General features: G+C 59.3%; 104 protein-coding genes, 4 tRNA genes and 2 pseudogenes (1 of these 110 only partly in view). 53 read left to right on the top strand and 57 right to left on the bottom strand.

Translation table 11 applies throughout. From position 1 onward, the window contains the following. Positions 1-27 precede the first annotated feature (27 nt). On the top strand, positions 28-1488 hold the full coding sequence (locus JZI28_RS06125; RefSeq protein WP_375699571.1) for a hypothetical protein: 1461 nt from the start codon (positions 28-30) through the stop codon (positions 1486-1488). A 102-nt stretch (positions 1489-1590) separates the two neighbouring features. Here JZI28_RS06125 and JZI28_RS06120 read toward each other — a convergent pair whose 3' ends face one another. After that, the gene (locus JZI28_RS06120) at positions 1591-3990 is read right to left on the bottom strand and encodes a Tex family protein (RefSeq protein WP_375700081.1); all 2400 of its coding nucleotides are present in this window, start codon (positions 3988-3990) and stop codon (positions 1591-1593) included. Positions 3991-4242: 252 nt separating this feature from the next. Here JZI28_RS06120 and gatB point away from each other — a divergent pair, with 252 nt between their 5' ends. Beyond that, positions 4243-5751, top strand: coding sequence for an Asp-tRNA(Asn)/Glu-tRNA(Gln) amidotransferase subunit GatB (gatB, locus tag JZI28_RS06115; RefSeq protein WP_375699570.1), 1509 nt, complete (start codon positions 4243-4245; stop codon positions 5749-5751). A gap of 175 nt (positions 5752-5926) precedes the next feature. Here gatB and JZI28_RS06110 read toward each other — a convergent pair whose 3' ends face one another. Then, positions 5927-7171, bottom strand: a complete 1245-nt coding sequence (locus JZI28_RS06110) for a hypothetical protein (RefSeq protein WP_375699569.1) — start codon at positions 7169-7171, stop codon at positions 5927-5929. Between the two features lie 138 nt (positions 7172-7309). Here JZI28_RS06110 and pepT point away from each other — a divergent pair, with 138 nt between their 5' ends. Then, positions 7310-8548 (top strand): peptidase T, encoded by a 1239-nt coding sequence (pepT, locus tag JZI28_RS06105; protein WP_375699568.1) that lies wholly within the window; start codon positions 7310-7312, stop codon positions 8546-8548. A gap of 156 nt (positions 8549-8704) precedes the next feature. Beyond that, the gene (locus JZI28_RS06100) at positions 8705-9226 is read left to right on the top strand and encodes a DUF4177 domain-containing protein (RefSeq protein ID WP_375699567.1); all 522 of its coding nucleotides are present in this window, start codon (positions 8705-8707) and stop codon (positions 9224-9226) included. Between the two features lie 57 nt (positions 9227-9283). On the opposite strand, the gene JZI28_RS06095 is transcribed toward JZI28_RS06100, so the two are convergent. After that, positions 9284-9541, bottom strand: coding sequence for a BolA family protein (locus JZI28_RS06095; protein WP_375699566.1), 258 nt, complete (start codon positions 9539-9541; stop codon positions 9284-9286). Positions 9542-9647: 106 nt separating this feature from the next. Between JZI28_RS06095 and JZI28_RS06090 the strand changes: the two genes are divergently transcribed. The 5 genes from JZI28_RS06090 (at position 9648) to JZI28_RS06070 (ending at position 16232) form a co-directional block, all read left to right on the top strand. Beyond that, positions 9648-10271, top strand: coding sequence for a DnaJ domain-containing protein (locus JZI28_RS06090; protein WP_297341374.1), 624 nt, complete (start codon positions 9648-9650; stop codon positions 10269-10271). Between the two features lie 247 nt (positions 10272-10518). After that, positions 10519-11505 (top strand): cobaltochelatase subunit CobS, encoded by a 987-nt coding sequence (gene cobS / locus JZI28_RS06085; protein ID WP_375699565.1) that lies wholly within the window; start codon positions 10519-10521, stop codon positions 11503-11505. A 166-nt stretch (positions 11506-11671) separates the two neighbouring features. Beyond that, positions 11672-13549 (top strand): cobaltochelatase subunit CobT, encoded by a 1878-nt coding sequence (gene cobT / locus JZI28_RS06080; protein ID WP_375699564.1) that lies wholly within the window; start codon positions 11672-11674, stop codon positions 13547-13549. A gap of 488 nt (positions 13550-14037) precedes the next feature. Continuing rightward, positions 14038-15828 (top strand): aminopeptidase P family protein, encoded by a 1791-nt coding sequence (locus tag JZI28_RS06075; RefSeq protein WP_375699563.1) that lies wholly within the window; start codon positions 14038-14040, stop codon positions 15826-15828. Positions 15829-15890: 62 nt separating this feature from the next. Continuing rightward, entirely contained in the window at positions 15891-16232 is a 342-nt protein-coding gene (locus tag JZI28_RS06070; RefSeq protein ID WP_295446794.1) for a DUF427 domain-containing protein, read from the top strand. Between the two features lie 411 nt (positions 16233-16643). Here JZI28_RS06070 and JZI28_RS06065 read toward each other — a convergent pair whose 3' ends face one another. The 17 genes from JZI28_RS06065 to ftsW form a co-directional block, all read right to left on the bottom strand. Beyond that, complete coding sequence (locus tag JZI28_RS06065) at positions 16644-16832, bottom strand: hypothetical protein (protein ID WP_297341310.1); 189 nt, start codon at positions 16830-16832, stop codon at positions 16644-16646. 232 nt (positions 16833-17064) lie between these two features. Then, positions 17065-18690: a chloride channel protein gene (locus tag JZI28_RS06060; RefSeq protein WP_375700080.1), complete on the bottom strand. Its 1626-nt coding sequence runs from the start codon at positions 18688-18690 to the stop codon at positions 17065-17067. 166 nt (positions 18691-18856) lie between these two features. Continuing rightward, positions 18857-20503, bottom strand: a complete 1647-nt coding sequence (gene recN / locus JZI28_RS06055) for a DNA repair protein RecN (RefSeq protein WP_375699562.1) — start codon at positions 20501-20503, stop codon at positions 18857-18859. 35 nt (positions 20504-20538) lie between these two features. Then, complete coding sequence (locus JZI28_RS06050; protein ID WP_295446786.1) at positions 20539-21387, bottom strand: outer membrane protein assembly factor BamD; 849 nt, start codon at positions 21385-21387, stop codon at positions 20539-20541. 353 nt (positions 21388-21740) lie between these two features. After that, positions 21741-22676, bottom strand: a complete 936-nt coding sequence (gene lpxC, locus JZI28_RS06045) for a UDP-3-O-acyl-N-acetylglucosamine deacetylase (RefSeq protein WP_375699561.1) — start codon at positions 22674-22676, stop codon at positions 21741-21743. A 210-nt stretch (positions 22677-22886) separates the two neighbouring features. Then, positions 22887-24605: a cell division protein FtsZ gene (gene ftsZ, locus JZI28_RS06040; RefSeq protein ID WP_375699560.1), complete on the bottom strand. Its 1719-nt coding sequence runs from the start codon at positions 24603-24605 to the stop codon at positions 22887-22889. A gap of 375 nt (positions 24606-24980) precedes the next feature. Next, positions 24981-26315, bottom strand: coding sequence for a cell division protein FtsA (ftsA, locus tag JZI28_RS06035; RefSeq protein ID WP_297341496.1), 1335 nt, complete (start codon positions 26313-26315; stop codon positions 24981-24983). Between the two features lies 1 nt (position 26316). Beyond that, the gene (locus tag JZI28_RS06030; RefSeq protein WP_375699559.1) at positions 26317-27207 is read right to left on the bottom strand and encodes a cell division protein FtsQ/DivIB; all 891 of its coding nucleotides are present in this window, start codon (positions 27205-27207) and stop codon (positions 26317-26319) included. After that, the gene (locus tag JZI28_RS06025; RefSeq protein WP_375699558.1) at positions 27195-28115 is read right to left on the bottom strand and encodes a D-alanine--D-alanine ligase; all 921 of its coding nucleotides are present in this window, start codon (positions 28113-28115) and stop codon (positions 27195-27197) included. The genes JZI28_RS06030 and JZI28_RS06025 overlap by 13 nt, the downstream gene beginning before the upstream one ends. 347 nt (positions 28116-28462) lie before the next feature. Beyond that, positions 28463-29413 (bottom strand): UDP-N-acetylmuramate dehydrogenase, encoded by a 951-nt coding sequence (gene murB, locus JZI28_RS06020; protein WP_375699557.1) that lies wholly within the window; start codon positions 29411-29413, stop codon positions 28463-28465. Positions 29414-29415: 2 nt separating this feature from the next. After that, on the bottom strand, positions 29416-29709 hold the full coding sequence (locus JZI28_RS06015) for a hypothetical protein (protein ID WP_297341743.1): 294 nt from the start codon (positions 29707-29709) through the stop codon (positions 29416-29418). Positions 29710-29713: 4 nt separating this feature from the next. Further along, on the bottom strand, positions 29714-29983 hold the full coding sequence (locus JZI28_RS06010) for a DUF2484 family protein (RefSeq protein ID WP_297341744.1): 270 nt from the start codon (positions 29981-29983) through the stop codon (positions 29714-29716). Next, positions 29980-30225 (bottom strand): DUF2484 family protein, encoded by a 246-nt coding sequence (locus tag JZI28_RS06005; protein ID WP_375699556.1) that lies wholly within the window; start codon positions 30223-30225, stop codon positions 29980-29982. Before JZI28_RS06005 ends, JZI28_RS06010 begins: the two co-directional genes overlap by 4 nt. Then, entirely contained in the window at positions 30222-31433 is a 1212-nt protein-coding gene (locus JZI28_RS06000) for an APC family permease (RefSeq protein WP_375699555.1), read from the bottom strand. The genes JZI28_RS06005 and JZI28_RS06000 overlap by 4 nt, the downstream gene beginning before the upstream one ends. 30 nt (positions 31434-31463) lie before the next feature. After that, the gene (murC, locus tag JZI28_RS05995) at positions 31464-32876 is read right to left on the bottom strand and encodes a UDP-N-acetylmuramate--L-alanine ligase (protein WP_348157259.1); all 1413 of its coding nucleotides are present in this window, start codon (positions 32874-32876) and stop codon (positions 31464-31466) included. Then, positions 32876-33970 (bottom strand): UDP-N-acetylglucosamine--N-acetylmuramyl-(pentapeptide) pyrophosphoryl-undecaprenol N-acetylglucosamine transferase, encoded by a 1095-nt coding sequence (locus JZI28_RS05990; protein WP_375699554.1) that lies wholly within the window; start codon positions 33968-33970, stop codon positions 32876-32878. Before JZI28_RS05990 ends, murC begins: the two co-directional genes overlap by 1 nt. 69 nt (positions 33971-34039) lie before the next feature. Beyond that, the gene (gene ftsW, locus JZI28_RS05985; protein WP_375699553.1) at positions 34040-35209 is read right to left on the bottom strand and encodes a putative lipid II flippase FtsW; all 1170 of its coding nucleotides are present in this window, start codon (positions 35207-35209) and stop codon (positions 34040-34042) included. A gap of 205 nt (positions 35210-35414) precedes the next feature. Here ftsW and JZI28_RS05980 point away from each other — a divergent pair, with 205 nt between their 5' ends. Continuing rightward, complete coding sequence (locus JZI28_RS05980; RefSeq protein ID WP_375699552.1) at positions 35415-36620, top strand: NAD(P)/FAD-dependent oxidoreductase; 1206 nt, start codon at positions 35415-35417, stop codon at positions 36618-36620. 239 nt (positions 36621-36859) lie between these two features. Here JZI28_RS05980 and murD read toward each other — a convergent pair whose 3' ends face one another. The 9 genes from murD to JZI28_RS05935 all read right to left on the bottom strand — a co-directional run bounded on the left by murD (position 36860) and on the right by JZI28_RS05935 (position 48273). Then, a complete protein-coding gene (gene murD / locus JZI28_RS05975; RefSeq protein WP_375699551.1) occupies positions 36860-38257 on the bottom strand; it encodes a UDP-N-acetylmuramoyl-L-alanine--D-glutamate ligase in 1398 nt (465 codons plus the stop codon). Positions 38258-38554: 297 nt separating this feature from the next. Further along, a complete protein-coding gene (gene mraY / locus JZI28_RS05970; protein ID WP_375699550.1) occupies positions 38555-39637 on the bottom strand; it encodes a phospho-N-acetylmuramoyl-pentapeptide-transferase in 1083 nt (360 codons plus the stop codon). 37 nt (positions 39638-39674) lie between these two features. Further along, positions 39675-41117 (bottom strand): UDP-N-acetylmuramoyl-tripeptide--D-alanyl-D-alanine ligase, encoded by a 1443-nt coding sequence (gene murF, locus JZI28_RS05965; protein ID WP_375699549.1) that lies wholly within the window; start codon positions 41115-41117, stop codon positions 39675-39677. Continuing rightward, positions 41114-42613, bottom strand: a complete 1500-nt coding sequence (locus JZI28_RS05960) for a UDP-N-acetylmuramoyl-L-alanyl-D-glutamate--2,6-diaminopimelate ligase (RefSeq protein WP_375699548.1) — start codon at positions 42611-42613, stop codon at positions 41114-41116. Before JZI28_RS05960 ends, murF begins: the two co-directional genes overlap by 4 nt. A gap of 44 nt (positions 42614-42657) precedes the next feature. Beyond that, the gene (locus tag JZI28_RS05955) at positions 42658-44442 is read right to left on the bottom strand and encodes a peptidoglycan D,D-transpeptidase FtsI family protein (RefSeq protein ID WP_375699547.1); all 1785 of its coding nucleotides are present in this window, start codon (positions 44440-44442) and stop codon (positions 42658-42660) included. Then, a complete protein-coding gene (locus JZI28_RS05950; RefSeq protein ID WP_295446748.1) occupies positions 44439-44801 on the bottom strand; it encodes a cell division protein FtsL in 363 nt (120 codons plus the stop codon). Before JZI28_RS05950 ends, JZI28_RS05955 begins: the two co-directional genes overlap by 4 nt. Further along, the gene (gene rsmH, locus JZI28_RS05945; RefSeq protein WP_375699546.1) at positions 44798-45790 is read right to left on the bottom strand and encodes a 16S rRNA (cytosine(1402)-N(4))-methyltransferase RsmH; all 993 of its coding nucleotides are present in this window, start codon (positions 45788-45790) and stop codon (positions 44798-44800) included. The genes JZI28_RS05950 and rsmH overlap by 4 nt, the downstream gene beginning before the upstream one ends. Before the next feature lie 4 nt (positions 45791-45794). Further along, positions 45795-46298 (bottom strand): division/cell wall cluster transcriptional repressor MraZ, encoded by a 504-nt coding sequence (gene mraZ, locus JZI28_RS05940; RefSeq protein WP_348483883.1) that lies wholly within the window; start codon positions 46296-46298, stop codon positions 45795-45797. 856 nt (positions 46299-47154) lie between these two features. Then, complete coding sequence (locus JZI28_RS05935) at positions 47155-48273, bottom strand: Mrp/NBP35 family ATP-binding protein (RefSeq protein WP_375699545.1); 1119 nt, start codon at positions 48271-48273, stop codon at positions 47155-47157. Between the two features lie 326 nt (positions 48274-48599). On the opposite strand from JZI28_RS05935, the gene JZI28_RS05930 reads away from it, so the two are divergent. Beyond that, positions 48600-48818 carry a DUF1127 domain-containing protein gene (locus tag JZI28_RS05930; protein ID WP_295446740.1) on the top strand — a complete coding sequence of 73 codons (219 nt, stop codon included), beginning with the start codon at positions 48600-48602 and terminating at the stop codon, positions 48816-48818. A gap of 873 nt (positions 48819-49691) precedes the next feature. Here JZI28_RS05930 and JZI28_RS05925 read toward each other — a convergent pair. Next, positions 49692-52190, bottom strand: a complete 2499-nt coding sequence (locus JZI28_RS05925; RefSeq protein ID WP_375699544.1) for an ATP-dependent helicase — start codon at positions 52188-52190, stop codon at positions 49692-49694. 169 nt (positions 52191-52359) lie between these two features. Here JZI28_RS05925 and JZI28_RS05920 point away from each other — a divergent pair, with 169 nt between their 5' ends. Both JZI28_RS05920 and JZI28_RS05915 read left to right on the top strand, forming a co-directional pair. Then, complete coding sequence (locus JZI28_RS05920) at positions 52360-53550, top strand: alpha-hydroxy acid oxidase (RefSeq protein ID WP_375699543.1); 1191 nt, start codon at positions 52360-52362, stop codon at positions 53548-53550. 308 nt (positions 53551-53858) lie between these two features. After that, positions 53859-57320, top strand: coding sequence for a pyruvate carboxylase (locus tag JZI28_RS05915; RefSeq protein ID WP_375699542.1), 3462 nt, complete (start codon positions 53859-53861; stop codon positions 57318-57320). Positions 57321-57520: 200 nt separating this feature from the next. On the opposite strand, the gene JZI28_RS05910 is transcribed toward JZI28_RS05915, so the two are convergent. Beyond that, the gene (locus tag JZI28_RS05910; RefSeq protein WP_375699541.1) at positions 57521-57874 is read right to left on the bottom strand and encodes a hypothetical protein; all 354 of its coding nucleotides are present in this window, start codon (positions 57872-57874) and stop codon (positions 57521-57523) included. Between the two features lie 230 nt (positions 57875-58104). On the opposite strand from JZI28_RS05910, the gene JZI28_RS05905 reads away from it, so the two are divergent. The 7 genes from JZI28_RS05905 to JZI28_RS05875 all read left to right on the top strand — a co-directional run bounded on the left by JZI28_RS05905 (position 58105) and on the right by JZI28_RS05875 (position 64037). Then, the gene (locus JZI28_RS05905; protein ID WP_375699540.1) at positions 58105-59694 is read left to right on the top strand and encodes a hypothetical protein; all 1590 of its coding nucleotides are present in this window, start codon (positions 58105-58107) and stop codon (positions 59692-59694) included. Between the two features lie 143 nt (positions 59695-59837). Next, positions 59838-59912, top strand: a tRNA-Gly gene (locus JZI28_RS05900). A gap of 143 nt (positions 59913-60055) precedes the next feature. Further along, on the top strand, positions 60056-61015 hold the full coding sequence (locus JZI28_RS05895) for a DNA cytosine methyltransferase (RefSeq protein WP_295446728.1): 960 nt from the start codon (positions 60056-60058) through the stop codon (positions 61013-61015). 69 nt (positions 61016-61084) lie between these two features. After that, positions 61085-62017 carry a NaeI family type II restriction endonuclease gene (locus tag JZI28_RS05890; protein ID WP_375699539.1) on the top strand — a complete coding sequence of 311 codons (933 nt, stop codon included), beginning with the start codon at positions 61085-61087 and terminating at the stop codon, positions 62015-62017. Between the two features lie 86 nt (positions 62018-62103). Then, positions 62104-62178, top strand: a tRNA-Gly gene (locus tag JZI28_RS05885). Between the two features lie 189 nt (positions 62179-62367). Continuing rightward, a tRNA-Gly gene (locus JZI28_RS05880) sits at positions 62368-62442 on the top strand. A gap of 242 nt (positions 62443-62684) precedes the next feature. Continuing rightward, positions 62685-64037, top strand: a complete 1353-nt coding sequence (locus JZI28_RS05875) for an aminotransferase (protein ID WP_375699538.1) — start codon at positions 62685-62687, stop codon at positions 64035-64037. A 105-nt stretch (positions 64038-64142) separates the two neighbouring features. On the opposite strand, the gene JZI28_RS05870 is transcribed toward JZI28_RS05875, so the two are convergent. After that, positions 64143-64382, bottom strand: coding sequence for an Lrp/AsnC family transcriptional regulator (locus JZI28_RS05870; RefSeq protein ID WP_027239656.1), 240 nt, complete (start codon positions 64380-64382; stop codon positions 64143-64145). 200 nt (positions 64383-64582) lie between these two features. Here JZI28_RS05870 and hisB point away from each other — a divergent pair, with 200 nt between their 5' ends. Further along, complete coding sequence (hisB, locus tag JZI28_RS05865; RefSeq protein ID WP_375699537.1) at positions 64583-65170, top strand: imidazoleglycerol-phosphate dehydratase HisB; 588 nt, start codon at positions 64583-64585, stop codon at positions 65168-65170. 126 nt (positions 65171-65296) lie between these two features. Next, on the top strand, positions 65297-65935 hold the full coding sequence (gene hisH / locus JZI28_RS05860; protein ID WP_353399139.1) for an imidazole glycerol phosphate synthase subunit HisH: 639 nt from the start codon (positions 65297-65299) through the stop codon (positions 65933-65935). 116 nt (positions 65936-66051) lie between these two features. On the opposite strand, the gene JZI28_RS05855 is transcribed toward hisH, so the two are convergent. Continuing rightward, positions 66052-66777 carry an AraC family transcriptional regulator gene (locus tag JZI28_RS05855; RefSeq protein ID WP_375699536.1) on the bottom strand — a complete coding sequence of 242 codons (726 nt, stop codon included), beginning with the start codon at positions 66775-66777 and terminating at the stop codon, positions 66052-66054. Positions 66778-66947: 170 nt separating this feature from the next. Here JZI28_RS05855 and JZI28_RS05850 point away from each other — a divergent pair, with 170 nt between their 5' ends. Then, positions 66948-67484, top strand: a complete 537-nt coding sequence (locus tag JZI28_RS05850) for a peroxiredoxin-like family protein (protein ID WP_295446714.1) — start codon at positions 66948-66950, stop codon at positions 67482-67484. A gap of 201 nt (positions 67485-67685) precedes the next feature. Continuing rightward, positions 67686-67937, top strand: a complete 252-nt coding sequence (locus JZI28_RS05845) for a WGR domain-containing protein (protein WP_295446712.1) — start codon at positions 67686-67688, stop codon at positions 67935-67937. A 71-nt stretch (positions 67938-68008) separates the two neighbouring features. On the opposite strand, the gene JZI28_RS05840 is transcribed toward JZI28_RS05845, so the two are convergent. After that, positions 68009-68395 carry a DUF2147 domain-containing protein gene (locus JZI28_RS05840; protein ID WP_375699535.1) on the bottom strand — a complete coding sequence of 129 codons (387 nt, stop codon included), beginning with the start codon at positions 68393-68395 and terminating at the stop codon, positions 68009-68011. A 230-nt stretch (positions 68396-68625) separates the two neighbouring features. On the opposite strand from JZI28_RS05840, the gene hisA reads away from it, so the two are divergent. The 4 genes from hisA (at position 68626) to JZI28_RS05820 (ending at position 71064) form a co-directional block, all read left to right on the top strand. Further along, complete coding sequence (gene hisA / locus JZI28_RS05835; protein ID WP_295446708.1) at positions 68626-69348, top strand: 1-(5-phosphoribosyl)-5-[(5-phosphoribosylamino)methylideneamino]imidazole-4-carboxamide isomerase; 723 nt, start codon at positions 68626-68628, stop codon at positions 69346-69348. A gap of 6 nt (positions 69349-69354) precedes the next feature. Next, positions 69355-69804: a DUF2867 domain-containing protein gene (locus JZI28_RS05830; RefSeq protein WP_375699534.1), complete on the top strand. Its 450-nt coding sequence runs from the start codon at positions 69355-69357 to the stop codon at positions 69802-69804. A gap of 184 nt (positions 69805-69988) precedes the next feature. Next, positions 69989-70750 (top strand): imidazole glycerol phosphate synthase subunit HisF, encoded by a 762-nt coding sequence (hisF, locus tag JZI28_RS05825; protein WP_375699533.1) that lies wholly within the window; start codon positions 69989-69991, stop codon positions 70748-70750. After that, on the top strand, positions 70747-71064 hold the full coding sequence (locus JZI28_RS05820) for a phosphoribosyl-ATP diphosphatase (protein ID WP_295446702.1): 318 nt from the start codon (positions 70747-70749) through the stop codon (positions 71062-71064). Before hisF ends, JZI28_RS05820 begins: the two co-directional genes overlap by 4 nt. Before the next feature lie 221 nt (positions 71065-71285). Here the strand turns inward: JZI28_RS05820 and JZI28_RS05815 are convergent, their stop codons facing one another. The 4 genes from JZI28_RS05815 to rlmB form a co-directional block, all read right to left on the bottom strand. Next, positions 71286-71756, bottom strand: coding sequence for a CoA-binding protein (locus tag JZI28_RS05815; protein ID WP_353399156.1), 471 nt, complete (start codon positions 71754-71756; stop codon positions 71286-71288). A gap of 256 nt (positions 71757-72012) precedes the next feature. Further along, positions 72013-72462 carry a YHS domain-containing (seleno)protein gene (locus JZI28_RS05810; protein WP_375699532.1) on the bottom strand — a complete coding sequence of 150 codons (450 nt, stop codon included), beginning with the start codon at positions 72460-72462 and terminating at the stop codon, positions 72013-72015. Positions 72463-72563: 101 nt separating this feature from the next. Continuing rightward, a complete protein-coding gene (locus JZI28_RS05805) occupies positions 72564-72863 on the bottom strand; it encodes a hypothetical protein (RefSeq protein ID WP_375699531.1) in 300 nt (99 codons plus the stop codon). Positions 72864-72964: 101 nt separating this feature from the next. Continuing rightward, on the bottom strand, positions 72965-73756 hold the full coding sequence (gene rlmB, locus JZI28_RS05800) for a 23S rRNA (guanosine(2251)-2'-O)-methyltransferase RlmB (protein WP_295446695.1): 792 nt from the start codon (positions 73754-73756) through the stop codon (positions 72965-72967). Between the two features lie 119 nt (positions 73757-73875). Between rlmB and JZI28_RS05795 the strand changes: the two genes are divergently transcribed. Beyond that, positions 73876-73959, top strand: a tRNA-Tyr gene (locus JZI28_RS05795). A gap of 500 nt (positions 73960-74459) precedes the next feature. On the opposite strand, the gene sigJ is transcribed toward JZI28_RS05795, so the two are convergent. The 5 genes from sigJ to JZI28_RS05770 form a co-directional block, all read right to left on the bottom strand. Further along, complete coding sequence (sigJ, locus tag JZI28_RS05790; RefSeq protein ID WP_375699530.1) at positions 74460-75335, bottom strand: RNA polymerase sigma factor SigJ; 876 nt, start codon at positions 75333-75335, stop codon at positions 74460-74462. Beyond that, positions 75332-75874: a hypothetical protein gene (locus tag JZI28_RS05785; RefSeq protein WP_375699529.1), complete on the bottom strand. Its 543-nt coding sequence runs from the start codon at positions 75872-75874 to the stop codon at positions 75332-75334. Before JZI28_RS05785 ends, sigJ begins: the two co-directional genes overlap by 4 nt. Then, a complete protein-coding gene (locus JZI28_RS05780; RefSeq protein ID WP_375699528.1) occupies positions 75871-76257 on the bottom strand; it encodes a hypothetical protein in 387 nt (128 codons plus the stop codon). The genes JZI28_RS05785 and JZI28_RS05780 overlap by 4 nt, the downstream gene beginning before the upstream one ends. Positions 76258-76513: 256 nt before the next feature. Further along, the gene (locus JZI28_RS05775) at positions 76514-77899 is read right to left on the bottom strand and encodes an IS1182 family transposase (RefSeq protein ID WP_375699182.1); all 1386 of its coding nucleotides are present in this window, start codon (positions 77897-77899) and stop codon (positions 76514-76516) included. 119 nt (positions 77900-78018) lie between these two features. Further along, the gene (locus tag JZI28_RS05770) at positions 78019-78963 is read right to left on the bottom strand and encodes a LysR family transcriptional regulator (protein WP_375699527.1); all 945 of its coding nucleotides are present in this window, start codon (positions 78961-78963) and stop codon (positions 78019-78021) included. Positions 78964-79052: 89 nt separating this feature from the next. Here JZI28_RS05770 and JZI28_RS05765 point away from each other — a divergent pair, with 89 nt between their 5' ends. The 3 genes from JZI28_RS05765 to JZI28_RS05755 all read left to right on the top strand — a co-directional run bounded on the left by JZI28_RS05765 (position 79053) and on the right by JZI28_RS05755 (position 82469). Continuing rightward, on the top strand, positions 79053-80033 hold the full coding sequence (locus tag JZI28_RS05765) for an aldo/keto reductase (protein WP_375699526.1): 981 nt from the start codon (positions 79053-79055) through the stop codon (positions 80031-80033). After that, on the top strand, positions 80030-80416 hold the full coding sequence (locus JZI28_RS05760; protein ID WP_375699525.1) for a carboxymuconolactone decarboxylase family protein: 387 nt from the start codon (positions 80030-80032) through the stop codon (positions 80414-80416). Before JZI28_RS05765 ends, JZI28_RS05760 begins: the two co-directional genes overlap by 4 nt. A 706-nt stretch (positions 80417-81122) precedes the next feature. Continuing rightward, the gene (locus tag JZI28_RS05755; protein WP_040176196.1) at positions 81123-82469 is read left to right on the top strand and encodes an IS1380 family transposase; all 1347 of its coding nucleotides are present in this window, start codon (positions 81123-81125) and stop codon (positions 82467-82469) included. 11 nt (positions 82470-82480) lie between these two features. Here JZI28_RS05755 and JZI28_RS05750 read toward each other — a convergent pair whose 3' ends face one another. After that, positions 82481-82621, bottom strand: a complete 141-nt coding sequence (locus tag JZI28_RS05750) for a hypothetical protein (RefSeq protein ID WP_158441640.1) — start codon at positions 82619-82621, stop codon at positions 82481-82483. A gap of 66 nt (positions 82622-82687) precedes the next feature. Here JZI28_RS05750 and JZI28_RS05745 point away from each other — a divergent pair. The 3 genes and pseudogenes from JZI28_RS05745 to JZI28_RS05735 all read left to right on the top strand — a co-directional run. Then, positions 82688-82861 (top strand): annotated as a pseudogene (locus JZI28_RS05745) (IS3 family transposase); the annotation flags it as partial. Between the two features lie 82 nt (positions 82862-82943). Then, entirely contained in the window at positions 82944-83120 is a 177-nt protein-coding gene (locus JZI28_RS05740) for a hypothetical protein (RefSeq protein ID WP_375700139.1), read from the top strand. A 127-nt stretch (positions 83121-83247) separates the two neighbouring features. Beyond that, positions 83248-83673 (top strand): hypothetical protein, encoded by a 426-nt coding sequence (locus JZI28_RS05735; RefSeq protein ID WP_375699524.1) that lies wholly within the window; start codon positions 83248-83250, stop codon positions 83671-83673. A 74-nt stretch (positions 83674-83747) separates the two neighbouring features. Here the strand turns inward: JZI28_RS05735 and JZI28_RS05730 are convergent, their stop codons facing one another. Then, complete coding sequence (locus JZI28_RS05730; protein WP_375699523.1) at positions 83748-83975, bottom strand: hypothetical protein; 228 nt, start codon at positions 83973-83975, stop codon at positions 83748-83750. Positions 83976-84181: 206 nt separating this feature from the next. Here JZI28_RS05730 and JZI28_RS05725 point away from each other — a divergent pair, with 206 nt between their 5' ends. From JZI28_RS05725 to JZI28_RS05680, 10 genes are read left to right on the top strand one after another with little or no spacing between them, the layout of a single operon-like run. Continuing rightward, on the top strand, positions 84182-84391 hold the full coding sequence (locus tag JZI28_RS05725) for a hypothetical protein (protein ID WP_375699522.1): 210 nt from the start codon (positions 84182-84184) through the stop codon (positions 84389-84391). Next, complete coding sequence (locus JZI28_RS05720) at positions 84385-85212, top strand: ABC transporter substrate-binding protein (protein ID WP_375699521.1); 828 nt, start codon at positions 84385-84387, stop codon at positions 85210-85212. Before JZI28_RS05725 ends, JZI28_RS05720 begins: the two co-directional genes overlap by 7 nt. Position 85213: 1 nt before the next feature. Next, positions 85214-86245 carry a FecCD family ABC transporter permease gene (locus JZI28_RS05715; RefSeq protein ID WP_375699520.1) on the top strand — a complete coding sequence of 344 codons (1032 nt, stop codon included), beginning with the start codon at positions 85214-85216 and terminating at the stop codon, positions 86243-86245. After that, positions 86242-87264, top strand: coding sequence for a FecCD family ABC transporter permease (locus JZI28_RS05710; RefSeq protein WP_375699519.1), 1023 nt, complete (start codon positions 86242-86244; stop codon positions 87262-87264). The genes JZI28_RS05715 and JZI28_RS05710 overlap by 4 nt, the downstream gene beginning before the upstream one ends. Further along, positions 87265-88047 (top strand): ABC transporter ATP-binding protein, encoded by a 783-nt coding sequence (locus JZI28_RS05705; RefSeq protein ID WP_295446672.1) that lies wholly within the window; start codon positions 87265-87267, stop codon positions 88045-88047. A 9-nt stretch (positions 88048-88056) separates the two neighbouring features. Continuing rightward, positions 88057-89109 carry a siderophore-interacting protein gene (locus JZI28_RS05700; protein WP_375699518.1) on the top strand — a complete coding sequence of 351 codons (1053 nt, stop codon included), beginning with the start codon at positions 88057-88059 and terminating at the stop codon, positions 89107-89109. Continuing rightward, positions 89106-90197, top strand: coding sequence for a MotA/TolQ/ExbB proton channel family protein (locus JZI28_RS05695; protein ID WP_375699517.1), 1092 nt, complete (start codon positions 89106-89108; stop codon positions 90195-90197). The genes JZI28_RS05700 and JZI28_RS05695 overlap by 4 nt, the downstream gene beginning before the upstream one ends. A gap of 4 nt (positions 90198-90201) precedes the next feature. After that, a complete protein-coding gene (locus tag JZI28_RS05690) occupies positions 90202-90579 on the top strand; it encodes a biopolymer transporter ExbD (protein ID WP_297340845.1) in 378 nt (125 codons plus the stop codon). Positions 90580-90587: 8 nt separating this feature from the next. Continuing rightward, entirely contained in the window at positions 90588-90971 is a 384-nt protein-coding gene (locus tag JZI28_RS05685) for an ExbD/TolR family protein (protein WP_375699516.1), read from the top strand. Further along, the gene (locus JZI28_RS05680) at positions 90968-91822 is read left to right on the top strand and encodes an energy transducer TonB (RefSeq protein ID WP_375699515.1); all 855 of its coding nucleotides are present in this window, start codon (positions 90968-90970) and stop codon (positions 91820-91822) included. Before JZI28_RS05685 ends, JZI28_RS05680 begins: the two co-directional genes overlap by 4 nt. Before the next feature lie 93 nt (positions 91823-91915). Here JZI28_RS05680 and JZI28_RS05675 read toward each other — a convergent pair whose 3' ends face one another. From JZI28_RS05675 to JZI28_RS05645, 7 genes are all read right to left on the bottom strand, one after another. Next, positions 91916-94015, bottom strand: a complete 2100-nt coding sequence (locus JZI28_RS05675; protein WP_375699514.1) for a TonB-dependent siderophore receptor — start codon at positions 94013-94015, stop codon at positions 91916-91918. Between the two features lie 249 nt (positions 94016-94264). Then, positions 94265-96223 (bottom strand): TonB-dependent receptor domain-containing protein, encoded by a 1959-nt coding sequence (locus JZI28_RS05670; protein ID WP_375699513.1) that lies wholly within the window; start codon positions 96221-96223, stop codon positions 94265-94267. Between the two features lie 154 nt (positions 96224-96377). Further along, positions 96378-97130, bottom strand: a complete 753-nt coding sequence (locus JZI28_RS05665; RefSeq protein WP_375699512.1) for an ABC transporter ATP-binding protein — start codon at positions 97128-97130, stop codon at positions 96378-96380. Then, positions 97127-98071 (bottom strand): iron chelate uptake ABC transporter family permease subunit, encoded by a 945-nt coding sequence (locus JZI28_RS05660; RefSeq protein WP_297340839.1) that lies wholly within the window; start codon positions 98069-98071, stop codon positions 97127-97129. Before JZI28_RS05660 ends, JZI28_RS05665 begins: the two co-directional genes overlap by 4 nt. Then, entirely contained in the window at positions 98064-99020 is a 957-nt protein-coding gene (locus JZI28_RS05655) for an ABC transporter permease (protein WP_375699511.1), read from the bottom strand. The genes JZI28_RS05660 and JZI28_RS05655 overlap by 8 nt, the downstream gene beginning before the upstream one ends. Before the next feature lie 3 nt (positions 99021-99023). Next, positions 99024-99923: a siderophore ABC transporter substrate-binding protein gene (locus JZI28_RS05650; protein WP_375699510.1), complete on the bottom strand. Its 900-nt coding sequence runs from the start codon at positions 99921-99923 to the stop codon at positions 99024-99026. A 124-nt stretch (positions 99924-100047) separates the two neighbouring features. After that, a complete protein-coding gene (locus JZI28_RS05645; RefSeq protein WP_375699509.1) occupies positions 100048-100365 on the bottom strand; it encodes a DUF2218 domain-containing protein in 318 nt (105 codons plus the stop codon). A gap of 94 nt (positions 100366-100459) precedes the next feature. Between JZI28_RS05645 and JZI28_RS05640 the strand changes: the two genes are divergently transcribed. Beyond that, the gene (locus JZI28_RS05640; RefSeq protein ID WP_295446646.1) at positions 100460-100939 is read left to right on the top strand and encodes a MarR family winged helix-turn-helix transcriptional regulator; all 480 of its coding nucleotides are present in this window, start codon (positions 100460-100462) and stop codon (positions 100937-100939) included. 51 nt (positions 100940-100990) lie between these two features. Here JZI28_RS05640 and JZI28_RS05635 read toward each other — a convergent pair. From JZI28_RS05635 to JZI28_RS05625, 3 genes and pseudogenes are all read right to left on the bottom strand, one after another. Further along, positions 100991-102960: pseudogene (locus JZI28_RS05635) on the bottom strand (TonB-dependent receptor plug domain-containing protein). A gap of 407 nt (positions 102961-103367) precedes the next feature. Continuing rightward, positions 103368-103949: a hemerythrin domain-containing protein gene (locus tag JZI28_RS05630; RefSeq protein WP_375699508.1), complete on the bottom strand. Its 582-nt coding sequence runs from the start codon at positions 103947-103949 to the stop codon at positions 103368-103370. Positions 103950-104133: 184 nt separating this feature from the next. Continuing rightward, positions 104134-105021 carry a LysR family transcriptional regulator gene (locus JZI28_RS05625; protein ID WP_375699507.1) on the bottom strand — a complete coding sequence of 296 codons (888 nt, stop codon included), beginning with the start codon at positions 105019-105021 and terminating at the stop codon, positions 104134-104136. Positions 105022-105134: 113 nt separating this feature from the next. Here JZI28_RS05625 and JZI28_RS05620 point away from each other — a divergent pair, with 113 nt between their 5' ends. The 5 genes from JZI28_RS05620 to JZI28_RS05600 all read left to right on the top strand — a co-directional run bounded on the left by JZI28_RS05620 (position 105135) and on the right by JZI28_RS05600 (position 110500). Next, positions 105135-106292 carry an ABC transporter ATP-binding protein gene (locus JZI28_RS05620; protein ID WP_375699506.1) on the top strand — a complete coding sequence of 386 codons (1158 nt, stop codon included), beginning with the start codon at positions 105135-105137 and terminating at the stop codon, positions 106290-106292. Between the two features lies 1 nt (position 106293). Beyond that, entirely contained in the window at positions 106294-107274 is a 981-nt protein-coding gene (locus tag JZI28_RS05615; protein ID WP_375699505.1) for a carbohydrate ABC transporter permease, read from the top strand. Further along, complete coding sequence (locus tag JZI28_RS05610; protein ID WP_375699504.1) at positions 107274-108236, top strand: carbohydrate ABC transporter permease; 963 nt, start codon at positions 107274-107276, stop codon at positions 108234-108236. Before JZI28_RS05615 ends, JZI28_RS05610 begins: the two co-directional genes overlap by 1 nt. A 122-nt stretch (positions 108237-108358) precedes the next feature. Continuing rightward, positions 108359-109606, top strand: coding sequence for an ABC transporter substrate-binding protein (locus tag JZI28_RS05605; protein ID WP_375699503.1), 1248 nt, complete (start codon positions 108359-108361; stop codon positions 109604-109606). 63 nt (positions 109607-109669) lie between these two features. Then, entirely contained in the window at positions 109670-110500 is an 831-nt protein-coding gene (locus tag JZI28_RS05600; protein WP_375699502.1) for a metallophosphoesterase, read from the top strand. Between the two features lie 102 nt (positions 110501-110602). On the opposite strand, the gene JZI28_RS05595 is transcribed toward JZI28_RS05600, so the two are convergent. Then, complete coding sequence (locus JZI28_RS05595; RefSeq protein WP_375699501.1) at positions 110603-111268, bottom strand: SDR family NAD(P)-dependent oxidoreductase; 666 nt, start codon at positions 111266-111268, stop codon at positions 110603-110605. 204 nt (positions 111269-111472) lie between these two features. Then, positions 111473-112888: an IS66 family transposase gene (locus tag JZI28_RS05590; RefSeq protein ID WP_375698074.1), complete on the bottom strand. Its 1416-nt coding sequence runs from the start codon at positions 112886-112888 to the stop codon at positions 111473-111475. 349 nt (positions 112889-113237) lie between these two features. On the opposite strand from JZI28_RS05590, the gene JZI28_RS05585 reads away from it, so the two are divergent. Both JZI28_RS05585 and JZI28_RS05580 read left to right on the top strand, forming a co-directional pair. Further along, positions 113238-114650 (top strand): cryptochrome/photolyase family protein, encoded by a 1413-nt coding sequence (locus JZI28_RS05585; RefSeq protein ID WP_375699500.1) that lies wholly within the window; start codon positions 113238-113240, stop codon positions 114648-114650. Between the two features lie 216 nt (positions 114651-114866). Next, a protein-coding gene (locus JZI28_RS05580) for an HAD-IIB family hydrolase (RefSeq protein ID WP_375699499.1) crosses the window boundary here: on the top strand, positions 114867-115343 show its 5' portion. Its footprint extends 309 nt past the window's final position; only the first 477 of its 786 coding nucleotides appear in the window; the start codon lies at positions 114867-114869; its stop codon lies beyond the right edge, outside the window.

Raw genomic sequence — 115343 nt, 5'->3', positions numbered from 1 at the left:
ACAAGCTGCCAACCTGCAGGAAATTGAATGCTCAGACCTCAGAACCAAATGTGGATGCACCTCTCCAGACTGCACAAAGAATTTCCCGCCTGGATTGCGACCAGTTTTTCGGGTGCCGCCTCCGGCCCAGGGGCCGACACCACGCCCCCCGCGTTCTGCGACGCTGGCAATCAACCAGCCGATGCCACCAGTGCAAAGACTGGCCACCTGCCCGAAGCCGCCGTTGAACCGGATATGGAAGACATTGCAGATAGGTTTTTGATCCCAATTCTGAACGATTGCCCCGACGCTCAAAACCGCCAAAACCTGCAAGACAAAGGCCAGTTCCTGGCCCGGCAAGAGCGCTGGTCCGATCTGTCACAGCTGATCCGCACCGCAGACAAAGCCCAGGCGCGCACCCAAGGCGGCCTGCCCGAGGCCGACCTTCTGGCCTACGGTGCCCGCTCTGATGTGGTGAATGCCGTGGAACATGCGCTGCAAGACCCCAATGACAAATCTGTCGCAACGACTGCGCGTTCGGTGACAAAAAACACTGGTAAACAGGCATCCGCAGGCAAGAAATCAGGCGAAAACCCGATCCTCATTGAGGGCGTCATGGCGCTTGAGACCCTGCGACGCGATCACCCAAAGGACATCTATCTGACGGCCATTGTTGCCCTGGCCCATATTGATATTGCCTGGACCTGGCGCGGCGCCGCCGCAGCAGATACAGAGGTAGGTCCAGCCAAACAAGAAGCGCAGCTTCGCCGTTCCAGCGCACATTTTGAGCGCGCCGCAGCACTTCTGGCACCGCTCAAGGATCAAAGCGGCGATAGCGCCTTCTTGTCGGCAGCCCAATGCGCGCTGTTTGCCGGGCAACGCGCCGAGACACTGGATGTTGCAGACGCCTATGGCAGCCTGATAGATCAGGCCCCGACCAACCCACGCCCCATGCGCGCGCTTGGCGCCCAGATGCTGCCCCGCGCCAATGGCTCTTATGCGGCGCTGGAACTGGAGGCCCGCCGCACCGCCGCCCGCACCCAGGCCCAGTGGGGCGCTGGCGGCTATACTTGGGTTTATTTTGACGCCATGGCCATTGACGAACAGGCCTGTGCCCGCGTCGATTCTAAGTTCTTTTTGGATGGGCTGCAGGATATTCTAAGCACCGATTCAAGCCAGGAAATGATCAACCTGCTGGCGGCCTATTGCGCTGTCACCCTGCCCAATGGAGGCAAGGGGACCTCATCGGCCGACTCAAACCGCGTCGAAATCTCCAAAGCGGCCCGTTGGCTGGTACGCAGCCACCTGCGCGAACTACACCCGCTGATCTGGGCCCATGCCTGCCAGGGGTTTGACAATAACGCCCGGATCACCTCTCTGCGCCGTTTCGCGGCCCATGGCCAGGCCAAGGCCCTGCACTGTCTGGCACAGATCTTTCAGGACGAGATCAAAAGCGGCCATAGGGTCTCCTTTACCCCTGAAGGGGTCGACCTGCTGCCCTGTCAATAACGCAGCACCCGTCACAGACCGTTAAAAGGCCGGGGGTCTCCCCGGCCTTTGGTGTTGCTGCTGTCAAAGCCGCCACGCTGTGAGTAGCGCGGCCGCCTGGGATCAGGTCTTTTTAAACGCATCCATCAGCGCCGCCCCCAAAGCACCGGTTTCAGTGCTGCCACCGCTGCGCGGCGACGCGGACATCTTTGCAGACTTTTGAACTGCGGATTTCTGACCACCCGATTTATAACCTCCTGATTTTTGGCCTCTGGAATGCTGGCCGCCGCGTCCTGCGCCCCCTTTGGCAGCAGGTCCAGCCTCCGAACGCGCATTGCGATCCTCGCGCGCAGAGGCACCGCCATCTTTGCGCATGGTCAGGGCAATCCGCTTGCGGGCAACATCCACCTCGGTGACGGTGACCTTGACCACCTGCCCGGTTTTCACCACCTCATGGGGGTCCTTGACAAACTTGTCCGCCAGCTGGCTGACATGCACCAACCCATCCTGATGCACTCCCACGTCCACAAAGGCGCCAAAGGCGGCGACATTGGTCACGGTGCCTTCCAGAACCATGCCAGGCTTCAGGTCCTGCATGGTCTCAACCCCGTCCGCAAAGGTGGCGGTGACAAAGGAGGGTCTGGGATCGCGGCCCGGTTTCTCCAGTTCCGCAAAGATATCGCGCACCGTGGGCAGGCCAAAGGTTTCATCGACAAACTGCTCTGCGCGCAGCCCTTTCAGGGCGCTGTCATCGCCCATGATCTGGCGGATGTCGCGACCACAGGCGGCAACCACCTGACGGGCGACGCTATAAGCTTCCGGGTGCACAGAGGAGGCATCCAGCGGCTCCTTGCCATCACGAATGCGCAAAAACCCTGCACATTGCTCAAATGCCTTGGGGCCAAGACGCGCCACTTTCAACAGCTCCTTGCGCGACGCAAATGCCCCGTTCACATCCCGGTGTGCAACGATGGCCTCCGCCAGCCCAGGCCCCAGCCCCGAAACATGGGCCAGCAGCGGGGCTGAGGCCATATTGAGGTCAACTCCGACGCCATTCACCACATCCTCGATCACCGCTTCCAGCGATTTTGACAGCCGGTGTTGGTCCACGTCATGCTGATATTGGCCAACGCCAATGCTCTTGGGCTCAATCTTGACCAGTTCCGCCAGTGGGTCCTGCAGACGCCGGGCGATCGACACCGCCCCGCGCAACGACACGTCGAGGTCAGGGAATTCCCGCGCCGCCAGTTCCGAGGCGGAATAGACCGAGGCCCCGGCCTCAGAGACCACCACCTTGGTGGGGGCTTTGACCTTGGCGGGCAGGTGTTTGATCACCTCTGCCACCATGCGCTCTGTCTCGCGGCTGGCGGTACCGTTGCCAATGGCGATCAGCTCGACCCCATGTTCGGCAATCAGTTTCAGAATGCTGACCTGGGCGCCGCGCAGATCATTCTTTGGCTGAAATGGGTATAGCGTCTCTGTGGCGAGCAGTTTCCCGGTTGCATCCACCACTGCCGCCTTGACGCCGGTGCGAATGCCCGGGTCCAGCCCGAGCGTCGGTCGCGCACCGGCCGGGGCGGCAAAAAGCAAATCCTTGAGGTTGCGCGCAAAGACCTGAATAGCATCCTCCTGGGCGCGACTGCGCAGCTCGCTCATCAGCTCCAGCATCATCGACAGGCTCAGCTTTACCCGCCAGGTCCAGCCCGCCACCTTGCGCAGCCATTTATCGCCGGGACCCGAGCCGCTGGCGCTCAGCTCTGCCGCCACCATGGCTTCGGCGCGGGCCACGCCCTCTTCCGGTTCGGGGCCGATATCCAGCGTCAGCACCCCCTCATTGGCGCCTCGCAACATTGCCAAGGCTCGGTGCGACGGCACATCGGCCCAGCGCTCGCTATGGTCAAAATAGTCAGAAAACTTGGCGCCCTGCTGCTCTTTGCCCTCAACAACCCGTGCGGTGAACCGGGCCTCGGCCTGCAGGAACTGGCGCAACCGCCCCAACAGCCCGGCGTTTTCTGTCATCCGCTCGGTCAGAATATCGCGCGCCCCGTTCAGCGCCTCTTTGCTGCCCGGCACCGCCTCGGTGATATAGTCTGCCGCCAGCACCTCCGGGTCTGCGCTGTGATCCGCCAGGATCGCCTCCACCAGCGGTTCCAGGCCATTTTCGCGCGCAATCATCGCCTTGGTACGGCGCTTGGGCTTATAGGGCAGATAGATATCTTCCAGCTGCGCCTTGGTCTCGGCCTTGGCAATTGAACTCGCCAGCTCCTCCGTCAGCTTGTCCTGCGATTTGATCGAGTCAACAATCGCCAGCCGCCGCGCTTCCAGCTCACGCAGGTAGGCCAGCCGTTCCGCCAGGGTGCGCAGCTGCGTGTCATCCAGCCCGCCGGTGGCCTCCTTGCGATAGCGCGCCACAAAAGGAACGGTTGCCCCCTCATCCAACAGCGTCACCGCGCTGTTCACCTGGTTCGGGGCGGCCCCAATTTCACGGGCTATGGTCTGGGCGATACGGGCTGCGGTGTCCAACAATGCGTCCTCTTCATTCTGCGCGGGATTCTGCGTGGGCGATCTTCATAGCTTTGCGCGGCAGCCGCGCCAAGAGCCCAGTTTCCAACGCGCCCTTCGACCAGCAGCTTTCGCAACAATACGGGCGGCGGCACTCTGGACCAAGGCCTGCAGACCAGCCCCAACAGACCAGCCCGGTGCCCTTATGCTCTTGCCCCCCATGGCGCGCTGGCCTAGAACCAGACCAAACGTGAAAAAAGGAGCCGGTGCGCGATGCTCGACCTGACATATGAACTCCCCAAGCCCAAGGTGATCTCGGGCGCCAAACATGACTGGGAACTGGTCATCGGCATGGAAGTCCACGCCCAGGTCAGCTCCAATGCCAAGCTGTTCTCTGGCGCCTCGACCAAATTTGGCGCCGAGCCAAACTCCAACGTCTCTTTTGTGGATGCGGCCATGCCCGGCATGCTGCCGGTGATCAACGACTACTGCATCGAGCAGGCAGTGCGCACCGGGTTGGGCCTCAAGGCCGAAATCAACCTCTGGTCTGCCTTTGACCGCAAGAACTATTTCTACCCCGATCAACCGGCCGGCTATCAGATCTCCCAGCTGTACCACCCCATCGTCGGCGAAGGTGAAGTGCTGGTAGAGCTGGGCGACGGCACCGCACGCACCGTGCGGGTTGAACGCATTCACATGGAACAGGACGCGGGCAAATCCATCCACGACATGGATCCCAACATGTCCTTTGTCGATCTCAACCGCGCCGGCGTCTGCCTGATGGAGATCGTCTCCCGCCCCGACATCCGCAGCCCCGAAGAGGCCGCCGCCTATATCCTCAAGCTGCGCCAGATCATGCGCTATCTCGGCACCTGCGACGGCGACATGCAAAACGGCAACCTGCGCGCCGATGTCAACGTCTCGGTCTGCCTGCCCGGCGCCTATGAGCGCTACCGCGAAACCGGCGATTTCGGCCATCTTGGCACCCGCTGCGAGATCAAGAACATGAACTCCACCCGCTTTATCCAGCAGGCGATCGAGGTCGAGGCCCGTCGCCAGATTGCCATTCTTGAGGCCGGCGGCGAGGTAGACCAGGAGACCCGCGGTTTTGATCCCGTCAAGGGCGAAACCCGTACCCAGCGGTCCAAGGAAGAAGCACATGATTACCGCTACTTCCCCGACCCTGACCTGCTGCCGCTGGAAATCGAACAGGATTGGGTGGACCAGATCAAAGCCGGCCTGCCGGAACTGCCCGACACCAAAAAGGCGCGGTTCATCGCAGATTTCAAACTCAGCGACTATGACGCCTCGGTGCTGACGGCGGATGTGGAATCCGCCGCCTATTTCGAGGCCGTGGCCGAGGGCCGCAATGGCAAGCTCGCCGCCAACTGGGTGATCAACGAGCTGTTTGGCCGCCTGAAAGTCGACGACAAGGATATCGCCAATTGCCCGGTCACCCCGGCGCAGCTGGGTGGCATCGTCGAGCTGATCTCGGCCGAGACCATTTCCGGCAAGATCGCCAAGGATCTGTTTGAGATCGTCTACACGACAGGTGGCGACCCCGCCCAGATCGTCGAAGAGCGCGGCATGAAGCAGGTGACAGACACCGGCGCCATCGAGGCCGCTCTGGATCAGATCATCGCCGACAACCCGGCGCAGGTGGAAAAAGCCCAACAGAACCCCAAACTGGCTGGCTGGTTTGTGGGGCAAGTGATGAAAGCCACCGGCGGCAAGGCCAACCCCAAGGCAGTGAACGAGCTGGTTGCCAAAAAGCTGGGCTAAGGCACAGGACAACAGATCCAAAGGCGCTCCAACCGGGGCGCCTTTTTGTTTGGCCCTCCCCCGGTCGCCAAACCGGGCAGCCCCCGCCCGCCTCCGTCAAACCGAAGGTTTGCCTCCGGCAAAACGCGGGGGCTTCCCCCCACCTCGGTCGGGCCGTGCCCTTGGCGTTCAATCGCTAGATATCAACAGAAGGCTTCTCCCAGCCTTTTGGGGCTTCATGTGGAGTACTTAGCTTCGGCGCGATGTCTTTCGATCCGCGTATCAACTGCGGCATTCCTTGATCAAAAAACCAATCCATCCCGCGCACACCGGCTTGGCCTGCCGCACCAGTTGCCGCTGCCCCGATCAAGGTGACAAAAGCTAGGGCAACAGGATATTTCTTGATCTTCTCCCAAATAGCCCAAAGGCGTCCGGTGGCCTCTTCCAAGACCTCGACGTCAGGGATGGGCGGTACTAGGGCTGCGTCCACCTCATCTAGGGCAGTCTCTAACTCTCGCAGCCGGGCGCGATATTCCACGATTTGCGAGGGCGGCATGTCATCGGGCAGGTTGTCGCGATGGCGGCCAAGCGTCATCGCGTTGAATGTCTCATTCTCCAGCGCTCGTTTTGCCCCCGCGACCTCCTGCCGTAGCGCATGTTTCTGGGTGATGAGGTCGATGATCCCCGCCACGCGGATGGCGTCTTGTTCCTTGCCCTCTCCCCAAGCCTCATCCGGGATCAGGGCAATGTCGTGCATCAGCTGCCAGTGGCTGTCCCAATCCTGGGTCAGGGGGCGGCCTGCGAGGATCGCGTCATACCAACGGATCCAGAAGGCATGACCGGGGGCAGTTTGCATCCAACTGCGGCCGGTGTTCCAAGCCCTCTCAATCTCGATCGGCGTCTCCTCCGGCCAAAGCGGCAGATGCAAGAGAGCGTCAGCGCGATCAAGCATCTGAATATCGTGACGGAGAAACCGCCACATTTTGCTGGCTGCAAAGGCGGCTCGTTGGGCAGCGGGGTTGGGGCCTCGTTCGGCAGCGGCGTAGGTGACGTTAAAGGCAACTTCGGCAGCGTTGGCGGTTTGGGCGATGGAGGTCGCGTAGCCATAGACGGCGTCAGGGTTGGCGGCGTAGGCGGTATACATAGCGACGGCGGTGGCACCAGTAGCGTCATGATCAACTGCTTTGGCGACGGCTTTCTTTAAATCTGGGGTTTGCATTCTGCCGGTAACCCCAGATATCAACAAGCTGCGCAACGATGACAAAAATGTCAATTCACGCTCCTGCGCCGTGCCCATTTCGGTCTTTGCAAAACAGATCGGAAACACCCTCAGCGCCGTGCGGGTGGCGAGGGTGACGGCCCATTCATATCGGCGCTCTTCCGGTAGCTCCTCCAGCCAAGCCGCGAAACTCTCCCGATTTACAATCTCGCTAACGTTCAAATGCGCGACCCTTTGCCAATCTCTGCCCTGCAATGCCTCTACCCTGCCCGCAGCCCCGATAGGTTGCAAGCCTGCCCTTGACCCTTGTGGCGCTCTGCCCCAGCCTGCCGCCAGATGTGACAGCCTCAGGAAAACACAATGAAAACCCCATTCGACCAAGAGCTTCAGGACCGGCTCACCCGCTATGCTGCCATCGACAGCCAAAGCGATGAGAACTCGCCCTCCTCGCCCAGCACCGCGATCCAGTTCGACATGTCGAATCTGTTGGTTGAGGAGCTAAAAGGGATCGGCGCGCAGGATGTCACCCTGACCGATTATGGCACCGTGCTGGCCACTGTTCCGGGTAACACCGATGGCCCGACGGTTGGTTTTCTCGCCCATGTGGACACCGCGCCGCAGTTCAATGCCGCAGGGGTGAAACCCCGTGTGATCAGCGGATACAACGACGGCGATATCACCTTCCCCGATAATCCTGATCTGGTGCTGTCGCCGCAGGATCACCCCTATCTGGCGGATAAGGAAGGCCATGATCTGGTCACCGCATCCGGCCTGACCCTGCTGGGCGCCGACGACAAGGCCGGCGTCTCGATTGTGATGACCCTGGCGCGGCACCTGATTGAAAACCCGGATATCCCCCACGGCCCCATCCGCATTGCCTTTACCCCGGACGAAGAAATTGGTCGCGGTGTCGATGCCAAGCTGCCTGCGGATCTGGGGGTGGATTTTGCCTATACGCTGGATGGCAGTGACCTGGGTGAGATCATCTACGAGAGCTTTTCGGCGGATCGCGCCGTGGTGTCGATCAAGGGCGTGTCGATCCACCCCGGCTGGGCCAAGGAAAAACTGGTCAACGCCGCGCATCTGGCCTCCAAGATCGTGCAGACCCTGCCGCAGGCGACCATGACGCCGGAAACCACCGACGGGCGCGAGGGCTTTTTGCATGTCACCGATATGGCGGGTGGGTCGTCAGAGATGGTGATCAAACTGATCCTGCGCGATTTTGAACGCGACGGGCTGGCGGCCAAGGGCGATTTGCTGCGCAGTGTTTGCGAGGCTGTTCAGGCCTCAGAACCGCGCGCCGACATCACCTGCGAGATCTATCCGCAATACCGCAACATGCGCTATTGGCTGGAAGAGGACATGACGCCGGTGGATCTGGCGCTGGAGGCCTGCCGCGCCAATGGAATCGAACCGATCTCGGTACCGATCCGCGGCGGCACCGATGGCTCACGTCTGACAGAAATGGGCGTGCCGACCCCCAATATTTTTTGCGGCATGCAATGTGTTCACGGCCCCCTGGAATGGGTGTCGGTGCAGGATATGGCCGCGTCATTGCAGGTCTGCCTGACCCTGGCGCAGCTGGCGGCACAAAAATAACCTGCAGCGCATTCTCCGCTGTCCGATCGCAGGATCGGGCAGCCGGGACTTGATTGAAGCCGCTGCAAACACAGCTGGCGGACCGCCAGTCAGCGAACCCAGACTTGACCCCTCGCCTGCATAGGTTAAACCTGCGCCGGAAGTCAGGAGACCGCGATGCAGGCGTTTGAGTACAAAGTTGTTCCCGCCCCTCACAAGGGCACCAAAGCCAAAGGCGTCAAAACCCCCGAGGGGCGTTTTGCCAATTCCATTGAGATCACACTCAATCAAATGGCGGCGGAAGGCTGGGACTATCAACGCGCCGAGCTTTTGCCCTCGGATGAGCGTTCCGGCCTGACCGGATCGACCACCCATTGGCGCAACGTGCTGGTGTTTCGCCGCGCCCTGCAAGTTGCCGCTGGTGTGACGGAGCAGCCGTTTGCGGCCAGCCTCGCCCCCGCAGGCAATGCGCCCGCAGTAGAGGCGCCCGTTGCCGCCGCCCCAGCCGTGCCTGCTGCGGCTGGCGTGTTAACAGCCACCGCAGGCGATCCCGAAGCGCCCGAAGGTGCAACACCTGTTCCGGGTCAGGGGGCTGCAAGCATGCGCGCCGACGATGGCGTCGAGGAGCTGAGCCCCGTTTCAGGCATGACTACCGCCCTGAAAGCCCGCGCCAAGCTGCACTCCGCTGACGACGACTAATCTTTACCTCGCTGCAGGGGCCACAAGCGCCGAGGCCCCCGCAGCTAAGGCTACAGATCAAACGCTGCCGATATCCAGCGCCAGCGCGTGAATACGCGGCACAATATCCCCCAGCGCCCTATGCACCGCCCGGTGCTGCTGCACCCGGTTTTGTCCGGCAAAGGCTGCGGCACGGATTCTCACGTTAAAGTGACTTTCCCCACTGCCGTCATGGCCTGCGTGGCCAATATGACTGTTGCTGTCATCCACGACCTCTAGTTCCGTGGGCGTAAAGGCTTCCTGAAGCCGCTGCTCCATTTCAACACGAATGCTCATATTCTGCTCAACCTCATATTTATTTCTCTCACCCCCTTCAATCTGACGCCCCTTAGACTAAACTGCCTCCTCCGAGTCGAGTAGCTGCGTCGAGAAGGTGCACCCCATGAGTAAATCAGATCCTTTCGGTTTCGATATGTCCGTCAGCTCTGCAAAAAAGAAAAATCCGCGTGGACGTCGCAGCATGTCCGGCGCCTCGGAGACCTCTGTACGGGTCTGCGACAAGGAAGGGTGCGAAGAAGCTGGCAAGTTCCGCGCACCCAAGGCCCCGGATGTGTTGGATGACTTTTTCTGGTTCTGCCAGGAACATGTCCGCGAATACAACAACCACTGGAATTTCTTCCAGGGCACCACCGAGGCCGAGCTGAACGCGCAGCAGTCCAAGGACAAGGTCTGGGAACGTCAGACCAAACCCATGGGTGACCCCGAAGCGCGCGCCTGGGCCCGGCTGGGCATTGAGGATCCGCATCAGGTTCTGGGTGGCAATGCGACACAGAACCCGGGCCGCTCCGCCGCCACCGGTCGCCGTCTGCCCGCCACCGAACGCAAGGCGCTGGAGTTGCTGGAGGCCAAGGACGATTGGTCCAAGGCCGACATCCGCAAGGCCTACAAAAAGCTGATCAAGGTTTTGCACCCTGATATGAACGGCGGCGACCGCAGCCAGGAAGAACAGCTGCAAGAGGTCCGCTGGGCCTGGGAGCAGATCAAGGACAGCCGTAGCTTCAAATAGGGCGTCGGGTCAGGACCGATTTATCCCGAGTATTGAAATCTGAAATGGGCAGCAACAGCTGCCCATTTTTGTGCCATTTTGTCGCGCAGCGGTTCAAATGTCAGACCGGGCATAGGGTCAGTTTGGCCTGCAACATCACGTTATTTCGCCGCCCCCTACTCTGCCTCTTGCCCTTCACCGCAAGATCAGGCACCAATCCCCCGGATTGACCCCGCAATCGGCGGGAGAGGAACAAGGATCGACTGTGATGACTGACGGCATGCTGGATATGAATGCAAAACCCACCGACCCCATTTCGGTGCGCGATGTCTTTGGCATCGATACCGACATGACCATCAAGGGCTTTGCCGAAGGCTCGGACCGCGTCCCCGCAATTGATCCTACCTATAAATTCGACCCAGACACCACCATGGCCATCCTGGCCGGGTTCTCGCACAATCGCCGTGTGATGATCCAAGGCTACCACGGCACAGGGAAATCGACTCACATCGAACAGGTTGCAGCGCGTCTGAACTGGCCCTCCGTGCGGGTTAACCTCGACAGCCACATCAGCCGGATCGACCTGATCGGTAAGGATGCAATCAAACTGCGCGACGGCAAGCAGGTAACTGAGTTCCACGAAGGCATCCTGCCTTGGGCACTGCGCAACCCTGTTGCGATCGTGTTTGATGAATATGACGCCGGCCGCGCCGATGTGATGTTTGTGATCCAGCGGGTGCTGGAGCATGACGGCAAGCTGACCCTGCTGGACCAGAACGAGATCATCACCCCGAACCCCTATTTCCGTCTGTTTGCCACCGCCAACACCGTTGGTCTGGGCGACACCACGGGCCTCTACCATGGCACCCAGCAGATCAACCAGGCCCAGATGGACCGCTGGTCGCTGGTGGCAACGCTGAACTACCTCAGCCATGACGCGGAAACCGCCATCGTGTTGTCCAAGGCACCACATTACAACACCGCAGAGGGCCGCAAGAGCATCAGCCAGATGGTCACCGTGGCGGATTTGACCCGGACGGCCTTTATGAACGGCGATCTGTCGACTGTGATGAGCCCCCGCACCGTGATCAACTGGGCGCAAAACGCCGAGATCTTCCGCGATGTGGGCTATGCCTTCCGTCTCAGCTTCCTGAACAAATGTGACGAGCTGGAACGCCAGACCGTGGCCGAGTTCTACCAGCGCTGCTTTGACGAAGAGCTGCCCGAAAGCGCCGCCAGCGTTTCACTGGGCTGATTAGTGACGTGCCGCCCGGCCGCAAGGCCGGGCAGCGCCCGTCCCGTCCCCCACGGGGCGGGCGCTTCGCTTCCTCCCCGCCGGGTCGGGCGCCGCCCTTTTCGCTGCCGCTCGACTGGACTTTCCCAAAAAGAGGGAGGATGCTCATCAGGGACAAGGTGCGACCATGAAAAAACAAAACGACAATCCTGCTGATCCGTTCAAAAAGGCCCTGGCCGAGGCCACCAAGGTCATGGCCGATGATCCGGAGCTGAGCGTTTCCTATACCGTCGACCCCTCGGGCGTGTCCGGTGACAACATGCGTTTGCCGCAGGTCTCCCGCCGGATGAGCCGCGAAGAGGTGTTGATGGCCCGTGGCACCGCGGACGCGCTGGCCCTGCGCCGCAAGTTCCACGACGATGCCACCCATGCCAAATACACCCCCCAGGGGGAAATGGCGCGCGATTTGTATGAGGCGATGGAAACCGCCCGCTGCGAAGCTATGGGCGCGCGGCACATGCCCGGCACCGCCTCCAACATCGACGTAAAGATCCGCAACGAGGCCATCCGGCGCGGCTATGACCAGATGAAGAGCTCATCCGAGGCGCCACTGGCGGCCTCTGCCGGTTATCTGGTGCGCCATCTAGCCACCGGGCGTCCGCTGCCCGAGGGGGCAGAAAACGTCATGGAGCTGTGGCGCGGGTTCATCGAATCCCAGGCAGGTGAGACGCTGGAGAACCTCGACGACAAGATCGCCGATCAGTCGGAATTTGCCAAATTTGCCCGCAAGATCATCGCCGATCTTGGCTATGGCGACCAGCTGGGCGATGACCCGGATGAGCTGGAGGACAACCAGGACGACGAGGCCGAAGACAACGCCGAAGAGCAGCCCGATCCCGACAGCAATGGCGAGGATGACTCCGACGACGAACAGGCCGAGGCAGATACCGAGCAGGCGCAGGAGCAACAGCAGGACGAAAGTCAGGCCCAGGTCTCGATGGATGAGATGGCCGACGAGGAGCTGGCCGAAGAAACCGAGATGCCCGATGGCGAGGCACCGCTGGATCCGCCTCCACCGCCGCCCGTGTCCGAGGCCGACCCCGAGTACAAGGTTTTCCTCGACGCCAATGACGAAGAAATCGCCGCCGAAGAACTGGCGGAACCGGCAGAGCTGGAACGTCTTCGCGCCTATCTGGATCAACAGCTGGAGCCGCTTAAAGGCGCTGTCAGCCGCCTGGCCAACAAGCTGCAGCGCCGCCTGCAGGCGCAGCAGAACCGCTCCTGGGAGTTTGACCTGGAAGAGGGCATTCTGGATGCCGGCCGTCTGGCGCGGGTGATTGCCAACCCCACCACGCCGCTGTCCTTCAAGCGCGAAAAAGACACCGAGTTCCGCGACACTGTGGTGACGCTTTTGCTGGACAACTCAGGCTCCATGCGCGGGCGGCCCATTTCCATTGCCGCCATCTGCGCCGATGTTCTGGCCCGCACCCTGGAACGCTGCAACGTCAAGGTCGAGATCCTCGGCTTTACCACCCGCGCCTGGAAGGGCGGGCTGGCCCGTGAGGCCTGGCTTAATGACGGGCGGCCGCAGATGCCGGGACGGCTGAATGATCTGCGCCACATCATCTATAAATCCGCCGATACGCCCTGGCGCCGGGTGCGCCCCAATCTGGGGCTGATGATGAAAGAAGGCCTGCTGAAGGAAAACATTGATGGCGAGGCGCTGGAATGGGCCCATCGCCGCATGATCGCCCGCCAGGAAGCGCGCAAGATCCTGATGGTGATTTCCGATGGCGCGCCGGTGGATGACAGCACCCTGTCGGTGAACCCGGCCAACTACCTGGAAAAACACCTGCGCGATGTGATCGCCATGGTGGAAAAGCGCAAACAGGTTGAACTTTTGGCGATTGGGATCGGCCACGATGTGACGCGCTATTACGACCGAGCGGTGACCATTACCGATGTGGAGCAGCTTGCCGGCGCCATGACAGAACAACTGGCCGCCCTCTTCGACAGCGACCCCCGCGCCCGTGCGCGAGTCATGGGGATCCGCAAGGCGAGCTAGGCCCAGCCAGGCACCCCTGCCGTTTTGCGCTGTTGTTTGACCAGGGATGACACAACATTCAGACTGTTCCCCCCATGTCAGAACAAGGGGGGCTCCCGCGCCATTACGCCGCATCTGTGATGCGGCCCAAAGCCTTGGGCCCGGCAGCGCGCTAACGCGCGCTGCGGCTGTGGCTCATCACAGCTTCCATACGATCGGATCGCTTTGGGGCTCCTCCGCGCCGTGCGACAGCACGGCGCCACCCCCAACGGCAGGAACAGCATCTATGATGCTTTGACTGCGGGCGGGAGCGCTCGCTTTTGCAAGAGACCTCTTGGGAGCCAGCCTGTGGCGCCCCCTTGCCAGCCCTGTTATAGTTTGAAAAAATTGAGACAGTTAGCCCAACTGGCCTGCAGATATTCGTGACAAACACCCGACCTGTTTCTCTTCCGCCAGCCCTATTTATACCGACCCTACTCTTGCCCCTGTCCGTCCCTAGGAGACCCCACATGTTCCAGAGTTTCGACGTCACCGCACGCCCGGAGCAAGGCCCTCCACGACTTCTGGCCCTGCGCGCGGAACTGGCCCAAGAGGGGCTGAACGGCTTTCTGGTGCCCCGTGCAGACGCACATCAGGGTGAATATGTGGCGCCGCGCGACGAGCGACTGAGCTGGCTCACCGGCTTTACAGGATCAGCTGGGTTCTGCGCGGTGCTCGAAAACTGCGCTGGGGTGTTCATCGACGGCCGTTACCGCACTCAGGTCAAGCGTCAGGTCGCAGACCTCTTCACCCCGGTGCCCTGGCCGGAGGTGGGGCTTGGCAGCTGGCTCAAAGAACAGCTGCCTCAGGGTGGCAAGATTGGCTTTGATCCCTGGCTGCATGCCACTGCGCAGATTACAGCTCTGACCCAGGAACTGCAGGGCACAGGTATTGAGCTGGTCCAATGTGACAACCTCATTGACCGGATCTGGCAGGACCAACCTGCCCCCCCCATGATGCCAGTCCAGCCACATCCCCTGGACTACGCCGGCGAGGCCGCTGCGCAAAAATGTGAACGCCTGGCCAAAGGGCTAAGCCAGGCAGGCCATCAGGCGGCGCTGATCACCCTGCCCGACAGCATCATGTGGTTGTTGAACATCCGGGGCGCTGATATTGCGCGCAATCCGGTGGCACATGGGTTTGCCATCCTTCATTGTGATGCGCGGGTGGACCTGTTTATGGCCTCAGAAAAGCTGCAACAGCTGAGCGACCACCTGCCCTCATCCATCACCTGCCATCCGCCAAGTGCTTTCTTGCAGGCTGTGGAGACACTCACCGGCCCCATCGCGGTTGACTGCGCCAGCCTGCCACAGATTGTTGCCGATAGGTTGGGAGACCAACTGGTGGATGCAGGCGACCCCTGCGCCCTGCCCAAGGCGCGCAAAAATGCCGCCGAGATCGCAGGATCCGCCGCCGCCCATCTGCGGGACGGCGCAGCTGTGGTGGAGCTGCTCAGCTGGTTGGATGCCCAGCCTGTCGGCAGCCTTACCGAAATCGATGTAGCCAAACGGCTGGAAGAATTGCGTCGCCGGGATCCGGCGCTGCGCGACATCAGTTTTGAGACCATATCCGGCACCGGAGAAAACGGCGCGGTGATGCATTACCGGGTCACCGAAGAAAGCAACAGCCGGTTGCAAGCGGGCCAGTTGCTGGTTCTGGACAGCGGCGGCCAATATCTGGACGGCACCACCGACATTACCCGCACCATTGCCATTGGCACACCGGGGGCTGAGGAATGTGCCGCCTTTACCCGGGTGCTGCAAGGTATGATCGCCATGTCCCGCCTGCGCTGGCCAAAGGGGCTGGCCGGCCGCGATATCGAAGCTGTGGGCCGGATGCCGCTGTGGCTCGCGGGGCAGGATTTCAATCATGGGCTGGGCCACGGTGTTGGTGCCTATCTCAGCGTCCATGAAGGGCCGCAGCGTTTGAGCCGTGTCTCCACCGTGCCACTGGAGCCCGGCATGATCCTGTCGAATGAGCCCGGCTATTACCGCGAAGGCGCCTTTGGCATTCGGATCGAAAACCTGCTGGTGGTGGAGCAAGCTCCAGCCCTGGCCACCAGCGATCCCGACCGCGACATGCTCTGCTGGCGCGGGCTCACCTACGCGCCGATTGACCGCCGCCTCATCCTGGGGAATATGTTGACGTCTGCAGAACGAGACTGGCTCAATGCCTATCACAGCGAAACCGCTACGAAGTTGCGCCCCTACGTCAGTGTCGCAGCCCAGTCTTGGCTGGATGACGTTACCAAACCAATCTGATAACAGATTGTTACATGCTTAGGGCATAAAGACATGCCATGTGACCAAATCAGGGGGACGAAATGAACAATATCCGCATCCGCAAGGCAGCTGGCACCTGGGTCGTTCGCTCGGGTGGCGCCGTATTGGGCGAAACCACACGCGCGCTGGAACTGGACGAGGACGGTCATGCGCCGGTGATTTACTTCCCCCGCGAAGACATCGCTGTTGCCTTTCTGGATCCCAGCGACAAAACCACCCACTGCCCCCACAAGGGCGATGCGACCTATTATTCAATCGTCAACAAGTCATCCGTGACGGAGAACATGGTCTGGAGCTATGAAGCACCAAAGGAAGAGCTGGCCGAAATCAAAGGCTATCTTGCCTTTCACACCAGCGACTCTGTGAAAGTGGAGCAGATCTAAACGCAAGGGGCTTTCTCTCCCGTCCCATGCATTTCGATCACAACATGGAGCTGCGCCACCGATGTGTCGCGGCTTTTTGTTTCTTAAGCTCAAGGCGAAGGCGCCTCATGGCCCTGGGTGAAACGCAAGATAATGGCGACTGGCGGTTGGGGATACCTGTAGCAGCGCAACGTGCCGCGACTATTTGCTTTTGCCAGTGCCCCCCGTCGTAGGCGCTAGCCGGGATCGCGGGCAGCTATGGGGGGCAAATACTCGCCACAAAAGCCGCTTGGATCAAAAACCAGTCAGCCACCAGTCAGCTACAAGCAAAAAATCAGTCAAAAGACTGAGCGCACCCAAAGGCGCGATTTGGAAGATCGGAAAGGCTCTGCCCCAGCCGCATCAGAGCTTGGGAAAAAGCCGCATCAGAGCTTAGAGCACCGCGCGACACAGGGTGCGCCGCACATCCTCCAGCCGACCATTTGCACTAAAAACATTGGTCTCCATCGCGCATTGCATCGCGTAGTCAATCAATGCTTCCAGGGATGCCTTTTCCTTATCCAGCTCGCCTATAGTCAAACTTTGTGCAGCCTCTTCCGGGCCATCTTTTAAAGTACGCATGTTTTCCCTTCCGCACTTTAGTAACGAATGTTACCGCAAGAACAGAATCCGACAATCCAAGCGTCTAATCAATAGAAAGAAAAAATTAACCTATATGTGATGTAGATACCTCGCAATTCGCAAAGGTATCGTTAGAAATTTGGGTCAAATTGGAGTTCTGATCATATTTCGAACCCGCTTCTTGGTAAAATTCACCACCAAAGCAGTCGTCCAAGGTTCGAGATAGACAATTTTAGCTATGTTCCTCAGCCGCGACGGCAACCAAGGCACGGTTGTAGGCCTTTAGCGCATCTACGTGGTAAACCGCCCCAAGCAGCACCTCTGCACCGTCATTCACCTCCACCACTGGCAAAAACACTGCATCAGCCCGGTCAAACACCGGCAGCGCCGCCTCCAGCGAAGCGCCATTCTCCAGGCTGAGCCCTTGGCTGTGCAAGGCCTCACATTCTTCCCGGGAGGCGCAGCGTGGGTCACCAAGTGGGCGCATCACCGCATCCGATCTGAGCAGCGCCAGAAGATAGGCCTGCGGTCCCGCCGCACAGTGAATATTGCGCCGCTCTAGCTGGGTCAGAAAGAAGGAACGGTCCACCAACCGTGACGCCAGGGCGGTCGAGATCGAAACCGCCACCATGACTGCAAGGCCAATCTGCCAGTCGCCGGTCAGCTCAAACACGATCAAGGTTGTCGAAATCGGCGCGCCCAACACGGCGGCGGCCACCGCACCCATACCAGCAAAGGCATAGAGAGTATGGGTTCCAGATACATCCGGCAGTACAGAGGTAGCAATCAAGCCAAATGCCAGACCAGTCAGCGCCCCAATCATCAAGGAAGGGGAAAACACGCCGCCGCCCATACGGCCCCCCATGGTAATGGCGACAGCGGCAGTTTTGACCACCACAAAAATAAGCGCCTGCGACAGCACCAAGCCCCCCGTCAGCGCCAGCTCCGTCGTCTCATAACCAACCCCGATGATATGGGGGTACCAAATAGCGATCACCCCGAGCAAAAGCCCGGAAATAGCCGGCCGCAGCCAGCGCGGTATCCGCAGCCCCTGATGAACAACATCACCGACGTGATCGGCAAAAAAGATCGCCCGCATCAGGACAACAGCGACCAAGCCGCAAATCACCCCAAGCATCAGAAAGGCGGGCAACTCCACATAAAACTGCAAGGCACCCGGGGTCTGCATGGAAAACTCAGTCACATCGCCATAGGCAAGTCGGTTGATGACCGTCCCCGCCACCGAGGCAATCACAATGGGGGCAAATGCATGCACCGCAAAATGGCGCAAGACCACCTCCAGCGCAAACAGCGCGCCGGCGATGGGCGCGTTAAAGCTGGCGGAAACCGCCGCCGCAACAGCACAGCCCAGCAGGTCACGCCCGGTGATCCCATCAGCGCGGATTTTATCACTCACCCAGCTGGAGATCACCCCTGCCAGGTGCACAACCGGCCCTTCGCGCCCCGATGATCCCCCCGTAGAGAGGGTCAAGAAAGAGGCGAGTGCCGAGGCAAGGCCCGCTTTCATTTCCAGCCGCCCCTCGTTCAGGGCGGCCCCCTCGATAACATCAGCCACCGACCGCACCCGTCCGTCCGGGGTGAAACGATCCAGGATGATGCCGACGATCAGCCCCCCCAAAGTGGCAATCAAGACCAGCCAGTACCACGGAAGATCTGCTGCAAAACTATGGAGATAATTGACATCCTCAGCGCCATAGACCCAGGCCTGCAGAGCGGAAATTCCCTTGCGGAACAGCAAGGCCGCAAAACCGGCGCTGACGCCGATCAGCAGCGCAATAAACCAGAACCGAAACTGGCTTGGGCCGCGGTGCAGCAGAACACGCCAGCTGTCCTTCATCTCAGAAATCCCTCTGGAAAACTGAGCAGACAGCGAGTGATCGTGCGGCTTGGACATTGGGATCCTGCAAAATGGTTTTGAACGTTCAGCCTAAAATAAAAATAGACCGTAAAGAATTGGTTGGCATGGAACGACAGCCTTACCTTATTCTCAGGCTGATAGTGCCCTAGCTTGCCAGCAAAGCGCGCGCAGCGGCGCGGGCCTCTGGGGTGATTGTATCACCAGAAACCATTCGGGCAATTTCATCCACCCGGTTTTCGGTATCCAAAGGCACAACTTCGGACAGGGTGATGCCCTCGGCAACCCGTTTTTGCACCCGCCAATGGAAACCACCCTGGGCTGCAACCTGGGGGGAATGGGTGACCACCAGAACCTGGCCGGATGTCGCAAGCGATTTCAGCCGCCGCCCCACCGCATCCGCGGTCGCGCCGCCAACACCCCGGTCAATTTCGTCAAAAATCAGCGTCTTGCTTTGATCATCGCCCCGCAAACAAACTTTCAAAGCCAGCAAAAAGCGGCTCAGCTCGCCGCCCGAGGCGATTTTGTTCAACGGGCCAGAGGGCGCGCCGGGATTGGTTGCCACGGTAAAGGCCACCGCGTCACACCCTTCGGGACCGGCTTCGGTTGGCTCAATCAGCGTTTTGAACACCGCCCGTTCCATTTTGAGCGGAGCAAGCTCAGCCATTACGGCCTGATCCAGGGCGTCAGCATTGTCGCGACGCGCAGCGCTCAGCTGATCCGCCAGTGACTGATAGTCAGCTTCAGCCTGCGCCAGTGCCGCTTCCTGATCTGACAGGTCACGATCCCCGGCATCCAAGGCGGCAAGTTTGCCGCGCAACAGATCTGCATGGGCCGCGAGTTCGTCAGGTTGGACACCATATTTTCGAGCCAATGCTCTGATTTCAAACAACCGTGCTTCGCAGTCTTCCAGATCGCCTGGATTGAACTCCAGCCCTTCCAGCACCCGCTGCACACCGTCTTGCGCCTCGCCCAGCTCAACCATGGCCCGGCTCAGGGCGCTCAGCGGTGCGGTCAGCCCGGTGTCGTCGCCGCCCTCAACGCCCTCAAGCCACCGCTGGGCTTCGCCCAAAGAGGGCTCAGCGCCTTCACTCAGCAGTGCGTAGGCGCGGGCAATATCGCCGCGAATGCGTTCGGCCTGCTGCATCTGGCGGCGCTGTGCGTCCAGGGTTTCGTCTTCGCCAACCTGAGGGTCAAGTTTATCCAGTTCTGCCACCGCATGGCGCAGAAATTCTTCCTCGGCGCGCACCGCCTCCAGTGCCGCGCGGGTCGCCTGTACAGTCTTGCGTGCCTTGGCTACAGCGCCCCATGCGGTCCGGGTCTGGGCCAACAGGCCAGAGATCGAGGCAAAAGCGTCCAACAAGGCACGATGCCCCCGTGGGTTCAACAGCCCCCGGTCATCATGCTGGCCGTGCAACTCAACCAGTGTTTCCGACAGTCGACGCAGTACTTCGCCCGAACAGCGCCGGTCATTGACCCAGGCCGTTTTGCGGCCATCCGATGTATTGACCCGCCGCAGCACCAGCTCCTCACCGCCCGGCAGTCCCGCCTCTTGTAGAATGGCATGCGCCGGGTGGTCAGCGCCGAGGTCGAATTCGGCAATGACCTCCCCCTGGGCAGCCCCCTGGCGCACCAGCTCGGCGCGGCCACGCCAGCCCAGAACAAAGCCAAGCGAATCCAACAGAATGGATTTGCCTGCCCCGGTTTCGCCGGTCAACACGTTCAGACCTGGCTGAAACGCCAGCTCCAAGTGGTCAATGATCAGAAGATCACGAATATCAAGTGCACGCAGCATAGCCGGGTTTTCGCCTTGTTCCGTCGTCAGGCAGACTAGAGCCAGCGGCCTTTGATCGATTGGCGGTAAATCTGGCTCAGCCAGTTATTGCCCCGATCTTTGAGCTTGAGCCCCTGTGATGTCAGCAGTTTATAACTGTCCTCATACCAATCGGTCGATTGATAGTTATGCCCCAGAATGGCGCCGGCGGTCTGCGCCTCTTCGGTCAGGCCCAGCGACAGATAGGATTCGACCAGTCGGTGCAAGGCTTCAGCCGTATGGCTGGTGGTTTGAAAATCTTCAACCACAACCCGGAACCGATTGATAGCCGACGTATAGTGCCCACGCCGCAGGTAATAGCGGCCAATTTCCATTTCCTTGCCTGCCAGATGGTCAAAGGCGAGATCAAACTTCAAAATCGCTGAGGTGGCGTATTCGCTGTCTGGATAGACCTCGATCACCGTGCGCAGTGATTGCAGCGCCTGAAAGGTCAGCCCCTGATCGCGTCCAACCTCGTCGATTTGGTCATAGTAGCTCAGCGCCAGAAGATACTGCGCATAGGCTGCATCCTCATCTGTTGGGTAGAAATCAATAAAGCGCTGTGCAGCACTGCGGCTGCTCTCATAATCTTTTGCCTTGTGATTGGAATAGGCCTGCATGATCAGGGCTTGCTTGGCATATTCCGAATAGGGGTACAGGCGTTCGATCTCAGAAAAGTAGAATGCGGCATCTTTGGTGCGGCTGCGCGCCAGCTCAAATTCCCCACGTTCAAAGATCTGTTGCGGTGTGTAACTTTCTAGCGGCACCGTCTGCTCAGCGGCGCCACCATCCCCGCCACATCCAGAAAGTGCTGCCATCAACAGAGCCGCGCTGACAAATTTGGCTCCTGCCTTGATGCCGATCATATCGCCTAAACCTCACCGTCTTTGACTTTCGGGTGTCATGCCCCGGGTTCTGCCCCGTTTAGCACATTCATCCAGCGTACAAAACGCCTTTCAACCACTTCGCCCCCACTTGGCAGAGAATGTTTGTCATGGTCAAGCCTGTCCGCCCGGCAAGCCCGCTTCAACAGCGAAGCTCTGCGTCCACAAAATGCCAATAGCCCCGCACAAGCGGGGCCATCTTCACCAAATTGTTGCGGTGCTCTCTGGTCGGTTATGAGCGCCCAAACATCTAGATTGCTGGTTTTTCTGGGGGGGGGGGCCTGTGCACGCCCGGTCAAGCCATTCGCAGCACAGATCAGCGACGCAGGCCGCTATTAGGCGACGCGACGGCTGGGATGGGGAATTTCGGAGCGGACAAGCCCCTGTCCTGGCAAACGTGCTGTCATCGCCAGATCACAATCAACCCGGCGCATGGCCCCTGGGGTGGCAAAAAGTTCACGAAGCAGGGTGTTGGTCAGGGCATGGCCTGCCCGATCCCCCACGTAGCGCCCCAGAAGAGGGCCACCAGCCAAGGCCAGATCCCCCAGCGCGTCCAGCATTTTGTGGCGCACAGGTTCGTCTGAGTGGCGCAGCCCCTCGCCACTTTCGACACGGCTGCCATCAAAGACAATTGCGTTTTCGCCTGGAACGCCGCCGAGGGCGAGACCATTGGCCTGCATATTTTCGACATCCACGCGACGGCAGAAGGTGCGGCTATCGCAAAGTTCCCGCACAAAGGCACCATTACGCAGGTCCAGAATGCGGCTTTGACGTCCAATGGCCTGCTCATCAAAGTCGATATGGAATTCAATCATCAGGCGATCACAGGGCAACAAGCTGGCTGTGGCACCGTCTTTTTCTACGGTGACAGGTTTGAGAACCTGAATAGCCGAAACTGGGGTTGCCAGGCGATGGGTGCCCTGCCCCATGATACCGCGCACGAACTCGGCAGAGGAGCCGTCCAGGATTGGCACTTCGGGGCCGTCAATTTCGATCAGTGCATTGTGAACGCCGCAGCCCGCCAAGGCGGCCATCACGTGTTCAACGGTGGAAACCGACACACCGGCTGAATTGACAAGCCGTGTGCACAGGGCGGTGCGTTCGACATGATCCCATAGTGCCGGAACCATGGTGTTGCCCAAAGCGATGTCAGTGCGTTTGAAAACGATGCCGTGCCCCGCTGCCGCCGGGTTGATCACAAGACGTGCCGATTGGCCGGAATGCAGGCCAACACCTTCAAATGTCACTGATGCTTTAAGCGTATTTTGCACCTTGTGCTCCTGATCACTTTGTCCGGCGACATGCGCCGTGTTGGGAAGATAGGTAAGGATTTCACAAAAAAGCCACAACTCAATCTTTGTAACGGTTTGAAACATCCCTGTAACAGATCGGCAAAACACTGCTCAGAACTGGGCAATTCATTGAATTACAACAAAAAAGGGCCGCCCCGAGGCGGCCCTTCAGAATAGATTAGTGAAAGGTTAATTTGCTTGACGGCGCAGGAAAGCCGGGATTTCGATACGATCCTGCTCAGCATCGCTCTCTTGTTGCTGCACCGGTTGCGGCTGCGGCGCTGCTGCCCGCTGCTGAACCGGCGGTTGCTGACGCACCGGCTGCGGCTTGGCGGCCTGCGTTTCGGCAGCGCTGCCGGTCATCCGGTGGATCAAAGAGTTAAGGCCAAACCGACGCTGTTCAGACTGTGGCTCTGCCTCGTGGGAGGCGGAGGCCGCAGCTGGACGATGCTGTGGTTGTGGCGCTGGAGCAGCCTGCACCGGAGCCTGTGCCGGAACCGATTTCGCCATGGGCTGCTGCCCCTGCGCACGGGCAGCGGCGGCCTGCAGGCGCACGATAGCATCCGGCGAAGGGGTGCCGGGCGCAGGCGCTTTGGGCGCAACAAAGGAGGCACCGGGCTGTTCTTCAACCGCATCGACCTGTGGCTGGAAAGCGGGAACCTGCGGCTGATAGGCCGGCTGTGGCAGCCCGTGCTGACCGTTGTCTTCGATCTCTTCAAAAACTTCCTCGGCCGTTTCCTGTGCCGCAACCGGCTGCACCTCAAGGCTTTCGAACAAGGATGGCTCCTGAACGGCCTGAGCAGGCTCAGCCTCCGCAACCTGTGGCTGTTCAACAGGCGTGTTCAGCTCCAACGGAGCCGGACGGGCCTCTTCGACGCTGACAGATTTTTTCAGCGGTGCCGACATTGGACGACGTGGCACAGGCATATCTGTCATTACGTCAGTCGCGTCGATACCGGTTGCCACGACGGAGACACGCATCCGGCCTTCCATGGCGGTATCCAGGGTCGAGCCAACGATGATATTGGCCTCGGGGTCCACTTCTTCGCGGATGCGATTGGCGGCTTCGTCCAATTCAAACAGGGTGAGATCATGGGCGCCGGTGATGTTGATGAGAACACCCTTGGCTCCACGCAGGCTGATTTCATCCAGCAATGGGTTGGCGATGGCTTTTTCAGCAGCCTGAACGGCGCGATCTTCGCCCTCGGCCTCTCCGGTGCCCATCATGGCCTTGCCCATTTCGTCCATCACGGCGCGCACATCGGCAAAGTCGAGGTTGATCAGGCCCGGACGCACCATCAGATCGGTCACGCCCTTGACGCCCTGATACAACACGTCATCCGCCATCGAGAACGCCTCGGTGAAGGTGGTCTTTTCATTGGCCAGACGGAACAGGTTCTGGTTGGGAATGATGATCAGCGTATCAACGACCTTTTGCAGGGCTTCGACGCCCTCCTCGGCCTGCTTCATCCGCTTGTTGCCTTCGAACTGGAAAGGCTTGGTGACAACACCCACGGTCAGCACACCCAGTTCACGGGCCGCCTGCGCAATGATGGGCGCTGCACCAGTACCGGTGCCGCCGCCCATACCGGCAGTGATAAAGCACATGTGAGCGCCTGCCAGGTGGTCAACGATCTGTTCAATGCTTTCCTCAGCAGAGGCCGAACCAACGGAGGGACGCGCACCAGCGCCGAGCCCTTCGGTGACTTTTACGCCCAGCTGGATCCGACTTTTTGCCGCGTTCTGCTGAAGGGCCTGAGCATCGGTATTGGCGACGACAAAATCGACACCTTCCAGCTCTTTTGCGATCATATTGTTGACCGCATTGCCACCTGCGCCACCGACACCAAACACGGTGATCTTAGGGGCCAGCTCTTCCTGCCCGGGCATCGAAAGGTTCAATGTCATGCTCTTTCCGCCTGTTTCTCAGCCCTCCCGCAAGGGCTATTCCTGTTTTTCCACCTCAATCTTACCGTGAAGGCGGAGTCTCGTCATCCCAAAAAACGAAATCTGCCACAAAATATGGCCCATCTCCGGGAAAAACCCGCAAATCTCCGCTCATGCAGGCAGATTTGGTAGAACGCCACAACCCCCGACACAATGCAACCTACCCCAGCGGGACTACCACCAGGGTCACAGGTTCAATTTTGACGGTTGCCTTCTGCTCGGCAGTTTTGCGTCACTTTTTGCGACTGTTATATCTTTGTTATCTGTTTTTCCCAGCCCTGTCACCCGGCTCGGTCCAGGTTTTTCCACAGGCTGGGGATATTTTTTCTGCTGCTTTTACCAGTTGTCCCGGAACCAGCGCACCGCCCGGCTGATGGAGCGGGCCGGATAGCGGTCAACAGGGGTTTCAAAATCCCACCACTCATCCTGCGGGTGGGCGGCAAACAGGCTCAACCCAACGGCAGAAGCGAACCCCGGCCCGGTGGCGGACTGCGGCAGGCCGTGGACCCGCAAAGGCCGACCCAGGCGAACCTGCTGGCCGAGGATGCGCGTGGCCAAACCGTCGAGCCCCAGGATCTGACTGGAGCCGCCGGTGAGAACGATCTGCTGGCTTGGAAGGTATTCGAAACCGGCGGCATCGAGCCGCGCGCGCACCTCTTCGAGAATTTCCTCCACCCGGGGGCGCATGATGCCAATCAGTTCCGCGCGGCTAACAGTGCGCCGGTCATGTTCCCAGTCGCCCGTGTCGCCGCCAATGTCGATCATGTCCCGGTCATCCACCCCGGTGGCATGGACGCCCCCACAGAAGGTTTTGATCCGCTCCGCATTGGCCATGGGCACGCCCAGCCCCATGGAAATATCGCTGGTGATGTGATCGCCGCCCATGCGCACCGCATCGGCATAGATCATGTGCTTTTTCATAAAGACCGAAATCGAGGTAGAGCCACCGCCCATGTCGATACAGGCGGCGCCCAGCTCCTGCTCGTCTTCGACCAGTGCCGCATAACCCGAGGCATAGGCAGAGGAGGCAATCCCGGCAAGTTCCAGATCGCAGCGCTGGATACAGCGCACCAGGTTCTGCACCGTGCCAGTGTCCACCGTCAGCATATGCATATCCACCGCCAGCGTTTGCCCCAGCTGGCCGCGTGGATCCGCAAGCCCCGAGCGATTATCAAGGGCAAAGTTCACCGGTTGCGCATGCAGCACCTCGCGGCCCGGACCGTATTCCGGCACCTCACAGGCGGCGAGCACCTGGGCAATCTCGGATTCAGAGACTTCCTGACCATCCAGCTCCAACCGGGCATCCAACCCATATGAGCGCGGATTGGCGCCAGAAAAACTGGCAATCACGTGATCGACCCGCACCCCGGCCATCTTTTGCGCCGCCTGCACTGCGGTGCGGATGGCGCGCTCGGTCTCTTGCATGGCGGTGATTTCGCCAAACTGCACCCCGCGCGACCGGGTGGTGGCCGCGCCAATCACCCGAAACCCGGATTGTCCCGCCAAAGAGCCAATGGAATTATCCTCGCTGAGCCGACCGGAACCATCAAAGCGCAACACCAGACAGGCAATTTTTGAGCTGCCAATATCCAGAATGGCCACGACACCACGCTGCATCGCCTGACGGCGCATCTGCCGCATTGCACGCTGGGACTGATAAAGATCCGTCATCTTACAACCCACCCTCGTTCATTTCTCTGATGCGCCACCAGTTTTCCACTGCATTCTCCGTCATTCGAACCGTCGGCCGCGCCGCAATTCGCATATCCACCACCGCGACATCGCGCTCCAGCAGGTCCTGTACTTCGCTCACCACGATCACCCGCTCCAGCGCCTGCACCGGATTATCCTGCGGCAACATGATCCGCTGGCCGCGATCCAACACCACATCCCAGCGGCGCTCTCCTATCCGTACCAATCCGCGCAAACGCCCGCCAAGAGGCCGCGCGGTGGCAAACAATTCCAAGGCTTCCTCCGCTACGAGATCTGCGGATTTCCCCGCGATCAACGGCAGTTCCGGGTGCATCGCCCTCCGCCCCAACTCGGCCACATGCGCGCCGGTCTTATCCAGCAGCGCCAGGCCTTCGCGGTTGCGCCAGATCATCGCCGGGCTGCGTTCTTCGATGTCGATTTGCAAAATCCCACCGGGGCGAATGCGTACATTCACCGCCTTTACCGGTGCCAGGCTTTCGATCTCACTCCTGATTTGCGCCAGGTCCAGATCAAAGGAGCTCACCGGGAAATCCAGCGGCAGCACTTCGCGCACATCCTGCGCAACAGAGACCCCCGCCCCATCAACAGCCATGACATTGACCATGAATTCGGGGCGCTCTTCGATGGCAGCAAGCAGCGACAACAGGCTGTCATGCACCATATCGCGCCGCTCCTGATCCGCCAGGAAAGCCCCGGTGGCAGCCAGCAGCAAGCACAGGGGGACGCCAAATTTCAACCCAAAGCGAATGCCGGGGGTCAACATCCAGCGTTGCAGCCGATACTTCAGCCGCGATGGCGCCGGGTCAGCCTGACTGGCCTTGCGGGTGATGCGATCTTTTAGCGTCCGCATGAGGCGTCCTTTACCAACCAGGCGCAGAGCGCACCAAAATCCAGACCACATTGGGCCGCCTGTTCCGGCGCCAGCGAGGTCGGCGTCATACCGGGCTGGTTGTTGGTTTCCAGAAGGATCAAACCCGCCGCGCCTTTGGACTCGTCCCAGCGAATATCAGTGCGGCTCAATCCCCGGCAGCCCAGGGCGCGATGGGCGCGCAGCGCGTAATCAAGACAGAGGTCACGAATATCCGCCGGAATATCCGCCGGAATCACATGGCGCGACCCGCCGGGTTTGTATTTGGCGTCATAGTCATACCAGCCATCTGTCAGAATATCTGTCACCTCAAGCGCGCGATCCCCCAGCACCGAAACGCTGAGTTCCCGCCCCGGGGCAAAGGCCTCAACCAGGACTTCATCCGGCATGTCAGGGGACAGGGCTGGCGGGCCATTGGCGGCTTCATGCACCAGATAGATCCCAACACTGGAGCCTTCGTTGTTGGGCTTTACCACATAGGGGGGCGCCATCACATGATCGGCCATCACCTCCGCTTTGGCAAAAAGGCCGCTTTTCATGATTGGCAGGCCAGCCTCATGGAACACCATCTTGCTGCGCTGTTTATCCATCGCCAGCGCCGAGGCCAGAACACCCGAATGCGTATAGGGCAGCCCCATCCATTCCAGCAGGCCCTGCACACAGCCATCTTCACCCCAGCGGCCATGCAGGGCGTTAAAAACCACATCTGGTCTGGCAGTCAAAAGCTGTGCGTAAAGGTCCGGACCGGCGTCCAGTTCTACCACATCATATCCTTCGCCCCGTAGTGCGGCTGCGCATTCACGCCCACTGGACAAAGACACCTCACGTTCTGCTGAGGGCCCGCCCAATAGTACCGCCACTTTCGGGAGTGCTCTGCTCGACTCACCCACGATAGCGCCTCAAAATTATCGGGCTTTGCGCCCTTGGTTATTGGAGCCCTAAAACGGACCCACATTATTTTCGGGTCGTTGCCCGTATTCCGGGGCCTGAGGCCCCAAACAGTTGCAAGATCCAAGATCCTGCCCACCAAATGACTGCCTAAGGCCATCCGGCGGAAATTCGCCCCCGAAACAGGGGCCCTGTGCCATCATAACGCCGCAAATCTTACCGGGTTATTAATAGCGCCTTTACCATGTTTAAGATCGTGCCTGCCTGCTGTCACGCCCAAACGGCAAAAACATCCCCCAAGCAAACCTATAAAGATTTGAAAAGGTTGCGTGTTTTGAATGTTCCGACGTTATTCTTGCTGCTCTAACAGGGGTTCTCCGACCCTCATGATTTCCCATTCTAGCGTTATGCCGGAATTGGCGTAAACCTTTTTTCTGACATCTTCGCCCAAAGTCTCCAGATCTGCGGCAGTTGCGCCACCCGTGTTGATCATAAAGTTGGAGTGTTTCTCGCTCATTTGTGCACCGCCCAGCTGGGCACCGCGCATCCCGGCGTCATCAATCACCTTCCAGGCCTTCAGATCCTGCACATCATCAGCGCGGCCGGTCGAGGAAAACCCGGCCGGATTGCGAAAGGTCGACCCGGCAGAACGATCCTTGGTGGGCTGGGTGTCATCGCGCTTTTGCAGCTGGGCTTTCATCCGATCAAGCAGGGCGTCTGGTTCCGCAGCCTCGGCGCGCAAGGTGGCCGAAATCAGCACCGCGCCTTCTGGCAGCTCAGTCTGGCGATACTGGAACGCGAGCTCCTGCGCCGTGATCGCGCGCAGCTCTCCTTGCCGGGTCACGATCTGGGCTGAGACAAAATGATCCGCCACATAAGAGCCATAGCAACCCGCATTCATTCGCACCGCGCCACCAATAGAGCCGGGAATGGTGCGCAAAAAGGTCAGGTCCAGGCCTGCGTCAGCGGCTTTGCGCGCCACATGGGCATCCAGCGCCGCAGCCCCTGCGGTGACCAGATCACCCTCAATCTCGATCCCGTTAAAGCCGCGCCCCAAGCGGATCACCACAGCCCGCAACCCCCCATCGCGCACAATGAGGTTAGAGCCTACGCCCATGGGAAAAACGGCAATGTCAGCGGGCAATTGCGCCAAGAAGTTCTGCAAGTCGTCAACATCCACTGGCTGGAACAGATAGTCAGCCGCACCGCCGACGCGCAGCCAGGTCAGATCAGACAGGGCGCGATTTGGGGTCAGCTTGCCACGTACCGATGGCAGGTTTAGAATTTTGGAGTCAGACATGTTCAGAGCCAGTCCATCAAGCGTAAAAAAGTATTGATCATCAGGCCAAAGCAGAAGGCGAGCAAAGTTGCAAGCCAAGTGACCAAAAGCAAAGCACTCGCAAAGGCAAAGCCAATTCTGGTCCCGTCATCGCTGCCTGCTTGTTCCATGTTTGGGATAACCACAGTATAGTAATCGTAGAGCCAAAGCCCCCCGACTAAAATAGTTATACCGGTGAAGAGGGTGATGAACCAGCGGGCCTTTCCGGTTAGTCCAAACACCGCCCCGACCACCACTGCCAACCCAACCCAAAACATCTGGCTAGCTCTCCTCATCACCAGAGGTCGAAGCGCCTCCCCTGCGCAGCCAGCGCCCCAGATAGATCAACGGCCAGCGCAGCACGCTCATGGCAGCGCAAAGCACCGCCAGCCCCCACCAGGGGCCGTTCTCATAGACCACATAGCCCAGCAGTGGGATGCCAATTGCAATCAAGATATAGGCGCGCCGCCAGTGATTGTCCTTACTGGGGAGCATAGCGAGAAGATTGGCCAGCAGCGCCCAGACAGCGGCCAGGGTTAGCGAGAGGGTCATTGCGGCCCCTCCGTCGGCTGGCGCCATTTGGTCCAGTAGTATTTGATTGGACGACGGTACATCGATCCTACAGCAAACAGCCCAAACACCACCGCAATCCAGCCCAGCTCAAATCCCATCCAGACCAGCAGAAACGGCGCAATAAACAACAGGATGCGCCCCGGCACAAAATGCCGCTCAACCGGCAACATGGCCACGGCTGTGGTGGCCAGAACCCAAAGGATGGCGGCAATCAGGCTCACATCCACCCGCCTACTGCGGTGGCCAGCGCCAGTAGCGATAGGATCAGACCCACCACAGGAACTGCAAAGGGCACCTGAAAAGGCGCCTCTGGCTGGCGGCGTTTTTGCAGGATCAGGGCCAGGTTCACCAGCACAAAGACAGACAAAAGCGTGGCGGATGTGACACTCGCCAGCTGCGCCACCGGCAGCCAATAGGCAGCGACAAGAACCGCCAAACCAATCAGTACGGTGGCGCGCACCGGGGTGCCAAAACGCGGATGCGCATGACGAAACGCCGCCAGCCCGGTGGTCCTGCCTCCCAATCCGTATAGCACCCGCGAGGCCATGACGATCTGGGCCAGCACACCATTGAGCGCCGCAAAGACCGCTATTGCCGATAAGAACCGTGCATTGCCACCCTGTGACTGCTGCCAGACCAGCGCCAGCGGGCTGTCGGAGCTTGCCAGCGCGTCCAGCGGCACCGTTCGAACCGCGGCCCAACAGACCAGTGCGTAGATCACCGAGGTTACAGCCAGGGAAATGACAATAGCCTGGGGCAGAATGCGGGTTGGATTTCGCACCTCTTCTGCCATGTTTACAATGTCTTCAAAGCCAATAAAGGCAAAGAAAGCCAACACCGCACCAAAGGCAATCCCTGTGGCCAGTCCCGGCGTCGTGATCATCTCGGCAAGGGGCAAGGCCGCGTTCCAGTCTGGGCTGGCCGAGGTGGAAAACCCAGCCCAGACCACCAGGGCCAGGCCCAGTACCTCGATCAGCGTAAAGACCGCCACAAGCGCAAAGCTTTCCAGCACACCGATAATGGCGACCAGAACCAAGGCCGCCCCCATGCCAATGATGGCAAGCTCAGCATCTATCCCGGTGGCAGCAGCAAAATAGCCAGCCCCGCCGCGCAGGACTGCTCCGGCAGACACCGTGCCGGCAACCACCACCGCCAGCCCGACAAAGATAGCAAAGAACTTGGAGTTGAACCCCTGGCCGACATAGGCGGCCTCGCCTGCGGCCTCGGGCAGGCGAGAGGAGAATTCAGCATAAGACAGCGCCGTTGGCGCCGCGATCAGCCCGGCGAGCAAAAAGGCCAGCGGCGCCAGCACCCCGGCCTCGGCAGCCACTGCCCCCACCAACACATAGATCCCCGCCCCCACCATGACGCCGATACCATAGGCAGTCAAAAGACCTAGTCCGATACGGCGCTTCAGCTGCTGGCTCATTTGGCGGATCCTTTTGGGGTTAGACAGGCATCAGCTGCGGCTCAATCGCTCCGGAAGACCATTGGCCCAAGTACTGATCGTCCCGGCCCCCAGGCAAACCACCATATCGCCGGGGCGGGCCTGTTCGCGCACCAGCCGTTCCAGATCGTCCTCATCCAGCAAGGCACGGGCGTGACGGTGGCCATGGCGGATCATGCCGGCAACCAGATCATCGCGGCTGGCGCCGGGGATTGGATCTTCACCCGCGGCAAAGACCTCGGCGATGGCAACCACGTCTGCTTCGTTGAAACAGGCGCAGAAATCCTCAAACAGATCCGATAGGCGCGAATAGCGATGGGGCTGATGCACCGCAATGACCCGCGCACCGGGGGTGTCGGCAATGGCCTGACGCGCCGCCCGGAGCACAGCTGCGATTTCTACCGGGTGATGGCCATAGTCATCAATGATGGTGACGCCATTCACTTCGCCCACCTTGGTAAAGCGGCGATTGACGCCGCCAAAGGCAGCCAGGGCCTCGCGGATTTCGCTGGTGTTCATGCCCAGATGCCGCGCCACAGCCACCGCTGACAGCGCGTTGGAGACATTGTGATCGCCTGGCATTGGCAGGCTACAGCCTTCGATCACCTGACCCTCGGCCTGCAGATGAATGTCAAAATGCGCCACCCCCGCCTTATAGGTCAGGTTGGTGGCCCGCACATCGGCCTGGGCGTTGAACCCATAGGTGACAACCCGGCGATCGGTGATCCGCCCCACCAGGGCCTGCACCTCGGCGTGATCGGTGCAGCAAACCGCCACGCCATAAAAGGGAATATTGGAGACAAACTCATGAAAGCCATCGCGCAGGGTGTCAAAATCACCCCAGTGTTCCATATGTTCGGGGTCGATATTGGTGACCACAGCAATGGTGGCGGGCAGACGGTTAAAGGTGCCGTCGCTTTCATCCGCTTCCACCACCATCCATTCGCCCTGCCCCATGCGGGCGTTGGACCCATAGGCGTGGATGATGCCGCCATTGACAACGGTGGGGTCAAATTTGCCAGCCACCATCAGTTCGGCCATCATGGTTGTGGTGGTGGTTTTGCCATGGGTGCCGCCAATGGCGATATTGGATTTCAGCCGCATCAGCTCTGCCAGCATCTCGGCGCGGCGCACCACCGGCAGACCACGACGGCGGGCCTCGTCCAGCTCGGGGTTGCCGGGTTTGATGGCAGAGGAAATCACCACCACCTCAGCCTCGGCCAGGTTTTCCGCCTTTTGCCCGACAAAAACCAGGGCGCCCAGCTTTTCCAGCCGCTGGGTAATCTTGGAGGCCTTCAGATCAGAGCCCTGCACCACATAGCCCAGGTTCAATAGAACCTCAGCAATACCGGACATGCCAATGCCACCGATGCCAACAAAATGGATGGGGCCAACGTCACCGGGCAGTTTGGTTGCAGGGGTCATCATTTTCCTTCCTCGGCCAGTTGCTCAACCAGAGCCACCAATCTGTCGGTGGCATCGGGAACACCGGCGCTTAATGCGGCAAGCGACATTTGCATCGCCGCCTGCGGGTTGCTCAAAACTGCCTCGATTTGCGCGCTCAGCGCGCGCGCGTCAAGAGCACTTTCGGGGATCAAAATGGCGCCACCGGCATCCACCAGCCCACGGGCATTGGCGGTTTGATGATCACCGGTCGCCGCCGCATAGGGCACCAAAATGGCGGGGCGGCCAATCACAGAGATATCCGCTACCGAAGAGGCCCCGGCGCGCGAGATCACCAGCTGTGCTTCGGACATGCGCGCAGGCACGTCACTAAAGAACGGCTGTACGTCCGCCGCAATTCCCTGTTCGGCGTAAAAGGTGCTGACACGCTCCATGTCCTCATCCCGCGCCTGATGCGAGACGCGCAGATATTGGCGGATCTCTTGCGGCAGCGCGGCAATGGCCGCAGGCACCACATCCGACAGGATGCGTGCACCCTGACTGCCGCCCATCACCAGGATCGACATCGGGTAGGCGCCTGGCTCGATATAGCCGGCCCCCGCCCGCTCCATCACCGCAGCCCGCACCGGATTACCCACATGTTCATGGGGCACGGTATCCGGCAGATCGGTGGGCCAGGTGCCACATGCAACCCCGGCCACCCGTGTTGAAAACAGCTGGTTTACCCGCCCCAGCACGCCGTTTTGTTCGTGGATCATCCGGGGAAGTTTCAGCAGCGTCGCAGCGCCCAGAGCCGGAATTGACGGATAGCCACCAAAGCCGACCACCGCATCCGGGCGATCGCGGCGCATCTGCCAGGCCATCGACAAAATGCCTCCGGCAATCTTGGGGGCCACCATGGCCTTGGCCAGCAGCCCGCCACGGGCAAAAGTGGCCGAGGATACCTGCGTGATTTCGGTGGTATGGGGAAAGCCGCCCGTGTAGCGTGCGCCGCGCGCATCGGTCGACAGCTTTACCCGCCACCCCCTGCGCAGCATCGCCTCAGCCAGGGCCTGGGCAGGAAACATATGCCCACCGGTGCCACCGGCCGCCATCAAGAGCAGTTTCTGTGTCATATCAATCGCGCTTCTTTGCTTGAGCCTGGCCCATAATGCTTCTGGGCCAGTGCTTTTGGGTCTCTGAGATCAGCCGCGCCCGCGGCCACGCAGGAAATCGGCGATCTCACCCTGCGGCCTTGCGCGGGTAAAAGACAAGAGCATCCCCAACGCGATCCCGCCGGCAATCAGCGAAGACCCGCCGTAGCTGACAAAGGGCAGCGTCATACCTTTGGCTGGAAGCAGGCGCACAGCGACCCCCATATTGATCATCGCCTGCACCCCAAACATGCAAACCAGACCAGTACCCGCCAGCCGAATGAAGGTATCGCGCTCGCGCATCAGTCGAAACAGGGAGCGCACCACGACCATGGCGTAAAGACCAATCAAAACCAAAACCAGGATCAGGCCATATTCTTCGGCGGCGACCGCCACGATGAAATCCGTATGGGCATCTGGCAGCGACCATTTCACCTGGCCCTCGCCGACACCAACCCCAAACAACCCGCCTTCGCGGATCGCATTGGTGGCATAGCCCATCTGGGTGGTGGGGTCGATTTCGGGGTTCAGGAACCCGTCGATACGGCGGGCAAAATGCTCGGAGCTAGAATAGGCAAAAACTCCGCCCAACACCACAACACAGGCCATTCCGACCAACAGCAGCATCGGGGCACCGGCGACAAAATACATCACCCCCCAGCCAAACAGGATCAGACAGGCCTGGCCAAAATCAGGCTGCAGCACCAGCATCATCACCACAGCCATACAGATCCCAAAGGAGATCAAAGTGCCGGATGGTCCATTGATCTGCTGACTGGAGGAGATCATCCAGGCCGCAACCACAACAAAACCGGGTTTGAGAAACTCAGAAGGCTGCAACGAGGCAAAGCCCAGCGAATACCAGCGCACAGCCCCCTTGCCAAAGTCTGTCCCCAGAATAGGCAGCAAGGCTAGGGCCAGAAAGGCACAGGCAAAGCCAACAACAGCCAAACGCCGCACCAATTGCGGCGACATCATCGAGGTCAGGATCATCGCCATCAGCGCCGTGACGCCATAGATGGCCTGCCGCTGCACATAGTGGAAATTATCAAACCCGTTGCGCTCGGCCAAAGGCACCGAGGCCGCCAGGCCTAAAAGCAATCCCAGCACAAAGAGCGTCAGAATGCAGGACATGGACCATTTGTCCAACGTCCGCCACCATTTCGGAAGGATCGGTTCACCTGTGGGTACAGGAACCGCTCCATAGACCATCTCAGTCATGGGATTACCGCCAGTTTTGCCTCAAAATCAGCCCCATTTTGGGGTCATTACACACAGCGTAACCGCAAACTGCCCCTCAAGCCAGCCCATTGATGCGCCAGCAGCAGGTTTTTGCAGCCACCGCACGCCCCGGCCCTCCACCGCTCTGACGAGGCCCTGGCGCTCTCCCCTTGCGCCACTGGCCCATCCGTGATGGATGCACTGCATGTATGTTAACACCGTGATTCTCGGCGCGGGCGCCGCCGGCATGATGTGTGCTGCCTATGCAGGCGGCGACTGCCTGGTGCTGGACCACGCTAAATCCCCGGGTGAAAAGATCCGCATTTCCGGCGGCGGGCGCAGCAATTTCACCAATCTCGACGTCACCCCGGAAAACTACCTGTCGCAGAACCCGCATTTCTGCAAATCCGCCCTAGCCCGCTATAGCCAATGGGATTTTATCTCGCTGGTCGACCGGCACGGCATCTCCTGGCATGAAAAGACCCTGGGCCAGTTGTTTTGCGATGGCTCCGCCAAACAGATCGTCGCCATGCTGGTGGAGGAGCTGACACAGGCAGGGGCGCAACTCTGGCTCAAAACCTCGATTGAGAACCTGCGCTATGAGGGTGGGCAGTACCAGCTGACACTGCTGCGCGATGGCAGCCCGCAACGGGTGAGCTGCGCCAATCTGGTGCTGGCCACCGGCGGCAAAAGCATCCCCAAGATGGGCGCCACCGGCCTCGCCTATGACATCGCCCGCCAATTTGACCTGCCGCTGATTGACACCCGCCCGGGCCTGGTTCCCTTCACCTTTCCCGAGGGGCGGTTCACCGCGCTGGCTGGCACCGCCCTGCCCGCGCGCCTGTCCAACAGCCGCGCCAGCTTTGACGAAGCCCTGTTGTTTACCCATCGTGGCCTCTCCGGCCCTGCGGTGCTGCAACTCTCCTCCTATTGGCATGAGGGCGAAGCGATCACCGTCAACCTGATCCCACAGACCGATCTGTTCACCCTATTGCGCGATCAGCGCCAGGCCCAGGGTCGCCGCGCCCTCACCACTGAAATCGCCCGCCATCTTCCGGGACGTCTGGTGGATTTCCTCGCCACCGAATTCGCCATCACCGGCCGGTTGGCGGATCAGTCAGACGCGGCACTACAGGCGCTCTGCGATGCATTGCAGAACTGGCAGCTCACCCCCGGCGGCTCTGAAGGCTACCGCACCGCCGAGGTCACCCTGGGCGGCATCGACACCGATGCGCTGTCGTCCAAAACCATGCAGGCCAAATCCCAACCCGGACTGTTTGCCATTGGCGAGGCCGTCGATGTCACCGGGTGGCTGGGCGGCTATAACTTCCAATGGGCCTGGGCCTCGGGCCATGCCGCAGGCCAAGCCATCGCCGCCGGAAATGCCAACGGAAACGCAACTGGCGCCTGACCGTCCCCCGCCATTGCGGAATTTCCGTTTCGGAGCCACCCTCGCCTGCCCCTGAACACACAGGAGAAGAGCGGCAGGCTCAGGATAAATCGCCGAGGGGCCCCGCTCCCAGCGGGGATACGGTTATTTTTCTTGAACCTGACGCGCATCCTGTCAGCAAGGGCTTAGGCGGGGGTGGTCCCGAAACGGGTTTTCCGTTTTGGTGAACCCGAGCCCCCAACCAAAACCTTGCCAAAAAATCAGCCCAATTGCTTGTGGACTTCAGAAATGAAATCATCGCCGCGCTGTTCGAAATTGTCATATTGATCAAAGCTCGCCGCCGCAGGCGCCAATAGCACCACATCGCCGGCCTCTGCCTCTGCCACCGCGCAGGCGACCGCCCGCTCCATTGTGGTGCAGACCTCCGCCTCCACATCCAGCTGCATGGCAAAGCCCGCAGCCTCGCGGCCAATCACATAGGCTTTGCGCACCGATCCAGTCTGACCGCTAAGCGCGCCCAGGCCGCCCTCTTTTTCCAATCCACCGCAGATCCAGCGGATATTATTAAAGGCGCTCAATGCTTTGGCGGCACTGTCCAGGTTGGTGGCCTTGCTGTCATTGACATAGCGCACCCCCGCCACCTCGGCCACGGTCTGGCTGCGGTGCGGCAATCCGGGATAGGTGGCCAGGGCCGCTTCAATCACCCGTGGCGCCAGCCCCAGGACCCGCGCCGCCGCATAGGCAGCGCAGGCATTCTGATGGTTGTGCGCTCCGGGCAAGCCCATCATCTGGCGCAGATCAATCGCGCCCACCTGCCGCCCCTTGCGCATCTCGCTAAGGAAACCTTTGCGAGCAAAGACCTGCCAGCCCGGCCCGCTCAACTTGCGCCCCGTGGCCACCCGGATCACCCGGTCATCGCAGGAAGCCTGTGACATCTGCCCCGCCAGAAACAGGCCTTCGTCCTCATCAATGCCAATGATGGCCCGGTCCGGCCCACCTTCGGCAAACAGCCTACGTTTGGCGGCAAAATACCCCCCCAGCCCGGCATGGCGGTCCAGATGGTCCGGCGACAGATTGGTCAGGATGGCCACATCCGGGGTCAGGGCGCGGGCCAGTTCGGTCTGGTAGCTGGACAGCTCCAGTACCACAACACCGGCATTTCCGGGCGGGTCGATATCCAGCACGCCACGGCCGATATTGCCTGCCATCTGGCTGTCGCGGCCAACGCTTTCCAGGATATGATGCAGCAGCGCCACCGTGGTGGATTTACCGTTGGAGCCAGTGATGGCCACCACCTTGGGCGGCTGGTCCAGCATGTCCCAGCCCTGGGCGGGCAATGACGCAAAAAACAGCCCGATGTCATTGTCCACCGGCACCCCCGCCTGTAGCGCGGCGCGGATCACCGGGTTTGGCTGAGGATAAAGATGCGGGATCCCCGGCGAGGTCACCAGAGTGGCGATATCATCAAAGGCGCCCTGCCGGTGCAGATCCCGCAGCTCAAACCCCTCAGCCTCGGCCCGGTCCCGCGCCTGTTGCTGATCATCCCAACACACCGGGGTGGCGCCACCTGCCAGCAGCGCCCGCGCTGTGGCCAGGCCAGACCGTCCCAGCCCCAAAACAGCAACCCTCGCGCCTTCAAACCCTTGAACCGGGATCATCGCCTACCTCACACTTGATCAAATTTTCGCCGCACAGTGCACCGCAGCTGCCCCACTTGCAAGGGCTCACAGGATCCCTTCAGGCATCCCCACAGGCCAATCCACAGGCGCAACCGCAGAGCCCACAGGGCTCTGCCACCCCCAACAATTGGCAGAGAGGCAAAGCCTCTCGAAATTGGCGGGAGCCCCCCCTTTTTCGTAAGAATAAAGGACAACAAAACTGCGCAACAAAAAAGGTGGCCGAGGCCACCTTCTTTGCATTCGTTTCTGCGACACAGGCTGGCGCAGCCAGAGTGATTAGCGCACTTTCAAGGTGGCCAGACCAATCATCGCCAGGATCAAGGCAATGATCCAGAACCGGATCACAATGGTGGGTTCAGCCCAGCCCTTTTTCTCATAGTGGTGGTGGATCGGCGCCATCAAAAACACCCGCCGACCGGTGCGTTTAAAATAAAGCACCTGAATGATCACCGACAGGGCCTCCAACACAAACAACCCACCAACGATGGCCCAGACCAGCTCATGTTTGGTGACCACCGCGATAGCCCCCAAGGCCCCCCCAAGCGCAAGCGAACCGGTGTCGCCCATAAAGACCGCAGCCGGGGGCGCATTGTACCACAAAAAGCCCAAGCCCCCCCCAAACAGAGCGGCGGCAAAAATCAGGATCTCGCCGGTTCCCGGCACATAGTGCACATCCAGATATTCGGTGAAATCGACCCGGCCAACCGCATAGGCAATCACCCCCAGCGTCCCCGCCGCAATCATCACCGGCATGATCGCCAGACCATCCAGCCCATCGGTCAGGTTCACCGCATTGGCAGATCCCACGATGACGCAAATCACAAAGGGCACATAGAAATAGCCCAAATTGATCAGCGTGTCCTTGAACACCGGCAGCGCCAGCTGGTTCTGCAGCGCCTCGGGGTGATAGGCCCGGGCGCAGAGCGCCGCAATCACCGCAATGATGATCCCCAATAGCAGCCGCACCTTGCCCGACACGCCGGCGGTGTTCTGCTTGGATACCTTGGCGTAGTCGTCGGCAAAACCAATCAGCGCAAACGACAGGGTGACAAACAGCACCAGCCAGACAAAGGGATTATCCAGCCGTGCCCAGATCAAAGTCGCGGTCAACAGCGCCCCGACAATAAGCAACCCGCCCATTGTTGGCGTGCCCGCCTTGGTGAAATGCCCCTCTGGCCCGTCATCGCGGATCGGCTGGCCCTTGCCTTGTCTGCGACGCAGCACATTGATCAGCGGTTTACCAAACAAAAAGCCAAACAGAAGCGCCGTCATAAACGCGCCCCCTGCCCGGAAGGTGATATAGCGGAACAGGTTGAAGAAATCGCCGCCATCCGACAGGGCTGTCAGCCAATAGAGCATCTCGGATTGATCCTCGCCTTTAGGTTAAGTTTCAAGATTAGCGCTTGCCATGACCCAATTCCCGGATGCCGTCAACGACCTTGGAGAGCCCGGCGCTTAAAGATCCCTTGGCCAGCACAATATCGCCACAGCGCAGCTGCGCAGGCAAATCAGGCAGCACATCCGCTGCGGTTGCGTAGTGGTTGCCGCGCTTATCCAGAGGTAAGGCTGCGTGCAGATGGGCCATCAGCGGACCGATGCAATGGATGCTGTCCAGCGCCTCCAGCGCCGCCAGGTCGGCAAGACCGGCATGCAGCCCGGCCTCCTGCGGGCCCAGCTCGCCCATATCGCCAAGATAGGCAATCTTGCGCCCAACAGGCGCGGCACCACCCCCCTGCGCTGCCAGCTTTGGCGTCGCCGCCAGCACCGCCAGAGCCGCCGCCATCGAAGTGGGGTTGGCGTTATAGCTGTCATCCAGGATCAGCAGCTTGCCGCCGCCCATCTCAACCTCGACCCGGGCGCCACGTCCCTGAACCGGCGACCACAGGGCCAGAACCTGCGCTGCCCGGCGCACATCCGCGCCCACCGCCGCAACACAGGCCAGCGCGCCCAGGGCGTTCATCGCAAAATGCGCGCCCAGAGACTGGATGGTGAGGCTCAAAGCCTGCGCCCCGCATTGCACCTCGGCAACTGTGTCCTCACCGCGGATCTGAGTGGTCAGCACCCTGTAGTCTGTTGCGGCCGCGCCAAACCACAGCTGTGAGACGCCCAGCCTTTGTGCCTCCTGCGCCAAAACCTGCGCCTCGTCGATATCGGCGTTCAGCACCGCCACACCGCCGGGCTCCAGCCCCTGCATGATGGCGGCTTTTTCACGGGCGATCGCCGCCACATCGTCAAAGGCTTCCAGATGCACCGCTGCCACTGTGGTCACCATGGCCACATGGGGGCGCGCCTGCAGGGCCAGGGGTGCGATCTCGCCCGGGTGGTTCATGCCAATCTCGATCACTGCAAATTCAGTGTCGCGCGGCATCCGCGCCAGGGTCAGCGGCACCCCCCAATGGTTGTTGTAACTGGCCACAGCCGCATGGGTGCGGCCCTGATCGGCCAACATGCAGGCCAGCATTTCCTTGGTCGAGGTTTTGCCAACCGAACCGGTGACGGCAATCACCTTGGCCCGGGTGCGCGCCCGCGCCGCCTGCCCCAGGGCTTCCAGCGCCGTCTGCACATCCTCGACAATCAGTAGGGGCGCGTCTGCCGCGACCCCTTCTGGGCGATGGCTGACCAGCGCCGCCCCGGCGCCTTTTTCCAGCGCCTGCGCCACAAAATCATGACCGTCACGCGCCGCCTTCAGGGCCACAAACAAATCGCCCGGCTGCAAGGTGCGGGTGTCAATCGACAGGCCCGAGACCTGCCAGTCTCCTGCGCTGCCACCAGTCCTGCCACCTGTGGCCTCGCCGCCGGTTGCGGTTGCGGCCTCTGCCGCTGTCCAAAGCGCATTCATATTGCTTTTCCATCCAAAACGGAAACAGCCATGCTGGCCTGCTCCACATCATCAAAGGGCAGGACATCACTGCCAACCACCTGGCCGCTCTCATGGCCCTTGCCACAGATCAGCAGCACATCACCGGTGCCTAGCATATCGACACCGCGCAGGATCGCTTCGGCCCGGTCGCCGACCTCCAGCGCATCTGGTGCGCCGCCCTTTACTGCAGCGCGAATGACAGCCGGATCTTCGCTGCGCGGGTTATCATCAGTCACGATGACAACATCGGCATTGTCCTGCCCGGCCTGCCCCATCAGCGGGCGTTTGGTGGCATCGCGATCGCCGCCGGCACCGATGATGGCAATCAGCCGCCCCAGCACATGCGGGCGCAGGGCCTTGATCGCGGTGGCCACCGCATCCGGCGTATGGGCGTAGTCAACAAACACAGAGGCGCCATTGTCGCGGGTTGCCGCATGCTGCATGCGGCCGCGCACCGTGGTCAGCTGCGGCAGGGTGTTAAACACTGCGGCCGGGTCTTCACCACCCGCAATCACCAGTCCGCAGGCCAAAAGCACGTTTTCCGCCTGAAAGCCGCCGATCAGGTTCAGCCGCACCTGAAACGGGCGGTCATGCCAGTTGAACCGCAGATCCTGCCCGGTGTCATCAAACCGCTGCCCCGTGAGGCTGATATCACCCAACCCCCGGCCAATGCTGATCACCTCCTGGCCGCGCGCGGCGGCCACCGCGCGCATCTCGGCGCCGCGGTGATCATTCATGTTGATCACCGCCACACCATCTTCGGGCAGAACCCGGCGGAACAAGCCCGCCTTGGCGGCAAAATAGGCCTCGAATGTTTCGTGGTAATCCAGATGATCCTGGGTGAAATTGGTAAAACCCGCCGCCGCCAGCTGCACACCGTCAAGGCGACACTGATCCAACCCATGGGACGACGCCTCCATCGCAGCATGGGTGACACCCGCCTCCGCCGCCTTGGCCAGGGCGCAGTGCAGGGTGATGGGTTCAGGGGTGGTATGGGCCAATGGGTGGCTCCAGGCGCCCTCGATCCCGGTGGTGCCCAGGTTGACCGCCGCATGGCCCAGAGCGCACCAGATCTGGCGCACAAAGGTCGCCACCGAGGTTTTACCATTGGTGCCGGTCACCGCAACCATCGTCTGCGGCTGAGCGCCAAACCAAAGCGCCGAGGCATAGGCCAGCGCCTGGCGCGGATCTTCGGCGATCACCAGAGCCGCATGGCTCTGCTCCAGAGGTTTTGCGGCGATCTTGGCGCCTGCGGCATCGGTCAGGATGGCAACCGCCCCCTGCTCCAGCGCCGCCGGGATGAATTTGGCACCATGAACCAGACTGCCCGGCAGGGCGGCAAAGAGCGTTCCCTCAGAAACCCCACGGCTGTCCACCGAGAGCCCGGAAATCAGGGGATCCGCGCCGCCACGGGCGGTAAGACCCAGCTCGCTCAGAGGGCGGAGATCAGAAGTATCGTCGGGGTTGCTGCGCATCTGCGGCCCTCACCAGGTATTTGGCCCGGCATAACTCGCCGGGATCAGTTTGAGGTGAGGGTTATACCAGTCACCTCAGCGGGTTCAACTTGTGGTCTGAGCCCCAAAAGCGGCGCCAGACGTCCGATCATTTCGGCGGCCACCGGAACCGCTGTCCAGCCTGCGGTGCGGCGTTCTTCCCCATGGGCACTGACCGAGGGTTCATCCAGCGTTACCACCAGCACATATTTGGGATCATGGGCCGGAAAGATCGAAGCAAAGGTGGCGATCACCTTGTCCTCATAATAGCCGCCAAGCGGCCTGGGCTTGTCGGCGGTGCCGGTCTTGCCGCCCACCTGATAACCTGGAACCTGACCAAAACTGGCGGTGCCTTCGGTCACCACATGGCGCAGCATGCTCCGGGCCGCCTCGGCGGAGTGTTCCGACATGATACGGCGCCCCAATTGCGGGCCATCCTGTTTCAAAATGGTCGGGCTGACATAACGGCCACCGTTAGCAACCGCCGCATAGCCTGCCGCCAGATGCATCGGCGTGGTAGAAATCCCGTGCCCATAGGAGATGGTCATCGCCGACAGCTCTGACCAGTTTGCTGGCAACAACGGCTTGCCGCCCTGCGCCTCGACGATCTCAAACGGGGTTTCTTCCAGCATTCCAAGCTCGCCCAGGAAATCCCGCTGACGCTCAGCGCCGATTTGCTGCGCCAACCGGGCGGTGCCGATATTGGAGGACTTCACGATGATCTTGGTCACCGACATCTCGTTGCCGTAGTTGCGGTAATCCTTGATCGAGAACTTCCCCCACCGCAGCGGACCACGGGTGTCGATGATGGTATCCGGCGTCACCAGCCCCAGGTCCATCGCCTGGGCGGCGGTGAAAATCTTGAAGGTCGAGCCCAGCTCGTAAACGCCCTGCACCGCGCGGTTGAACAGCGGGCTGACCGAGGGGTCAAAGCCAGAGGTCGGTGGCGCGGGACGTTCATTGGGGTCAAAGTCCGGCAGCGACACCACCGAGATCACCTCGCCGGTATGCACATCCATCAGGATTGAGGTGGCGCCTTTGGCATTCATCAGCTTCATGCCGCCATCCAGCACCCGCTCAGCTGCGGCCTGCACGGTGAGGTCCAGCGACAGGGCCAGCGGTTTGCTGCCATTGGCAGGGTCGCGCAGGTAGTCGTCGAACTGCTTTTCCACCCCTGCAACCCCGATCACTTCGGCGGCGCTGACGCCCTCTTTGCCAAAGCTTGCTCCGCCCAGAACATGGGCAGCAACGGATCCATTGGGATAAAGGCGCATCTCGCGGGGGCCAAACAACAGCCCGGGGTCACCGATATCATGCACCGCCTGCTTTTGCTCGGGGCTGATTTTCTTTTTGATCCAAAGGAACTTGCGGGCGCCCGTGAACTTTGCCAACAGCTCCGCATGGTCCAGGTCCGGGAAGATCTCAACCAGACGGTCCACAGCGTTTTGCGGATCAATCAGCTGTTGTGTCTGCACATAAAGCGAATGGGTTTCAAAATTGGTCGCCAGAATGCGCCCCTGACGGTCGACGATATCGGCACGCTGCATGGCAATGGAACTGCCAGCGATACTGGCAACGGGTTCGCGCGGCTCAGAGGTCGCCATAACCCCCATACGCCCCGCTACAGCCGCATAAGCACAGAGAAAAAACACCCCCAGCACCAGCAGGCGGCCCTCAGCGCGTTGCCGTGATTTAACCTGCATGTCGTCGTGACGCTGTCGAATATTCTCTTTCTCAATCGCATCGGGGTTCTCCCCCTTGGAGCGCGCGTCCAGGATCCGCGCCAGCGGGCGCAGCGGTTTGCGGATCATTGGCTTGCCTCCTCGGTGCGGCGGGCGTTCAGACCAGAGACATCAACACCTTCGCTGATCTGCAGCGCAGGCTGCACCGGATAAGTAACCTCATCCACCCTGCCAAATTGGTCGGGGCGCAGCGGCAACAGCCCGAGACGTTCGAAATTCAGCTCGGCCAGTTCAAGCAACCGGTCCGGGCGGTTCAGATAGGCCCATTCCGCCCGCAAAACGCTGATCCGCACCTGGGCGGCGCCGATTTCACGCTGCAGCGCACGGGTTTCTTTCAACACCTGCTGGGTGGCGTAGTTTTCGCGGTAGGCCCAAAAGGCGAGCCCAAAAACAGCCAGAGCCGTGATCGCATAGAGCAGAGACTTCATTTCCGCTCCTCTTTCAGTTGCGGCATGCTCAGATCCTTGGCCGAGATCGGCACGGGATCCGCTTCGGTGCGTCGGCCAACCCGCAACCGGGCTGAGCGCGACCGGGGGTTTTCCGCCAGCTCGTCATCATCCGGGCCAACCGCCTTGCGGGTGACCAGTTCAAACTGTGCCGGGATTTCTTCGATTTCCGGCGCATAGCGATTGGCCCGCCCGGTTTTATTGGCCCGGTGCTGGAAAAAGCGTTTGACCATGCGATCCTCGACCGAATGGAAGGTGACGACAGCCAGTAGTCCGCCAGGCTTGAGCGCCCGCTCAGCCGCCAACAGCCCATTGAACAGCTCTTCGTATTCGGCGTTCACCGCAATCCGCAGCGCCTGAAAGCTGCGGGTGGCGGGGTGCGATTTACCAGGCTTAGGGCGCGGCAGGCACTGCTCTACCAGCTTGGCCAGTTGCAGGGTCGTGGTAATCGGCTCCAGCTCGCGGGCCTTGACGATGGATTTGGCAATCCGCCGGCTGGCGCGTTCCTCGCCAAAGTGGAACAGAATATCGGCCAGCTGCACCTCGCTGAGCTCTGCCACCAGATCCGCCGCCGAGGGGCCGGACTGTGACATCCGCATATCCAGCGGCCCGTCGCGCATGAAAGAAAAGCCCCGTTCGGCCAGATCCAGCTGCATTGAGGACACGCCAAGGTCCAGCACCACGCCGTCGAGATCCTGGGCGTATTCATCCATCTTTGAAAACACGCCCTCTTGCAGAACCAGGCGGTCGCCATAGTCGGCGGCCCAGGGCTGCGCCAGCTCAAAGGCCAATGGGTCGCGGTCTACACCAATCACCTGGTCTGCACCGGCCTCCAGCAGGCCACGGGAATAGCCGCCGGCCCCAAAGGTGCCGTCCAGCCAGCGGCCCGAAACCGGCGCCACCGCTTTGAGCAGCGGGCGCAGCAGGACCGGAACATGGGGACCAGTAGGCGTGGGGCGGTCCGTAGTCATTTACTTATGCGCCTCCGGCGCCATCCAGGAACTCCAGCGGGTCAAAACCCTCTGGCAGCTCATCCATCCATTTATCGGCAAGAGCCTGCTCTTCTTCTTCGTAGGTTTCGGGCTTCCAAAGCTGGAAAGTATCGCCCGCAGCCATAAAGAACACTTCTTTTTCCAGGCCAATCTTGTTGCGCAGTTTTGCAGGCAGAACCAAGCGGCCTGTTTCATCTATGGTCGTGGGGAACGACTGGCCATGGAACATGCGCTGCAACATCTTGCGCTGCATCGAGCCGCGCGGCAGCGCATCAATCTTGTCATCCACCTCTTCGATGGCCTCTATGGTATAACATTCAAGATAGTTGCGCCGGTGGTCACCGTAGACAATCACCAGCTCGGGGTTTTCGCCGGACTTCCAGTTCGGGTCACTGGCCTCGATTACACGACGAAAGGAGGCCGGAATTGACACCCGCCCCTTTGCATCCACCTTATGGTGGCTTTCGCCTCTGAACCTTCGGCCCAAAATCTTGCCCTCAACATGCGCTCTTTGGCGCGTTTTCTGCCCCAGAAACTAAGGAAGGCGAGCTGATCTGCTGCCACTGATCAACTCGCCTCCTAATTCCCGCTTAGCGGGGTGTCCGACTGCGCGCGCCACCTGGGGGGATGTCTGCTCGCCCGCGCGCCGGATCTCTCATTGTTCGGATGCAGTGAAGGCCTGTATGAACCTGCTTATTATTATGAGCTGGGGTCTTTGGTGCCCCTATATGCTCTCCGCCGCATCCGATGAGAAAGGGATACTATGGGAATTCATGGCCTGACAAGCCACAATTCATAAAAGACACCGCAAAAGGATCCTCAATATCACAAGCGAGCAATATCCAGTTAACCATATTCAGAATTTTTGAGCACAAATAGTGATTCATTGCGAAACAAGCACCACATGTGGTGGTCAAAAAAAGTCGCCAAAAACGGACCATTGCGACCCATGAATTCCCAAAACGAGACCGATCTATTAACAGCAGATTAACAGTTCCCGCAATGTTCCACCCACGTCCTGTGTGTAACTTTGTGGATAATTAGAATCGGCCGAGACTCGCGCCGCGATTCGCACCGATTCATCTGACTTTCCGAGTCAGCAGCGCTGCCCTATTGCCAAGGCAGACCATAAAATCCCAAATGTCCCATGATTTCCCACGACAACGAATAAACCGCCAAAAACAATCAAAGGTTGTTTATTTACGGTTTCCGCTAGGCGTTTAAGGCGAGATTTTTAGAATCAGACCAATTCCATTCACACCCCACCCTTCAGACCTGACCTGCCCACTCTCGGGCCCACTCCCGGGCCCATAGGCGTCAGACCCATGGTAATCTGGTCGGCCTTAAGCCATTCCACCCGCAACAAGCCCCTTGGCAATCCGGGCATAGGCCTCCGAGACCGCCCCCTCGCCAGCGGCAACCGGGGTGCCGGCGTCACCGGCCAAGCGGGTCTCCAGGTCAATTGGCAAGGCGCCCAACAACGGCAAACCCAGAGCCTTGGCCTCGCTGGCGACACCGCCATGACCAAAAATATGATGCTCGCCGCCGCAATCCGGACAGGTAAAGAAGGACATGTTCTCGATCAGCCCCAGCACCGGGGTCTTCAGCGTCTTAAACATATCCAGCGCCTTGCGGGCGTCGATCAAGGCGACATCCTGCGGTGTGCTGACCACAATAGCGCCGCTTAGCTCGCTCTTGGTGCAGAGCGTCAGCTGCACATCGCCGGTTCCGGGCGGCAAATCCACGATCAGGACATCCAGCTCCCCCCAGTTCACCTGCCCTAGCATCTGCTGCAGCGCGCCCATCAACATGGGGCCACGCCAGACTACAGCCTTATCCTCCGGCACCATAAGACCAATCGACATCAGGGTCACACCATGGGCCTTGAGCGGTTCGATCACGGTTCCATCAGGGCTGTTTGGGCTGCCACTGACCCCCATCATGCGCGGTTGGCTCGGGCCATATATATCGGCATCCAACAATCCAACGCGCCGCCCTTGACGGGCCAGAGCTACCGCCAGATTGGCACTGACGGTGGATTTACCCACGCCGCCCTTGCCAGAGGCCACTGCCAGAATACGGGAAACCCCCTTGGGCTTGATCGGGCCAGCCTGTGGTTTGGGATGACCGCCAATCTTTAGACTGGGGGCCGCAGCAGCTGTTGCCGCCCCTGCCCCCACCGGTGCCGCTGCGGGACCATGGGCTGTCAGCGCCACAGAGACAGCGCCTACGCCATCCAGCGCCGATACCGCTGCCTGCGCGGCGCGGCGCAGGGGCTCCATATGCTGCGCAATCGCCGGGCTTGGCGCCTCGATGACAAAGCTGACCTTGGTCCGCCCATCAGCTGCAGCGCCGCCCTCCAGGGTCAGCGCACGGATCATATCCCGCGAGATCAAAGTGCCGCCGTCCGGCAGCGCCAGACGCTCCAGCGCCTCTTCTACTCTTTTCTGCGTCACTGACATGTCCATTCCTTCCTGAGCTCTACCCTGAGGAGAACCGCTTGTTTGAGGCGCTCCCGAGATGCAGGCCGCACCTTGTGCTGAGAGCATCTATTGCGCAAGGAAAAGCGACCGCCCGAAATCATACCACTGCCCTAACGGAAAGCAGATTTGGACAATTATGCCCAAAAAACAGCCTGTTTACAAAAGGGTAACAATGTACCCATGCAAATGCTGCATAGCAGAATTGCTTTCTTTAGGGATTGTGCACCTGCAGCATTTAGCTATTTTGAATTCAACAAACGCCGATACTGGCACAACGCAAAAAGTGAACTCTGAGGATAGACCCGATGGCCGCTGTAAACCAAATCGCAACACCTAAGTCTGTATTCTCGATCCTGCCCACAGCCTGGTTCGACGCGTTGAGCACAAAATTCGCGCGTTATCGCTTGTACCGCGAGACCTACAATGAGCTCTGCGAGCTTTCGGGTCGCGATCTTGCCGATCTGGGTCTGAACCGCTCGATGATCAAACGTGTCGCTTATCAGGCGGCCTACGAAAACAACTAATAGAGATCAGGCTCTTTTCTCCTCCTCCCTAAAGGGCCTGTCCTACGCGGTGACATCCTCCTCCTCCCTGATGTCACCGCACCCTAACACCGGCTAAGCCGGAACAGAATGCATCCGGACCTCCTCCTCCCTTGGTCCTGATGTTGTCATGAACGGCGGTACCCCCTCCTCCTCCCTGGGTACCGCCGTTTTTTGTGCGCCATACTCTCAAAAGATAAGCCTGAATCGCGACGGATAGCTTGCGCTGTGAGGCCCTTCTGCTCGGCAGATCTTTGATACGCCAGCCAACGCCGAGGGCCCATTAGCCCTGCGCAGGACACCAAGGTTTAGCGCACGAAACAGGTTACTTCGCGCTCAAAACCCCAAAGAAACCTATTGGCTGATCAGTGGCCGTTAGACTGTGAACAACAGGTAATCATCCCGCCAGCCCATCACCCCGCTGGCCCCCTGTGTCTGCCTGCCTATTCACCGGTATCTCCCCATGCCAAGGCAGCGCGGCTGAAAAAAGTTAGAATTGGTTCAAGAGGGGGAATCGCACTGGCGCAGAGATGAACACATGTGTTGCGATTCTTTCGTCAGTCTTTGATCGAATCGCCACCTGTTTTCCCGTAGCTTCACGCCTTTTCCATTGAAAAGCCGTCACTACAGCCAAAATCCTATGACCTATGCTGCAGCCAGCGGGGTGCCTTGCCGCTGAGGGGACCGTCCTTACGCCTGCGAAATGCAATAGCGGTCATAGGTTCGGTCCCGGTTTGGCAAACCATTGGCAAAAGGGGTGGCGGGCGCGCCGCGACAGTTCCACTGTCGCGGCGCGCCCGCCCGGGTCGGATCGCTTTGCGATCCGATCCCTGATCTTTCAGATCAGCAGAAACCTCAAAACGGAACATCGTCCGGGGCGGTTTCAGCACCTGCCCCACTGGCGGAAATAAAGCGCGCAACCACCTTTTTGGTGCCCGCCTTTTCAAAATTCACTTCCAGCTTATCCCCTTCGATACCAGCAATCGCCCCATAGCCAAATTTCTGATGAAATACCCGCTCTCCAAGGGTGAAACTGGCGGTGGCCGTCAGGTCAATAATCGGGCTACCCGCCTGTTTTGGCTGTGAGTTCCCCCTTTGGCCAGCCCGCGCCTGCATGCGCTTCCAGCCCGGGGAGTTATAGCCATCGGCCTGGGCCACCTTGGCCTCAATGGTCGAGCGGACAGGTTCATCACTGCTGGCCGCAGCACCATAACCGCCGCCATAAAGCCCCGGAGGCGTCAGCACCTCGACATGCTCCTCGGGCAGCTCATCAACAAAGCGCGACGGCAGCTGCGATTGCCACTGGCCAAAGACACGCCGGTTGCCCGCAAATGAAATGGTGCAGACTTCCTCGGCCCGGGTGATGCCCACATAGGCAAGGCGGCGTTCTTCCTCCAAACCTTTGAGACCGCTTTCGTCCATTGACCGCTGCGAGGGGAACAAGCCATCCTCCCAGCCCGGCAGAAACACCGCCGGGAACTCCAGCCCCTTGGCCGCATGCAGCGTCATGATGGAGACCTTCTGGTCCGAATCCTGCTTGTCATTGTCCATCACCAGGCTGACATGTTCCAAAAACCCCTGAAGGTTTTCAAAATTCTCCAACGCCTTGACCAGTTCCTTGAGGTTTTCAAGCCGTCCCGGGCTGTCAGGGTTTTTGTCCGCCTGCCACATGCCGGTATAGCCGCTCTCATCCAGCACGATTTCCGCCAGTTCCATATGAGAGATATCCGCGTCTCCGGTCATCCGCCCCCAGCGGGCCAGATCCTCCACCAGCCGACGCAGAGCAGCGCCCCCCTTGCCCTTGATCGCCCCGGCCTCAACAGCAAGGCGCGCGCCCTCGACCAGGGAGACCCCGTTTTCGCGGGCAAAGCTCTGGATGGTTTGCTGCGCTTTGTCGCCCAGCCCGCGTTTGGGGGTATTCACAATCCGCTCGAACGCCAGATCATCATCCGCCGAGGTCACCATGCGGAAATAGCCCATGGCATCACGAATTTCGAGCCGCTCGTAAAAGCGCGGCCCGCCGATGACGCGGTAGGGCAACCCGATGGTCAGAAACCGATCCTCAAAGGCGCGCATCTGATGCGAGGCCCGCACCAGAATGGCCATATCATTCAACCCGATAGGGCGCTGCCCCCGGGTGCCGCGCTGTGTCGCCTCGATTTCCTCGCCAATCCAGCGCGCTTCTTCTTCGCCGTCCCAATGGCCAATCAGTCGGACCTTTTCGCCGCCCTTGGCGGCGGTCCACAGCTCTTTGCCCAGGCGGCCCGCATTGGCACTGATCACGCCGGAGGCGGCTGCCAGGATATGCTCGGTTGAGCGATAATTTTGCTCCAGCCGGACAACTTTGGCGCCGGGAAAGTCCTTTTCAAAGCGCAGGATATTGCCCACCTCGGCGCCGCGCCAGCCATAGATCGACTGATCATCATCGCCGACACAGCAGATGTTTTTGTGACCGCCCGCCAGCAGCCGCAGCCACATATATTGCGCGATATTGGTATCTTGGTATTCGTCCACCATGATATAGCGGAACCAGCGCTGATACTGCGCCAGAATATCGCTGTGGGTTTGGAAAATCGTCACCACATGCAGCAGCAGATCGCCAAAATCGACGGCGTTCAGCTCCAACAGGCGGCGCTGATACTGGGCATATAGCTCTGGCCCACGATGGTTATAGGCCCCCGCCTCAGACGCGGGCAGTTTATCCGGTGTCAGCGCCCGGTTTTTCCAGTCGTCAATAATGCCCGCCAGCATCCGTGGCGGCCAGCGCTTTTCATCTATTCCTGCAGCGCGGATCAGCTGTTTGAGCAAGCGGATCTGATCATCCGTATCCAGAATGGTGAAGTTTGACTTCAGATGCAGGGTACTGTGCCGTCTCCGAGCCGCCGATGGACCCAAATCCTCATAGGGATTCGGGGACTCCGAGTCTCTGACCTCATCAATGACCGCATCAGGGCCGATCCCCGCCTCAGCGCAGATTAACTCGGCGTGACGGCGCAGCAGCTTGACGCAGACCGAATGGAAGGTGCCAAGCCAGGGCATGCCCTCGGCCGGCTGGCCAAGCATCCCGCCAACACGTTCCTTCATCTCGCGGGCGGCCTTATTGGTAAAGGTCACCGCCAAAATTTCATTGGTGCGCGCCGAACCGGTGTTGAGCAGATGCACAATCCGCGCCGTCAGCGCCTTGGTCTTGCCGGTCCCGGCCCCGGCCAGCATCAGGACCGGACCATCCAGACATTCCACTGCCTCTCGCTGGGCTGGGTTCAGCCCGTCAAGATAGGGAGTGGGGCGGGCCGCCATGGCCCGCGACGACAGGGAGGCGCCGTCAAAGGCGTCCATTTCATCAAATGTGCTCATGCCCGTAACTCTAGCGTGATTCACCCCGCGAGAAAAGAGGACGTTCGCATTCTGTTCGCAAGATTGATACCCCTTCAAATGCCCTGTCGTGACCAATGCCTCCACCGCAGAGAACACAACAAAGTCAGCCAGCTCTTGCCAAGAGGCTTCTAGTTCCTATCAATGCGGCATGGATCTACATCAACACTACCCTGGCCTGTACGATTTGCGCGCCCGCGCCCAGCGCCGCCTGCCGAAATTTGTCTGGGAATATCTCGACAGCGCAACGGGGGCGGAAGCCACAAAACATCGCAACCGCAGCGCCCTGGACCAGATCGGGTTTTTGCCCTCGATCCTGCATGGGCCCCTGCAGGTCGATCTGAGCACCTCTTTTCTGGGGCGGGATCTGCCGCGTCCCTTTGGAATCGCCCCCCTGGGCATGTCCGGGCTTATCTGGCCCGATGCCGAAGGCCACCTGGCGCGCTTTGGCGCCGCCTCTGGCATCCCCTATTCCCTGTCCACGGTTGCCAGCCAATCGCCCGAAGACCTGGCGCCGCATCTGGGGCCAGAGGCCTGGTTTCAGCTCTACCCTCCCAAAGACGAAGACATTCGCCGGGACATGTTGGAGCGCGCCCGCAAGGCGGGGTTCAAAACCCTGGTGCTGACGGCGGATGTACCGGTCGCCTCGCGGCGGGAACGCCAAGTGCGCTCTGGCCTGACCCAGCCGCCCCGGTTGACGCCGCGCTTGCTGGCCCAGGTCGCCCAGTGCCCTACCTGGGCGCTTGGCATGGCCCGCCGGCACCGGGGCCAAGGCGGCATGCCGCATATGCGGACCCTGGACAAATATGTCACCGAAAACAGCAAAGGGCTCTCCTCGACCGCCCATATCGGCTACCTGCTGCGCACCTCGCCGGATTGGGACTATGTAAAGTGGCTGCGCGACGCCTGGGAGGGTGCCTTTGTCATCAAAGGTGTGATGCGGGCCGAGGATGCCGCGCCACTGGAGCAAATTGGCGTTGACGCGCTTTGGGTGTCAAACCACGCCGGGCGCCAGTTTGACGCCGCCCCCGCCGCGATCGACGTGCTGCCAGAGCTGCGCGCCGCCACCACGCTGCCGCTGATCTTTGACAGCGGCATTGAAGGCGGGCTGGACATTCTGCGCGCCCTAGCGCTGGGAGCCGATTTTGTCATGCTGGGGCGGGCCTTTCACTTTGCACTCGCAGCATTGGGGGCACAGGGACCAGCCCATCTGTGCGATATTCTGAGCAAAGATCTTGAGGCCAATATGGGGCAACTGGGTCTGCACTCTCTCGCTGAGGTGAGAACTTTGCAAATTCGCAACCTAACGTTACCATCACACGCAGTCAGCGCAAACGACTGAAACATGTAGCAAAGCCTGCGATCCATTTTCCTGGGTTCCACGGCCAGCGGCAGCAGAATTACCACGCAGTCCCTAGATCCGAAGCGGCGACTAAAGATTCGGCGCTTTTAAAATCGGTTAAAAATCAGACAAGCATCAGCCGGATTCGCGCTGCGATTTCGCCAGAAATGCTGCACCTGCACAAAAAACTGACGAATTCTGGCCGTATGGGAGCGCAATCATGCCGCAGATACCCAATACTACGGCTATACCAGTGGCTAAGATGTAACTAACACTTCGCCAACCCTAGCCTACTCCGAGGAGCGACAATGCCCGATTTCAAAAAGATCCTGATTGCGAACCGAGGCGAGATCGCCATCCGCGTCATGCGTGCCGCCAATGAAATGGGCAAACGAACCGTTGCCGTCTACGCCGAGGAAGACAAGCTGGGCCTGCACCGATTCAAGGCCGATGAGGCTTATCGAATTGGTGAGGGCATGGGACCGGTTGCGGCCTATCTGAGCATTGATGAGATCATTCGTGTTGCCAAGGAATGTGGCGCCGATGCGATCCACCCCGGTTATGGGCTGTTGTCGGAGAACCCGGAATTTGTTGATGCCTGTTCCCGCAACGGCATCACCTTTATCGGCCCCAAGGCCGAAACCATGCGCGCCCTGGGCGACAAGGCCTCGGCCCGTCGCGTCGCCATCGAGGCCGGTGTGCCGGTCATTCCCGCCACCGAGGTGCTGGGCGATGATATGTCCGCCATCGCGGAAGAAGCGGCAGAGGTTGGGTATCCGCTGATGCTCAAGGCCTCCTGGGGCGGCGGTGGGCGCGGCATGCGACCCATTCACGGCCCAGAAGAATTGGAAGAAAAAGTCCTGGAAGGCCGCCGCGAGGCGGAAGCCGCCTTTGGCAATGGTGAGGGCTATCTGGAAAAGATGATCACCCGCGCCCGCCACGTCGAGGTACAGATCCTGGGCGACAAGCATGGTGAGATCTATCACCTGTTTGAACGTGATTGTTCGGTGCAGCGCCGTAATCAGAAAGTGGTTGAACGCGCTCCTGCGCCCTATCTGTCTGAGGAACAGCGGGCTGAGATCTGCGAATTGGGCCGCAAGATCTGCAAACATGTGAACTATGAATGCGCCGGCACCGTTGAATTCCTGATGGATATGACCGACGGCAAATTCTACTTCATCGAGGTAAACCCCCGCGTTCAGGTGGAACACACCGTCACCGAAGAAGTCACCGGCATTGACATCGTCCAGGCCCAGATCCTGATCGCCGAAGGCAAACCCATTGCCGAGGCCACCGGCAAAGACAGCCAGGCAGAGATCCGCCTGAATGGCCATGCGCTGCAGACCCGTGTGACCACCGAGGATCCGCTGAACAACTTCATCCCCGATTATGGCCGCATCACCGCCTATCGCTCGGCCACGGGCATGGGTATCCGTCTGGATGGCGGCACCGCCTATGCAGGCGGGGTGATCACCCGCTACTATGACAGCCTGCTGACCAAGGTCACCGCCTGGGCACCAACCCCGGAAAAGGCCATCGCCCGTATGGACCGCGCCCTGCGTGAATTCCGGGTCCGTGGGGTTTCCACCAACATCGCCTTTGTCGAGAACCTGCTGAAGCATCCAACCTTTCTCGACAACAGCTACACCACCACCTTTATCGACAACACGCCGGATCTGTTCCAGTTTGCCAAGCGTCAGGACCGAGGCACCAAGGTACTGACCTATCTGGCCGACATTTCTGTCAACGGGCACCCCGAAACCGAAGGCCGCGCCGCGCCTGCTGCTGACCTGAAAGAGCCGCGCCCGCCCCATGTGGATCCGGCGCCCCTGCCCTATGGCACCCGCAACCTGCTGGAACAAAAGGGCGCCCAGGCGGTTGCCGACTGGATGAAAGCGCAGCGCCAACTGTTGCTGACCGATACCACCATGCGTGATGGCCACCAGTCCCTGCTGGCCACCCGGATGCGCAGCCACGACATGATCAAGGTTGCCCCCGCCTATGCCCAGAACCTCAGCCAGCTGTTCTCGGTTGAATGCTGGGGCGGCGCGACCTTTGACGTGGCCTACCGCTTTTTGCAGGAATGCCCCTGGCAGCGGCTGCGTGATCTGCGCGAGGCCATGCCCAACGTGATGACCCAGATGCTTCTGCGCGCTTCCAATGGCGTGGGCTACACCAACTATCCCGATAATGTGGTGCAGGAATTTGTCCGTCAGGCCGCCACCACCGGGGTGGATGTCTTCCGGGTGTTTGACAGCCTCAACTGGGTAGAAAACATGCGCGTTGCCATGGATGCGGTGGTCGACAGTGGCAAGCTCTGCGAAGGCACCATCTGCTACACTGGTGATATCCTCGACCCCAACCGCGCCAAATATGACCTGAAATACTATGTCGGCATGGCCAAAGAGCTGGAGGCCGCAGGCGCCCATGTTCTGGGCCTGAAAGACATGGCAGGCCTCTTGAAACCTGCAGCCGCCGGGCAGTTGGTCAAGGCCCTTAAGGAAGAGGTCGGCCTGCCGGTGCATTTCCACACCCATGACACCTCGGGCATTGCCGGGGCCACCATTCTGGCCGCCGCCGACGCCGGGGTGGATGCGGTGGATGTGGCCATGGATGCCTTCTCTGGCGGCACATCACAGCCCTGCTTTGGCTCCATCGTCGAGGGGCTGCGCAACACCGACCGCGACACTGGCCTGGATATCGCAAAGATCCGCGAGATCTCCGCCTACTGGGAGCAGGTCCGGGCGCAATATGTCGCCTTTGAGTCCGGCCTGCAGGCCCCCGCCTCCGAGGTCTATCTGCACGAGATGCCCGGTGGCCAGTTCACCAACCTCAAAGCTCAGGCGCGCAGCCTTGGTCTGGAAGACCGCTGGCACGAGGTCGCCCAGACCTATGCGGATGTGAACCAGATGTTTGGCGATATCGTCAAGGTGACCCCCTCCTCCAAGGTGGTCGGCGACATGGCGCTGATGATGGTCTCCCAGAACCTCACCCGCGATGAGGTGGAGAACCCCGACACCGAGCTTTCCTTCCCCGATAGCGTCGTGGACATGATGCGCGGCAACCTGGGCCAGCCTCCCGGCGGCTTCCCCGATGGGATTGTCTCCAAGGTGCTCAAGGGCGAGTCCCCCAACCTGACACGCCCCGGCGCCCATCTGGAGCCGGTAGATCTGGACGAGACCCGCACCGAGCTGAGCAAATTGCTGGAAGGCAAACCCGTGGATAACGAGGATCTCAACGGCTACCTGATGTATCCAAAGGTCTTTCTCGATTACATGGGCCGCCATCGCCAATACGGCCCGGTACGCACCCTGCCCACGCGCGCCTTCTTTTACGGCATGGAGCCAGGCGAAGAGATCACAGCCGAGATCGACCCCGGCAAGACCCTGGAAATCCGCCTGCAGGCCTTGGGCGAAACCGATGAAAAAGGTGAGGTCAAAGTCTTCTTTGAACTCAACGGTCAGCCACGGGTGATCCGGGTACCCAACCGTCTGGTCAAAGCCTCAACCGAAAGCCGTCCCAAGGCCGAAGCCGGCAATGCCAATCACATCGGCGCGCCAATGCCCGGCGTTGTTGCCTCTGTGGCGGTGCAGGTCGGCCAGGAGGTGCACGAGGGCGACATGCTGCTCACCATCGAGGCGATGAAGATGGAAACCGGCCTGCACGCCGAGCGCTCTGCCCGGGTCAAGGCCCTGCATGTCACCGCAGGCACCCAGATTGACGCCAAAGATCTGCTGATCGAGCTGGAGGATCTGGCCGCCGAGGACTAAGCGAGCCTGACCGCTCGCGGGTCACCCCGCCAATTTCCATGGCCCACAACAAAGCCCCGAAGGACTGCTCCTTCGGGGCTTTGCATTTTGGCCGCGGCCAGATGCAGCAAGCCCTAGCTTTGTTGGCGCAGGTGCGGGCTCACTCAGGGACACAGGTTAGGAAGCTGGCCCAAACAGGCGGCTTTGAATGCGTCCTGCACCTAGGCATCCTGCCAGATGACCTTTTGCGGCGGGTCACATTCCAGCAGATAAAAACTCGGCTGAATAAATCTGTACCAGCCCTCAACCTGCTCCGTCCAAAGAGTTTTCTGCCATTTCAAGGCCATGGCAGAAAACTGGTCAGCTGGGGTTTCCTCCCCTTTGGACTCTGTATCACACAGCACGAATAGCGCCTGCACCTGAACGACTGGCACTGTCAGATCCTGCCCGGTGAACTCGGCTGATTTCGCCCCCTCATCGCCCCTGTCCCAGTCGGCGCCGGACTGCACCAACACCCCCAGAACAACCGCCGTCGACAGCGCAGCAAGTCGGATCTTTTCTTCGAGTTTTCCCACGGTGGTCTCCCATTTTGAAAGCTGCTGTCCGGTCTCAACGAACAGCGCGCTGCTTTCCGTCGCGAGACCTGAAAAAAATCCACGACCTGCTCTTTTTTTGCCGACCTCAAAGCAGCCGCGCGCTGGCCTCGCCCCATGCGTTCCCAAAACCAGTTTATTGACAATCAAAAGAAGAGCCGAAACATTAAACTCACCGGCTTTTTTTGATTTCTATTTTCTCGCGAGTATTCATGCCCAGTATTCAGCTTTCCGCTCCTGTAGGCCTTGCACCGCGACCGTTTGAGGGTGCTGCAGTCAAAAACGCCGCCAAGGATGTTTCGCTGTTACGCGACATGCTCGCGGCCAATGGCATTGGCCCCCTGGGCCAGTCTGCCAAAATGGATGCGGGCCTGATCAAGGCCATCAATCATTTTCAAAAGAAGGCCGGTTTCAAAGTCACCGACAGCGTGGTTGATCCTGGCGGGCGCACCTTCAAAGCCTTGCTTCCGAAATATCAAAAAGCCCTGAAAGCACTGGAGAAAGCGCGCAAGGAACCCCTGTATCAAATGAAGTTCAAAGGGAAGACCATCCTGTGCAACAAGGCGGAATATGATCGTCTCTACGCCCAGGCGCTCAAGAACGTCCAAAGCCGTGTCAGCTCTCTGCTCTCCTACAATCGCATCCTGCAAATGAACCAAAAGGAATACCAGGACACAGCGGACTTCAGTAACGACGCTGCAATGGCGCTTATGCATGCCTTGTTTGTCTCGGTTGCCACCACCGGCGCGCCCAACCCGGCGCTTGCCAAAAAAGCCGCCAGCGCTGCCGCCGCCTTGAACAAGCTGAAAAACAGCAAGGATCTTGCGCGAATTCACAAGGAACTTCCCAAGGCCGAAAAAGCCATCCAGACCTTTGCAAAGGACATGAACCGGTTTGAGAGCCAGTATATTTCCGGCGGCAAAAGCATTGTGACCGGCCTGGAAATCACCCGCGATCTAGGCTTTGTCGCCGTCGGGATCATTGCCACGCCGATGATCGTTACCGCCGGGGCCAGCCTGACCGTGGCAATGGTTGCTTCAGGCGCTGGTGTCTCCCTGCTGCAATCAGCAATCGACGAAGGCGTGAAACATCAAACTGGTCAGACCGACGACATCGGGGCCTCAGCGAAAAAGGTGCTCACTGACGCATTGGTCGGGGGGTTACTTGCAAGGATCCCGACAAAGGCTCCAAAACAGTTTTTGTCAAAAATCAGCACCCAGGTGGCTGCCAGGGTGTCCACCAAGACCTCTCTGGTCCAAAAGAGCACGATCCTGAAATATTCAGACAAGGTGATCCATGACGGCGGCCTGCAGCTCTACAAAAGCAGCTATGAAGAGGCGGTCAAATTGACGGGCGACAGCATCAAAAAGGGCAAGCCACCCAACGCCAAGGATCTGGACCGTATTGTGACAAATATCGTCGACAATTCGGCTGCCAATCTGATCAATTCCCGGCTCGATGACCTTTTCAAAAAGTTCTCTTATCAGCACAAGGATGTCATCACCTACACCCTGGTGCCACAGCGATTGAACAAGCTGGTGAAGAAAAACAAAGTCGGCGCCACACTGACCGCCCAGGCCCATGCCAAGATCGCAACCAAGGTCAGCGACAGCATCATCAAGGGGACCATAAAACAGGTCAGGAAACACGCTGACAGCACCCTGTCCGGCGCCACCGCGGCACAAAGCCCCGACCAACTCGGCAAAAAATTCACTGCGGCCTGCGCTGCGGATAAATCGATTCTGTCGCTGATTGATGCGCAGATAGAATCCGAACTGAAGACCGCGCAGCCCCAGAATTAGCCCTCACTGCCGCGACACTAGGACCTGCACCAAGCCACCGGTTCAGCAAAGACGCAGTGCCAGTCTCTGATTTGCAAAATCTGCGCATTTTTCTCTTGTGCCTGCCGCGCAACCGATCTAGAAGCCGCTTCACCAAATGCAGCGCGGGCGTAGCTCAGGGGTAGAGCATAACCTTGCCAAGGTTAGGGTCGGGCGTTCGAATCGCCTCGCCCGCTCCATTTGGACCATGAAAAGGCCACTCCTTCGGGGGTGGCCTTTCGCGTTACAATGGGTAACCCTTAGCAAAGCCTTGCGCGGAATCAGCTTTGCGCCTAGGAACAGATCCAGAACACCAAAACAAGAAACAGGCAGGCCGCACCACATGCTCACATCCGTAGAACTATGCGCAGGGGCTGGCGGTCAGGCTCTGGGGCTGGAACGCGCAGGGTTTGATCACACCGCATTGGTCGAGATCGACAAACATTGCTGCGCCACCCTGCGTCACAACCGGCCTGACTGGAATGTTCTGGAAGAAGACCTGCGTTTGTTCAAAGACGACGCCAGCACCTACAAGGGCATTGATCTGCTGGCCGGCGGCCTGCCCTGCCCACCCTTCTCTGTCGCGGGGAAACAACTGGGCGAAAAGGATGAGCGCAACCTTTTTGACGATGCCATCCATATCGTTGACGCCACCCGCCCCCGCGCGGTGATGATCGAAAACGTGCGCGGGTTTCTTGATGCCGCCTTTCATGACTACCGTGAAAAACTGAAAAAACAGCTGTCCAAACTCGGCTATGAAACCGACTGGCGCCTGCTCAACGCCTCTGATTACGGTGTACCGCAGCTGCGTCCCCGGGTGGCCATTGTCGCCCTGCGCAAAGAATACTCCGACCAGTTCAGCTGGCCCGATCCCCTACCTTACAATCCCCCCACCGTCGGCGAGACCCTGCTGGACCTGATGAAATCACGGGGCTGGCGCGGAGCAGACGACTGGGCCGCCCAGGCGGATGAGATCGCACCGACAATTGTGGGTGGTTCAAAAAAACATGGCGGGCCGGACCTTGGGCCAACACGGGCACGGCGCGCCTGGGCATCGCTTGGGGTGGAAGGACGCACCATCGCCTATGAGGCGCCAGATCCTTTCCACAACGACATGCCCCGCCTCACGGTGCGCATGGTCGCCCGCATCCAGGGTTTCCCCGATTCCTGGCACTTTACCGGCGCCAAAACCAATGCCTACCGCCAGGTTGGCAATGCCTTTCCGCCGCCAGTGGCCCAGGCCGTGGCCCTGCAACTGAAAGCCGCCATCGCCAAGCCCAAGCTCCATGCTGTGCGCGCCTGATATCCCGCACCACGCCCCTGAGCCAGAGGCCGGGACTGGGACTGGGACCGAGGCTGAAAACGGCCCAAGATGAAGCAAAAACTGCCCGATAGCCTGATAGCGCCCGGACATGCGGACTATGATCTGCTGACCGAGCTGGCAAGTGAGATCACCGCCCGTGCTGGCGGCGCCCTGGTGCTGCAAGAGCGCTTTCCGGCAATGCTGCGCCGCTGCATTGATGACGTGATCATGACGCCAAAAACCGGGCGGCGCGCCTATGAAGAGCTGGAAAAGACCGAAAAGACCTATATCGGCACCCGCGTCGAGATCGAGCTGCGCGCCCTGTTGCGGCTGCCCCGTGGGCGGCTGGACACGGAAATCCTGGGCCGAGATGTCGATATCAAAAACACCATGGGCAGCAACTGGATGATCCCCACCGAAGCGATTGACCAGCCCTGCCTGCTGGTCGCCGCCGACGAAGCCCGCGCCCGCTGCTATCTGGGGCTGATCATCGCCCGCCCCGCCTATCTGACCCAGGGAAAGAACAAGGACGGCAAGGGCGCGATCTCTGCCGCAGGGTTTGCCGATATTCTCTGGCTGCTCTGCGATCACCCCTACCCGGCCAACTTTTGGCGCTGTCAGGATCCCGACTTGGTGGCGGAAATATTTTCCCAAAGCACTGGCAATACCCGTATGGCCAGCCTGTTTCGCCTGATCCAGAACAGCCCCATCGCCCGCGATGTGGTCGAGGCCGTCGCCCAGCAAAAGGACTTCATGCGCCGCATTCGCGCAGACAAGGGGCGCGGCACCCGGGATCTGCTGGAGCAAGAAGGCATCCTGCTGCTGTCTGGCCAGTATGACAGCCAGCTGATCAAAGCCCTGGACCTGCCGCATTGTTCAGGATCAGAGTTCATTTCCTGCACCCCGCAGCAGCAACAACAGCGCCGCCTGGCTGAACAGGCCGGATTTCGGCTGCCCACCCCCGGCGCGCAGCCAGCAGGCAAACCCGCCTCTGAGCGGTAACAGCCAAAGAAATCTCATACCCCTGGTCACTTTCCCTCTTGCGACCCTGCCGGGGATTGCCTAAATACCGCTTCACCAAATGCAGCGCGGGCGTAGCTCAGGGGTAGAGCATAACCTTGCCAAGGTTAGGGTCGGGCGTTCGAATCGCCTCGCCCGCTCCATTTGGACCAAACAGGCCGCTGGATGCAGATTGCATCGGCGGCCTTTTTGCTTTTTCTGTGATGATAAAGTGCCGCCCAGCCCCAGCTGTCCCGCTGCAGAAAGGCCATGTCAAAAAACTCAGCAATGCGCCCATTTTGCCCTTGCGGCCTCGCCCGGCTTTGCCTAGATACCGCCTCACCAAATGTAGCGCGGGCGTAGCTCAGGGGTAGAGCATAACCTTGCCAAGGTTAGGGTCGGGCGTTCGAATCGCCTCGCCCGCTCCATTTGGATCAAACAGGCCGCTGGATGCAGATCGCATCGGCGGCCTTTTTGTTTGGCCCATGCTCTTTGCAGGCGAGATACCGGCCTGCGACGGACCTGGGTAAAACATTTGATCAAATTCCTTTGACCTCCCCGGCAAAACAAGACAATGCTAGCCACAGCTGCGCGGTTTATTTCATACCGCGCGCCCTGTCTGTCTTCGCCCATGTCTCAGATACATGCGCCCCACTAGAGGAATTCCGCAATGGCTCCAGTCGTTTACCCCACAACCAACCTCACAGCGACCGAACAGATGTGCCTGGACCGCGGCGAGGGAATCTATGTGTTTGACGACAAGGGCAACAAATACATCGAAGGCCTGGCCGGGCTGTGGTGCACCTCGCTTGGCTATGACAACAAAGAGGTGATCGCAGCCATCACCGACCAGCTGAACACCCTGCCCTTTAGCCACACCTTTGGCGGCAAGACCCACCAGCCGCTGATTGACCTGGCCGAAAAACTCGCCGCCATGGTGCCGGTGGACGACGCTTATATCTTCTTTGGCAACTCAGGGTCGGACGCCAATGACAGCCACTACAAGATGCTGCGCTACTACTTCAACGCTATCGGCAAGCCGGAAAAGCGCAAGATCATCACCCGCGAGCGCGGCTATCACGGGGTTACCGTGGCGGCTGGGTCGCTGACCTCGCTGCCCGCCAATCTGGCGCATTTTGACGCCCCCGTAGAGGCGCTCAGCATCCTGCGCACCGATGCGCCACACTACTACACCGGCCGCAAGGGCAACGAGACCGAAGCGCAGTTTGTCGACCGTATCCTGCAAAATCTCGAAGACCAGATCCTGGCCGAAGACCCCGACACCATCGCCGCGATGATCATGGAGCCCATTACCGGCGCCTCGGGCGTGATTGTGCCGCCAGAGGGCTATTATGAAAAGCTGCAGGCCCTGCTGCGCAAACATGGCATCCTGGTCTGGGCCGATGAAGTCATCACTGGATTTGGCCGCACTGGTGCCGATTTTGGCTGCACCACCATGGGCATCAAGCCCGACCTGATGACCTTTGCCAAACAGCTGTCTTCAGCCTATTTCCCGATCTCTGCCAGCGTTATTCCCGGCTGGATGTACAAGGAAATGGTGGCTCCCTCGAATGAGGTTGGCGTCTTTGGCCACGGCTATACCTATTCCGGCCACCCCGCCGCCTGCGCTGCGGCCCTCAAGACGCTGGAAATTTACGAGCGCGACAACCTGTTTGGACACGCCGCCGAAGTGGGCGATTACCTGCAGGCAGAGCTGCGCCGCATCTTTACCGATCACCCGCTGGTTGGCGAAGTGCGCGGCAAGGGCCTGATCGCCGCCCTGGAACTGGTGTCGAATAAAACCACCGGCGCGACAATTGCCGGGGGCAAGGGCGGAGCAGTCGCCGTCAAGGCCTGCCAGGACAACGGTGTGATCCTGCGCGCGGTTGCCGGCAATGCTCTGGCCTTTTGCCCACCGCTGATCATCACCAAGCCAGAGATTGATGACATGCTGACCCGTGTCAAAACCGCACTGGATACCAGCTATGAGAGCCTCAAGGCTGAGGGGCTGCTGGACGGCTAAGCCCCCACCTAAGCCCCTGCCTAAACCCAAGCTACATTCAAAAACAAACGCCCCGGAAAGCTCCGGGGCGTTTTGCAGTGTAGAACTGTGTTTATTGTGCGCGGCTCAGAACACCTTGAACGTCATGGTGGTCAGGGATCGCTCGATATTGGGGATCACCAACAGATGCTCGTTGATATATTTCCCCACATCCGCATCCGAGGGGATATAGAGCTTCATCAGCAGGTCATATTCGCCGCTGGTGGAATAGAGCTCAGAATGGATTTCGCGGCGCCCGATTTCCTCGGCCACGGAATAGGTGGTGCCGGGTTTGCACCGGATCTGAATGAATACGCAGGTCGACATGGGCGTCCCTTTGGTCTTTTTGGTCACGTGATTTGCCGCCCAAGCTGGCACGCGCAGCCGCCGGGCGCAATGGGCGCAACAGATCTTGCCGCCGCAGCTGCTCGTTTGCCCGGCAAAGCCTGCCGATTGCCCCGTAAAACCCTTGAGCCAGCCCCCCTCTCCGCCCTATAAGTGCCGCGCAGACAGCAAGGAATAACCTCATGCGTAGCGCCAAGATCAGCCGCCAGACCGCCGAAACCAAAATCTCGGTTGAAATCAACCTCGACGGGTCGGGTTCATATGACAACCAGACGGGGGTAGGCTTTTTTGACCACATGCTGGACCAGTTAGCGCGCCATTCGCTGATCGACATGACGATCCGGGCCAAGGGGGATTATCACATTGATGATCACCACACCGTCGAAGACACCGGAATTGCCCTCGGTCAGGCCCTGGCCCAGGCGCTTGGCGACAAGAAAGGCATCCGGCGCTATGGCGAGTGCCACCTGCCCATGGATGACGCCCAGGTGCGCTGCGCGCTGGATCTGTCCGCCCGTCCCTATCTGGTCTGGAATGTGGAGATACCGACGCAAAAGATCGGCAGCTTTGACACCGAGCTGGTGCGGGAGTTTTTCACCGCCTTTGCCACCCAGGGCGGCATCACCCTGCATATCGACCAACTGCATGGTTTTAACAGCCATCACATCGTCGAAGCCGCCTTCAAGGCCGTGGCCCGCGCCCTGCGTCTGGCGGTGGAAACCGACCCGCGCAAATCTGACGCCATCCCGTCCACCAAAGGGGCACTTTAAGCACCCCCACGGCATCTGTGGACACACCGCTGTGCACAGCCGCTAGGAGACCGAGGTGATCAAAATCCGCGTGCGGCTCAGTTTCCCGCCACCTCAAGAGCCTAAGACAGGAAGGACACCAGCCCCATGCTGACCGCCATCATCGACTATGAATCCGGCAATCTTCATTCCGCCGAAAAAGCCTTCCAGCGTATGGCGCAGGAACTGGATGCCGGCACGGTTGTTGTTACCTCGGATGCCGATGTGGTGGCCAAGGCAGACCGTCTGGTGCTGCCCGGTGATGGCGCCTTTCCCGCCTGCGCCGCCGAGCTGCGCGGCCACAAGGGCATCTATGACGCCATGATCGAAGCGGTGGAGCAAAAAGGCCGCCCCTTCCTTGGGATCTGTGTTGGCATGCAGCTGATGGCCACAACCGGCCATGAATACAGCGATACCGCCGGGCTGGACTGGGTCGGCGGCGATGTGGTGAAAATCACCCCCTCGGACCCCGCACTCAAAGTTCCGCATATGGGCTGGAACGATCTTGTCATCGACCACCCGCACCCGATTTTTGACGGCATATCCTCAGGCGATCACACCTATTTTGTGCATTCCTACCATTTCCGCGTCAAAACCGATGCCGAGCGCCTGGCCCATGTGGACTATGGCGGCGATGTCACTGCGGTGATTGGCCGGGACACCATGATCGGCATGCAGTTTCACCCGGAAAAAAGCCAGGACGTCGGCCTGCGGATGATCGGAAACTTCCTCAACTGGGCCCCCTGACCGAACGCCCAGACGGGGCAGAGGCGCGGGCAAGCCTCCCCCCCTTTTCATCTATCCTCAACTCTTCAAATTTCCCAGCTGCCCAGCCCGCTGGGGTCGGCGTTCTGCGCGCCCCTTCAGCCAGAGGCACGCAACGAGACCGGCGCCACCCCGTAGGCCTTGCGAAAGGCGCGGGTGAACCCCTCGGGGGAGCCATAGGCATAGCGCCGCGCCACCGCCTCTACCCGGTCGCCGCGTGTCAGATCCTGGTGCGCCAGGGTCAGACGCCAGCGCCGCAAATAGCCCATGGGTGTTTCGCCAACCTCTGCGGTAAACAGTTCGGAAAACCGCGACAGCGACAGTCCGGCCTCTGCCGCAAGATCGCCACTGGACCAAAGCCGCCCCGGATGATCATGCACCGCCACAATGGCGCGGCTCAGCCGGGGATCCGCCAGCCCCGCCAACAACCCCGGTTCCGTCGCACCCTGTTCGATCTGGCCGCGCAGCAACCGCACCATCAACACCTCGCCCAGACGGTTGACCACCGATTGCGCCCCACAGCGCCTGGCAGAGCTTTCAGCCAGCATGACCTGCACCAGATCCCGTGTTTCACTGTTGCAGGTGAGATCAAAATGAACCTGCTGCGGCAGCGCCGCCACCAGCGGGTTCTGCCCCGCTCCCCAGTCCACTCTGACGCTCAATAACACCTCCCGCTCGGCGCTGATCCGCAGCTCACCTCGGGGGAAAAACATCAAACAGCTCGGCGTACCGAGCGCACTCAGCACAACAAGATTGGCCTGTGGCAGAGGCGCGGGATGAACCGAAAGCTGGAAACGCTCCATCAAAGTTGTCAACCTGTCCATCTTCTCTCCTGCCTCACGCCAGCCCAGCGGGCACCGTCACACGCCACCTGCGGCGTTATGAGCGCAAAAGCGACTATCGGATTTTTAGTTTGTTTTTTCGGATTTTCAAGATGCAAACACCTGCAATAAGGCTGGCAATGAACTGATCCACTCACCCACAGGAGCCCACCATGCTAATTCCCCGCCAAAAAACCCCTGACCTGTCCCTGCCCCTGCTGGGGGGCGGTCGCTTTGATCTGGCGACCGAAGACAGCAGCCGCGGCACCGTGATCTGCTTTTACCGCGGCCTGCACTGCCCGCTCTGCGCCAACTACCTGAAAGAGCTGGAAAAGCGCGTTGCTGAATTTGCCGAACGTGGCGTGAACTGCGTTGCGATTTCTTCTGACGGCGAAGAGCGCACCCAGGCCATGGCCGACAAGATCGAAGCCAGCGCCCTGCGCTTTGCCTTTGATCTGCCACTGGATGTGGCAAAGTCCTGGGGGCTTTATATTTCCACCTCGCGCGGCACCACCTCGATTGGCATCGAAGAGCCCGCGCTGTTCTCGGAACCCGGCCTGTTCATGGTGACACCGGAGCAGACGCTTTATTACGGCTCAACCCAGACCATGCCCTTTGTGCGTCCGCATTTTTCGGAACTGGTCGGCGCATTGGATTTTGCCATCGCCAACGACTACCCGGCCCGAGGCGAATACACCGGCGCTGTTTAATCCCCGGATCAGATCACAGCCAAAACCTGCTACACCCACTCACGGAACTTGCAGGCTTAGCCGTCGCTTTCGATTGTTCGAAGGCGGCGGTTTTTACGTCGCGCGCCCTTAAACACAAAGGCAATAGACTGAGGGAATGGACAGAGACCGGCTTTGCGGGCATAGAGAAGCTCCCGCCAATCAAAGGCTATGACCGCGCCCGTGCAGACCCGACTCGAAAAATTTGACTATGTTGAGGGGCGCCACCGCTACTGCGTTCTCAGGCTCAGCCAGACGCTGTTCGGGGAATGGTGCCTGGAGCAGGCAAAGGGGCCCATCGGCGCCCCCGGCGGGCAGCAGATCCGCGCCTATTTCCACCAGCATGGCGAGGCGCTGCAATATTTTGAAGCCCTGCGCGAGAGCCAGGTCAAACGCGGCTTCGTGCCTATCCCGGTGCAACTGGGGCTGCTGTAGCGGCCCCAGCGCTGTCCCTTGCCGACACGGGGGATCAGATCACGCCCCCCGCATCTCACGTCATCCGCGTCTCAGTTTACCCGTGTCCACGTCTGTTTCGAGCAGATCAACCCGCCCGCCACACAGCCCCGCAGCGCCAGAGAGTTGCCATTGAGATCCATCTTGCCAGTATAGATCTTATCGTTGGAGGGGCGCCAGACCTCGCCAGTGTAGTAGCCATCCCCCTGGGCGACCATATCAATCACCAGGGTCTTGCCGATATTGGGAGAGCTGTACTCGCCCTCACCATTGAACGTGCGGGCAATCTTGCCACAGATCGCAGCCCCACAGGGCGCCATTTCGATATGGGCAAAAGACCCGTCATCAGGCTGGGTTTTCCAGGTGCCTAGGATAGGATCCGCAACCGCAGCCCCTGCCAATGTCAGCGTGGCCAGCGTTGTCGCCAATAGCATCTTCATGTTGTTTCTCCCTTTGGTTTTGATCGTCAAGATAGCCATTTCACTGTGCAACTGTCACAAATGTTGTGCACAGTTTTGCAACGACTGTGACGCAAGTCTGGCTTTTCAGGCAAGGCTGACTTTGGGTCGCGTTGCAATTCGGCTCCGCCTTGTGCAAAACACCGCCGAACATGTATGGCCAGCTCCCCTGGCCACAAACCGGATGTGACCGGATGACAAAGGCTGCGCAAATGATCCTCTACCCCGCAATCGACCTCAAAGATGGCCAGGCCGTGCGCCTGCTGCATGGCGACATGGACAAAACCACCGTGTTCAACGACAACCCCGCCGCCCAGGCGCTAGAATTTGTCGCAGCGGGCTGCGAGTGGCTACATCTGGTTGATCTTAACGGTGCCTTTGCAGGTGAGCCAGTGAATGCCGCCCCGGTTGAGGAAATCCTGAAGCAATGCAAGGTGCCTGCCCAACTGGGGGGCGGCATCCGCGACATGAAAACCATTGAGAACTGGATCGACAAGGGTCTGGCCCGAGTGATCCTGGGCACGGTTGCGGTGGAAAATCCCGATCTGGTGCGCCAGGCTGCGCGTGAATTCCCCGGCAAGGTCGCCGTTGGCATTGATGCCCGCAATGGCCGCGTCGCCACCAAGGGCTGGGCGGAAGAGACCGACGTCATGGTCACGGATCTGGCGAAATCTTTTGAGGACGCGGGCGTTTCTGCCATCATCTATACCGACATCATGCGCGATGGCGCCATGAAAGGCCCAAACGTCGCGGCCACAGCGGAGCTTGGCAATGCGGTCTCGATCCCGGTGATTGCCTCTGGCGGAGTGTCCTCGCTCGATGATCTGCGGGCGTTGAAATCCTGCGGCGCGCCTTTGAATGGGGCGATCTCAGGCCGGGCGCTTTATGATGGCGCCATTGACCTCGCTGAGGCTCTCAGCGTGATGAAGGCCTGAACCGCCATGGGCCAAGTCATTGCAACGGATTTGCCCGCCTCCAGCTTGCTGTTTCAGCAAGCCGCCGGCGTTCGCGAAGGTGACTTTGTCGATTGCTATGCCAAGCCCTGCTCTCTGCCGCTTGAAGAAGCCGCAGAACGGGCTTTTCGCTTTCCCGCCTGGGTCTCAGCCCTGATGCGATTGCGAAACCTTATGGTCGCGCCCTTTGGATTAAACACCGAGGTCACCAGCCCCAACCGGATTGGTTTCTTCCCCCTGGTCAGCCGCTCAGACACCGAATTGATCCTCGGCATTGACGACAGCCACCTGGACTTTCGCATTTCGGTGCTGAAACAGGATGGCATGATCTTTTTTGGGACTTGGGTGCGCACCAAAAACCGCTTTGGCCGCTTTTACCTGACGTTGATCATGCCCTTTCATATCCTGATCGTGCGCAATGCGGTGGGACGCGTTTAATGCCCGGCCTCTTACAACAGTTCACCCGCAGCCTTGTTGGGCTTCAGCACCAGGCTGATCTCAAAATACGCGGGGGCGGTTGCGTTTATTACGCCACGCCTTCTGGCGCCGCTTGTGGTGGTTACTGGTGTTTTATGGCTGGCCGTGACATTGCTCCTGGCAGCATGGAAAAGGTAGATACGCGATGCTAAAAACCCGCATCATCCCCTGTCTCGACGTGGCCGATGGCCGCGTGGTCAAAGGCGTCAATTTTGTTGGCCTGCGCGACGCAGGTGACCCGGTAGAATCAGCCAAGGCCTATGATGCCGCCGGCGCGGATGAGATCACTTTTCTCGATATTCACGCCACCCATGAAAACCGCGGCACCATGTTTGACGTGGTGCGCCGCACCGCCGAACAGTGCTTTGTGCCGCTCACTGTTGGCGGCGGCGTGCGCACCCGCGAAGACGTGCGCGCCCTGTTGCTGGCAGGTGCTGACAAGGTCTCGTTCAACTCCGCAGCCGTGGCCAACCCGGATGTGATCGCCGAGGCCGCCGACCAGTTTGGCAGCCAATGCATCGTCTGCGCCATCGACGCCAAAACCGTCAGCCCCGGCAAATGGGAGATCTTCACCCATGGCGGCCGCCGCCCAACCGGCATTGATGCGGTAGAATTTGCCCGCACCGTGGTGGCCAAGGGCGCGGGAGAAATCCTGCTGACCTCGATGGACCGCGACGGAACCAAGGCGGGCTTTAACCTGCCCCTCACCCGCGCCATTTCCGATGCGGTGCAGGTGCCAGTGATCGCCTCTGGTGGGGTTGGCACCCTGGACCATCTGGTAGAAGGCGTGACAGAGGGCGGCGCCTCTGCCGTTCTCGCCGCATCCATTTTTCACTTTGGCGAATATTCCATTCAGGAGGCCAAGGAACATATGGCCGCCGCCGGCATCCCCATGAGGCTGACATGAGCATTCTTCACGACCTGGAAGCAATCATCCACAATCGCAAAACTGCGGACCCCAAAAGCAGCTGGACCGCCAAGCTGCTCGCCAAGGGCCCGGAGAAATGCGCCGAGAAGTTTGGTGAAGAAGCCATTGAGGCGATCATCGAAGCCGTCAAGGGCGACCAGGCGAAGCTCGCCTCCGAGGGCGCCGATGCGCTCTACCATTTCCTGGTGATGCTGGCAGCGCGCGATGTCTCCCTGGACGATGTCCTGGCAGAACTCACACGGCGCCAAAGCATGAGCGGCCTGGACGAAAAGGCCTCCCGCAGCAAAGGCTGACCCCAGGTCTCCCATCTGCCCCTGGGTCAAGGGATGGGGTTATTCTTAAGCCAGAAAGTTCTGACACTGTTTCAGGCGCTTTGCGGGGCAAATTCGCTCCTCAAACGCTTCTCAGCAACTCTTTCTTTGCCGGGCCGCAGGCCCGGCTGGGCCCAACGGGAAGTCCTGCATCTTTGATGCTGGTCTGCCGGGCGGGAGCCCCCCCTTTTTTTGCTGGAACACTACAGTTTTGAGGAAATGATACCGGTGGCAAAGCCACCCATGCGCAGCTCGCCGAACAGGCGCTGATATTCGATCTTGGGACAGCGGTTTTGCACCACATCCACCCCACGGGCTTCGGCCTTGGCCGCTGCCGCCGCATGCTCAACCCCGATCTGCATCCAGATACATTTCAGCTCAGGAAAGACCTCAAGCGCCTCATCGACGATGGGGGGCACCGCGTCAGAGCGGCGAAAGATGTCCACCATATCCACCGGCTGCTGAATCGCTGAAAGGCTGGGCTGCACCACTTCGCCAAACAACCGCTTGCCCGCATGGCCAGGATTGACCGGAATCACCCGATACCCTTTGAGCCCCAAATACCGCGCCACATAGTAGCTGGGACGCACCGGGTTCATTGACACCCCAACAACCGCGATGGTGCGGTTGCGTTGCAAAATAGATTTCAAAAAGCTGTCGCTGTAGTCTGTCATACACCAGAGGTAGCCGACCCTCCCGCCAAGGCCTAGCCCAGAAACGACAGAAATGCCTTGGCAACAGCCACCCACCGTCAACAGCGGTCAAAAAAACGCCCGGAAGCCAAAGCTCCGGGCGCGAGGTGTGGAACGAGGGACATTGATAAAGAGCTACGGCGTTTCCGCTCCGCAGTCCCTATAGATGTAGGATGGCAACATTTAAAAAAAAGATCCCATCAGGTACTTTTTTCGCAAACCCGGCCTGGGGCAGCCGTCAGTGGCGCAAAACTGCGGGCCAATTGTCATGCGCCGCCTGCAAAAGTTCTGGTTTTTCCTGCTGCCAGACCGCCTCAACACCGGGGTTGTTGAGCAACAACAACTCACCATCTTCGATCCGCCACAAACTAGGATCACCATGGGCAAGGTAGCCCTGCGACACCGCATAGGCGCAATAACCGCCAAAGACCGGTGCATAGGCGCGTGGGTTCGCCTCAAACTGCGCCTGATGGCCAGAAGAGGAAAACCGCCAAAAGACACCCTTCCACATCAGCGCAAACTCCTGGCGGCCAAGCACTGCGCCCTGCCCTTCGAAAAAGGCAACAACATCATAGCCATCCAGGGCCAGGCCATCGTGGGCAGAAAAGATCGGCGTCTCTGCCCGCGCAGACAGCGGCGCCAGACCTAGGGTCAGGACCAAAGCAACAAGAGTGTGGCGCAGAACCAATGGAACCTCCGAAAGATGCAGATAGAACAGCCCTAAATCTGGCCTAGAAAGGGCGTTTTGCATAGATGGGTTACAGTTTTGTGATCGCGACGTGAGTGTAATCAGTCAAAAATGTCCTCAACCAGATCGACAGCTTCTGACAACAGCGACTGGAACAGGCCCTTGCGCTTTTTGGGTTTCTTGCCTTTGCCACTCTTGTGAGTCGGTTTTTTTCCTTTTGCGCCTTTGATCTTTTTGCCCTTGGGCTTGGTCAAAGCCGCAGCAGGCCTGTCAAGCGCCGTTGCCGATGGCAGCCGTGCCCCCTTTCCGGGTGTCAGGGGGCGTGCTTTCTGGCTGGCCAAAGGTGCGCCGCAGGTTCCACAGATCAGGGCTGAAATGCCACTCTCTGTTTTGCGGGGCATGAAGCTCGATTGCACGCCGCAATAGCAGCAACTCAGTATTTTGCCACCATGGGCTCCGCTTTGTGCCATCTCGCCGTCCGCCTTTGTACTGTTGTGCGGTCTCAGGACCGCTCTAGGCTGGCATATAGGGCGATCGCGGCGGCATTTGAGACGTTGAGCGAACCAAACCCGCCCGCTGCGTCAATTTTCACCAGGTGATCAACAGTTTCTTTGGTTTTTTGCCGCAGCCCAGGGCCTTCGGCACCCAGGACCAGCGCAACGGGCAGATCCTTACGCCCCGCAAGACAGCTCTCGATGGTCTGTTCTGCTTCACCATCCAGCCCCAGCACCACATAGCCCATGTTCTGCAGCTCGGTAATCGTGTCGGCCAGATTGCGCATCCGCAGATAGGGTTGGCGCTCCAGCGCGCCGCTGGCAGTTTTGGCCAGGGCACCGGTTTCGGGTGCCGAATGGTGCCGGGTGCCGATGACGGCGCTGGCGCCAAACACTTCGGCAGAGCGCAAAATGGCTCCGACATTATGCGGGTCGGTCACCCGATCCAGCAAAATCACCCGCGGGATCTCAGCACCGATACAGTTTTCCGACAAAGAGCCCCAGCTCAGTGGCATCACTTCCAGAGCCGCCCCCTGGTGCACCGAATTAGGATCCAGCGGCGCGTTGAACTTGCGCGGCTCTACCAGTTCCGGATCTATCCCGGCAGCAGCGATGGCGTCTTCCAGTTTGTTCTGGGCATTCAATGTTACGATAAGACGTAATTTTTTCCGCTTCGGGTTCATCAGCGCATCGCGCACAGCATGCAGCCCAAAGAGCCAGACGGTCTCAGTGCCTCCGGCCTTTTTGTTCTGCTCCTTTTCGATCACCCACTGGGGCTTTTTCGTGGGTTTCTTGGACATCGTTCTCTCCAGCAAAAGGAATTTCAGGTTCGGGCAAAAAACTTGCGCTTTTTCTGTTGACGCCCCTTAGGTGCGCTAGTAATCACCCCCCCACAGCAGGTCAACAGCGACTTGCTAGTGGGCGACAGGCCGCAAGGTGTGGCAGGGGACTGTAACTCCCTCGCGGAGACGCACGCCTGGTTCGATTCCAGGGTCGCCCACCACTTCCTTCTCAAGCAGGAAGTGAAACTAGATAGATCTCAATAGCTTATGCAAAATGTGATTTTCACCTATTCGGCTTTGGTTGAAAATCCTGTCGCAAATCCCAGTCGTTTTCTGTTCCACGACGGCCCACCACAGGATGGCTTTGTCGTACAAATCCCGGCAGGGATTCATTTTGTGAATCCAACGTGATAGCTGGGAGAGATGAGCAGCTGGTCCCTGACGAAGTATCAGACAAAGAACTTGCCCTCCTACAACGCTGCGCGAAAACCGCGCGGTCATTTTCAATCTGGTTTGACTCAGCCATGATTTGGGTGCCACCGCCAAGCGGTCTCACTCCACGACCGCTATACCGCCTTTGGCATTCCCATCACAAAAGCCGTAGACCAAATCTTGGCATGTCTCCGATGTTAAATTGTCCTTTGGGCAGCACGGTCATTGCTTTCATATCCATGGCATCCATCGATTAGAGCTTTTTAAACAATTGCTTTTGACGGGTCGGTTATGGGGCACCCTGTCCTAATTTGTCAGGGTTTCTCATGATATAGAGCCAAGCAATCTTGCCGTTTTGGTCCGGGGCAAGCGTTGTGATGGAATCCAAAACGCCAAACTGGCTACGCAGGATCGCGGGCTTGGCGTTCACCATCGACAACTGGGTTGTCCAGCCCTGTTCTGTTTTTGCCTTTTCGTACAGCGCACGGAACACCTGTATGATTTCGCTGCCGCCAACCAACGGGCGACGCGCGGCTCTTTTATTGGCCCCACCATCTGAGAGCGCAACAGAATTGGGTGTAAGAAGCGACAGCGCCTGATCGAAGTCTTCCGACATAACCGCCGTGAAAAAGCGTTGGCTCAAATCGGCAACATCCTCTGGGGAGGCATCGAACCGTGGTCCAGAGGTCTGTAGTTTCTTCTGGGACCTGCTGACCAGCTGGCGACAGGCAGCCTCGCTTGTGCCAAGCGTGTCCGCTATTTCCGAATAGCTGGCATCAAAGGCTTCTCTCAGAATGAAGGCTGCGCGCTCGCGCTCGGTAAGGCGCTCCATGGCCCAGAGCAATGCCAACTCACACTCCTGCGCCAGCTCAAAATGGTTGCTTGGTTCCTGAGCCTCCATTTGCAAAAGAGGTTCAGGAAGCCATGGGCCCACATAGACCTCGCGCTGTCGATGGGCTGAACGCAAGGTGTCGATGGCAATATTTGTCGCGACGCGCCGCAGCCAGGCCGATGGGTTTTCAATTCGGTTGGTGTCTGCCGCCGCCCATTTCAGCCAGGTGTCCTGCACCGCGTCCTCGGCGCCTGCACGTTCGCCAAGCATGCGATAGCACAGGGAAATCAGTTTCGAACGCTCGAACTCAAAGATATCTGTGGCCACGTTCATGTTTGATGCCGGACCCGAATGGTCGTGCTGTCAATCTGAACACTTTGACAGGTTTGCCCATGCCCCAGACCGCGTTTCAATACCGGAAAAATTCGCCCGCTAGAAGCTGCGAATGAGGCCGCAATTAGCGCCGTTGCGCCGAACCGTTCTTCAATCCTGTCTCGCAGCTCGGCCAAGTCAGGGGTATCGGCGATGGCCGCCTGCGCAAACCTATACCCAAGGCCGACGTCACCTGCCCCACCGGCGTTGCCTTCAAGGCAAAGGGCAATCAGCTTTGCTGGTACATTCGATTCAAGCGCCATATCAACGACCAATTGCACGCATGGCCCACAGTCCCCCTCTTGCGTCGATCCAAGCATCGCCCCGGCCCAGACGTCGCGGGCCTGTTTTGGGCCGCGAAACTGACTGTAGAGCGGTAGCGTAGACAGTCGCAGACCCGCCGCCGTAGAGGTATCAACAATATGCGACATGTAAGCCGTATCATAGTTGTAGCGTTGCGCGAACCGTTCGGCGCCCATTTTTAACAAAGCGCGTATCATGCTGTTGCCCTTTCTTTTGGAGCGCTGGTGGTCGCCCACATCGCCAGAAAGGCAGGCACTTGAATGCCGGTCAGGTTTGTGAAGGCAACAACGTCCATGGGGCTGCCGCGATGTATCCAGATCCAGATGTGAAATACCGCATGAAGCACAAGCCATGACGCGCCACATACGCCTGCTGACCTGTCATGTTTCACACCTGCCCAAATCAACGCCGCACCACTAGCCAGGTAGGCAAGCGCGACATCCCTGGCAAAGTGAAAATTGAGCGGTCCGGTCAGTGATACACCGGGGACACTGGTATACCAGTGATTTGTGGCGGTCCAAATGTAGGCAGCTGTTCCAAGGGAAAGCCCGCCAACGGCTATCAGAACGGTGTGTCGCATATCATCTCCAAGGGTAAGTGTTCAGTGATATGACGATCCGCATGCCGAGTTTGTGACGAACTCGGGCAAAAAACAGACTTTGGCACACCTACAGGGAACTTACACTCAGTTCGCTCAGCCGACCTTAACCTACGATCTCAGTACCGGTTTAGAGCGCAAGCGCGGCGAACGACGGCTTAGAGCCGATTCTGTTGAAAAACAACGTGCTGCGAGCGCAGAAATTGGTGTTTTGATCTGCGCGCGAGTGCCTTTCTTATCAGGCTTTTCTCGTTTGCTGCGGTGCAGGAAAGATCTTGGCCAGTTTTCTGAGGTTCTGGGCGGTAGCGGCGAGGAGGAATTCGTCATTTGCGCCGCAAGGCCCGCGTAATCGTAGTCGTCCCAGCCCGAGAATGCGTTTGAGGTGGGCGAAGAGCATTTCGACCTTCTTTCTGAGCTTCATCGCGATCTGGTATTCTTCGGTCTTGGCCAGATCCCTGGCGACCTGACGCGCATCTTCGTGCTCTTCGCGGGTGATCTTGCGAGCATCAGCGTTAGGGCAGCATTTTTGCTTGGACGGGCAGACCTGGCAGACTTCTTTCAAGGCGCGATAGCGGGCTGTGCCCTTGCCCGTCGGTCCCCGGTTCGGATCAGAGTAATTCCGGCGGAACTGCTTGAGCGCGCGACCCTCGGGGCAGATGTATTGATTATTCTCTGCATCCCAATCGAAATCTGTGCGTGTCCATGTCCCATCGGGGCGTCCGGCCTTGTCAATCACAGGGATGTAAGGATCGATCTTGCGCTCCACGAGCCAGCCGAGCATTGGGCCTGAACCATAGGCTGTGTCGGCGATCATCCAGTCAGGGACCAAGCCGAACTTTTCTTTCACCCGCGTCAGCATGGTTTTTGTCGATCCGACCTCGGCTTGCCGGATGGAGCGTGTGGGTTCCACATCCAAGATGACACCGTGATCCGTGTCGATGAGATAATTGTCGGAATAGCTAAAGAATGCAGGGCCTTTGCGGGCTGCTGTCCACTGACTGGCGGGATCGGAATGCGAGGTGAACTTGGGTTGGACATCGCTCGCCGCTCCAAACGCGGCCTCGTCGAGCGTCTCGAGATACTCTCGGACTGCGCGGGGTGCATCTACGGCATCGATGGACGACGCATCCCATTCTTCCTTCGGTGTTGAGTTTTGCTTGTTCGCATCGGCTTCGATCAAACTGGCATCGACTGCCATGCGCTGACCGCTGGCGAGACCTTCCTCGATACAGCGGGCGACGGTCGTCTCGAACAGGTGTCGCAGAAGTTCGCTGTCGCGAAAACGCCCATGCCGGTTCTTGGAAAACGTTGAATGATCGGGAACGCGATCGCTTAGGTCGAGGCGGCAGAACCAACGATACGCGAGGTTCAGATGAACCTCTTCACAGAGCCGCCGCTCGGACCGGATGCCAAAGCAATAGCCAACCAACAGCATCCGGATCAGCAGTTCAGGATCGACGGAAGGGCGGCCCGTGTGGCTGTAGAAATCTGCCAGATAGGCGCGAGCGCTGCTCAGGTCGACGAAACGATCAATGGATCGCAGCAGGTGATCTTGTGGGACATGATCTTCCAGCGAAAACTCGTAAAACAGTGCCGCCTGCGCTTCTTGCCTCGGTCCCAACATCGCCAAATCCCCCACAATATGGGAATTGAATCAGTAGTTCAGGTCGCAATCAAGGAAGAGTTTTTCAACAAAATAAGCCCGTTTTTACCAATGCTGCGATTGGGATGAACGGCCGCTCCTCAAATTTCGTCCAGCCACGGTCTTCGTGCCGTATGCATCAGTCTAAGAGGGCGAGCCGCGCTAAGAGCGCCCCGTTGTTCCGACACGACCTCGCGCAGGAAGTTTGCGACGGCCTGGACCCTGCGCGAGGACACGAGATCGGTTTGCGTCACGAGCCAGATTGGCTGATCGATGCCAAGGTCGGCGTCTAGGCACATCAACTCGCCTGGCTGCGTCAGAAAATGCGGCAAGACGGCGAGACCCAATCCCGAAGCGCAGCCGACCAACTGGGCTGCAAGCGACGTCGTCACGACCGCCGGTGCCCGACCGCGCAGGGCGCGCTCGATCCACTGCGCAGCGGGAAGATGCCCGTACCCCTCGGCCCAGGCGATGAATTCGTCCTGTTCGAAGTCGACTTCGAGACGTCCGGCGCGGCCTGCAATGTACGACTGCGCGCCATAGAGACCGTATCCAAGCGTTCCCAGGCGCTGCACCGAGACATGCCCACGGTCGGGCTTGATCATTCGCAGCGCTATGTCAGCGTCACGGCGGTGCAGGTTCACGGTGGCGATGTCGGTAGCGATCTCCAGCGTCAATCGCGGATGGGCGAGGCGCAGGCGCGGCAGTGCAGGAATGATGAGTGCGGTCGCGAGGTTTTCGGCGGTGGCAAGGCGAACGGTTCCCGACACCTCTGGCTCTTCGGGCAAGCCTGATCCGAAGGCCCGCGCAGCGGCTTCCATCTCCTCGGCGCGTTCGATCAGGACCGCGCCTTCTTCGGTCAGCCGGTAACCAGTGTGATCCCGTAGAAAGAGCGGGCGTCCGAGAGACGCTTCCAGCCGCTCGACCCGCCGGGAAACAGTCGCCAGCCCGATTGAGAGCGCAGCGGCGGCGCCGCTTAGAGAGCCCGAACGAGCAACGGCGAGGAACACCGAGACGTCATCCCAAACGAGGCCCTGCCTTTCCATAATTGGAATTCCCGTTACCGTTTATGGCTATTACCTAACATGATCGGAAATGCCACATTCCTATCGAACGCACAAGATAGGAGAGAAAAATGGAACGACGGACACTTGGAACCGACCTCACGGTCTCGGCGCTTGGATTGGGCTGCATGGGAATGAGCGAGTTCTACGGGCCCCGCGACGACGACAGGTCCCTGCGCGTTTTGCACGAGGCGGCCGAGCTTGGCCTCGACTTTTTCGACACCGCTGACATGTATGGTCCGCATCACAACGAGGAGCTAATTGGCCGATTTTTCAACGAGACGTCGGCACCCATGAAGGTCGCGACGAAATTCGGAATCGTCCGCGCGCCGGGCGAGTACCGGCGCAGCCTCGACAATGGGGCGGACTATGCACAGCAGGCATGCGAGGGCTCGCTAAGACGTCTCGGTATCGAGCGGATAGACCTCTACTACGTCCACCGCGTCGACCAGGAACGGCCCATCGAAGAGACCATGGAGGGGCTCGGGCGCTTGGTCGGTGAGGGCAAAATTGCGCGCATCGGCCTGTGCGAGGTCAACGCCGAGACACTTCGGCGCGCGCACGCCGTACATCCGGTGACGGCGGTGCAGACTGAATACTCCCTTTGGTCCCGCGGCCCCGAAGACGAGGTTCTGCCAACTTGCCGCGAGCTGGGCATCGGATTCGTTCCCTATTCGCCGCTCGGTCGCGGCTTCTTGACGGGGCGCTTCCAGGACGGACAGTTCGAAGATGGGGATTTTCGTGCGTTTCTGCCTCGGTTTCAGAACGGAGCGGCGCAGGCGAACGGCCGAATTGCCGATCTCGTCGCTAGGACGGCGAAGCGGAAGGGCTGCACGCCCGCGCAGCTGGCGCTCGCCTGGCTTCTTGCGCAAGGAGACAATATTGTCCCGATCCCCGGCACGAAGCAATCGAAATACCTGCGCGACAACGTAGGAGCGGCGAAGATTACGCTCTCGGATACCGATCTCGCCGATATCGACGCTGGACTTTCTGAACGGCCAGTATCGGGGGCTCGCTACACTGCGGAAGGCATGAAAGGGGTGGACGCATGAGTGATGCATCCGATCGACTGACCCGAGCGCTTTCTCTTCTTGACCGCCTTGAGCTGGGAGCACCGGAACGGGTGCAACGCAACCTCGACGCGTTTCACCCGGACACCGCAAAACTCGTCCTCGGCTACGCGTTCGCGGACGTCGTTGGCCGTGACGGGATTGACCTCAAGACGCGCGAAATGATGACCGTCGCCATGCTCGCGGCCATGGGCACCGCGCAGGGGCAACTCGAGTTCCACATGCGCGCTGCAATGAATACCGGGGTGAGCCGGGAGGATTTGGTCGAGATTGTCCTGCAAGTCTCTGTCTACGCCGGTGTACCTGCCTGCATGAATGCGGTCACGGCGGCCAAAAAGGCGTTTCAAGCCGCCGAGAAAGGCTGACGGGAGATGTGCTTCGCTGGCATTCGTTGACCATTCAGCGAACGGCCGCGAAGTCCCGCAGAGCTGCCCTCCCCGCCGAAATCTTGCTGTAAACCTCACCGCTGATCGGTCCTTCCGCAGCGGCGTAGCGTTTCAGGCCGTGTTTATAGCGAGATTGCCGGGCTTTGCAGAGGTCGCTTTCCAGAGCAGCCCAGTTTGAGGGAGTTTTGAGCCCAATGAATTTTGGATTCTGTGTCCATCACAATTCTTGACAAAACTCGTAAGGAAAAATATGGGTCCGTCCTATACCTTTTCCTCGAAGCAAGGTGTTGTGGAGTGTCCCTCCTCCTTAACGCCCAGCCATACCATTCAATAGCTGTGTAGGTTCGCGCCTTTCACAGCGCGTTGGAGCAGTATGGTGCGCACAAGCTTCGTCTCAATGATACCTCTCTTTTCCGCCTTGGCGTGTTGGTGTTTCCCAAACCGGCGCTTTTGCGCAGGCCTGTTGGCCGTATTTCTGGCTGTGGCAACCACGCCAGAAGATGCACAGGCCGATAGCTTTCCGGTGTTGATCCAGCATCAATACGGCGAGACCACAGTTCAAAGCGAACCAAGCCGCATCGTTTCTCTCAGCCCGCATTTCCCAAGTAACTTGACGTTTTCGCGCCTCCAACGGCCACTAATGTGTTATATTTCAGTATGTTAATTTGGCTGAAGGTGGTGGATTATGGATCACCCAGAGGGTGCACGCGAAACGGGTGATGGGCGGCTCAGTTTTGACCGCCGGGTCCGGCTGGAGTTTCATGGTTCCAAGATCAGCTCGGACGGTGGATTACTGTTGTTCAGGGAATTGGATGAAGTGCTCGGCCTGCACGACATTGCGGGCGGATTTCTGAGAGACACGCGAACTGGCCACAATCGCCTGCACTCACTGGTCGGCTTGTTGCGCCAGTCGGTCTTTGGGCGGCTGGCCGGATATGATGATGTTAATGACGCGGACCGTTTATCGCTTGATCCGGTGATGCGGCAGGTCGTTGGAGGGCGTGCCGTTGAGGCCAAGGCCGCGTCTGCGAGCCAGATGGGACGGTTCGAGACCGAGGTGTTGGCGGCAACCGACAATCGCACTGTGCTGGCGGATTTATCAGGACACTGGATCGACCGGGTTCACAATCGCAAACCGCCCAAGTGGATCACGCTCGACATGGACAGTTCAGTCAGTCCCACCCACGGCGCGCAAGAAGGCACCGCTTGGAACGGGCATTTCGGCTGCATGTGCTATCACCCGCTGTTCGTCTTCAACCAGTTTGGCCATTTGGAACGCTGCGCCCTGCGCCCCGGCAATGTTCACAGCGCAGATGGGTGGGAAGAGGTTCTGAAGCCCGTCATCGCGCGATATGCGGATCGTCACCTGATGCGGTTCTTCCGGGGGGATGCTGCGTTCGCCATCCCGGAGCTATACAAAACTCTGGAACTGGAAAACTATTTCTACGCCATCCGCCTTCGGGCCAATCGCGTTCTTCAGGGCAAGATTGCGCATCTGCTCAAGCGCCCTGTGGGTCGTCCGCCAAAAGGCGTGAAGCGCATCTACGGCGACTTCCAATATCAGGCGGCATCTTGGGACAAACCTCGTCGTGTCATCGCCAAGGTGGAATGGCATCCCAGCGAGTTGTTCCCGCGCGTGGGCTTCGTGGTCACCAACATGCCGATGGAACCCGACTGGATCATCCGCTTCTACAACCAACGCGGCACCGCCGAGCAATACATCAAGGAAGGCAAGCAGGCGATCAACTGGACCCGTTTGTCCTGCAAAGGCATGGCGCAGAACGAGGTGCGGCTGCAACTCCATGCACTGGCTTACAATATCGGTGCCTTCCTACAGGGCACTGATCTACCTGATGAGATAGCCGACTGGTCACTGACAAGCCTGCAGACGCGATTGATCAAGATTGGTGCGAGGGTTGTGCGTCACGCCCGTGCAATCACCTTCCAACTGGCCGAGGTGGCTGTCAGCGGCGATCTGTTCAACCGCATCCTTGCGGCCATACATCGGCTGCGCGCACCGCCGGTTCCCTAATGACAACATCGTTAATCATAAAACCTGAACAAAAGCGGCTCAACCGGTCTATCCATACGGGGGTCGGTCAGACCAATATCCGGATCAACCTCGCCCCCGAGACCGGAAATCGTGCTCAGTTCGCGCGTCAGATGCCCGAACAACGGCACCATGGGTCCAAGAGGCTTGATAGGAGCGCAGAACAGCGGCAAGGTGGGCGGGAGGACGTTCCACTTGGGGAATGTCAGTTCAAATCTATCAAGGCTGAGCTGATCTGGCGCAACAAATGGGACACACGTCGTAAGTCAGAAGGTGCGATCTTCCAGTATATCAATGTTTTTTATAATCCACGCCGCCATCACTCATCGCTGGGTGGCAAAATCCCCTTGGCCTTCGAACTAAAGGTTACATAAATGAGTGAGGAGACCGGAACGTAAGCGTCACAAGACCACACGACGGGGCGGAAAACGGACCTTAGCTGCAAGTGCTCGGGTCATGCATCGGGAAGGCGAAAGCAGCCATTCAGCTGCCAAACAGCCGCCTCTCGGTGCTGCGGCCCCCATCAAGGGCAGCAAGACGCCCTTGCAAGCGATGAAACACTGGCACAAACTCAAACCAGAACTGTTCAACAAACTGCCATACTACCGTCCGGGATGTGACAGCTATGCATGACGCGACTACAACCAATAGCATAAGGTATTTCATAATATCTCCATCAGGTTCAGGTGCGTGGAATTTGGCCCTTTGCAACGGGTTCTAAGCCACGGGCGGGCCAGGTTTATGGCGGCGGAAAGTAATAATGGATCACAATACCAAGCAAGAAACATATGCCCAACACCACAACAGCAGCCAGGACCGGCAGCAGAACGCCCGCACCAAAACTCATCCTCTCGATCCAGGCGAAAACACCTTTCCTAGACTGCGCCGCCGGAACGTCTGTCGTTTCAATCAAAGGGTAGTATTTGTACGCCAGAAATTGCGTCAGAAGGACCCCGAACTGGAACAGCCCAATCGCACTGACGATGAGTTTCGCCCAAATGGACGGATCGCGAACGTTGAAAACAAAGAAATACGCGATGAACACAATACCGAAAACACTTACCGTAAATGTATAGCCTATGTGCGACTTTGGAATGATATCGATCTGAGTGCCTCAGGTGTCGCATCCAAATCTGGTAAGCCAATTGTAGCGGTCCCAACCATGCGCGATCACATGCATTTCTGACCCTACGGTGCACCCGCAGAGGCGTCGCTGACTCCATACGTCATAATCTTGCGCAGGGGGGGCTGAGTTCTGGGTCATGGCGCTGACAGCCTCTTTGAATGTGCGCGCCATGACAAACCGGTCGCAAGCGCCCAAATCAGAACAATCCCCCAAAGAACCAACCCAAAAAACGTAAGGAAAACGGTCAGCAGCAGAACCACGGCGGCGCAAAGGACAAGCAACTGCAATGCACCGATGAACGGCTTGCGCATGAAAAATGTCCCAAGCCCAGGAATTATGAGATTCAAAATGATTTGGGGCATCGGTGTTCTCTGTCCTGAAATGTTCAAGGCACGCGCGGATCAGCCCCTTAGGGTTGCACCTACCAATCAATGTGCTGATTGTATCTTAGTTTGACGGTGCTAGAACTAGAACGTGTGTACTATTGACAGTGCTCTTAGGCAAAATTTGCCCAGAAGTTTTCCCCGCAGTGCCGGGGGTTTAGGGCATCAGAGATAAGGGGGTGTTAATGACCGGAACCATAATCGTCGCTGATGATCACCCTGTTTTTCGCGAAGCTTTGAGCCGTATTGTGCGCCAGGTGGTCAAGGGAAACATCGTTGAGGTGGCAGATTTCGACACTCTTTTGGGCGCGCTAGAAGGAGGTCAGGAACCTAAATTGCTGCTGTTGGATTTGGTGTTTCCCGGCTCAGCTTTATTGGCCACGATTTTTTGTTAGCGCTGGGAAGACCACCGCACGCGCTGCGCAAATGGTTTGGGCCGCATCCTTATGGCATCTGGCCCTGGGCGCAGGAAGCTTTGGGAGAGGCCACGCCCATCGTCATGCAGGGCGAGATCGATATCGAGGCCATCGCGGCCATGCAGCCGGATCTGATTGTTGGCCAATGGTCTGGAATGACCAAGCGCGAATATCAGCTGTTGTCTCGAATTGCACCAACTGTTCCGCCGCAATTGCAGTATGGCGACTATGGCACTCCCTGGCAGGAAATGTTGCGGACCCTGGGGCGCGCCACGGGACGTCTGGATCAGGCTGAAGAGATCATCGCCGGAATTGACGCGCGTTTTCACGACATTCGTCAGGCCCACCCGGAGTGGCAAGGGGCCAGTTCCGTCATGGTCTGGGCAGGTCAGAATGGCGCCTATTCCGCCCGTGACATCCGCGGCCAGTTTATCCAAGCCCTAGGTTTCGAGGTGCCGGGCGCCATCAATACCCGGGCGTCCTTCAACAATTACTACGTGCTGATCCCGCCGGAAGACCTCTCCCCCATCGATGTTGATGCCCTCATTTGGCTGGACGCGGGTGGCTCAGTCAGTCAGCTCGAACGGATGCCGCTGCGCCCAACCCTGCGCGCTTATACCGAAGGCCGCGAGATCTATGCCGATTTGCTCCTCTCGGCGGCCCTGTCACATTCCAGTCCACTTAGCCTGAACTATGCGCTGGATCGCCTGGTGCCCTTGTTGGAGGCGGCCATAGATGGCGACCCCGCCACCACTGTTACCAGCACCGCCAAGGCTGGCCTGCTGCCCGAAGGCTTCTGACATGACCATTCTCGAGGCTACATCTCCCCGGTCTGACCACCGTGCATCAGCCCGCCAGATCTGGCTGCTGACGGTCGTCCTAAGCCTGCTATTGCTGTCGGCCCTGTCGCTGCGTTTGGGCCTGCGCCCGATCAGCTGGCACAGCATCTGGGACTCCTTTGTGGCCTATGATGCCACAAACGCCAATCATCTGGTCCTTCAGGGGATGCGGCTGCCCAGATTGCTGGCTGCCTGGCTGGCCGGAGCTGCCCTGGCCGGTTCCGGGGCTTTGATCCAGAGCCTGACAAGAAACCCGCTGGCAGATCCCGGATTGCTGGGCATCAATGGCGGGGCGTCGCTGGGGGTGATCCTCTGTATCTTCCTGCTGGGCATTTCCGACCCGGCATCCTTTGTCTGGGTCGCCATGGGCGGCGGGTTGATCAGCACGGTTCTGGTGTTCTTCCTGGGCGGCGCCGGTCAGGGCACCCCGCTGCGGCTGATCCTGGCAGGTGCGGCGCTCAGCGCGCTGTTCCTGGCACTCGGGCGAAGCCTGTTGCTGATCAGCCAGCGCAGCCTGGATGTCTATCGCTTTTGGGTGCTGGGCGGTCTCGACGGGATTGAGATGGCAACCCTTGCGGCTTTGCTGCCCTTCTTTGCCTTGGGCGCGACGCTTGCCGCAGTGTCTTCCTTCAACCTGAACGCCATGATGCTGGGCGAGGACACCGCCCGCAGCCTGGGCCTGCGGGTTGGACTGGCGCGGGGGCTTGCCGTTTGTGCCATTGTCTGCCTCTGCGGTGCCACGGTGTCGATGGCCGGGCCCATCGCCTTTGTTGGCCTGATCGTGCCCCATATGGCGCGGCGTTTTTCGGGCGCAGATATGCGCTGGTGCCTGTTGTTTTCCGCACTTTTGGGGGCGGGGCTGATGATCCTTGCCGATCTCCTGGGGCGCTTGCCGGTCTTTGGCGGCAATATGCAGGCCGGGGTTATGGCAGCGCTCCTAGGCGGGCCAGCTCTGGTCTGGTTGATCCGCCGCAATGGGCGGGCGGCGCTATGAGCTGGAGCCTACGCCTGCCCTTCCTGTCCCTGTCCCTGTCCGTCTCACAGCGCGCCGTTGCTGTCGGCTCTGTCCTCATGCTGCTGCTCACCCTGGGCGCGGTTCTGGCCCTGCGTCTTGGCAGCTATGCCTTCACCGAGACCAGCTGGCTCAGCGTGTTGCTGGGCGCGGGCTCAGACATTGACAGAATGATCCTGATGGATCACCGATTGCCACGGATCCTGACAGCCCTGGGGGCTGGTGCTTGCTTTGGCCTGTCGGGGGCGATGTTTCAAACCATGATGCGCAATCCGCTGGCATCGCCGGATATCATTGGCTTCAACGCCGGCGCCAGCTGCGGCGCGCTGCTGGCGATCATTTTGACCGGCGGCAATGTGTTGCTGGGCGCACTTGTTGGCGCGCTGTTCACAGCAGTTCTGGTTGTTGGCCTCGCCTGGAAAGACGGCTTGCATCCCCAGCGCCTGGTGCTGATCGGGCTCGGCATTGGCTTTGCCCTGGCGGCCCTGTCCGATTTACTGCTGAGCCGGACCGATGCCCGGACCGCCGCCGATATGGCCGAATGGCTGATTGGCACCCTGAACGCGCGCGATTGGCAGGATGTCTGGCTTGTTTGGTCCGGGTTGCTGCTTTTGGCTCCGGCGGTTTTCTGGATCCATTTCCCCTTGGCCCGGCTTGGCCTGTCGGATGATCTGACCAGTAGCCTGGGCCTGCGGCTATCGCCGCTGCGCCTGGGGATCACGGGTCTGGGCATTCTGCTGGCGGCCCTTGCCGTCTGCACCGCCGGCCCCCTGCCCTTTGTGGCCTTCGCCGCCGGACCAATTGCGCGCGCCCTGGTGCCCAATGGCAGACCCGCCCTGCTGGGGGCAGCAGTGATCGGCGCCCTGCTGGTGCTGGCAGCAGATACGGCCTCCCGCTTGGTTCCCAGCATTCAACTGCCCGCAGGCGTCTTTACCGCCCTGATCGGTGGCCCGGTAATGATCTGGCTGCTGATGGTTCAATTTCGCAAAGGAAAGCTCTGAATGACCGCCCCTGCCCGCCTGCACGCCAAAGCCCTGTCGGTTGCCTTTGCCAATACGCCCATCCTAAAGGCGCTGAGCGCCGATATTCCGGATGGCAAGATTACCGTCATCGTCGGACCCAATGCCTGTGGCAAATCCACCTTTCTCAGATCCCTGGCGCGGCTGCAAAAGCCCGGCAGCGGTGAGATTTTTCTGGATGGCAAAAGCATCCATAAACAGGCCAACCGCTCGGTTGCGCAACGTCTGGCCATCCTGCCGCAATCACCCAGCGCCCCCGAAGGGCTGACCGTTCGGGATCTGGTGACGCGTGGCCGCACACCACATCAATCGGCGCTGCGGCAATGGTCCCATCAGGACGCAGAGGCCGTTGGGCGCGCACTGAAACTGACCGGCATGGCCCCCCATGCCAACCGCCCCCTCGAAGCCCTGTCTGGCGGTCAGCGACAACGGGCCTGGATCGCAATGGCCCTGGCACAGGACACCGAGATCCTGCTGCTGGATGAGCCGACGACCTACCTGGACCTGCCACATCAGATCGAGCTTCTGTCCCTGATCCAGTCGCTCAACCAACAGAGCAATCAAACCGTGGCCATGGTGCTGCATGACATCAATCTGGCCGCCCGATTTGCCGATCACATCATCGCCCTGCACGCAGGCGCAATCTTCACCACGGGCAGCCCCGCCGAGGTCGTCACCCGAAACAATATGGAACAGGTCTTTGATCTGAAATGTCAGATCATCTCCGACCCGGTGCACGGCACCCCACATGTCATCCCCGAATAGGACTGTAACATGACGATAAACCCAAGTTTCCCAATTGATGCCACAGCCCTGCTGACCGGCCTGTCCCATGCCGCCATGCGGCAGGTGATGCTGCACCAGGCCCAGGAGCACGAACTGCGGGTCGTGGAGGACAGCGAAAGCGCTGTCAGCATTGAAGTACCCTCCTTTGGGCAATACCGCTTTGAACCCGCAGAAGGTGGCATCCACATTCGGATTTCAGCGGCGCTGCCGGACCGCTTGTTCATGCTCAAAGACAGTTTTAGCGAAACCCTGTCCCAGCTGCTGCCCGAGGCGGCAAAGGACCTGCGTTGGTCGGATAGCGCAACCCTGCCCAACCGCCCGCCGAATCTGCACTTCACCCGGGTTGTCTCTGTCACGCCGGTGGGAACCGCATTCCTTCGGGTGCGCATCCAAGCCGATGATCTAAGCAGTTTCCAGGATGACGCCATCCACTTCCGCCTGCTCTTGCCCGCCCCGGATTGCACCGAACCGGAATGGCCCAGCCTTGCGGAAAATGGCGCCACGGTCTGGCCCAAAGGAGAAAAGGCGCTGCATCGACCAGCCTATACCACCCGCTGGATCGACCGGGAGGCAGGGTTGCTGGATTTTGACGTTTTCCTGCACGACGGGGGCCGCGTAACCAACTGGGTGCGGGGCGCCAGCATTGGCGATCTGTTGGTCATCGCCGGGCCTGGCGGCGGCGGCATTCCAGAAAGTTCCAAGATCTGCATCTTTGCCGATGAAACTGCTTTCCCGGCGGTCGCGCGTATTCTCGAAGCGCTACCCGCCAATAGCACCGGCCAGGTGACCCTGATCGCCGCACAGGGCGCCGACTGCGGCTATCCCATCGCAGCGCCTGCAGGGGTCACGCTCACCTGGCTCACCCGCGAAGAGGCCCAGGATGTGCCGCGCCAGGCTTTGGCGGCGCACCGGGAATGCCCGGATCACTTTTTGTGGCTGGCGAGCGAAAAGTCAGATGTGACGCCAGTGCGCGAAGCCCTGAAGGCCGACAAACGAGCCCCCGGAACCAGCTACATCGCCGCCTATTGGAGCAAGCCATGACCCTGCACATCTCTCTTTCAGCTGTCCTGTTGTTGGCCGCGACGTCCTATGCCGCAGCGCAAGAAGCCGCCCAGGCCCCTGCCTCTGCGGCCCCCATCCTTGCCGCGCCCACTGTGGACAGCACGGGCAGTGGCCTGGTGACGCCCCCTATGACACCAACCGATTTGAATGCGGCGCGTCGGGCCCTGTCCCCCCCGGTCGAGGGCACAGCGGCGGAAGCCACCGCGCCGATGGCAGCACCTGCGACACCTGCTTTCGAGGCAACAGCCAGCGACAGCCCTACCACAGCTGCGCCACCTTCCACCTCTGCAGTCTCGCAAGAGGTCTCGGACCCCGCCGCCGCGCCTGCCGAATTGGGCGATGGGGCCGCGCCAAATGCAGCTGTTGAACTGCCCGCACTGCAGCCGCTCAGCCGACAGGAAGAAATGTTGCAACTGGCAGAGGAAACCTCTGGCAAAGCGATGAAATTCCTGCGCGACGGCGGGCCTTCGATCTGGGCCATTGCAGCGCTTTCGGTGATCACCCTGGCGCTGATCCTGTGGAAAATCTGGCGCCTGGCGCTGATCGGCGCCTGGTCCCGTGGCAAGGCCAGCAAAGCGGTCTTGGCCTATGAGGCCGGTAATCCAGCGGTGGCTCTGGCCATTGTTGAGGGCCGAATGGGCATTCGTTCCAAGGTGGTCAGCGCCGGGTTGACCGCCCTGCGTCAACTGCCCGAAGACCGCGCCCGGGAAGAAACCGCCAGAATTGCCAAAAAACATCTCGCAAAGGCGGGCACCGGGCTGGGTGCGCTGGAGCTGATCGCAACAATTGCACCGCTTCTGGGTCTATTGGGCACGGTTCTGGGCATGATCGCTGCCTTCCAGGCGCTGCAACAGGCCGGCTCCAAGGCCGACCCTGCGCTGCTGGCCGGGGGCATATGGGAAGCCCTGCTGACCACGGCTGCAGGCATGGCCGTGGCCATCCCGGCTTCGGCGGCCCTTACTTGGTTTGAATCGGTCATCACCGGCATCCGTCAGGATATAGAAGACAGCGCCACCCGGCTGTTTGTAGCCGAGGTTCCCCAAGACCTCCCCATGGCGGCCGAGTAAGGCGATGCAATTCACCCAAGCCAGGCGCCCCAGGCGCAAACCCAGCCTGACCCCGATGATCGACGTGGTCTTCTTGCTGCTGGTCTTTTTTATGCTGGCCTCGCGCTTTGGCAGCGATGCGGTATTGCAGCTGCCCCTTGCCGGGCGCGGCGGTGAATACACCGGACCGCCACGGCTGGTGGGGATTGGGGCAGGCAATCTGGATCTGAATGGCGTTCCCATCGCCGCCAGCCACCTGCCCCTGGCGCTGGCGCCGCTGATGTCCTCGCCGGAGGATATTCTCATCCTGCGCGGCCGCGATGGGGCCGATCTGCAACGTATCATCGACGTGACAACCCTGCTGCGCGACGCCGGGCTGGTCAACGTCGTGCTGGTGGAGTGAGACGCGCAATGGACCTGTCCCCTGCTGTGAAACGCCCTCGCGCGGAATCCATTGTGCCGATGATCAATGTGGTGTTTCTGCTGCTGATCTTCTTTCTGATGACCTCGCATCTGGCGCAGCCCGAACCCTTTGAGGTCACGCCGCCCGGTGCCAATCTTGAGGCAGAAGCCGAAGCTGAACCTGTGCTCTACATAGATGCCGAGGGGCGCATGCATTTTGACGGGGCCGAAGGTGAGGCCGCGCTAGAGATGCTGACACGCAGCAGTGCCGACACTCCGGTGGTGCTGCTGCGTGCTGACGCCAAACTGGAAGCCACCACTCTGGCGGGTATTCTGAAAAAGCTGGCGGCAGCGGGGCTTGCCCGTGCCGAATTGGTGGTGACGCCACAATGAAACGTACCGCAGAAATAACCCTGTTTGCAGGCCTGGCCGCGCTTATCCATGTCAGCCTTTTTGCCTCGGCACCGAAATCTGGCGTGCAGTCCAGCGGCGCCGGGGGCGAGGCCATGGTCTCAATCGAAGCCGCCAGCGCCACAGTTGCTGAAATGGTCGAGGCATGGGAGCGCCCGCCGCCGCGTCCGCAGATGGTGAAACCGGACCTGGAACAGCCGCGAACACCAACAGATGCGCCGCAGATGCCCCAGTTTGAACTGGCCGATGCCCCGCGTGCCGCTGTGCTTGTGGCCCTAAAGGAACCAGAGGAGGCCGACGTGGTGGAGATTGATCAGTCAACGCCTCCTCCACCGCCCCCGCCAGAACCGGAGCCCAAACCCGAACCAAAGCCGGAACCAAAACCGCGCCCCAAGCCAGCGCCCAAACCGGTGGAGACGCCGCCAACAGCGCAGAGCTCCAATCAGACCTCTGCTGGCCGCGCGGCCCAACGAGCTGCCGGATCTGGTGGCGGGGCTCAGGCCGGCGCCGCGGGCGGCGCCACAACGGCGACCGTCTCGGCGGGGCAAAGGGCAAAGCTTCAGTCGATCTGGGGGGCAAAAATCCGCTCCCGGATTGAGCGACGCAAACGCTACCCATCCGGGACACGTGGCTCTGGCCGGGTGGTTTTGCGCATCACGGTGGCGGCCAGCGGCGCGCTGGTCAACTACCGGGTGGCCAAATCCTCCGGCGTTGCCGCCTTTGATCAGGCGGCGCTAAAGGCCGTCAGCCGGGCCGGAAAATTTCCCAAAGCTCCCAAGGGTATTGGTGCCTCTCAGTTCACCTTCAACCTGCCGATGAGCTTTGCCAAGTAGCGCCACGCTCTTCCCCCAGCATCACCCCACAAGAAACCCCGCGCCCTATCAACAGGGCGCGGGGTCTTTGTTTACGTTGCAGCTGGGATGGTTTTAGAATTTGGAGGTCAGGGTCAGGGCAACATTTCTGCCTTCGCCAAAGTAGCAAGAGCCGGACTGGCAGGTTGCCATGTAGCGCTCATCGGTGAGGTTGCGTAGGTTCAGCGCCACCAGCCAATTGTCTTGGCCATAGGATACTGCCGCGTCATAAAGCGTATAGGACGGCGTCAGATAGGTGCTGGCACCACCCCAGGCCTCGCCGTTGTAGCGCATCCCCGCGCCCAGCTTCCAGCCCGCCATCGCTCCATCCAGCGGTTCGTAGTTCACCCAAAGCGAGGCTGCGTTTTTAGGCACCTGAGCGATGTAATCCCCTTCGGCGTCCTCGGTATCGAGATAGGTATAGGCAAAATTGACCGAGACATCGCCAAAGCGGTGGAAGGCCTCAAGTTCAAAGCCCTTGGCCCGGGCCTCTCCGGTTTGCACCTGAAAGCCGGGGTTGGCGGCATCTGCCACCGTCATATTGGATTTGGTCAGATCAAAGGCCGAGACCGTCAGCAGCGTATCTGTGCCAACGGGTTGATACTTCAGACCCAGCTCGACCTGCTCACCCTCGGTTGGCTCGAAGGGGGTACCATTGACATCCGCCCCAATGGCATCCTGCCGGAAGCTTTGAGCATAGCTGAGGTAGGGCGCCAACCCGTTATCAAAGCGGTAGAGCACTGCCGCGTTACCGCTCCAAGCGCTGTCCTGTGCCGCCACTGTTGTGGCACCAAAGCTGCCATTGCTGGTGCCGGTCTCGATATCGCCGTAGCGCAGACCAAGATCCACAAAGAGCCGATCCTGAAAAACCGCGCGCTGCTGCAGATAGACGCCCCATTCGGTGATGGTGTTGCCCGCCGTGTCTGTGACCGTGATCGAGTTGAAACCGCCATAGGTTGGATTGAACGGATCAATGGGGGCGACCTGGGTTCCATAGCCAGTATCGCTGTCATAGTAGCCCTGGGTATAGCTGGCTCCGAGAATGGTGCGCATCTCGATGCCGCCCAGGCCGTATTCAGCTGTGGCATAGCTGTCCAGCCCCCAGGTCTTCAGCTCGTTTTCGGCCCGGTAGAACGTCCGGTTGATGGTGCCATCCGGGTTGTAGCGCCCGTTGCCAGTGTTATCAAAGGCCCACCAGGCGTGCTGATACAGGGACTCGCCTTCCAGGTAGCGCGCACTTGCATTCATGCTCCAGGTCGCGTTGAAGCGGTGCTTGAACATCGCGGTGATCGCGCGCTGCTCGGTGTTATAGGTGTCAAAGCCCGGCTCACCGATAAAGGTATCACTGTCCAGATATGTCCCGGTGCCAAAGCCGGTCGCCGGCAGTAATGTCCCATAGATCGAGGCAAACTGGATAAGTGGGCTGCCATCGTTCTTCTGATAGTTGGCCAGCACAGTTAGCTCAGTGTTTTCACTGGGCCGCCAGGTGATCGAAGGCGCCAAAGCAATGGCATCATCCTGGGAGAAATCTACGGAATCCTTGGATTCCCGCAGCAATCCGACAAAGCGATAGCGCAGCGTGCCGGCCGCATTCAGATCGCCGCTGACATCCCCGGCGATTTGCATGCGGTCATTGGAGCCCGCCTGAACCTGCACCATGTTATCGGCATCCTGCGCCGCTGTTTTTGAGGTGGTATTGACCACCCCACCAACAGAGCCGCTGCCATAAAGCCCGGAGGCCGGACCTTTGAGAACCTCAACACTGTTCAGCATAAAAGTTTCAGGTCTGGTATCGTTGTAGTACCCATAGCGCGAGGGCAGTCCGTCGTGCAGCGTCGAAGGAGAAAAGCCACGGATCAGGGACCAATCCGAGCGGGCATCCTGGCCCCACTGGCCGCCAACAATACCCGCTGAATACTGCAGAACCTGGTCCACACTTTGCGCGCCACGCTCGGCCATTTGCTGCGCGGTAATCACGCTGACGGAGCGAGGTGTTTCCAGAATACTGTCGCCGGTCTTTGACACGGTTCCGGTGTCGAGCGCGACGCTCTTGCCAAAGTAGGATTCCTCGGTCTCGCCCGAGACATTGATTTCTTGAAGGTCAACAACCTGGGCCATAAGAGGCGTTGCCGCCATCAAAGCCCAAATCGAAACGGTCGTTCGGTGTAAAAGCATATCCCATCTCCGCCTATGCTGCGGTTATTGTTTTTGCCTGACAGAGAGCTGGGTATCGCTGCGCTAAGTATTCCGGCACGCAAGGTCAAGAGTGACGGGGGCGGCGCGTCTTCTTGTTGCTGATTTGCCATGTTTTTATGCGGTTTACCGGCGCCTGCTGCTTCAGGCCTGCCTGCGTTTTCCCTTAGCAAAAGCAAGAACGGCCCCGGAAAATCCGGGACCGTTGATTTCGCCGCCCAAGCCTGTGGCTTAAAATGCCAGCCGTGCGGTGACTGCAAGCGACCGTCCAGGCTCGCCATAGGCCAGAACCCGACCATTGTCGCTGCCCTGCGTGGCGCGTGAGATGTAGTAGCTATCGAACAGATTGTTGATCTCGGCACGCACTGTAAGCCCCTGAACACGGGCTGGTTTATACTCGGCGAACAGATTGACCACCTCGTACCCCGGCAGTGTGACATTGGCGAGGTCCAGCGACAGGGCCGCCTCGGCGGTGCCGCCAACTCTCCAATCGGTCGCCACGTCAAAAGCCCCCTGGATCGCCAGGATATGCCCCATGGGCTGCGCCGCATAGTAGTTGGTGGTAGTGGAGATCTGGCCGTCTTGGGTCACGTCGGCATAGCTATAGGTGCCGCGCAGATAGCCGGACGCAAAACTATAACCCAGCGCCGCATCGACACCTTCAGTGACAATATTGCTGGCGCTCGCCTGGTCGGCACTGTTGCGGGTGCGAATATTCTCGGCATCGGTGCGGAACAGGGCAAAGCTCGCATCCCAATTGCCTGTGTTCACCTTGAGCCCAATACGCAGGTTCTCCGTCTCTTGCGCCTGCATCCCCGCGTAGTTCACCCAAGGGTAAGAGTAGTTGATGATCGCGGTTTCACCCAGCTCAAAGCCGCCCCAGACCTGGGAATAGGCGGCCTCGAGTGTCACCGCATCGCTGAGTGCATAGCTGCCCGAGATATTGTACGAGAAGCCGTCATCCGAAAGCTTGCTCCCGTCCCAGCCAGTAAAGTTCTGGTGGTCTGCGCGCAGACCGTAAGACAGCGAGAACACATCAGAGAGCTCTGACCGCATCTGGGCAAAGATCCCGACATTGCTGGTTTTTTCGCTATAGGGTCCAAAAGAGCCCCCAACCAATGCAGGGTCTGTATATCTGCCCTGAATGGCCCCACCGGTGCCTTGCTGTTCAAAAAAGTCGATCCCGGCTGTCAGGCTGTGGTTGCCAAACAGGAATTCATTCTGGATCTTACCATTCCAGGTCTCGACCTCACCGCCCCACAACGGCCGCGTGTAGCTCGGGTCGACCGGGTCGCCCTGATCCAGCAAGCTGGAAGAAAAGCCAAGGTGGAACTCAGGGGAAAACCCGCCGGTGGCGTTTTCATTTTTCAGGGTCAGACTGTAGTTGCTCTGTTCCACCTTGGTGTCAAACAGAGGGTACACCGCTGTGGTCAGATCGCCAAAATTCGGCCGCGCCTGTCGCCAGCCGCTATCCTGGCTTTCGGACCCGGAAAACTCCAGACGATAGCCATTGTCCCACTGATAGGCGATTTTACCCAGAAACGAGGTCAGGTCAGCGGCAGAACCGCGATAGGTCGTGCCCGCGCCGTCCTGATAGTCATCGCCTGTCGCGTTGGATCCATAAAGAATATACTCAAAGGCGCCCTGGCGACCATAGAGGGTCAGGTCTCGGCGGAAGGCGGCGCTGTTGCTGTCATAGGACAGGCTGGCCACGCCGCCGAAATTATCGCCCTCCTGCAGCAGATCCGCCGCATCCTTGGTTTCGTAAGCGATCGACCCCGCGTTGGCCCGTGGCCCATGATCTGCTGCGGTAACCCCGGGTTTGATGGTGGCAGCTTTAAACAGGGCCGGGTCATACATGCCGGTGGTGGCATGGTGGAACACGCCATCGCCCTGCAGGGTGCCATCGATGGTCACGTTCATCATCGAACTGTCCAGACCGTTCACATAGGTCTTGTTGCCAGTGGGGATGACCGAGCTCATCACCGAGGCTTCACCGGCAAACAGATCTGACATCTCGCGGGGGGACAGATCTTCGAGGGTTTCCCCCGATAGAGATACAGTACCGTGTTGGTTTTCCACGTCGCCGGTGACATTGATTGGGTCCAGCAGAATATCATCAGCCGCGGCCAGTGCAGGCACCAGGGCTGTGCTCATCAACAGAAATAGAGAGAGTTTTTTAGTGGCCATTTTCGCCTCCTAAAGGATGGGTTCAATGGCTTGGTCCCTGCGTGCATGGGGTGCAGAGAATGGCTGGCACAAACTGTTAAGGGCTAGGGGGTGAGTCTTCAAGACCTGGCAAAAATACTTTCTAAACAGAGCCCTGCTGTCGCAATGGCGCGCGTTAAACGATCACCAGCGGCCTATCATCGGCCAATATTACCCTGGCATCTGTGTCAAAGACCGAATGCAAAAAGGCTTCACTGACCACCTCCTGCGGAGGGCCCGCCGTGACAACACGCCCCGCCTTCATGGCGACAATATGATCGGCATAGCCCGCTGCGTAATTGATGTCGTGCAGGACGATGACAATCGTGCGCCTCTGCCGTGCAGCCAGGCTTTTGAGCCGCGACATCAGACTGCGCGATGCGGCTATGTCCAAATTGTTCAACGGCTCATCCAGCAGCAGATATTCGGTGTCCTGCGCCCAGGCCATGGCGGTATAGGCGCGCTGACGCTGACCGCCCGACAGGGTGTCCAGGAACCGGTGTTTGATCTCTTGCAGCTCAAAGCTCTCCAGAACCTCGGCGATAACCGCTCGGTCCTTTGGTCCCAGACGCCCCCGACTGTAGGGATAGCGGCCAAAGCCAACCAGATCTTCGACACTGATGCGATGGGTGCTGGTCAAAACCTGCGGCAGGATGGCCAGCAGCTGCGCCAGATCACCATGGCTGATCTGCTGTAAATCCTGACCGTTGATCTCAATCTGGCCTGTTTGCAGGGTCTGCAGGCGTGCCACCAGCGACAGCAGCGTTGATTTCCCCGCGCCATTGGGCCCGACAAGCGCCGTCAGCCCCCCATCCGGGATATCGAGGTCTACACCTTGCAGGATGGGCTGCCCGGCAATCTGATGGCTGACATTGCGGATGCGGATCATGTGCTGCCCTTTCGCAGGATCAAAATCAAAAAGACCAAACCGCCAAGGCATTCCACCACAACGGCAAGCGGAGTTTCAAAGTGCAGGATGCGCTCCAGAACCAACTGCCCGCCCACCAATGTGATGCCGCCAATCAAAATGGCCGCAGGCAGAATATGGCCATGGTGCCAGCTGGGGATCACGCGGTACGTCAGGCTGCTGACCAAAAGCCCCAGGAATGCCACCGGCCCCACCAGCGCAGTCGAGACCGAAACCAGCACCGAAATCAGCATCAACACCGTGAGCTGCCCCCGCCGCGGATCCGCCCCCAGACTGACCGGCAGCACCTCGCCCAGCGCCAGAACATCAAGCCGATGACGCATCCGCCAAATAGCGCCCCCGGCCAGACAGACCAGAACAGCGCTCACCAGTAACAGATCCGGGTCGGCCTTGTTAAAGCGGGCAAAGGAGGCCGACTGCAGCACCGCAAACTCGCTTGGATCAATCAACCGTTGGATAAACAGCACCAACGATCGAAACAGCACCCCCAGAATGATGCCAGTCAGCACCATGCGCATCAGATCACTGCGTTGGTCGCGCAGCAGCAGCGTAAACAGCGCAACCGAAGCCAGCGTCAGCAGGATCAGATTGATCAGGAACAGCGTCACCTTGGGCACCTGCGCATAGGCCCCTGCCCCCATACCAAAGATCATCAAGGTCAGGATCAACAGGAACAGCGCATCAAACCCCATGATGGAGGGGGTTAGAATACGGTTATGGGTGATGGTCTGAAACAGGATGGTCGCGGTTGAGACCGCGGCCCCAATAAGCAGAAGACTGGCCAATTTTTGCCCCCGAAACCATAGGGTAAAGCTCCAGCTTCCCTTGGCCTCAAGGGTCAGAAACAGCGTCGAGACCACAACAAGGGCGAGGATCAGCCAGAGGAAACGGAGCCTAAGCATTGCGCGGCCTCGCATAGATCAGCCACAAAAAGGCCAGCGTGCCCAGCACCCCAAAGATGGTGCCCACCGGCACCTCGTAGGGATGGCGCACAACCCGGGCCAGGATATCGCAGCCCAGCACAAAAACCCCGCCCAACAGCGCCGTCACCGGCAGGGTCACCCGCAGGTTATCGCCCAGTTGGCGGCTGATCAGATTGGGAATGATCAGCCCAATAAAGGGCAACATGCCCACTGTCACCACCGTTAGGGCAGACACCACCGAGACACAGAGCAGCCCCATGGCCATGACCTGGCGATGGTTGAGGCCGAGGCTCAGGCTCATGTCGCGCCCTAGCCCCAAAATGGCAAATTGATCAGCAATCAGATAGCTGACAAAGGCAGCGATCCCCGCTAGCCACAACAGCTCATATCGGCCTCGCATCACGCCAGAAAACTCGCCCAGCATCCAGACATCAATGTATTGTATCAGATCCACCTGATAGGCGATGAACACCATCACCGCGCCCAGGATCCCGCCATAGACCAGCCCCACCAGCGGCACCAATAGGGGCTCAGTTGGTGGCAGGCGCTGCACCAGGGCCAAAAACCCAAGCGTCCCCAGCAGTGCGGTGACAGCGGCCAAGCTCATCTTGACCGCCAGACCTGCGGCCGGGAACAGCAAGACAGACAACAATATGCCCAGCGCCGCCGCCTGCCCTGTGCCTGCACTGATTGGCTCGACAAATTTATTGCGCACCAGGATCTGCATGATCTGGCCGCTGACCGCCATAGAACAGCCTGTCAGCACCGCCGCAGCGGTGCGCGGCAGACGGCTGACCGCCAGCAATTGCAGCGCCTCCGGATCCCGCAACAGCGCCATCGGGGTAAGGTCAATCACCCCGACAAAGATGGACAACACGGATAGCAGAAGGATCAAACAGAGGCAGATCAGCAGCCAGAGACGCGGCATGGGTTAGCCATTCGCCTCAAAGGTTGCGATCAGCTGGTCCAGCACCCGGTTCATCGACTGAATTCCACCACCCGAAATATAAAGGCTGGCTGCATCCAGATAGATCACCTGACCTTTTTGCCAGGCGGTGGTCTGGCGCACCAGATCATTGTCCAATGTGGCCTTTGCATCCGCGCCGCCCTGGCCAATGGCCGACAGGCGGTCGACGACAAACAGGTAATCCGGGTTGGCATCACGGATGAACTCTGCCGAAACCGCCTCCCCATGGGCATTCAGCCCCAGATCTGCAGCGGCCTGCGGCACCTGCAGCGTTGTGTGCAGCCAGCCAAAGCGGCCATTGGCGCCAAAGGCGGAAATCTTGGGGCCGTTTGTCATCACGATCAGCGCGGAGCCCTTGCCGCGGGCCAGGGATTTGGTCTGCTCCAGTTTGGCCTGAAAATTGTCCAGCAGCACTGTCGCCTCAGCCTCCTTGCCAAACAGGCGGCCATAATCTTCGAGCCTTTGCAGCGCCACCGCCATCAGATCATCGCCATAGATGGTCATATCCAGGGTTGGGGCAAACTCAGCCAGCGCCTCTACCTGGGTGGAAGACCGGCCCCCAGCGAGGATCAGGTCCGGTGCCAGCGCATTGATGCTTTCAAAGTCGGGCTCAAACAATGAGCCCACAATTTCGGCCCCCTGCGCCACCTCGTCCAGGTAATCAACATAAAGATTGCCGATGACCCCAGCGGGTTTCACCCCCAGTGCCGCCAGCGTATCCAAAGCGGCCACATCAAATACGGCGATCTTTTGAGGCAGGGCTTCAACCTGTTGCTGCCCACGATAGGTGCGTACCTCGATAGGATCGGCAAAGGCGGCGGTGCTGCAGGCCAGCGCCACCAGGGTAATCAGCGGTTTCAACATTGATCTCTCCATCAATATTGCATGGCTGACCGAAGCTGGCTCTGCAGGGGTTTCATCATGTGACTATTGAATTGTATTTGCCCTGTCCAGCGCTTCTGGGTCGCAGGCAAAGGCCAGAACACCATCACAGTTTGCGCCAGACCAGTGGTTCAGGATTTTCGCGAAAGGCAAAGCGCAAAAGATGGCTTTCGACCACCTGACAGGTCTGCTGCATCTCCTCCTTTGAGGGTGCCTCAATGCACATATGCAAGCTGTCCGTGGTCGCGCGAAGCACCGCAAGCCCGCAGACGAACTGCAGATGCACCGCGCCATCGACTTCAGTAACTTCGATTTTATGCGAGAAATGACTCGCCATCGTGGCGAGGTATCCCGAAGCGCGCGCAGACCGGAATTCCGCTTCGGTTCTCAAACTATCACCCTGGCTTGGATTGGCTACTAACATTCTGGGTTTCCCTGTTTTTTTCATTCACTCTGGGTGTTGAAATCTGCCTTTGCAGCCGATTAGAATAACTCCGGCATTCCCAGCAGGTTTCCCTATGACGGCCAGAGATGAACACTCCAGCAGTGCAGATTACTTCGGAGACAACACCCCCGTCGTTTCCTACAACCGTGTTTGGTTCAACATCATGCGCGCCCAGCGCAAATTTCTGCCGCGCATTGCCAAGGCGCTGAAAACCTGCGGCATCAATGATCCGATCTGGTATGAAATTCTGCTTGAGGTCGAGCTGGCTGGCCCCGGCGGCCAACCCATGGCGGCGCTGGAGGATAAGCTCTTTGTCGCTCAATACGCCCTGTCGCGCCACATTTCCCGGATGGAAAAAGCTGGGCTGTTGCGGCGCGAATTCATTGCGGACGGTCGGCGCAAGCAGATCCTTTTTCTGACCGAACAGGGCAAAGGCATGCACGCCCGGATCTGGCCGGTCTACTGGGATGCAATGCAAGATGAGATTGGTCCTCATATGACAACGGACGAGGCCTACACCCTGTCCCGCCTGTTGATAAAACTGCTGCCCTGAAACCATTTGGTTTAGGGCAGTCAGCACAATCTGGGCAATCTGGGCAGGGTTTTAGAACTTCATCACCGCTTCGACGACAAAGTTGCGGCCCGGTTCGTTCATGGTTTGGAAGCCAGTGAATTCACCGCCATAGGTCGCCCGGTCCGCATAGGTTTCATCAAACAGATTATTGATGCTGCCCCGAATGCTCACACCGTTCCACGCCGGTGGCGTGTATTCGGCAAAGACATTGGCAACAACATAGCTTGGCAGTTCTTTGCCTGGTAAGATCCGCCGGCGTCATAGGATGCTGCCGCTTCAATGCTGCCGCCCAGTAGGGTGTTATACTGCATCAGTTCCTGCTGCACTTCCACAGACAGGACATGCCCCAAAGGTGCGCCAAAGTCCCGCAGATCGAAGCTGCTCGACGGGGCACCATCGAGTGTGGCATCGCTATATGCATAGCTCAGACGCGCAAAGCCGCTGCCCCAGCCATAGGTCGCGCCGATGTTGACGCCCTGGCTTTCAAAATCCACCACGGTTGTACCGTCTCGCGCATCATCAAATTTTGTCTTGAACAGCTCGCCGCTGATGGTCCAGGCCCCCGGCGTCCAATCAGCTCCGATGATGATGTTCTGAGCCCGCGACGGCCGCAGGCCCGAATAGTCCCGCGTCAACCAGAACTCGAAACTGTCGCCAAGGTCCAGTCCCCCAAAGACATTCGAGTACCCCGCCCGCAGCGAGAAGTCATCCGTCACCTCATAGGTCACTGACAGGTTCCCACTGGCGCCGCTATGGGAGGAGGTATGAATACTATCCGTTGGGAGCCACTGATAGCCCGTAAAGTCCTGCCAGTCATAGCGCATACCGGCAGAAATATTCAGACGGGCTGTCGGCTCAAGTCGGGCCTGGGCAAAGACGCCGATATTGTCGGATTCTTCTGATGCAAAGTCCGGTGTCACCCAAGAACCCGAGATCGAGGTTTTACGGTTCTGGAAATCGACACCCGCGGTAATTTTGTTGCTGTCAGACAGGTGGAATTCATTTTGCAGCACCAGGGAGTAGGTGCGTGAGGTCGAATTGGTAGAGCCGGCCCAGGCATCATTGGGGCGATCGACATCAGTGCCTGAATAACCAAGGGTTACAGCAGGGTCCCACAGGCCCGTGTTGTTCACATTTTCATAGCGCAAAGAGTAGTTATAGCGCTTGATCAGATAGGCATAGGTGCCGCCTGAGCTTGGCCCAAAGTTCGGCTTATCGTTGCGCCATTCCTCATCTTCAATCTGCTGCGCCGAGAACTCAAGCCGGTGCCCCTGCTCTGACTCGTAGCCCAGCTTCAGCAGAGCTGCGGTCATGTTGGCTGCGGTTCCGGTCATTTCGGTTCCGTCGCCATCCTCAAAATTGTCACCCGTGGCGCGTTTTGCATAGGCGACGATTTCAAAACCGTTGCTTTCGCCGGCCAGGGTGAGCGAGCCCTGTGCCGTCCCGCCGTTGTCCCCATAGCTCATACGTGCGGTGCCGCCGACGCTTTGACCTTCGGTCAGGATATCTTCGGCATCCACCGTTTCCATCACAACACGTCCCGCCATGGCCCGCGGGCCGGCATCTGCAGGCGCGACACCGGGATCAACGCGCACAGATTTCATCAGACCAGGATCAAAAGCATTGGCACTGAGGTGGTGGAAAACCCGGTTATTCTGCGACACGCCATCCACTTGGATCGCCAGGTTCAGCATGTCGACACCGTTGACAAAAATCTTCTGGGCAACCGGGATTGCACCACCAACCGAGACACTGGCGATACCCGCAAACAGATCTTTGACATCCCCCATACGGGCGCGTTCCAGCTCCGCATCGGCCACATAAACCGATGAGGACCGGTCAGCTGCATTGCCCTTTTCATCCTGCTGGCGCACCAGGATCGGATCAAGAGAGATGACATCTCCCTCAAGCTCCTGCGCGGTGGCAGGCAGAACAGAAAGTAGAGTAAGCGCTGTCCCGCACAAAAGGCGAGCGCGCAGCGCGTCAATTTGGATAGCCATGGTAGTCCCCAAGATTCAGGTTGGTGCTGGGCTTGCCCTGAATCGGGGCTGGCGAGGCGTTTTCGTCGGCGTTTTTACGCCCACAGGCCTAGGCATGCAAGTGCATGTTATAAGTTTTCAACCCGTTTCCTGCGCTTTTCAGATAGAAAAGTGGCTCACACCTGCTTAGTGCAGTTCACGTGATGGGCTAGCCTTTGCCCCTGCGCCCCCCAAAGAAACCCGCGCATACCGCCCAGAACCTGGCCACCCCACTTCAAGACTGAAAAGAGGTTTGTTGCGCCCAGGGAGCAGGCCTTGCAAACCAAGCTCTTTGCTGCGGCGAGGGATGAAAAACGTTAGCGCGCCTGGTGGTCTTCTGGGGGCATCTATCTGGCGGGTGTCTGTCCTGTGGCGCCGAAAAAGTGCCGTCAGATCGACCCGAGGTAATACCCGATGGCCTCGGCCAATTCGGTTTCCTCATAGCCAAAATGGGAGCGGACGACCTCTTCCAGTTTTCGAAAGGTGGCAGCGGCCTGAACAAAATTTGCATCGCTCGGAACCTCTGCCAGCGCCTCCGCTGCACGACCAAGGCGGATGATTAGCTCATGGACCACCTCGTGCTCTGACTTCAATTTGGCCACAACCTCGCGGAACTTTCCTCCGCCCGAAGCCTCGATCCGGGGGAACATGTCAGCGCTTTCAATGTCGTGGTGAAACTTGAGAATCTGGCACTCGCGCCCGCAAAGCGAACCAAAGGCTTGAAAATTCTCAGCCATGTCGAGCGAAAGCACGATTTTCTTCAGGTGCTCAGGCGGTGTGTCTCGTGCTTCGATCCGTGCAAGGACCGCGCCGATTTGGGCCATCTCCATCAAATACTGCCGATGGATGGCCGCCAGTTGCCGCCCTTGGCGACGATGCCTGTCCGTTGCCGCCGGCACCAGCGGCGCTTTTGGTCGTGCGGCCTCGTCGAGGCTGAGGTCATCCAGAGATTGTGTCGAAAGGTCTGTCATGGTGGACAAAAACCGCCATAGGCGCGCGGTGTCAAGGACGTTTACTTTGGGCCTGAACCTGCCTTGCTGCAAGGCAGCGCTTTGGGAGGGGAGGATTTCATCGCGACTTTGGCCGTGGTGCGAACGTTCCCAGTGGTCAGGTTCAAGGTCTGTCCCGCAGATCAATAGGAGTTCAAATTCGATTTCACAGCTCGGGCTCGGTAAAGGCCGAAGAGGACGCCGTATCAATAAACGCTTTCACCAGATGCAATCGCGCCCGGTCCTTTGGCGCCACCACAGCAGTTTCATGGGTTTCTGAAAGCTCAGCGATAGGCACCTCAATCAATCCCCGCGAGATGAGACCGCTGTTGCCGAGAAAGATGGCAATGCCAGCGCCCTGCAGAACCGCCTCGCACATGAGAGGAAAGGTGGTCATTTTTATGATACGTTTTAACGGGATGCGGTGTTTTGCCTGCGCTTCACGTACAACCCGTTCGGTCAATGAGCCGTTTTCCGGCAGGATGATCGTCTCGTGTTGTAGATCTTCAAACCGCAGCAGATCACGATGCGCCAAGGGTGAACTCGGCAGCAGATAGGCGACGTAGCGGGTTTTTTGCACCGCCACCCGCACCCAATCATCTATGTTTGGTGGATCCGTGATCAATCCAACATCCGCCCGCCTTTCACGCAATAATCGCGTCGCGGTGGTCCAGGCATAGAGCGAGAAGTCAATTTCCACGTCCGGATAGATTTTGCGAAACTGGCTGATGGCCCGCAGCGCCGGAAGCGGTGCATTGGCGATGATCTTGAGATGCCCCCGCGACATCGCTTCATAGCCTTCCAGGCGCTCCCTGATCGAAGAATCCAAAGTGACCAGACGGTCCGCCAGGTCATATAGCTCCTGTCCCGTGCGTGTCAGGGCAACACCGTCGCGATTGCGCAATAACAGTTGTGATCCAACCTGTTTTTCGAGCTTGGCCACATGCTGAGTAACCGCCGATTGCGTGACCCCGAGCCGGTTCGCCGCAGCGGAGAAACTCCCTTCACGCACAACATAGGCAAAGGCCACAAACTGGTGATGGTTGGCGCGCATTGGGCCTCTCATTGCTATTGGCCAAGGCTTAGCTGCCATTAGTTTCACTAATATGACGTCACAAAAGTGAAGGCTGCGGTTTCTAAACCATCCCTGTCAGATGGAGGAATCAGATGGCCGGATTGAGCATCGAGAACATCAATAAACGCTTTGGAGAGACCGAAGTCCTCAAAGCCGTGTCCCTGGATATCGCAGATGGCGAGTTCGTTTCTCTGGTCGGCCCATCGGGCTGCGGCAAATCCACATTGCTAAGGATCATCGCAGGCTTGGAGACACAGACCTCGGGCGATGTTCGCATTGATGGCACAACTGTTGCCGGGCGGCGGGCGGCAGATCGAAATCTGTCGATGGTGTTCCAATCCTACGCGCTCTACCCGCATCTTAGCGTCGGTGAAAATATTGCGGTGCCTCTCAAGATGCGCCGGATGAACAGCTTGCAACGCCTGCCCCTCCTGGGCGGCCTCCTCCCCGGGACCGGCCGCCGCGCCAGCGAGATCGGTAAAGACGTCGTGCAGGCGGCTGAGATGCTGGAAATCGCCCATCTTCTGGATCGCAAACCCGGTCAGCTATCTGGCGGACAACGACAGCGCGTGGCTTTGGGGCGGGCTTTGGTCCGTGATCCGGCGGCGTTCCTGCTGGATGAGCCCCTGTCCAATCTGGATGCTAAACTACGGGTGCAGACGCGCGCCGAAATCGCGCAGTTGCACCGCCGCCTGCAGGCCACATTCGTCTATGTCACCCATGATCAGGTCGAGGCGATGACCATGTCGGACCGCATCGCCGTCATGATGGGGGGGCGCATATTGCAATGCGCGTCGCCTGAAACCGTCTATGACGATCCTGACCGGATCGAGGTGGCGGAGTTCATCGGCTCACCGAAAATCAACCTGTTGCCGGTAGAACTAAGTGAGACCGGGCAAATCCATTTGTTTGGTCACGTTCTGCCCCTCACCACCAATCGCCGGACCAGAGGGGTTGCCTCGCTTGGGCTACGCCCCGAAGCCCTGCACCTTGCCGGGGAAGACGCGCCAATTCAGGGCCGCGTGGTACATTGCGAAAACCTTGGCTCTGAAATGTTTATCCAGATTGAGGTGATGGGGCTGGAGCCGCGCATCACCTTCCGTGCGCCGTCCGACAAACGCGCGTCATTGACCCTGGGGACATCGGTCGGTCTGACTTTTGACATGGCCAAGGCGCTGATTTTTGATGCCACTGGCGCACGCCTGCGTGAGATCAGTCCAACACGGGCGCCGAAAGCCGTGGTGGCCTGACATGTCGCTGACAGATACCCAGCCGGGCAAGGCCGTCGCGTCCGAAGCCTCGTCTTACAACACCAAAGAACGCCGCACCGCCTGGATTTTGACCGCCCCTGCCCTCATCCTGATGGTGATCATCCTACTTGCTCCGATCGCGATCGCCGGGCTCTTGTCCTTCACCAATTATTCGCTGGGCAACAGCGGCTTCGACTGGGTCGGCACAAGTAATTATGAAAAGCTGTTCACCCGCTCGACCTATGAAAAAATGTTCGTCGCCACGCTGACCTATGTGGTGACGGTTGTGCCAATTTCGGTCGGTTTGGGGCTGGGGGCGGCATTGCTGATCAACTCTCTTGGGCGGTTTCGCGAAATCTATAAGACGATCTATTTCCTGCCGGTCATGGCCACGCTGCTGGCGATGGCCATCGCATGGGAATTCATGCTGCATCCCTCCATTGGCATGATAAATCAGACGCTCGAGATCGGCTGCGGAACGTTTCTGGAACGCATCTGGCCCTTTATGGCCCATGGCTGCGCCGAGCACTTCCCCGTCTGGCTCGGCGACAAACGCTATGCGATCTGGGTGATCAGCTTCATCGGCATCTGGCAGGGCTTTGGCTTCAACATGGTGCTGTATCTTGCGGGTTTGACCGGTGTTCACCGTGAGCTGTATCACGCCGCCGAAATGGACGGAGCGCGCTCTGCCTGGGACCGGTTCCGCCTGGTGACATGGCCCGCCCTGGGGCCAACCACGGTGTTTGTGGTCACCATCTCCTGCATCCGCGCCTTTCAGGTTTTCGACACCATCGAAGCCTTCTGGCCGCAGGGCGGCGGTCCCAATAAATCCACCTACGTGATGATGTTCGCCATCTTTGAGAAAGGCGTGAAGCAGAACCTGATCGGTATCGGCTCGGCCATAACGATGGTGTTCCTCGCATTTGTCATGTTCCTCACCCTGATCCAGCGCTGGCTGGTGGAACGAAAGGTTCACTACTGATGACCCGCGATTGGTGGAAACATCTGCTTCTTATCCTCGGTGTGATTGTCGTTATCGCCCCCTTTTACATGATGGTCAGCTACTCCTTTAAATCCCCCGGAGAAATCGACCGGGGCGAAGGTGGCTTTTTTGGGCATCAAGACATGATGGTAGATGAGCGCTGCGTGGCGCTGAGGGATCCAAGCCGGGACGATATCCAGGCTGCAGCGCCTCGGTTTGTGGGCCAAAGCGACCGCAGCATCCGCGAGGCCCTGGTTGCCGAAGCCGAAACCGACTGTTCCATGCGCCCGGTGGTGTTTAACTACACCATGGCTTTCAGCGAGGCGCCGCTGCTGCGGTACTTGCTGAATGGCCTGTTGGTCACCGCATCGATTTTTTTGATCCAAGTGGTGGTGGCCCTGCCAGCGGCCTATGCCTTGGCCAAGCTCAAGTTCTGGGGGCGTGATGCAGTGTTTGCGCTGGTGTTGTTCTGCCTTTTGATCCCCGTTCATGCGATCGCCCTGCCGCTCTACATCCTTTTGGCCAAACTGGGATTGACCAACACCTATGCCGCCCTGGTGGTGCCCTGGACAATTTCGGTCTTTGGTATCTTCCTGATGCGTCAGTTCTTTATGACGGTGCCGGACGATCTGATTGATGCCGCCCGCATGGATGGCATGGGGGAGTTTGCCATCGTCTGGCGGGTGATGTTGCCCACAGCCATCCCGGCGCTGCTTGCCTTTGCGATCTTCTCGATCGTGGCCCATTGGAACGACTATTTCTGGCCGCGTATTGTCGTCACCGGCAACCGCGACCTGTTCACGCCTCCTCTGGGGCTGCGTGAATTCAAAGGCGGCGCAGATGGTTCATACTTTGGCCCGATGATGGCAACAGCCACGGTCATCGTCACACCGCTGATCGTCGCCTTTATGCTGGCGCAAAGGCGCTTCATCGAGGGCATCACCCTAAGCGGCATGAAATAGCGACATGAAATGAACGTGGGGGCGCCCGCAAAGGCACCCCCACCCGTAATCCCGCAAGGGACAACCCCGGAGCCCCCGTCTGCAAACATCGGCTCCTAGATCCGGCAAGAGAGGACTATTCCATGAAACTGACTGCCACCGCAATGGCCTTGGCCCTGAGCGCCACCGCCGTTTTCGCTGAAGACACTGTAACCATTGAGTTTGCCTACCCCTACAGCCATCTGTTTGATGTCACGTATGAAGCCATGATGCCGGCCTTCAAAGAAGCCCATCCAAACATCGAGGTGAAGTTCCGCGCCACCTATGAATCCTACGAGGACGGCACCAATACCATCCTGCGCGAAGCTGTGTCGGGCAACCTGCCGGATGTAACCATGCAGGGTCTCAACCGCCAGCAGATCCTGGTCGATAAAGGCATTGCCAAATCACTGGAGCCCTTTATCGCCAAGGAAGAAAATTTCGCCAAAGAGGGCTATCACGATGCCATGCTGTCGCTTTCCACCTTTGGTGGCGCGGTGCTCGGCCTGCCATTCTCTGTGTCCCTGCCGGTTGGCTATTACAACATGGATGTCCTCAACGCGGGTGGCATCGAGGCGCTGCCAACCACATGGGACGAGGTAATCTCCGCCTGTGAAACCATGAAAGCCAACGGCGTTGACAACCCGGTCTTCTGGGGATGGAACATCACCGGCAATTGGTTCATGCAGGCCCTGATGTGGTCCCAGGACAAGGCCATTGTGGAAAATGGCCATGTGACCATCGACAGTCCCGAAGCCCTCGCTGCGATGGAGCAGATGCAGGAGATCTTCAGCAAATGTGAGATGCGGAACCTGGAGTGGAAAGCCGCCCTGTCGTCTTTCTCAGCGGGTGAGATCGGCATGATGTTCTGGTCCACCTCTGCTCTGGGTGCGGTGGAGCGTTCCCAGGGTGATTTTGAGCTGGTCACCGGACCGTTTCCTGGCATGGGCGAAACACCCAAAGGCCTGCCCGCAGGGGGCAATGCCGCCTTGCTGACCTCGACCTCAGAGGATCCCAAGGTACAAGCGGCCGCATGGGCTTGGCTCAAGTTCATCACCTCCGGGGAAGGCGCCTCAGAGGTGGCAAAAACCACAGGCTACATGCCCCCCAACAAGGCTGCCAACGAAGTGATCCTGGCCGATTTCTATGAGCAGAACCCAAACAAGCAGACTGCCGTCGACCAGCTGCCGCTGCTGCGCGACTGGTTGGCCTATCCGGGGGACAACGGTCTGGCGATCACCCAAGTGCTTTATGACGGGATCGAGCGCATTGTCACCGGCGATGCCACCGACATGAAAGAGCTTCAGCAAGAGCTGGTGGAAGAGGTCGCTGATCTCCTGCCGAACGGCTAAATCATCTGATCAACGGTCGCGTGAAATTGCTCACGCGGCCGCCCTTATTCTGGACAGGCACCCATGAAAATAATCCACATTTCTGACATCCATCTGACAGTTCCCGGCGAAGAAATGGGCGGGCTGGATCCCCATGCGCGGTTTGCACAGGCCCTGGCGGATGTCGCCACACATCACCCGGATGCCACACGCGTCATCATTACCGGCGATCTGACCCATTGGGGGGAACAGGCCGCCTATGAAGCGCTGCAACAGGCTGTCGCAGATCTGCAAATTCCGGTGCGCTTGCTGATCGGAAACCATGACAACCGCAAAACATTTCTGTCTGTATTCAACGATCACCCCACTGATGGGGCGGGGTTTGTAAACTACGCTGAAACGCTGGAGGGCGTGCGCTTTATTTATCTCGACAGCGTGGGGGAACGAACCCACGCAGGTCATTTCTGCGAGACCCGCCGTACCTGGCTGCACAACGAACTTGCCAATTGTGACCGCGCCCGCATTTTTCTGCATCACAACCCGATGCTGTTGGGACTGCCAGCTGAAGACAAAATTTCATTGGTTGAAAGAGACCGCGCCCCGTTCCGGGATCTGATCGCTGCCCATTCAGCCAAAATTGACTACATACATTTTGGCCATGTTCACGCACCGATCCACGGGTGTTTTGCCGGGGTTCAGTTTGCCAGCGTCGCCTCGACGGGCAACCAGTCGATCCCGGATTTTGACGAAGCAGATCTGTTAAAGGGAGCGCCCATGGCTCCGTCTTACTTTGTGCTTTTGATACAGGGGGCCGACACAACGATCCACCAGATGCCGTTTACCTGGGAGGGGCCGATTGTCACCACTGGCACCCGTTGGGAGGACTGGGCCAAGCCAGATGAGGCAGCACAATAGCCTGCAACACTGGGTGATCCGGTTTGATCCCGCGATCAGGGCGTCACAGACCAGCGCTGCCAGTGCTGCGCTGGTCCAGAAGCTCAATACAAAACAGCTGTTTCACCATGGAACGGGTTTTCCTGCCCAGTCAAAAAAGCCTCCATTCTGGCTGGGAGACAACTGATCAAGAACCGCAACAAGGTTTGCGGCCGCCTCACTTGGAGCGACCTTTTGGTGGCCGGGATAGGCTTTGGTGAAGGGGGTCTCCACCGTGCCCGGATGTAAGGACACGACAATGGCGTTTTTGCGCTTTCTCGCGATCTCAATGGCTGCCGTGCGCACAATTTGATTGGCCGCAGCCTTGGCCGCGCGGTAGCTGTACCACCCCCCGAGATGGTTATCACCGATCGAGCCGACACGAGCGGTGAGGACCCCCACGACGCAGCGCCGGTCTTTTGGCAGCAGCCGTGGCAGGTTTTGCAGAACCAGCGCCGGGCCGATCGCATTTACAGCCATGACCTGCGCCATGTTTTCTGCGGATATTTCCGAAAGCGATTTTTCGGGGCGCGCGCCCTCAGTCGCAAGGATACCACTGGCAACCAAAACAGTATCAAAGGGGCCATGGCAGGCGGTCAGGACTCGCTCAACACTCTCGGGGTTGGTTAAGTCGAACCCGTCTGCGGTCCGCGAAATTTGTGTCACCTCAGAGCCATGTTTGGCCAGGGCGGTACAAAGCGCAGCACCAATACCCCCCGACGCCCCGATGACAAGTGCCCGGCGTGTCATACGCGCACACCCGATCGTGACGAGCTACAGCATGGGGACCGCAACCCCGTGCCCGTCCACGATCTCAGCCCATCCTGACGGCCCTCACGGCGCAAGGCCCGCTGGATAGAAGGTGGCCGGATAGAAGGCGGCCGGATTTTTATTGGCATCTCGTAACTCCCAAGTACTCCAGAGGATATCGGGTTTTGGGTTACTCTGGCGCCGTTAGAGCCGCGCGATGATCTGTTGTGGTGATAGGGTGAGTGTTTCGAGGATATTGCCCCCGTGTTTTCTGACCGTCGAGATGACGGATCTGATGTCAGCGAAGACCTGAGCACCCTCGAGAGTGCGGAAGGTTCCCGAAATTTTCATGCGCAACTTCATCATGCGCAGGTCCTGTTCGGCCTGATTGTTGGTGAAGGGCACTGTGAAGTCCGCAAGGAACCTCAGAACGTCATCGCGGTAGTCACGCAAGCGGACCAAGAGGTTGTGGCCTGGCCGTTTGGCTTCTCGGCCTCGCGCGCCAGGGAGTCTCACCAGCGGGGCTTGTCGCTCATGGAAGGCGAGGCCCTCGGTGAGGATTGCCATGTATTTGGTGATGATGCCCTGATAAACCGACGCCGAAAGTTCGGTCTCACCTCGGCCTTGAGCAGCACACTTGAGTTGATTGGCGCTGGTGAGCAGCGCGCTCATTGCACACGCCCACGGCTCCTTTTCGATCTCTTCGATAGCCTTGAGTTCGCGTAAATGATGCGCCCCGCACAGGGCGTGAGTATCCACCCCACTCATATGGGCGTAATAGGATTTCCAGTGGTCATGAACAATTGTCCCGCCGGTCAGAAAGGCTGGAACAGCACCGCGCTTGGCGCTTATGCGATAATGCGTGAAGGCGTGATCGCTGATTGAGTGCAGCCAGTGCAGCTTACCAGCGACACGAAGTCCGGTCTCATCCAGATGCCGAACGCCGCCTTCAGTGAGCCGGGCCAGAATGTGTTCGACGACGCCACCCAAGGTGCGCGCTGCGCCGTTCACCCAGTTGGTCACGCTGGCCGCGCACAGGCTGGTGGCACCGAACAAATCGCGCAGGAGTTGGCAGACCCGATCCTCGGGGATCAGCTGCTGAACATTGCAGTAGACCGCCGCCGCTCGAATGCGCTGACCGTATTGCACGTGTGCATTCACGCCATCGGGAAAGGCCGCGGTCGCCGTAGTGCGGCAATGGCCACAACAATAAATCGCTGCCTCATGCTCTGTGACCTCCAGGCGTGGTGGCGGCACGTCAAACACCTGACGTCTCTCAAACCCCTTGATCATCCCCGCCGTCAGGGCGCGCTGACACCCGCCGCACTGCGCAGTTTCATGTCGCTCCACAAAGTCGGGCGTTGCTGTCTGGCGTAATGTGTCGCCCCGGTGGCCAGCTTGGCCACCACTTTTCTTACCGGACTTACCACGCAGGCTACGCGGTGCCGGCTTCTTCAACCCATCACTCGAAGGCGGCTTGCTACTATTACTGCTGTTCTTGGCCAACTGCCTACGCAAATCCGCATTCTCTTGCGCCATACGCGCCAATGAGGCTTCCAACTCGGCGATCCTGCGTAGAGCCGTGGCGAGGAAGTGTTCAAGGGTAGAAACTTGGTCCATTTCACCACTGATTCAGAGAAATCGGCGCAGCGCCACGAAATTCAGACCACAACAGAAAATTCATGCGCCAAATAGCCAGCGGGACCCACATCAAAACTGACAAAAACCCGTTGGCCCCTGGGGTGCTTGGGAGTTACGGCATCTCTCTGTTTTGCATTGAACGCGCCTCGATTTCACCTGTCCTGAATATCGGATCAGTCCCTAAAAAACGGTCAGGCCCATTGGTTTCCTTGTAGCAGTGATACGATCCAATTCTGAGTTCAGATCACCGCAATAATCCAAGCACGATAGTGAACCATTCCCGGCCAGCCTTCGTATATGGTAAAAGAGAATAAACAAGTGAAGTAAGATGCTAAGCTCAAAACCCATCATTTTCTGGTTCCGTCGAGATTTCAGGCTGGCGGAGCACGCGGCGATTTTAGCTGCCAGCCAGAGCCAACGCCCAGTTATTCCAGTGCTCTTGCTTGATGAGGTTGCCGAAACCTATGGGGCGGCCTCCAAATGGCGGTTGTCGCAAGCGATTGAACAATTTGAACACCGCCTAAAGGGCGTTGGATCCCGACTGATCCTGCGGCGGGGAACCGCTGCAGAGGAACTGCTGGCCCTGGCGCGCGAAACCGGTGCCGAGGATATTTGGTGGACCCGCGCCTATGACCCAGACGCGATTGCACGCGACACAAAGGTCAAATCAACACTGAAAGACGCAGGTTTCAAACCGCGAAGCTGGCCGGGTCACCTTCTCTTTGAACCCTGGGCGGTCAAGACCAAACAAGGCGGTTTCTTCAAGGTCTACAGCCCCATGTGGCGTGCTGTAAAAGATCTGGATGTTGCCCCGCCTGAGGCTGCCCCCCAGCAGCTTTTGGCTCCTGAAAGCTGGCCGCAATCTGATCGGTTACAGGACTGGGCGCTGGAAACGGCAATGCACCGCGGAGCACGGGTCTTGGCGCCACATGCCAATGTGGGTGAACAGGCGGCAAATGCGCGCCTTGCCGATTTCATGAGTGCGCGAATTGGAGACTACAAAGACCGCCGCGACTTCCCGGCCCAAAACGCAACTTCCCGTCTTTCCGAAAACCTGGCCTGGGGTGAAATCGGCCCTCGTACGGTCTGGCATGCGGGGCTGCGTGGATATCTAGAAGGCCAGCGCGGGGCGGAACATTTTCTGCGGGAACTGGTCTGGCGCGAGTTTGCCTACCATCTGGTGTATCACACCCCCCAGATCACCCAGGAAAACTGGAGATCACAGTGGGATGACTTCCCATGGTCGGAGCACGAGGATGACGCGGTTCTGCGATGGAAACAGGGGCGCACGGGGGTTCCACTTGTGGATGCCGCCATGCGAGAGATGTACGTGACCGGCCACATGCACAATCGGGGCCGCATGATCGTCGGGTCTTTTCTGACGAAACACATGCTAAAACACTGGCGCATTGGGCAGAAATGGTTTGAGGAATGCCTCATTGATTGGGACCCTGCGGCGAACGCCATGGGATGGCAATGGGTTGCCGGGAGCGGACCAGATGCGGCGCCCTATTTCCGGATTTTCAATCCTGAAACGCAGGCGCAAAAGTTCGATGCCGAACAGGCCTACATTCACCGGTTTCTGGCAGAGCGCGCACCAACCCCCGGCCCAGAGGCTTTGGCGTTTTTTGATGCCTGCCCGCGTGCCTGGGGCCTGTCAAAGGACGATCCATACCCAACCCCGGTTGTCAGCATTGGTGAGGGCCGCAAAAGAGCGCTGGCAGCATATGACGCCCGTTGAACCTGAGAGGTGAAACAAACCCCCATGACTGATCGCAATTGAAGCTGCAAACCATAGCTGAGACGTGACAAACGCTGTTCTGCCCAGCACTGATACCGGCACTGCGAATGCGCCTGCGTCTAAAAAATCATCACTGCCTGCGCTTAGGCGCGCCAAAATTCGAACACCGGCCTCAGCCACCTTGTCCTGACCAATACGGCTGGGCATAAATAGCCTATGACAAATCCCCTTAGCGTGATGGTCTTTACCGACCTGGATGGTACATTAATCGACCATGACACCTATCGGTGGGACGCTGCGCAAGAGGCTTTGACAGCGCTCAAACGCATCTCCGCTGCAGTTGTCCTGGCAAGCAGCAAAACCGCCGCTGAAATTGGCGCTTTGCGCTCAGAGCTGGGGCTCGAAGACTGGCCAGCCATTGTCGAGAATGGCGCAGGCATTCTCTCGCCCCATGGCACAACCGCGCATCAGGGGGCGCAGTATGATGCGGTTAGATCTGCCCTTGAGACACTGCCCAGCGCGCTTCGCGAGTGTTTTCGCGGCTTTGGCGATATGACCGCCGATCAGCTGGTTGAAATGACCGGTCTGGCCTTGCCGCAGGCGAAACTGGCACAGCACCGCGCCTATTCTGAACCCGGGCAGTGGCTGGGCACCGCGCAACAGCAAGCGGATTTCCTAGCCTGTCTTCTGGAG

It is taken from the genome of Pseudophaeobacter sp. TrK17 (assembly GCF_042192375.1).
Lineage (GTDB): Bacteria > Pseudomonadota > Alphaproteobacteria > Rhodobacterales > Rhodobacteraceae > Pseudophaeobacter.
This window is presented reverse-complemented; position numbering and strand designations above follow the sequence as displayed.

Excerpts from the sequence above, each read along its gene's own strand:
- JZI28_RS05990 (WP_375699554.1), bottom strand. The coding sequence starts at position 33,970 with ATGACACAGAAACTGCTCTTGATGGCGGCCGGTGGCACCGGTGGGCAT.
- JZI28_RS05840 (WP_375699535.1), bottom strand. The coding sequence starts at position 68,395 with ATGAAGATGCTATTGGCGACAACGCTGGCCACGCTGACATTGGCAGGG.
- JZI28_RS05765 (WP_375699526.1), top strand. The coding sequence starts at position 79,053 with ATGGAACGACGGACACTTGGAACCGACCTCACGGTCTCGGCGCTTGGA.
- JZI28_RS05665 (WP_375699512.1), bottom strand. The coding sequence starts at position 97,130 with ATGATCCGCATCCGCAATGTCAGCCATCAGATTGCCGGGCAGCCCATC.
- JZI28_RS05890 (WP_375699539.1), top strand. The coding sequence starts at position 61,085 with ATGAAGCAAAAACTGCCCGATAGCCTGATAGCGCCCGGACATGCGGAC.
- rlmB (WP_295446695.1), bottom strand. The coding sequence starts at position 73,756 with ATGTCCAAGAAACCCACGAAAAAGCCCCAGTGGGTGATCGAAAAGGAG.
- JZI28_RS06095 (WP_375699566.1), bottom strand. The coding sequence starts at position 9,541 with ATGAGCATTCGTGTTGAAATGGAGCAGCGGCTTCAGGAAGCCTTTACG.
- ftsA (WP_297341496.1), bottom strand. The coding sequence starts at position 26,315 with ATGACGGATCTTTATCAGTCCCAGCGTGCAATGCGGCAGATGCGCCGT.
- JZI28_RS05775 (WP_375699182.1), bottom strand. The coding sequence starts at position 77,899 with ATGTTGGGACCGAGGCAAGAAGCGCAGGCGGCACTGTTTTACGAGTTT.
- JZI28_RS06015 (WP_297341743.1), bottom strand. The coding sequence starts at position 29,709 with ATGTTTTGGGTTGGGTTGGCAGTGGTGGTCGGGGCGGTGTTTGGACTA.
- hisA (WP_295446708.1), top strand. The coding sequence starts at position 68,626 with ATGATCCTCTACCCCGCAATCGACCTCAAAGATGGCCAGGCCGTGCGC.
- ftsW (WP_375699553.1), bottom strand. The coding sequence starts at position 35,209 with ATGACTGAGATGGTCTATGGAGCGGTTCCTGTACCCACAGGTGAACCG.
- JZI28_RS05785 (WP_375699529.1), bottom strand. The coding sequence starts at position 75,874 with ATGATACGCGCTTTGTTAAAAATGGGCGCCGAACGGTTCGCGCAACGC.
- JZI28_RS05595 (WP_375699501.1), bottom strand. The coding sequence starts at position 111,268 with ATGACACGCCGGGCACTTGTCATCGGGGCGTCGGGGGGTATTGGTGCT.
- JZI28_RS05650 (WP_375699510.1), bottom strand. The coding sequence starts at position 99,923 with ATGTTGAAACCGCTGATTACCCTGGTGGCGCTGGCCTGCAGCACCGCC.
- JZI28_RS05960 (WP_375699548.1), bottom strand. The coding sequence starts at position 42,613 with ATGCGCAGCAACCCCGACGATACTTCTGATCTCCGCCCTCTGAGCGAG.
- JZI28_RS05805 (WP_375699531.1), bottom strand. The coding sequence starts at position 72,863 with ATGCCCCGCAAAACAGAGAGTGGCATTTCAGCCCTGATCTGTGGAACC.
- JZI28_RS05695 (WP_375699517.1), top strand. The coding sequence starts at position 89,106 with ATGACCCTGCACATCTCTCTTTCAGCTGTCCTGTTGTTGGCCGCGACG.
- gatB (WP_375699570.1), top strand. The coding sequence starts at position 4,243 with ATGCTCGACCTGACATATGAACTCCCCAAGCCCAAGGTGATCTCGGGC.
- JZI28_RS05760 (WP_375699525.1), top strand. The coding sequence starts at position 80,030 with ATGAGTGATGCATCCGATCGACTGACCCGAGCGCTTTCTCTTCTTGAC.
- JZI28_RS05855 (WP_375699536.1), bottom strand. The coding sequence starts at position 66,777 with ATGGACAGGTTGACAACTTTGATGGAGCGTTTCCAGCTTTCGGTTCAT.
- JZI28_RS05670 (WP_375699513.1), bottom strand. The coding sequence starts at position 96,223 with ATGGCCACTAAAAAACTCTCTCTATTTCTGTTGATGAGCACAGCCCTG.
- ftsZ (WP_375699560.1), bottom strand. The coding sequence starts at position 24,605 with ATGACATTGAACCTTTCGATGCCCGGGCAGGAAGAGCTGGCCCCTAAG.
- murF (WP_375699549.1), bottom strand. The coding sequence starts at position 41,117 with ATGAATGCGCTTTGGACAGCGGCAGAGGCCGCAACCGCAACCGGCGGC.
- JZI28_RS05870 (WP_027239656.1), bottom strand. The coding sequence starts at position 64,382 with ATGTCGACCTGCGTATTCATTCAGATCCGGTGCAAACCCGGCACCACC.
- JZI28_RS05905 (WP_375699540.1), top strand. The coding sequence starts at position 58,105 with ATGCCCAGTATTCAGCTTTCCGCTCCTGTAGGCCTTGCACCGCGACCG.
- murC (WP_348157259.1), bottom strand. The coding sequence starts at position 32,876 with ATGACCCCTGCAACCAAACTGCCCGGTGACGTTGGCCCCATCCATTTT.
- JZI28_RS05585 (WP_375699500.1), top strand. The coding sequence starts at position 113,238 with ATGCTAAGCTCAAAACCCATCATTTTCTGGTTCCGTCGAGATTTCAGG.
- hisB (WP_375699537.1), top strand. The coding sequence starts at position 64,583 with ATGCGTAGCGCCAAGATCAGCCGCCAGACCGCCGAAACCAAAATCTCG.
- JZI28_RS05655 (WP_375699511.1), bottom strand. The coding sequence starts at position 99,020 with ATGCCGCGTCTCTGGCTGCTGATCTGCCTCTGTTTGATCCTTCTGCTA.
- cobS (WP_375699565.1), top strand. The coding sequence starts at position 10,519 with ATGACTGACGGCATGCTGGATATGAATGCAAAACCCACCGACCCCATT.
- JZI28_RS05735 (WP_375699524.1), top strand. The coding sequence starts at position 83,248 with ATGGATCACAATACCAAGCAAGAAACATATGCCCAACACCACAACAGC.
- JZI28_RS05690 (WP_297340845.1), top strand. The coding sequence starts at position 90,202 with ATGCAATTCACCCAAGCCAGGCGCCCCAGGCGCAAACCCAGCCTGACC.
- JZI28_RS05680 (WP_375699515.1), top strand. The coding sequence starts at position 90,968 with ATGAAACGTACCGCAGAAATAACCCTGTTTGCAGGCCTGGCCGCGCTT.
- rsmH (WP_375699546.1), bottom strand. The coding sequence starts at position 45,790 with ATGACTACGGACCGCCCCACGCCTACTGGTCCCCATGTTCCGGTCCTG.
- JZI28_RS05830 (WP_375699534.1), top strand. The coding sequence starts at position 69,355 with ATGGGCCAAGTCATTGCAACGGATTTGCCCGCCTCCAGCTTGCTGTTT.
- JZI28_RS06065 (WP_297341310.1), bottom strand. The coding sequence starts at position 16,832 with ATGCGTACTTTAAAAGATGGCCCGGAAGAGGCTGCACAAAGTTTGACT.
- JZI28_RS05710 (WP_375699519.1), top strand. The coding sequence starts at position 86,242 with ATGAGCTGGAGCCTACGCCTGCCCTTCCTGTCCCTGTCCCTGTCCGTC.
- JZI28_RS05700 (WP_375699518.1), top strand. The coding sequence starts at position 88,057 with ATGACGATAAACCCAAGTTTCCCAATTGATGCCACAGCCCTGCTGACC.
- JZI28_RS05780 (WP_375699528.1), bottom strand. The coding sequence starts at position 76,257 with ATGCGACACACCGTTCTGATAGCCGTTGGCGGGCTTTCCCTTGGAACA.
- JZI28_RS05850 (WP_295446714.1), top strand. The coding sequence starts at position 66,948 with ATGCTAATTCCCCGCCAAAAAACCCCTGACCTGTCCCTGCCCCTGCTG.
- JZI28_RS06010 (WP_297341744.1), bottom strand. The coding sequence starts at position 29,983 with ATGACCCTCTCGCTAACCCTGGCCGCTGTCTGGGCGCTGCTGGCCAAT.
- JZI28_RS05980 (WP_375699552.1), top strand. The coding sequence starts at position 35,415 with ATGTATGTTAACACCGTGATTCTCGGCGCGGGCGCCGCCGGCATGATG.
- JZI28_RS05770 (WP_375699527.1), bottom strand. The coding sequence starts at position 78,963 with ATGGAAAGGCAGGGCCTCGTTTGGGATGACGTCTCGGTGTTCCTCGCC.
- hisH (WP_353399139.1), top strand. The coding sequence starts at position 65,297 with ATGCTGACCGCCATCATCGACTATGAATCCGGCAATCTTCATTCCGCC.
- JZI28_RS05820 (WP_295446702.1), top strand. The coding sequence starts at position 70,747 with ATGAGCATTCTTCACGACCTGGAAGCAATCATCCACAATCGCAAAACT.
- murB (WP_375699557.1), bottom strand. The coding sequence starts at position 29,413 with ATGTCTGACTCCAAAATTCTAAACCTGCCATCGGTACGTGGCAAGCTG.
- JZI28_RS05640 (WP_295446646.1), top strand. The coding sequence starts at position 100,460 with ATGACGGCCAGAGATGAACACTCCAGCAGTGCAGATTACTTCGGAGAC.
- JZI28_RS05895 (WP_295446728.1), top strand. The coding sequence starts at position 60,056 with ATGCTCACATCCGTAGAACTATGCGCAGGGGCTGGCGGTCAGGCTCTG.
- JZI28_RS05605 (WP_375699503.1), top strand. The coding sequence starts at position 108,359 with ATGAAACTGACTGCCACCGCAATGGCCTTGGCCCTGAGCGCCACCGCC.
- JZI28_RS05620 (WP_375699506.1), top strand. The coding sequence starts at position 105,135 with ATGGCCGGATTGAGCATCGAGAACATCAATAAACGCTTTGGAGAGACC.
- JZI28_RS06100 (WP_375699567.1), top strand. The coding sequence starts at position 8,705 with ATGCAGGCGTTTGAGTACAAAGTTGTTCCCGCCCCTCACAAGGGCACC.
- JZI28_RS06060 (WP_375700080.1), bottom strand. The coding sequence starts at position 18,690 with ATGAAGGACAGCTGGCGTGTTCTGCTGCACCGCGGCCCAAGCCAGTTT.
- JZI28_RS05950 (WP_295446748.1), bottom strand. The coding sequence starts at position 44,801 with ATGAAGTCTCTGCTCTATGCGATCACGGCTCTGGCTGTTTTTGGGCTC.
- JZI28_RS05750 (WP_158441640.1), bottom strand. The coding sequence starts at position 82,621 with ATGGTGCCGTTGTTCGGGCATCTGACGCGCGAACTGAGCACGATTTCC.
- JZI28_RS05685 (WP_375699516.1), top strand. The coding sequence starts at position 90,588 with ATGGACCTGTCCCCTGCTGTGAAACGCCCTCGCGCGGAATCCATTGTG.
- JZI28_RS05705 (WP_295446672.1), top strand. The coding sequence starts at position 87,265 with ATGACCGCCCCTGCCCGCCTGCACGCCAAAGCCCTGTCGGTTGCCTTT.
- JZI28_RS05645 (WP_375699509.1), bottom strand. The coding sequence starts at position 100,365 with ATGTTAGTAGCCAATCCAAGCCAGGGTGATAGTTTGAGAACCGAAGCG.
- JZI28_RS05935 (WP_375699545.1), bottom strand. The coding sequence starts at position 48,273 with ATGTCAGTGACGCAGAAAAGAGTAGAAGAGGCGCTGGAGCGTCTGGCG.
- murD (WP_375699551.1), bottom strand. The coding sequence starts at position 38,257 with ATGATCCCGGTTCAAGGGTTTGAAGGCGCGAGGGTTGCTGTTTTGGGG.
- hisF (WP_375699533.1), top strand. The coding sequence starts at position 69,989 with ATGCTAAAAACCCGCATCATCCCCTGTCTCGACGTGGCCGATGGCCGC.
- JZI28_RS05660 (WP_297340839.1), bottom strand. The coding sequence starts at position 98,071 with ATGCTTAGGCTCCGTTTCCTCTGGCTGATCCTCGCCCTTGTTGTGGTC.
- JZI28_RS06070 (WP_295446794.1), top strand. The coding sequence starts at position 15,891 with ATGAACAATATCCGCATCCGCAAGGCAGCTGGCACCTGGGTCGTTCGC.
- JZI28_RS05740 (WP_375700139.1), top strand. The coding sequence starts at position 82,944 with ATGCATCGGGAAGGCGAAAGCAGCCATTCAGCTGCCAAACAGCCGCCT.
- JZI28_RS06000 (WP_375699555.1), bottom strand. The coding sequence starts at position 31,433 with ATGAGCCAGCAGCTGAAGCGCCGTATCGGACTAGGTCTTTTGACTGCC.
- JZI28_RS06050 (WP_295446786.1), bottom strand. The coding sequence starts at position 21,387 with ATGATCGGCATCAAGGCAGGAGCCAAATTTGTCAGCGCGGCTCTGTTG.
- sigJ (WP_375699530.1), bottom strand. The coding sequence starts at position 75,335 with ATGAACGTGGCCACAGATATCTTTGAGTTCGAGCGTTCGAAACTGATT.
- JZI28_RS05730 (WP_375699523.1), bottom strand. The coding sequence starts at position 83,975 with ATGCCCCAAATCATTTTGAATCTCATAATTCCTGGGCTTGGGACATTT.
- mraY (WP_375699550.1), bottom strand. The coding sequence starts at position 39,637 with ATGCTCTATTGGCTGACAGCCCTGTCGGATGGCGGCGATTTCTTCAAC.
- JZI28_RS05955 (WP_375699547.1), bottom strand. The coding sequence starts at position 44,442 with ATGATCCGCAAACCGCTGCGCCCGCTGGCGCGGATCCTGGACGCGCGC.
- JZI28_RS05630 (WP_375699508.1), bottom strand. The coding sequence starts at position 103,949 with ATGACAGACCTTTCGACACAATCTCTGGATGACCTCAGCCTCGACGAG.
- JZI28_RS05625 (WP_375699507.1), bottom strand. The coding sequence starts at position 105,021 with ATGCGCGCCAACCATCACCAGTTTGTGGCCTTTGCCTATGTTGTGCGT.
- JZI28_RS05815 (WP_353399156.1), bottom strand. The coding sequence starts at position 71,756 with ATGACAGACTACAGCGACAGCTTTTTGAAATCTATTTTGCAACGCAAC.
- JZI28_RS05590 (WP_375698074.1), bottom strand. The coding sequence starts at position 112,888 with ATGGACCAAGTTTCTACCCTTGAACACTTCCTCGCCACGGCTCTACGC.
- JZI28_RS05615 (WP_375699505.1), top strand. The coding sequence starts at position 106,294 with ATGTCGCTGACAGATACCCAGCCGGGCAAGGCCGTCGCGTCCGAAGCC.
- JZI28_RS06075 (WP_375699563.1), top strand. The coding sequence starts at position 14,038 with ATGTTCCAGAGTTTCGACGTCACCGCACGCCCGGAGCAAGGCCCTCCA.
- JZI28_RS05930 (WP_295446740.1), top strand. The coding sequence starts at position 48,600 with ATGGCCGCTGTAAACCAAATCGCAACACCTAAGTCTGTATTCTCGATC.
- JZI28_RS05600 (WP_375699502.1), top strand. The coding sequence starts at position 109,670 with ATGAAAATAATCCACATTTCTGACATCCATCTGACAGTTCCCGGCGAA.
- JZI28_RS06030 (WP_375699559.1), bottom strand. The coding sequence starts at position 27,207 with ATGCGGACGCTAAAAGATCGCATCACCCGCAAGGCCAGTCAGGCTGAC.
- JZI28_RS05675 (WP_375699514.1), bottom strand. The coding sequence starts at position 94,015 with ATGCTTTTACACCGAACGACCGTTTCGATTTGGGCTTTGATGGCGGCA.
- recN (WP_375699562.1), bottom strand. The coding sequence starts at position 20,503 with ATGCTGCGTGCACTTGATATTCGTGATCTTCTGATCATTGACCACTTG.
- JZI28_RS06125 (WP_375699571.1), top strand. The coding sequence starts at position 28 with ATGCTCAGACCTCAGAACCAAATGTGGATGCACCTCTCCAGACTGCAC.
- pepT (WP_375699568.1), top strand. The coding sequence starts at position 7,310 with ATGAAAACCCCATTCGACCAAGAGCTTCAGGACCGGCTCACCCGCTAT.
- JZI28_RS05915 (WP_375699542.1), top strand. The coding sequence starts at position 53,859 with ATGCCCGATTTCAAAAAGATCCTGATTGCGAACCGAGGCGAGATCGCC.
- JZI28_RS05715 (WP_375699520.1), top strand. The coding sequence starts at position 85,214 with ATGACCATTCTCGAGGCTACATCTCCCCGGTCTGACCACCGTGCATCA.
- cobT (WP_375699564.1), top strand. The coding sequence starts at position 11,672 with ATGAAAAAACAAAACGACAATCCTGCTGATCCGTTCAAAAAGGCCCTG.
- JZI28_RS05725 (WP_375699522.1), top strand. The coding sequence starts at position 84,182 with ATGACCGGAACCATAATCGTCGCTGATGATCACCCTGTTTTTCGCGAA.
- JZI28_RS05925 (WP_375699544.1), bottom strand. The coding sequence starts at position 52,190 with ATGAGCACATTTGATGAAATGGACGCCTTTGACGGCGCCTCCCTGTCG.
- JZI28_RS06090 (WP_297341374.1), top strand. The coding sequence starts at position 9,648 with ATGAGTAAATCAGATCCTTTCGGTTTCGATATGTCCGTCAGCTCTGCA.
- JZI28_RS05610 (WP_375699504.1), top strand. The coding sequence starts at position 107,274 with ATGACCCGCGATTGGTGGAAACATCTGCTTCTTATCCTCGGTGTGATT.
- JZI28_RS05755 (WP_040176196.1), top strand. The coding sequence starts at position 81,123 with ATGGATCACCCAGAGGGTGCACGCGAAACGGGTGATGGGCGGCTCAGT.
- JZI28_RS05875 (WP_375699538.1), top strand. The coding sequence starts at position 62,685 with ATGGCTCCAGTCGTTTACCCCACAACCAACCTCACAGCGACCGAACAG.
- JZI28_RS05920 (WP_375699543.1), top strand. The coding sequence starts at position 52,360 with ATGGATCTACATCAACACTACCCTGGCCTGTACGATTTGCGCGCCCGC.